The sequence below is a fragment of the Cupriavidus sp. SW-Y-13 genome (assembly GCF_009793345.1).
GTDB lineage: Bacteria > Pseudomonadota > Gammaproteobacteria > Burkholderiales > Burkholderiaceae > Cupriavidus.
Genome location: NZ_WHLX01000001.1, coordinates 172,090 through 285,448, shown reverse-complemented (window position 1 = coordinate 285,448; position 113,359 = coordinate 172,090). Strand labels below are relative to the sequence as shown.

General features: G+C 64.6%; 105 protein-coding genes, 1 tRNA gene, 1 pseudogene and 2 riboswitches (1 of these 109 cut by a window edge). Of the genes and pseudogenes, 38 read left to right on the top strand and 69 right to left on the bottom strand.

Annotation, left to right across the window (positions count from 1 at the left end):
* Positions 1-1,032 carry the 5' portion of a long-chain fatty acid--CoA ligase gene (locus GA566_RS01310; protein WP_137926961.1) on the bottom strand. 933 nt of this gene lie to the left of the window's left edge, so only the first 1,032 of its 1,965 coding nucleotides appear in the window; its start codon is at positions 1,030-1,032; its stop codon lies off the left edge, out of view.
* Between the two features lie 239 nt (positions 1,033-1,271).
* On the opposite strand from GA566_RS01310, the gene GA566_RS01305 reads away from it, so the two are divergent.
* The gene (locus tag GA566_RS01305; protein WP_137926962.1) at positions 1,272-1,952 is read left to right on the top strand and encodes a Crp/Fnr family transcriptional regulator; all 681 of its coding nucleotides are present in this window, start codon (positions 1,272-1,274) and stop codon (positions 1,950-1,952) included.
* 171 nt (positions 1,953-2,123) lie between these two features.
* Here GA566_RS01305 and GA566_RS01300 read toward each other — a convergent pair whose 3' ends face one another.
* From GA566_RS01300 to GA566_RS01285, 4 genes are all read right to left on the bottom strand, one after another.
* Complete coding sequence (locus GA566_RS01300) at positions 2,124-2,978, bottom strand: 3-hydroxybutyryl-CoA dehydrogenase (RefSeq protein ID WP_137926963.1); 855 nt, start codon at positions 2,976-2,978, stop codon at positions 2,124-2,126.
* A 51-nt stretch (positions 2,979-3,029) separates the two neighbouring features.
* A complete protein-coding gene (locus tag GA566_RS01295) occupies positions 3,030-3,467 on the bottom strand; it encodes an HIT family protein (RefSeq protein WP_160471288.1) in 438 nt (145 codons plus the stop codon).
* A gap of 100 nt (positions 3,468-3,567) precedes the next feature.
* Complete coding sequence (icmF, locus tag GA566_RS01290; RefSeq protein WP_160471286.1) at positions 3,568-6,855, bottom strand: fused isobutyryl-CoA mutase/GTPase IcmF; 3,288 nt, start codon at positions 6,853-6,855, stop codon at positions 3,568-3,570.
* Between the two features lie 339 nt (positions 6,856-7,194).
* Entirely contained in the window at positions 7,195-7,533 is a 339-nt protein-coding gene (locus tag GA566_RS01285; RefSeq protein WP_137926966.1) for a DUF2917 domain-containing protein, read from the bottom strand.
* Between the two features lie 184 nt (positions 7,534-7,717).
* Between GA566_RS01285 and GA566_RS01280 the strand changes: the two genes are divergently transcribed.
* A complete protein-coding gene (locus GA566_RS01280) occupies positions 7,718-9,118 on the top strand; it encodes a PLP-dependent aminotransferase family protein (protein ID WP_160471284.1) in 1,401 nt (466 codons plus the stop codon).
* A 41-nt stretch (positions 9,119-9,159) separates the two neighbouring features.
* Here the strand turns inward: GA566_RS01280 and GA566_RS01275 are convergent, their stop codons facing one another.
* The 3 genes from GA566_RS01275 to GA566_RS01265 form a co-directional block, all read right to left on the bottom strand.
* Entirely contained in the window at positions 9,160-10,026 is an 867-nt protein-coding gene (locus GA566_RS01275) for a hypothetical protein (RefSeq protein WP_160471282.1), read from the bottom strand.
* Positions 10,027-10,308: 282 nt separating this feature from the next.
* Positions 10,309-11,802, bottom strand: a complete 1,494-nt coding sequence (locus GA566_RS01270) for a CoA-acylating methylmalonate-semialdehyde dehydrogenase (RefSeq protein ID WP_370459297.1) — start codon at positions 11,800-11,802, stop codon at positions 10,309-10,311.
* A gap of 54 nt (positions 11,803-11,856) precedes the next feature.
* Positions 11,857-13,188 carry an aspartate aminotransferase family protein gene (locus GA566_RS01265; protein WP_160471280.1) on the bottom strand — a complete coding sequence of 444 codons (1,332 nt, stop codon included), beginning with the start codon at positions 13,186-13,188 and terminating at the stop codon, positions 11,857-11,859.
* 298 nt (positions 13,189-13,486) lie between these two features.
* On the opposite strand from GA566_RS01265, the gene GA566_RS01260 reads away from it, so the two are divergent.
* The gene (locus GA566_RS01260) at positions 13,487-14,935 is read left to right on the top strand and encodes a PLP-dependent aminotransferase family protein (RefSeq protein ID WP_160471278.1); all 1,449 of its coding nucleotides are present in this window, start codon (positions 13,487-13,489) and stop codon (positions 14,933-14,935) included.
* Between the two features lie 24 nt (positions 14,936-14,959).
* On the opposite strand, the gene GA566_RS01255 is transcribed toward GA566_RS01260, so the two are convergent.
* Together GA566_RS01255 and GA566_RS01250 are read right to left on the bottom strand one after the other, a co-directional pair.
* Positions 14,960-15,547, bottom strand: coding sequence for an acyloxyacyl hydrolase (locus tag GA566_RS01255; protein WP_237380009.1), 588 nt, complete (start codon positions 15,545-15,547; stop codon positions 14,960-14,962).
* Positions 15,548-16,079: 532 nt separating this feature from the next.
* Positions 16,080-16,967, bottom strand: coding sequence for an alpha/beta fold hydrolase (locus tag GA566_RS01250; RefSeq protein WP_137926973.1), 888 nt, complete (start codon positions 16,965-16,967; stop codon positions 16,080-16,082).
* Between the two features lie 227 nt (positions 16,968-17,194).
* On the opposite strand from GA566_RS01250, the gene dmeF reads away from it, so the two are divergent.
* Positions 17,195-18,163, top strand: coding sequence for a CDF family Co(II)/Ni(II) efflux transporter DmeF (gene dmeF, locus GA566_RS01245; RefSeq protein WP_160471275.1), 969 nt, complete (start codon positions 17,195-17,197; stop codon positions 18,161-18,163).
* Between the two features lie 203 nt (positions 18,164-18,366).
* Here the strand turns inward: dmeF and GA566_RS01240 are convergent, their stop codons facing one another.
* From GA566_RS01240 to glmU, 9 genes are all read right to left on the bottom strand, one after another.
* A complete protein-coding gene (locus GA566_RS01240) occupies positions 18,367-19,350 on the bottom strand; it encodes a quinone oxidoreductase (RefSeq protein ID WP_160471273.1) in 984 nt (327 codons plus the stop codon).
* 74 nt (positions 19,351-19,424) lie between these two features.
* The gene (locus tag GA566_RS01235; RefSeq protein ID WP_137926976.1) at positions 19,425-19,868 is read right to left on the bottom strand and encodes a GNAT family N-acetyltransferase; all 444 of its coding nucleotides are present in this window, start codon (positions 19,866-19,868) and stop codon (positions 19,425-19,427) included.
* A 295-nt stretch (positions 19,869-20,163) separates the two neighbouring features.
* A tRNA-Cys gene (locus GA566_RS01230) sits at positions 20,164-20,238 on the bottom strand.
* Between the two features lie 122 nt (positions 20,239-20,360).
* A complete protein-coding gene (bfr, locus tag GA566_RS01225; protein WP_137926977.1) occupies positions 20,361-20,840 on the bottom strand; it encodes a bacterioferritin in 480 nt (159 codons plus the stop codon).
* 214 nt (positions 20,841-21,054) lie between these two features.
* Positions 21,055-21,510, bottom strand: coding sequence for a PA2169 family four-helix-bundle protein (locus GA566_RS01220; protein ID WP_137926978.1), 456 nt, complete (start codon positions 21,508-21,510; stop codon positions 21,055-21,057).
* Between the two features lie 187 nt (positions 21,511-21,697).
* Positions 21,698-22,294, bottom strand: coding sequence for a GTP cyclohydrolase II (gene ribA, locus GA566_RS01215; RefSeq protein WP_137926979.1), 597 nt, complete (start codon positions 22,292-22,294; stop codon positions 21,698-21,700).
* 167 nt (positions 22,295-22,461) lie between these two features.
* Positions 22,462-23,370, bottom strand: a complete 909-nt coding sequence (locus tag GA566_RS01210; protein ID WP_255459278.1) for an Abi family protein — start codon at positions 23,368-23,370, stop codon at positions 22,462-22,464.
* A gap of 295 nt (positions 23,371-23,665) precedes the next feature.
* Positions 23,666-25,504, bottom strand: a complete 1,839-nt coding sequence (gene glmS, locus GA566_RS01205; RefSeq protein ID WP_160471270.1) for a glutamine--fructose-6-phosphate transaminase (isomerizing) — start codon at positions 25,502-25,504, stop codon at positions 23,666-23,668.
* Between the two features lie 11 nt (positions 25,505-25,515).
* Positions 25,516-26,880 carry a bifunctional UDP-N-acetylglucosamine diphosphorylase/glucosamine-1-phosphate N-acetyltransferase GlmU gene (gene glmU, locus GA566_RS01200; RefSeq protein WP_160471268.1) on the bottom strand — a complete coding sequence of 455 codons (1,365 nt, stop codon included), beginning with the start codon at positions 26,878-26,880 and terminating at the stop codon, positions 25,516-25,518.
* A gap of 266 nt (positions 26,881-27,146) precedes the next feature.
* On the opposite strand from glmU, the gene GA566_RS01195 reads away from it, so the two are divergent.
* A complete protein-coding gene (locus GA566_RS01195) occupies positions 27,147-27,947 on the top strand; it encodes a DUF6279 family lipoprotein (protein ID WP_160471266.1) in 801 nt (266 codons plus the stop codon).
* Positions 27,948-27,991: 44 nt separating this feature from the next.
* Here the strand turns inward: GA566_RS01195 and ttcA are convergent, their stop codons facing one another.
* The 3 genes from ttcA to GA566_RS01180 all read right to left on the bottom strand — a co-directional run bounded on the left by ttcA (position 27,992) and on the right by GA566_RS01180 (position 30,269).
* Complete coding sequence (gene ttcA / locus GA566_RS01190) at positions 27,992-28,915, bottom strand: tRNA 2-thiocytidine(32) synthetase TtcA (protein WP_160471265.1); 924 nt, start codon at positions 28,913-28,915, stop codon at positions 27,992-27,994.
* A gap of 115 nt (positions 28,916-29,030) precedes the next feature.
* Positions 29,031-29,429 carry a dihydroneopterin aldolase gene (locus tag GA566_RS01185; protein ID WP_160471263.1) on the bottom strand — a complete coding sequence of 133 codons (399 nt, stop codon included), beginning with the start codon at positions 29,427-29,429 and terminating at the stop codon, positions 29,031-29,033.
* 21 nt (positions 29,430-29,450) lie between these two features.
* Positions 29,451-30,269, bottom strand: a complete 819-nt coding sequence (locus tag GA566_RS01180; protein WP_137926985.1) for an SDR family oxidoreductase — start codon at positions 30,267-30,269, stop codon at positions 29,451-29,453.
* Between the two features lie 16 nt (positions 30,270-30,285).
* Between GA566_RS01180 and GA566_RS01175 the strand changes: the two genes are divergently transcribed.
* Together GA566_RS01175 and GA566_RS01170 are read left to right on the top strand one after the other, a co-directional pair.
* Positions 30,286-31,464: a class I SAM-dependent methyltransferase gene (locus tag GA566_RS01175; protein WP_160471262.1), complete on the top strand. Its 1,179-nt coding sequence runs from the start codon at positions 30,286-30,288 to the stop codon at positions 31,462-31,464.
* 13 nt (positions 31,465-31,477) lie between these two features.
* Positions 31,478-31,672, top strand: a complete 195-nt coding sequence (locus tag GA566_RS01170; protein WP_137926987.1) for a DUF2905 domain-containing protein — start codon at positions 31,478-31,480, stop codon at positions 31,670-31,672.
* Between the two features lie 182 nt (positions 31,673-31,854).
* Here the strand turns inward: GA566_RS01170 and GA566_RS01165 are convergent, their stop codons facing one another.
* From GA566_RS01165 to GA566_RS01150, 4 genes are all read right to left on the bottom strand, one after another.
* Positions 31,855-33,096: a multifunctional CCA addition/repair protein gene (locus tag GA566_RS01165; protein WP_160471260.1), complete on the bottom strand. Its 1,242-nt coding sequence runs from the start codon at positions 33,094-33,096 to the stop codon at positions 31,855-31,857.
* Positions 33,097-33,099: 3 nt separating this feature from the next.
* Positions 33,100-33,789, bottom strand: a complete 690-nt coding sequence (locus GA566_RS01160; RefSeq protein WP_160471258.1) for a glutathione S-transferase family protein — start codon at positions 33,787-33,789, stop codon at positions 33,100-33,102.
* A 154-nt stretch (positions 33,790-33,943) separates the two neighbouring features.
* A complete protein-coding gene (locus tag GA566_RS01155) occupies positions 33,944-34,966 on the bottom strand; it encodes a complex I NDUFA9 subunit family protein (RefSeq protein WP_160471256.1) in 1,023 nt (340 codons plus the stop codon).
* Between the two features lie 155 nt (positions 34,967-35,121).
* Positions 35,122-37,089 (bottom strand): lytic transglycosylase domain-containing protein, encoded by a 1,968-nt coding sequence (locus GA566_RS01150; protein ID WP_160471254.1) that lies wholly within the window; start codon positions 37,087-37,089, stop codon positions 35,122-35,124.
* 103 nt (positions 37,090-37,192) lie between these two features.
* On the opposite strand from GA566_RS01150, the gene GA566_RS01145 reads away from it, so the two are divergent.
* Positions 37,193-37,801, top strand: coding sequence for a 5-formyltetrahydrofolate cyclo-ligase (locus tag GA566_RS01145; protein WP_160471253.1), 609 nt, complete (start codon positions 37,193-37,195; stop codon positions 37,799-37,801).
* 160 nt (positions 37,802-37,961) lie between these two features.
* Here the strand turns inward: GA566_RS01145 and metF are convergent, their stop codons facing one another.
* From metF to ahcY, 3 genes are all read right to left on the bottom strand, one after another.
* The gene (metF, locus tag GA566_RS01140) at positions 37,962-38,792 is read right to left on the bottom strand and encodes a methylenetetrahydrofolate reductase [NAD(P)H] (protein WP_137928335.1); all 831 of its coding nucleotides are present in this window, start codon (positions 38,790-38,792) and stop codon (positions 37,962-37,964) included.
* 47 nt (positions 38,793-38,839) lie between these two features.
* Positions 38,840-39,187 (bottom strand): phage holin family protein, encoded by a 348-nt coding sequence (locus GA566_RS01135; protein ID WP_137928334.1) that lies wholly within the window; start codon positions 39,185-39,187, stop codon positions 38,840-38,842.
* 146 nt (positions 39,188-39,333) lie between these two features.
* Positions 39,334-40,752 (bottom strand): adenosylhomocysteinase, encoded by a 1,419-nt coding sequence (gene ahcY / locus GA566_RS01130; protein ID WP_137928333.1) that lies wholly within the window; start codon positions 40,750-40,752, stop codon positions 39,334-39,336.
* 130 nt (positions 40,753-40,882) lie between these two features.
* Positions 40,883-40,956: riboswitch (S-adenosyl-L-homocysteine riboswitch) on the bottom strand.
* 89 nt (positions 40,957-41,045) lie between these two features.
* On the opposite strand from ahcY, the gene thiD reads away from it, so the two are divergent.
* A complete protein-coding gene (gene thiD, locus GA566_RS01125; protein WP_137928332.1) occupies positions 41,046-41,876 on the top strand; it encodes a bifunctional hydroxymethylpyrimidine kinase/phosphomethylpyrimidine kinase in 831 nt (276 codons plus the stop codon).
* A gap of 20 nt (positions 41,877-41,896) precedes the next feature.
* Positions 41,897-42,325 (top strand): PGDYG domain-containing protein, encoded by a 429-nt coding sequence (locus GA566_RS01120; protein ID WP_137928331.1) that lies wholly within the window; start codon positions 41,897-41,899, stop codon positions 42,323-42,325.
* Here the strand turns inward: GA566_RS01120 and GA566_RS01115 are convergent.
* From GA566_RS01115 to GA566_RS01090, 6 genes are all read right to left on the bottom strand, one after another.
* Positions 42,322-42,798: a PaaI family thioesterase gene (locus GA566_RS01115; RefSeq protein WP_202126641.1), complete on the bottom strand. Its 477-nt coding sequence runs from the start codon at positions 42,796-42,798 to the stop codon at positions 42,322-42,324. The two genes, GA566_RS01120 and GA566_RS01115, sit on opposite strands and share 4 nt — an antisense overlap.
* Before the next feature lie 92 nt (positions 42,799-42,890).
* Positions 42,891-45,263: an FUSC family protein gene (locus tag GA566_RS01110; protein WP_160471251.1), complete on the bottom strand. Its 2,373-nt coding sequence runs from the start codon at positions 45,261-45,263 to the stop codon at positions 42,891-42,893.
* A gap of 60 nt (positions 45,264-45,323) precedes the next feature.
* Positions 45,324-47,138: a M61 family metallopeptidase gene (locus GA566_RS01105; protein WP_160473193.1), complete on the bottom strand. Its 1,815-nt coding sequence runs from the start codon at positions 47,136-47,138 to the stop codon at positions 45,324-45,326.
* Positions 47,139-47,237: 99 nt separating this feature from the next.
* On the bottom strand, positions 47,238-48,239 hold the full coding sequence (locus tag GA566_RS01100; protein WP_160471250.1) for an MDR family oxidoreductase: 1,002 nt from the start codon (positions 48,237-48,239) through the stop codon (positions 47,238-47,240).
* Between the two features lie 121 nt (positions 48,240-48,360).
* The gene (locus GA566_RS01095) at positions 48,361-49,119 is read right to left on the bottom strand and encodes a DsbC family protein (protein WP_137928327.1); all 759 of its coding nucleotides are present in this window, start codon (positions 49,117-49,119) and stop codon (positions 48,361-48,363) included.
* Positions 49,120-49,215: 96 nt separating this feature from the next.
* Positions 49,216-50,523 (bottom strand): UbiH/UbiF family hydroxylase, encoded by a 1,308-nt coding sequence (locus tag GA566_RS01090; RefSeq protein WP_370459253.1) that lies wholly within the window; start codon positions 50,521-50,523, stop codon positions 49,216-49,218.
* Between the two features lie 151 nt (positions 50,524-50,674).
* Between GA566_RS01090 and ychF the strand changes: the two genes are divergently transcribed.
* The gene (gene ychF, locus GA566_RS01085) at positions 50,675-51,766 is read left to right on the top strand and encodes a redox-regulated ATPase YchF (RefSeq protein ID WP_137928326.1); all 1,092 of its coding nucleotides are present in this window, start codon (positions 50,675-50,677) and stop codon (positions 51,764-51,766) included.
* A 69-nt stretch (positions 51,767-51,835) separates the two neighbouring features.
* On the opposite strand, the gene GA566_RS01080 is transcribed toward ychF, so the two are convergent.
* From GA566_RS01080 to GA566_RS01060, 5 genes are all read right to left on the bottom strand, one after another.
* Complete coding sequence (locus GA566_RS01080; protein ID WP_160471248.1) at positions 51,836-52,549, bottom strand: hypothetical protein; 714 nt, start codon at positions 52,547-52,549, stop codon at positions 51,836-51,838.
* Between the two features lie 121 nt (positions 52,550-52,670).
* Positions 52,671-53,174, bottom strand: coding sequence for a GDYXXLXY domain-containing protein (locus GA566_RS01075; RefSeq protein ID WP_160471246.1), 504 nt, complete (start codon positions 53,172-53,174; stop codon positions 52,671-52,673).
* Positions 53,171-54,295 carry a DUF4401 domain-containing protein gene (locus tag GA566_RS01070; RefSeq protein WP_160471245.1) on the bottom strand — a complete coding sequence of 375 codons (1,125 nt, stop codon included), beginning with the start codon at positions 54,293-54,295 and terminating at the stop codon, positions 53,171-53,173. The genes GA566_RS01075 and GA566_RS01070 overlap by 4 nt, the downstream gene beginning before the upstream one ends.
* A complete protein-coding gene (locus GA566_RS01065) occupies positions 54,292-55,332 on the bottom strand; it encodes a DUF2157 domain-containing protein (protein WP_237380007.1) in 1,041 nt (346 codons plus the stop codon). The genes GA566_RS01070 and GA566_RS01065 overlap by 4 nt, the downstream gene beginning before the upstream one ends.
* Positions 55,333-55,421: 89 nt before the next feature.
* A complete protein-coding gene (locus tag GA566_RS01060; RefSeq protein ID WP_137928470.1) occupies positions 55,422-57,587 on the bottom strand; it encodes a TonB-dependent siderophore receptor in 2,166 nt (721 codons plus the stop codon).
* Positions 57,588-57,798: 211 nt separating this feature from the next.
* Between GA566_RS01060 and GA566_RS01055 the strand changes: the two genes are divergently transcribed.
* On the top strand, positions 57,799-58,566 hold the full coding sequence (locus GA566_RS01055; protein WP_160471243.1) for a 5'-methylthioadenosine/adenosylhomocysteine nucleosidase: 768 nt from the start codon (positions 57,799-57,801) through the stop codon (positions 58,564-58,566).
* 28 nt (positions 58,567-58,594) lie between these two features.
* Here GA566_RS01055 and GA566_RS01050 read toward each other — a convergent pair whose 3' ends face one another.
* Positions 58,595-58,837: a hypothetical protein gene (locus GA566_RS01050; protein WP_137928468.1), complete on the bottom strand. Its 243-nt coding sequence runs from the start codon at positions 58,835-58,837 to the stop codon at positions 58,595-58,597.
* 155 nt (positions 58,838-58,992) lie between these two features.
* Between GA566_RS01050 and hemA the strand changes: the two genes are divergently transcribed.
* From hemA to GA566_RS01020, 6 genes are all read left to right on the top strand, one after another.
* Entirely contained in the window at positions 58,993-60,297 is a 1,305-nt protein-coding gene (gene hemA, locus GA566_RS01045) for a glutamyl-tRNA reductase (protein WP_137928473.1), read from the top strand.
* Positions 60,298-60,433: 136 nt separating this feature from the next.
* Positions 60,434-61,516: a peptide chain release factor 1 gene (gene prfA, locus GA566_RS01040; protein WP_137928467.1), complete on the top strand. Its 1,083-nt coding sequence runs from the start codon at positions 60,434-60,436 to the stop codon at positions 61,514-61,516.
* A gap of 171 nt (positions 61,517-61,687) precedes the next feature.
* Positions 61,688-62,011 carry a hypothetical protein gene (locus GA566_RS01035; RefSeq protein WP_137928466.1) on the top strand — a complete coding sequence of 108 codons (324 nt, stop codon included), beginning with the start codon at positions 61,688-61,690 and terminating at the stop codon, positions 62,009-62,011.
* A 157-nt stretch (positions 62,012-62,168) separates the two neighbouring features.
* Positions 62,169-63,035 carry a peptide chain release factor N(5)-glutamine methyltransferase gene (gene prmC, locus GA566_RS01030; protein ID WP_160471241.1) on the top strand — a complete coding sequence of 289 codons (867 nt, stop codon included), beginning with the start codon at positions 62,169-62,171 and terminating at the stop codon, positions 63,033-63,035.
* 149 nt (positions 63,036-63,184) lie between these two features.
* Positions 63,185-63,496: a Grx4 family monothiol glutaredoxin gene (gene grxD, locus GA566_RS01025; RefSeq protein WP_137928464.1), complete on the top strand. Its 312-nt coding sequence runs from the start codon at positions 63,185-63,187 to the stop codon at positions 63,494-63,496.
* 13 nt (positions 63,497-63,509) lie between these two features.
* Positions 63,510-64,127 (top strand): UbiX family flavin prenyltransferase, encoded by a 618-nt coding sequence (locus GA566_RS01020; RefSeq protein ID WP_160471240.1) that lies wholly within the window; start codon positions 63,510-63,512, stop codon positions 64,125-64,127.
* A gap of 163 nt (positions 64,128-64,290) precedes the next feature.
* Here GA566_RS01020 and GA566_RS01015 read toward each other — a convergent pair whose 3' ends face one another.
* The 3 genes from GA566_RS01015 to GA566_RS01005 all read right to left on the bottom strand — a co-directional run bounded on the left by GA566_RS01015 (position 64,291) and on the right by GA566_RS01005 (position 67,386).
* Positions 64,291-64,500, bottom strand: coding sequence for a hypothetical protein (locus GA566_RS01015; protein WP_137923664.1), 210 nt, complete (start codon positions 64,498-64,500; stop codon positions 64,291-64,293).
* A 175-nt stretch (positions 64,501-64,675) separates the two neighbouring features.
* The gene (locus GA566_RS01010; RefSeq protein ID WP_137923534.1) at positions 64,676-66,196 is read right to left on the bottom strand and encodes an aldehyde dehydrogenase family protein; all 1,521 of its coding nucleotides are present in this window, start codon (positions 66,194-66,196) and stop codon (positions 64,676-64,678) included.
* The gene (locus GA566_RS01005) at positions 66,193-67,386 is read right to left on the bottom strand and encodes a saccharopine dehydrogenase family protein (RefSeq protein WP_160471238.1); all 1,194 of its coding nucleotides are present in this window, start codon (positions 67,384-67,386) and stop codon (positions 66,193-66,195) included. The genes GA566_RS01010 and GA566_RS01005 overlap by 4 nt, the downstream gene beginning before the upstream one ends.
* Positions 67,387-67,527: 141 nt before the next feature.
* Between GA566_RS01005 and GA566_RS01000 the strand changes: the two genes are divergently transcribed.
* Positions 67,528-67,977 carry an Lrp/AsnC family transcriptional regulator gene (locus GA566_RS01000; RefSeq protein ID WP_137923536.1) on the top strand — a complete coding sequence of 150 codons (450 nt, stop codon included), beginning with the start codon at positions 67,528-67,530 and terminating at the stop codon, positions 67,975-67,977.
* Between the two features lie 159 nt (positions 67,978-68,136).
* Here GA566_RS01000 and GA566_RS00995 read toward each other — a convergent pair whose 3' ends face one another.
* The 3 genes from GA566_RS00995 to GA566_RS00985 all read right to left on the bottom strand — a co-directional run bounded on the left by GA566_RS00995 (position 68,137) and on the right by GA566_RS00985 (position 70,926).
* Complete coding sequence (locus GA566_RS00995; protein ID WP_137923537.1) at positions 68,137-68,847, bottom strand: hypothetical protein; 711 nt, start codon at positions 68,845-68,847, stop codon at positions 68,137-68,139.
* A 102-nt stretch (positions 68,848-68,949) separates the two neighbouring features.
* Positions 68,950-69,228 carry a hypothetical protein gene (locus GA566_RS00990; protein WP_160471236.1) on the bottom strand — a complete coding sequence of 93 codons (279 nt, stop codon included), beginning with the start codon at positions 69,226-69,228 and terminating at the stop codon, positions 68,950-68,952.
* 207 nt (positions 69,229-69,435) lie between these two features.
* Entirely contained in the window at positions 69,436-70,926 is a 1,491-nt protein-coding gene (locus tag GA566_RS00985; protein WP_160471234.1) for a chloride channel protein, read from the bottom strand.
* A 258-nt stretch (positions 70,927-71,184) separates the two neighbouring features.
* Between GA566_RS00985 and GA566_RS00980 the strand changes: the two genes are divergently transcribed.
* The 5 genes from GA566_RS00980 to GA566_RS00960 all read left to right on the top strand — a co-directional run bounded on the left by GA566_RS00980 (position 71,185) and on the right by GA566_RS00960 (position 75,498).
* Positions 71,185-72,111 (top strand): hypothetical protein, encoded by a 927-nt coding sequence (locus GA566_RS00980; protein WP_160471233.1) that lies wholly within the window; start codon positions 71,185-71,187, stop codon positions 72,109-72,111.
* A gap of 26 nt (positions 72,112-72,137) precedes the next feature.
* A complete protein-coding gene (locus GA566_RS00975) occupies positions 72,138-72,683 on the top strand; it encodes a hypothetical protein (protein WP_137923541.1) in 546 nt (181 codons plus the stop codon).
* Positions 72,684-72,855: 172 nt separating this feature from the next.
* Entirely contained in the window at positions 72,856-73,521 is a 666-nt protein-coding gene (locus GA566_RS00970; protein ID WP_160471231.1) for a C39 family peptidase, read from the top strand.
* A 101-nt stretch (positions 73,522-73,622) separates the two neighbouring features.
* Positions 73,623-74,147 (top strand): helix-turn-helix domain-containing protein, encoded by a 525-nt coding sequence (locus GA566_RS00965; RefSeq protein WP_137923543.1) that lies wholly within the window; start codon positions 73,623-73,625, stop codon positions 74,145-74,147.
* Positions 74,148-74,151: 4 nt separating this feature from the next.
* Positions 74,152-75,498 (top strand): MATE family efflux transporter, encoded by a 1,347-nt coding sequence (locus GA566_RS00960; RefSeq protein ID WP_370459296.1) that lies wholly within the window; start codon positions 74,152-74,154, stop codon positions 75,496-75,498.
* A gap of 69 nt (positions 75,499-75,567) precedes the next feature.
* On the opposite strand, the gene GA566_RS00955 is transcribed toward GA566_RS00960, so the two are convergent.
* From GA566_RS00955 to thiC, 5 genes are all read right to left on the bottom strand, one after another.
* On the bottom strand, positions 75,568-76,695 hold the full coding sequence (locus GA566_RS00955; protein WP_160471227.1) for a thiamine phosphate synthase: 1,128 nt from the start codon (positions 76,693-76,695) through the stop codon (positions 75,568-75,570).
* The gene (locus tag GA566_RS00950; RefSeq protein WP_137923546.1) at positions 76,692-77,540 is read right to left on the bottom strand and encodes a thiazole synthase; all 849 of its coding nucleotides are present in this window, start codon (positions 77,538-77,540) and stop codon (positions 76,692-76,694) included. Before GA566_RS00950 ends, GA566_RS00955 begins: the two co-directional genes overlap by 4 nt.
* A gap of 5 nt (positions 77,541-77,545) precedes the next feature.
* The gene (gene thiS / locus GA566_RS00945; protein WP_137923547.1) at positions 77,546-77,743 is read right to left on the bottom strand and encodes a sulfur carrier protein ThiS; all 198 of its coding nucleotides are present in this window, start codon (positions 77,741-77,743) and stop codon (positions 77,546-77,548) included.
* Between the two features lie 13 nt (positions 77,744-77,756).
* Positions 77,757-78,968: an FAD-dependent oxidoreductase gene (locus tag GA566_RS00940; RefSeq protein ID WP_137923548.1), complete on the bottom strand. Its 1,212-nt coding sequence runs from the start codon at positions 78,966-78,968 to the stop codon at positions 77,757-77,759.
* A 158-nt stretch (positions 78,969-79,126) separates the two neighbouring features.
* A complete protein-coding gene (gene thiC, locus GA566_RS00935) occupies positions 79,127-81,004 on the bottom strand; it encodes a phosphomethylpyrimidine synthase ThiC (protein ID WP_160471225.1) in 1,878 nt (625 codons plus the stop codon).
* 115 nt (positions 81,005-81,119) lie between these two features.
* A riboswitch (TPP riboswitch) is annotated at positions 81,120-81,221 on the bottom strand.
* A 245-nt stretch (positions 81,222-81,466) separates the two neighbouring features.
* Between thiC and GA566_RS00930 the strand changes: the two genes are divergently transcribed.
* Together GA566_RS00930 and GA566_RS00925 are read left to right on the top strand one after the other, a co-directional pair.
* Positions 81,467-83,161: an acyl-CoA dehydrogenase family protein gene (locus GA566_RS00930; RefSeq protein WP_160471223.1), complete on the top strand. Its 1,695-nt coding sequence runs from the start codon at positions 81,467-81,469 to the stop codon at positions 83,159-83,161.
* 187 nt (positions 83,162-83,348) lie between these two features.
* On the top strand, positions 83,349-84,890 hold the full coding sequence (locus GA566_RS00925; protein ID WP_160471221.1) for a methyl-accepting chemotaxis protein: 1,542 nt from the start codon (positions 83,349-83,351) through the stop codon (positions 84,888-84,890).
* A 176-nt stretch (positions 84,891-85,066) separates the two neighbouring features.
* Here the strand turns inward: GA566_RS00925 and GA566_RS33170 are convergent, their stop codons facing one another.
* Positions 85,067-85,492 carry a GMC oxidoreductase gene (locus GA566_RS33170; protein ID WP_237380230.1) on the bottom strand — a complete coding sequence of 142 codons (426 nt, stop codon included), beginning with the start codon at positions 85,490-85,492 and terminating at the stop codon, positions 85,067-85,069.
* Between the two features lie 372 nt (positions 85,493-85,864).
* A pseudogene (locus GA566_RS33165) lies at positions 85,865-86,727 on the bottom strand (GMC family oxidoreductase); the annotation flags it as partial.
* 243 nt (positions 86,728-86,970) lie between these two features.
* Here GA566_RS33165 and GA566_RS00915 point away from each other — a divergent pair.
* Positions 86,971-88,374, top strand: a complete 1,404-nt coding sequence (locus GA566_RS00915) for a coniferyl aldehyde dehydrogenase (RefSeq protein ID WP_160471219.1) — start codon at positions 86,971-86,973, stop codon at positions 88,372-88,374.
* A gap of 104 nt (positions 88,375-88,478) precedes the next feature.
* On the opposite strand, the gene GA566_RS00910 is transcribed toward GA566_RS00915, so the two are convergent.
* Positions 88,479-89,366: a Kdo hydroxylase family protein gene (locus GA566_RS00910; protein WP_171020315.1), complete on the bottom strand. Its 888-nt coding sequence runs from the start codon at positions 89,364-89,366 to the stop codon at positions 88,479-88,481.
* A gap of 147 nt (positions 89,367-89,513) precedes the next feature.
* Positions 89,514-90,677: a methionine adenosyltransferase gene (metK, locus tag GA566_RS00905; RefSeq protein ID WP_137923555.1), complete on the bottom strand. Its 1,164-nt coding sequence runs from the start codon at positions 90,675-90,677 to the stop codon at positions 89,514-89,516.
* A gap of 318 nt (positions 90,678-90,995) precedes the next feature.
* Here metK and GA566_RS00900 point away from each other — a divergent pair, with 318 nt between their 5' ends.
* The 4 genes from GA566_RS00900 to GA566_RS00885 all read left to right on the top strand — a co-directional run bounded on the left by GA566_RS00900 (position 90,996) and on the right by GA566_RS00885 (position 94,560).
* Positions 90,996-91,898 carry a lysophospholipid acyltransferase family protein gene (locus GA566_RS00900; protein ID WP_137923556.1) on the top strand — a complete coding sequence of 301 codons (903 nt, stop codon included), beginning with the start codon at positions 90,996-90,998 and terminating at the stop codon, positions 91,896-91,898.
* Positions 91,898-92,791 carry a lipid A biosynthesis lauroyl acyltransferase gene (locus tag GA566_RS00895; protein WP_237380003.1) on the top strand — a complete coding sequence of 298 codons (894 nt, stop codon included), beginning with the start codon at positions 91,898-91,900 and terminating at the stop codon, positions 92,789-92,791. Before GA566_RS00900 ends, GA566_RS00895 begins: the two co-directional genes overlap by 1 nt.
* 14 nt (positions 92,792-92,805) lie before the next feature.
* Positions 92,806-93,672, top strand: a complete 867-nt coding sequence (gene dapF / locus GA566_RS00890) for a diaminopimelate epimerase (protein WP_137923558.1) — start codon at positions 92,806-92,808, stop codon at positions 93,670-93,672.
* A 78-nt stretch (positions 93,673-93,750) separates the two neighbouring features.
* Complete coding sequence (locus GA566_RS00885; RefSeq protein WP_160471217.1) at positions 93,751-94,560, top strand: PPK2 family polyphosphate kinase; 810 nt, start codon at positions 93,751-93,753, stop codon at positions 94,558-94,560.
* A 9-nt stretch (positions 94,561-94,569) separates the two neighbouring features.
* Here GA566_RS00885 and GA566_RS00880 read toward each other — a convergent pair whose 3' ends face one another.
* Both GA566_RS00880 and pyrE read right to left on the bottom strand, forming a co-directional pair.
* Entirely contained in the window at positions 94,570-95,901 is a 1,332-nt protein-coding gene (locus GA566_RS00880) for a patatin-like phospholipase family protein (RefSeq protein ID WP_249359097.1), read from the bottom strand.
* Between the two features lie 66 nt (positions 95,902-95,967).
* A complete protein-coding gene (pyrE, locus tag GA566_RS00875) occupies positions 95,968-96,645 on the bottom strand; it encodes an orotate phosphoribosyltransferase (protein ID WP_137923560.1) in 678 nt (225 codons plus the stop codon).
* Positions 96,646-96,677: 32 nt separating this feature from the next.
* On the opposite strand from pyrE, the gene GA566_RS00870 reads away from it, so the two are divergent.
* Together GA566_RS00870 and argC are read left to right on the top strand one after the other, a co-directional pair.
* Positions 96,678-97,454, top strand: coding sequence for an exodeoxyribonuclease III (locus tag GA566_RS00870; RefSeq protein ID WP_137923561.1), 777 nt, complete (start codon positions 96,678-96,680; stop codon positions 97,452-97,454).
* 159 nt (positions 97,455-97,613) lie between these two features.
* Positions 97,614-98,561, top strand: a complete 948-nt coding sequence (gene argC / locus GA566_RS00865) for an N-acetyl-gamma-glutamyl-phosphate reductase (RefSeq protein ID WP_160471215.1) — start codon at positions 97,614-97,616, stop codon at positions 98,559-98,561.
* A gap of 98 nt (positions 98,562-98,659) precedes the next feature.
* On the opposite strand, the gene GA566_RS00860 is transcribed toward argC, so the two are convergent.
* Positions 98,660-99,595: a M48 family metallopeptidase gene (locus tag GA566_RS00860; protein ID WP_137923563.1), complete on the bottom strand. Its 936-nt coding sequence runs from the start codon at positions 99,593-99,595 to the stop codon at positions 98,660-98,662.
* A gap of 78 nt (positions 99,596-99,673) precedes the next feature.
* Here GA566_RS00860 and GA566_RS00855 point away from each other — a divergent pair, with 78 nt between their 5' ends.
* Complete coding sequence (locus GA566_RS00855) at positions 99,674-100,954, top strand: muropeptide transporter (RefSeq protein WP_137923564.1); 1,281 nt, start codon at positions 99,674-99,676, stop codon at positions 100,952-100,954.
* On the opposite strand, the gene GA566_RS00850 is transcribed toward GA566_RS00855, so the two are convergent.
* The 6 genes from GA566_RS00850 to argB form a co-directional block, all read right to left on the bottom strand.
* Positions 100,955-101,773: an acyl-CoA thioesterase II gene (locus GA566_RS00850; protein WP_160471213.1), complete on the bottom strand. Its 819-nt coding sequence runs from the start codon at positions 101,771-101,773 to the stop codon at positions 100,955-100,957.
* Positions 101,774-101,874: 101 nt separating this feature from the next.
* A complete protein-coding gene (metW, locus tag GA566_RS00845; RefSeq protein WP_130392048.1) occupies positions 101,875-102,486 on the bottom strand; it encodes a methionine biosynthesis protein MetW in 612 nt (203 codons plus the stop codon).
* Positions 102,483-103,655 (bottom strand): homoserine O-acetyltransferase, encoded by a 1,173-nt coding sequence (locus GA566_RS00840; protein ID WP_137923566.1) that lies wholly within the window; start codon positions 103,653-103,655, stop codon positions 102,483-102,485. The genes metW and GA566_RS00840 overlap by 4 nt, the downstream gene beginning before the upstream one ends.
* A gap of 305 nt (positions 103,656-103,960) precedes the next feature.
* On the bottom strand, positions 103,961-104,617 hold the full coding sequence (slmA, locus tag GA566_RS00835) for a nucleoid occlusion factor SlmA (protein ID WP_137923567.1): 657 nt from the start codon (positions 104,615-104,617) through the stop codon (positions 103,961-103,963).
* A complete protein-coding gene (locus GA566_RS00830) occupies positions 104,614-105,633 on the bottom strand; it encodes a pyrimidine 5'-nucleotidase (protein ID WP_137923568.1) in 1,020 nt (339 codons plus the stop codon). The genes slmA and GA566_RS00830 overlap by 4 nt, the downstream gene beginning before the upstream one ends.
* Before the next feature lie 73 nt (positions 105,634-105,706).
* The gene (gene argB, locus GA566_RS00825; RefSeq protein ID WP_130392044.1) at positions 105,707-106,624 is read right to left on the bottom strand and encodes an acetylglutamate kinase; all 918 of its coding nucleotides are present in this window, start codon (positions 106,622-106,624) and stop codon (positions 105,707-105,709) included.
* A 218-nt stretch (positions 106,625-106,842) separates the two neighbouring features.
* Between argB and GA566_RS00820 the strand changes: the two genes are divergently transcribed.
* Positions 106,843-107,055, top strand: a complete 213-nt coding sequence (locus GA566_RS00820; RefSeq protein WP_137923569.1) for a cysteine-rich CWC family protein — start codon at positions 106,843-106,845, stop codon at positions 107,053-107,055.
* A gap of 96 nt (positions 107,056-107,151) precedes the next feature.
* The gene (locus tag GA566_RS00815; protein WP_137923570.1) at positions 107,152-108,096 is read left to right on the top strand and encodes a LysR family transcriptional regulator; all 945 of its coding nucleotides are present in this window, start codon (positions 107,152-107,154) and stop codon (positions 108,094-108,096) included.
* A gap of 45 nt (positions 108,097-108,141) precedes the next feature.
* On the opposite strand, the gene GA566_RS00810 is transcribed toward GA566_RS00815, so the two are convergent.
* The gene (locus GA566_RS00810) at positions 108,142-108,630 is read right to left on the bottom strand and encodes a copper chaperone PCu(A)C (protein ID WP_160471212.1); all 489 of its coding nucleotides are present in this window, start codon (positions 108,628-108,630) and stop codon (positions 108,142-108,144) included.
* Positions 108,631-108,873: 243 nt separating this feature from the next.
* On the opposite strand from GA566_RS00810, the gene GA566_RS00805 reads away from it, so the two are divergent.
* Together GA566_RS00805 and GA566_RS00800 are read left to right on the top strand one after the other, a co-directional pair.
* Positions 108,874-110,199 (top strand): ATP-binding protein, encoded by a 1,326-nt coding sequence (locus GA566_RS00805; RefSeq protein WP_237380001.1) that lies wholly within the window; start codon positions 108,874-108,876, stop codon positions 110,197-110,199.
* Positions 110,199-110,792: a response regulator transcription factor gene (locus GA566_RS00800; RefSeq protein ID WP_137923572.1), complete on the top strand. Its 594-nt coding sequence runs from the start codon at positions 110,199-110,201 to the stop codon at positions 110,790-110,792. The genes GA566_RS00805 and GA566_RS00800 overlap by 1 nt, the downstream gene beginning before the upstream one ends.
* Positions 110,793-110,810: 18 nt before the next feature.
* Here GA566_RS00800 and GA566_RS00795 read toward each other — a convergent pair whose 3' ends face one another.
* From GA566_RS00795 to hslV, 3 genes are all read right to left on the bottom strand, one after another.
* Positions 110,811-111,128 carry a hypothetical protein gene (locus tag GA566_RS00795; RefSeq protein ID WP_137923573.1) on the bottom strand — a complete coding sequence of 106 codons (318 nt, stop codon included), beginning with the start codon at positions 111,126-111,128 and terminating at the stop codon, positions 110,811-110,813.
* 260 nt (positions 111,129-111,388) lie between these two features.
* A complete protein-coding gene (hslU, locus tag GA566_RS00790; RefSeq protein WP_137923574.1) occupies positions 111,389-112,720 on the bottom strand; it encodes an ATP-dependent protease ATPase subunit HslU in 1,332 nt (443 codons plus the stop codon).
* A gap of 20 nt (positions 112,721-112,740) precedes the next feature.
* Positions 112,741-113,277, bottom strand: coding sequence for an ATP-dependent protease subunit HslV (gene hslV, locus GA566_RS00785; RefSeq protein ID WP_066735031.1), 537 nt, complete (start codon positions 113,275-113,277; stop codon positions 112,741-112,743).
* Positions 113,278-113,359: the final 82 nt, after the last annotated feature.

Sequence of the window (113,359 nt, the reverse complement as noted above, 5' to 3'; positions counted from 1 at the left end):
GCCATAGACAAGCACTTCGCCCATCGCATAACGCAACCGATCCATCATCGGCACGGGGCGTTTGTCGAGGATGTCCGCGCCGCAGCGACGCGCCACGTTCATCGCCCAGCCGAACAGGCGGCGCTTGATCCATCCCGCGTCTTCCATGCGGATCATCACTTGCGTGAGCAACCCTTCATAGATGCGCGGCGGGGCGAAGTAATAGGTCGGGCCGATCTCGCGCAGATCGGTCATCACGGTCTCGCGCGATTCAGGACAGTTGACCGTGAAACCGGCCACCATCGCCTGCGCATACGAGAACAGGTTGTCGCCCACCCACGCCATCGGCAGATAGGACAGCACATCGTCATTCGGACCGAGTCCATCGAACTGGCAGCCGTTGCGCGCCGCGCCGATCAGGCCCGCATGCGAGTGGCACACGCCCTTGGGCTTGCCCGTGGTGCCTGATGTATAGAGGATGATCGCGGTGTCATCGGGCGCGCCCTGCGCAATCTCTGCATCGTAGAAGCCGGGGTTCGCCTGATCGTACTCGCGGCCAATCTCCTGCACGCGTTCGTACGAAAGCAGCGACGGATGATCGTAGTCGCGCAGCCCGCGCGGATCTTCGTAGATCACGTAGCGCACCGCGCGGCCGTGCTGCGCCAGTTGCGGTTCCACTTCGAGCAGCTTGTCCACCTGCTCCTGATCTTCGACGATGGCGAATTCGATCTCCGCGTCTTCGAGCACGTACACCATCTCGTTGGCGATGGCGTCCTGGTAGAGCGGCACGGGCACGCCGCCCAGCGCCTGCGCGGCAGTCATCGACCAATACAGGCGCGGACGGTTGTCACCCACCACGGCCAGGTTCATGCCACGCCGAAAGCCGAGCGCGGCCAGCCCGCACGCCAGCGCACGCACTTCACGCGCAGCCTGCGACCAGCTGTATGTCTGCCAGATGCCGAGATCCTTCTCACGATGGGCCGGATGGTCGGGCCGCTGCGAGGCATGCGCCTGCAGCCATCGCGGGAAGGTCGTTGCCGACGATTCCTGCATCGCTGTCTCCTCTCCCCTGCGGATGGCGTAGGTGCCATGCCGGGTATCAAGCCGCCTGACCGGTCGCTATACTGGGCGTTTCGCGTCGTTGCCGCACCGCGTCACGCCAGTCTTGCCTTGCCCTTGTTTGGTGAGGATCTGGTGGCAGGGCCGGTTCCGTGTGATCGTAAGATAGCCGATGCCATCTGACCGGGTTGTCGCGCCGGCGACAATTCCGGGTTAATCCCTACGGGAGCCCGATGCCTGCCGCTTCAAGCCACGACTTCATCGACCGCTGCGCCTGGGCGGTCGACCTCAGCCCCGAGCAACGCGAGCGTGTCAAACGCGTGACTACGGTGCGCGAGTACGCACAAGGCGACTACGTCTGTCACAAGGGTGAAATGGCCGAGCACTGGCTCGGCGTGGTCGAAGGCATCGTCAAGATCACCACGGTGTCCCCCTCGGGCAAGTCGGTCACCTTCACGGGCGTCCCCACCGGCGGCTGGTTTGGGGAAGGCGCCGTCCTGAAATCCGAAATCCGCAAATACGACGTGATGGCCTTGCGCCGCTCACGCATCGCCTTTGTGCCGCGCGACACTTTTCAGTGGTTGCTGGATACCAGCCTGCCCTTCACGCGCTTCCTGCTGATGCAGTTCAACGAGCGGCTCGGGCAATTCATCGCGGCCGTGGAATACGAACGCCTGCTCGATATCGATTCGCGCGTGGCACGCGCGGTGTCATCGCTGTTCAACGAACACCTGTATCCGAGCCTGGGCAATACGATCGAGATTTCGCAGGAAGAGATTGGACTGCTGGCGGGGATTTCGCGGCAACGCGCGAATCAGGCACTGAAGGTGCTGGAGCAGCAGGGGCTGGTGCGGGTGGACTACGGGGTGATCGTGGTGCTGGATCTGGAGGGGTTAAGGCAGTATGGGGAGTGATTATTTTCCCCTGCTGGTTTAGCTCCCCTCTCCCGCCTTGCGGGAGAGGGGTTGGGGGAGAGGGCTAGAGGCTCTGCTTGCCGACTTGTCGCAATTTGAACTGCTGGCCCTCTCCCCCGCCCCTCTCCCGCTCGCGGGAGAGGGGAGAAAACCGAGTGGGATAGTCAGGTCTTACTTGCTATAAACGTAAACCCCCCGTCCCGTCTTCCGCCCCAGATACCCCGCAGCCACCATCTCGCGCATCAGCATCGCGGGCCGATACTTCGGATCAGCAAACTCGGTGTACAGCACCTCCATCACCGCGAGCATCGTATCCAGACCAATCATGTCGGCCAGCGCCAGCGGGCCAATCGGATGGTTGCAGCCGAGCTTCATGCCTTCGTCGATTTCCTCGGGCGATGCCAGGCCCTCGCCGAGCACGCAGAACGCCTCGTTGATCATCGGGCAGAGGATGCGGTTGACCACGAAGCCCGGGCTGTTCTTCACCGTGATCGGGTACTTGCCGAGCTGCTTCGACAAGGCTTCCACGTCGGCGTGCGCGGCGTCGCTGGTTTGCAGGCCGCGGATCAGTTCGACCAGCGCCATCATCGGCACCGGATTGAAGAAGTGCATGCCGATGAAGCGGTCGGCGCGTTGCGTCACGGCAGCCAGCTTCGTGATCGAAATCGACGAGGTGTTCGACGCGATGATCACGTCCGGGCCCACGATGCTGTCGATCTGCTTGAGGATCTTGACCTTGAGATCGTAGTTCTCGGTAGCGGCCTCGATCACGATGTCGGCGCGCTTCAGATCTTCATACGCCGTGCTGCCCTGGATGCGCGACAGCGCCGCAGCCTTGTCGGCCTCGGTGGCCTTTTCCTTCTTGATCAAACGATCCAGGCTGCCCGCCACGGTCGCGATGCCCTTCTGCACCGCTGCGTCGCTGATATCCACCATCACCACGTCGAGGCCGGACACCGCGCATGCCTGCGCAATACCGTTGCCCATCGTGCCCGCCCCTACGATACCCACTGTCCTGATTGCCATGTCTCGCTTCCTTTGTTTGTCAGATATCAATCGATTCGATGTGTTGTCGATTCAGGCGCCCTGCTTCGCCAGCGTGGCCGCCACGCGTTCGGCATGCGCCTTGAGCACTTCCATCTTCTGCTGGTCGCGCGCGTGACCGCGCAGCGACTGGTCCGCGTAGCGCGGCACGATGTGGAAATGCACATGCGGCACGGTCTGCCCTGCAGCGGCGCCGTTGAACTGGCTGATCACCACGCCATCGGGCGCAAACGTTTCGCGCACCGCGCGGGCCACGACCTGCGTGGCGCGGATGGCGGCCGCTGCACCGGCTTCGGACAAACCGAAGATGTCCACCGCCGGCTCCTTGGGCACCACCAGCGTGTGGCCGTCGGATTGCGGCATGATGTCCATGAACGCGATGGTGTCCGCGTCCTCGTAGACCTTGAAGCAGGGAAGTTCGCCGCGCAGGATGCGGGCAAAGATGTTGTTGCTGTCGTACTCGGCTTGCATGGTGATTGTCGGATGGATGCACGCTTGCGGAAACGCTGAGTGTATCCCCAGCGCCCCGCCGCGTGAACCACCTGCACAGCCTTCCGATGCTCTGGCAAGCCTACATATTGCGTCGATACTGACCGCCAACCTCGAACAGCGCATGCGTGATCTGCCCCAACGAGCACACGCGCACCGCATCCATCAGCACGGCGAATACATTGCCGTTGTCGATCACCGTCTGGCGCAGACGGTCGAGCATCGCCGATGCATCCGCCGAATGGCCGTCCTGGAATTCCGCCAGGCGGGTCAACTGGCTCTGTTTCTCTTCATCGCTTGATCGCGCCAGCTCCAGCGTCTGCGGCGTGGGATCTCCATTCGGATTGCGGAACGTGTTCACGCCGATGATCGGCAGCGTACCGTCGTGCTTGAGTTGCTCGTAGTACAGCGATTCCTCCTGGATCTTGCCGCGCTGGTAGCCCGTCTCCATCGCCCCGAGCACGCCGCCGCGTTCGGCGATACGTTCGAACTCCTGCAGCACGGCTTCTTCCACCAAGTCCGTCAATTCCTCGATCAGGAAGCTGCCCTGGTTCGGGTTCTCGCACTTGGCTACGCCCCACTCGCGATTGATGATCAACTGGATGGCCAGCGCGCGGCGCACGGACTCCGCCGTTGGCGTGGTGATGGCCTCGTCATACGCATTCGTGTGCAGCGAATTGCAGTTGTCGTAGATCGCGATCAGCGCCTGAAGCGTGGTGCGGATATCGTTGAAGTCGATCTCCTGCGCGTGCAGCGAACGGCCCGATGTCTGGATGTGGTACTTGAGCTTCTGGCTACGCTCGTTGGCACCGTACTTGTCGCGCATCGTCACGGCCCAGATGCGGCGTGCCACGCGGCCCAGCACGCTGTACTCGGGGTCCATGCCGTTCGAGAAGAAGAACGACAGGTTCGGCGCGAAGTCATCGATATGCATGCCGCGCGCGAGGTAGGCCTCCACATACGTGAAGCCATTCGCCAGCGTGAATGCGAGTTGCGATACCGGGTTCGCACCGGCCTCGGCGATGTGATATCCCGAGATCGACACCGAGTAGAAATTGCGCACCTGATGGTGAACAAAATACTCCTGGATATCGCCCATCACCTTCAACGAAAACTCAGTCGAGAAGATGCACGTGTTCTGGCCCTGGTCTTCCTTGAGGATGTCGGCCTGCACCGTGCCGCGCACGTTTTGCAGCACCCACGCGCGAATTTTCGCTTCCTCGTCGGCAGTGGGCTCGCGCTTGTTGTCGGCGCGGAACTTGTCGAGCTGCTGATCGATGGCGGTGTTCATGAACATCGCGAGGATCGTCGGCGCGGGGCCGTTGATCGTCATCGATACCGACGTGCTGGGGCTCGTCAGGTCGAAGCCGTCGTAGAGCACCTTCATGTCGTCGAGCGTGGCAATCGACACACCCGAGTTACCGACCTTGCCGTAGATGTCCGGGCGCTCGTGCGGGTCTTCGCCGTAGAGCGTGACCGAATCGAATGCGGTGGAGAGCCGCTTGGCGTCCATGCCTTCCGATACGAGCTTGAAGCGGCGATTGGTGCGTAACGCATCGCCCTCGCCCGCGAACATGCGCGTAGGGTCTTCGCCCTCGCGCTTGAATGCGAACACGCCAGCGGTGTACGGGAAACTGCCGGGCACGTTCTCGCGCATCAGCCACTTCAGCACTTCACCATCGTCCTCGAAGCGCGGCAGCACCACCTTGCGGATCTTCGTTCCAGAGAGCGTCGTGGTGATCAAACCCGTGCGGATTTCCTTGTCGCGGATTTTGACCACGTACTCGTCGCCGCTGTACGCATCCTGCATCTGCGGCCACATCGCCAGCAGCTTGCGCTCTACGGCGCCCAGCGATGCATCGCGCTCGGTGGCGAGCGATTCGAGCGCGTGGCCATCCGCATCATGGTTCGATGCCTTGAGCATGCTGTGCGCCGCACGCAGTTGCTGACGTTCGCGCGCCGTACGGCTCTGCTCCACGACGCGGCGATGATAGCCACGCACGGTATCGGCCAGCTCCGCCAGATAGCGGCCACGCGCGGGCGGCACGATCACGTTCTGGCCCGTGGAAATGCGGCCAGACAACTTCGGCAACATACCCGCCTTGAATGCAAGACCGCGCGTGCCCAGTGACTCGGCCAGTCCCTGATAGAGCATGGTCACGCCATCATCGTTGAAGCGCGATGCCTGCGTGCCATAGACCGGCATGTCCTCGGCCTTGCTATGCCATTGCTCGCGATTGCGCAGCACCTGCTTGGCCACATCGCGCCACGCATCCTGCGCGCCCTTGCGATCGAACTTGTTGATGGCAACGAAATCGGCGAAGTCGAGCATGTCGATCTTCTCCAGCTGGCTCGCCGCGCCAAACTCGGGCGTCATCACGTACAGCGACAGGTCCACGTGCGGCACGATGGCGGCATCGCCCTGCCCGATGCCGGACGTTTCCACGATCACCAGATCGAACGATGCGGCCTTGCATGCGGCGATCACATCGGGCAATGCCTGCGAGATTTCCGAACCCGCTTCGCGCGTGGCCAGCGAGCGCATGAAGATCTGCGGATGATTGATCGCGTTCATGCGGATGCGGTCGCCGAGCAGCGCGCCGCCCGACTTGCGGCGCGACGGATCGATCGAGATCACCGCAATTGACAACGCATCCTGCTGATCGAGCCGGAAGCGGCGAATCAGTTCATCGGTCAGCGACGACTTACCGGCACCACCCGTGCCTGTGATACCGAGCACCGGCGTGGTGGCGGTCTTGGCGCGGTCGTGCAGTGCACTGACCAGCGCCGGCGCAGCCTGTCCGTTCTCCAGCGCGGTAATCAGTTGTGCGAGTGCGCGACGATCACCTGCGGCCACGGCATCGAGCGTGGACGGCGCGTAACGCGTGAGGTCGATATCGCAACGCTGCACCATATCGGCAATCATGCCCATCAGGCCCATCCGCTGGCCGTCCTCGGGGCTGTAGATGCGCGCCACGCCGTACGCCTGCAACTCGCGGATTTCTTCGGGCACGATCACGCCGCCGCCGCCGCCGAACACCTGGATGTGCTCGCCGCCGTGCTCGCGCAGCAGATCGATCATGTACTTGAAGTATTCGACGTGGCCACCCTGGTAGCTGGAGATGGCAATCCCCTGCACGTCTTCCTGCAGCGCTGCGGTCACCACCTCATGCACAGACCGGTTGTGGCCCAGGTGAATCACCTCGCAGCCATGGGACTGGAGGATGCGCCGCATGATGTTGATCGACGCATCGTGGCCGTCGAACAGCGACGCGGCGGTGACAAAACGCACCTTGTTGGCCGGGCCGCTGCCTGCGGTCGCCTTGGAATGGGCGGCCGCTGTCCTGCTCACATCGGAAAGATCAGTCATTGTCTCCACCGCTCGTTATGTGGCTGGCTGCCCGCTTGCGGCTGACGTGTGCGTAGCACGACACGTCCGCGGTTCTGACGACCGCACTCACAGGGGCCGGACGATTATATGACGTTTACGTTAACGTAAGTCGAGGGGCGCGGGTAAGCACCGATCGATGCTACGGATGACGTCAAACGCTTCCACATCATCGTGGCACGGCGACGGGATTCAGGAAAGACCGACGAGAAACGAGGAGGAAAGGAGAAGGGCCCGGAGACCGCGCCCGCGCCGCGGGAGGTCGGCGAAGGTGATGCGTGCGGCTCCGGATCCCAGGAGAACGGTAGAAGTAGAAGCGTTTCAGGCGCTGGCTTGCGGGCAATCGCCAAACGCATCGGTCTTGCGCGCGTTCCAGCGGCGCGCCAGTTGGCGAGCAATGAACACGGCGCGGCGCATCGACCACGGCGCCGGCACTTCGGTCAGCAGGAATCGCGCGACATCGGTTTCCGCGGACAGCCACACACGGTCACCTTCGGTCAGCGCGCGGGTATCGCCCGGCTTCAGCCAGATATCGGCCAGTTGACCTTCCACGGTCAGCCAGAGTCGACCTTCGAGCGCGGTCACGCTTTGGCCGTGGCGGGCGCGCCAGCTCACTGGCTGGCCGGGATCGTCGAGTTCGAATGTCCTGAGTTCACGCATGGGCGTCTCCTTAAGGTGCCCGGCGCTGCGTGGCCTGTCATGGAAAGCCGAGGGGGCGCTGCGCCATGGCTGTATTTATCCACGGCGCACACTACAATCCCATGCACAGTTCCGAACAGTTTTCGAAGTACTGTTCAGTAGTTTTTACTGACAGTTGCTCGCCAGTGCCCCCGCCCCCGCTCCTATGAAGCTCATTCTCGACCCCTCCACCGGCGTGCCGCTCACCGAGCAGATCGTGCTCGGCGTGAAGTCGTGGATATCGTCCCGCGAAGCCACACCCGGCGCGCGCCTGCCTTCGATCCGCGCACTCGCCGCCGAACATGGCATCAGCCGCTTCCCCGTGATCGAAGCCTATGACCGTCTGGTCTCGCAAGGCCTGGTCGATTCGCGCCAGGGGTCGGGCTTCTATGTGGCCGAGAGCGCGCTGGCCGGTCGCAGCGGACGCGGCTGGTCGGACCCCAGCCTCGCCGAAGATCTGTCGCTGCACATCATCGACCAGTTCCACCATCCCAGCGGCACGCTGAAACTCGCGGGCGGCTTCGTGCCCGAGGAATGGCGCGATGTGGAAGGACTGACGCAGGCCATCCGCCATATCACGCGTCACGACATCGACAGCGTGATCCACTACGCCACACCGCTCGGCCATCCGGAACTGCGCAAGCATGTGCTGACGCGCGTGCGTCAGGTGGGTGTGCAGGCCGATCTGTCCCAGGTGCTGATCACCTCGGGCGCGAGCCAGGCACTCGACCTGATCGTGCGCCATCTGCTGAAGCCGGGCGATACGGTCTTCGTCGAAGATCCCGGTTACTACAACCTGTTCGGCCTGCTGCGCATGCATGGCGTGCAACTCGTTGGTGTGCCGCACACGCCGAACGGTCCCGACCCGGAAGCGTGCGAGCGCCTGCTGCGCGAGCACAAGCCCAAGCTGTTCTTCACCAACAGCATCCTGCAGAATCCCACGGGCTCCACACTCGCGCCGCCCGTCGCGTTCCGTCTGCTCGAACTCGCGCGCAAGCACAACTTCCGATTCGTGGAAGACGATATCTTCTCGGACTTCCAGCTCAATTTCACGGATCGCCTGGCCACGCTCGACCAGCTCGAACACGTGATCTACATCGGCGGATTCTCGAAGACGGTGTCTGCCGCGCTGCGCGTGGGTTATGTCGTGGCCGACAAGACGCTGATCAAGGACCTGATCGATGTGAAGGTGCTGACGAGCGTTGCGGGATCGCACTTCGCGGAGGCCGTGACCGCGACGATGCTGGAGCGCGGCGCCTATCGCAAATATGTGGAACGGTTGCGCGTACGCACGCGCGAGGTGACGGCCGATGCGGTGAAGATTCTCGACCAGTACAACTGGGAAGTCTTCTGCGAGCCGGCCGGCGGCAACTTTCTGTGGTCGCGGCCACGCGGCATCGAGGACTCGCGCGAGATCGTGACAATGGCCGAGCGCTATGGCATCTCGCTGGCGCCGGGGCATTTCTTCCGCCCCGGTGGCGAGACTTCGGCCTGGGTGCGCATCAACTCGGCCTATGCCGGCGATGCCCGCTCGCGTGCGTTCTTCGACGAAGCGGGCAACCGGTAACCTGACGTCCCTCCCTCTTCATGGAAGGAGGGACTGTGCCCTTATGTCGGACGCTTGCACTCCAGGACCGTCATGCCGTGCTGCACACCAGCAGCCGCGTTCAGGCGCCAAGGCATCACGACGATATGGCCATCGCCCACACCGTCGCCGATGCTCAACGTGTATTCGATCGGCCTCGTGGGCGTGCTGGCCATCATGCCCACGAAAGTTGTGCCCCCGATCATCGTGAATGTGTGGTTGAACGTGACCGGCGTCGCATTGCCGTCTACCTGCGTCAGGACCAGGTTGGCGCTCACGGAAATCACGCCATCGGCGATGGTCATCGTCGACGTGCCTGCCATCGTCTCGCCCTTGCCCCTTGCAATACGCGGCGAGGTAATGTGCGGCGTGCACGTCAGCGTGCCATCGGCCTTGGCCTGCACCGGGCGGTTGAACACGGCGTAGGACACGCCATTCGGCGTCGAGACTTCCTTGTTCCCATCGCTATCCTGGACCTTGCCAACCCAGTTGCCCATCGCAAAGGACGCGTTGCCCGCAATGCCACCGACGCCACCGCTGCTCGTGCTGTACGTGCTCAGCGCGGGGAATGTGCCATTCGCGGCCTGCTTCGCGCCACCCAGCGCGCCAACCCGCGTATCGAGTCCGACCGCCGCGAAGCGGGCATCGCTGCCTTCCACGAACGATGCTTCCACCGCGCCCACCACCACGCTCGACGCTGGCTGCGTACCACCCGATGCACCACCCGATGTACCACCCGATGTACCGCTCGATGTACCGCTCGATGTACCGCCCGACGGGCCACTGGTAATCGTCGTTCCCGGACCGTCGTCGCCACCACCGCAAGCCACCAGCGCCATTGCGCACAGCGCCACCGCGCCCAGGCGCATTACCTTTGCTTCAAGCTTCACGTTGCATTCCCAATAATTTCCCTCGCACGCAGGGCGCGGAACATCGTGGCCGGGGGAGTTACGGCAGATCCGGCGCCGTACGATGGGAAAGGATTCCCCTTGCCGCCAGGGTCGATCAGTGATCGCCATGGACGGGCCGCGCAAGCGTAGCGATGGAGCAACCGCAGGAGCTTGAGGCGCGTCAAACGCAACGCCGGGGATTGCAATCTGAGGTAATTGGAAACGACGGCAACAAAAAAAGCGCTCCATCAAGGAGCGCCTTTTCAGCGAGAGAGGGAAAGATTACTTCGCCACCGGCATCGTAAATTCCGCACCCTTCGCGATGCTGTCCGGCCAGCGTTGCATCACGCTCTTGTAGCGTGTGTAGAAGCGCACGCCTTCTTCGCCGTACGCGTGGTGATCGCCGAACAGCGAGCGCTTCCAGCCGCCGAACGAGTGCCACGCCATCGGCACCGGAATCGGTACGTTGATGCCGACCATGCCGACCTGGATCTGGCGCGCGAAGGCGCGGGCGATGCCGCCGTCGCTGGTGTAGCAAGACACGCCGTTGCCGAACTCGTGCGCGTTGATCAGCGATACGGCTTCGGCAAAGTCATGCACGCGCACTACCGACAGCACCGGACCGAAGATCTCTTCCTTGTAGATCGTCATGTCCGGCTTCACGTTGTCGAACAGCGTGCCGCCGACAAAGAAGCCGTTGTCGTGGCCGTCCACCTTGTGGCCGCGACCATCGGTCACCAGCTTGGCGCCCTCGGCCACGCCGCGGGCGATGTAGCCCTCGACCTTGGCCTTGTGCGCGGCCGTCACCAGCGGGCCCATCTCGGCATCGTCTTCCATGCCGTTGCGGATCTTCAGCGCGGCAGCGCGCTCGGCCAGTCGCGGCACGAGCTTGTCGGCCACATCGCCAACCGCCACGGCCACCGAGATCGCCATGCAGCGCTCACCTGCGGAGCCGTACGCAGCACCGATCAGTGCATCCACCGCCTGATCGAGATCCGCATCCGGCATGACCACGAGGTGGTTCTTCGCACCGCCCAGTGCCTGCACGCGCTTGCCGTGCTTTGTGCCTTCCGTGTAGATGTACTCGGCGATCGGCGTGGAGCCGACGAACGACAGCGCCTGCACATCGGGATGCGCTAGCAGCGCATCGACAGCGGTCTTGTCGCCCTGCACGACGTTGAACACGCCATCAGGCAGACCTGCCTGCTTGAGAAGATCGGCGATCAGCAGGCTTGGCGACGGGTCACGCTCAGACGGCTTCAGCACGAACGTGTTGCCGCAGGCCAGCGCCACCGGGAACATCCACATCGGCACCATCACCGGGAAGTTGAACGGCGTGATGCCGGCCACCACGCCCAGCGGCTGGCGCAGATTCCAGTTGTCGATGCCACCGCCAATGTTGTCGGTGAAGTCGGTCTTGAGCAGGTTGGGAATGCCGCAGGCAAACTCCACCACTTCGATGCCGCGCGTGACTTCGCCCTTGGCATCCGAGAACACCTTGCCGTGCTCGCGCGTGATCAGCGCGGCCAGATCGTCGTGATGGCGGTCCAGCAGTTCCTTGAACTTGAAGAGGATGCGCGCGCGGCGCAGCGGCGGCATTTCTGCCCAGGCAGGCCACGCGGCCTTGGCGGCTGCGACGGCGGCTGCCACGTCATCGGCGGTGCCCATGGCAACACGCGCGGCCACGTCGCCGGTGGCCGGGTTGAACACATCGGCAAAGCGATCGGTGGCGGCGCGCTGCACGGTGCCGCCGATGTAGTGGTGGATCTCGGCGATCTGCCGGTTTTCTGCGATGTTCACTGCGGTCTTCCTCTTCGGTGTCTCGGGGTCTTACTGGATGCTCTGCAGCGCCTGCTTCACGGTGTCGAACAACTTGTCGATCTCGGACTCGGAAATGATCAGCGGCGGCGAGAACGCCAGGATGTCGCCGGTGTAGCGTACCAGCACGCCCAGTTCGAAGCACTTCAGGAACGCCTCGTAGGCGCGCGCACCCGGTGCGCCGGGACGCGATTCCAGTTCCACGCCCGCCACCATGCCGAGGTTGCGAATGTCCTTCACGTGCGGCGCATCGCGCAGGCCATGCACGGCAGCCTCGAACTTCGGTGCCATCTCCGCAGCGCGTTCGAACAGCTTGTCGCGCTTGTAGAGGTCGAGCGTGGCGATACACGCGGCCATGGCCAGCGGATGGCCCGAGTACGTGTAGCCGTGCGGCAGTTCGATGCCACCCTGCGGCGCGGCATTGACCACGGCGTCGTGCACCTCGCGGCGCACGGCCACGGCACCCATCGGCACGGCGGCATTGTTGATGGCCTTGGCCATCGTGATCAGGTCCGGCGTGACCTTCAGGCGCTCGGCAGCGGTGGCCGCGCCAAGACGGCCGAATGCCGTGATGACCTCGTCGAAGATCAGCAGGATGCCGTGCTTGCTCGTGATCTCGCGCAGCTTTTCCAGATAGCCCACGGGCGGGATCAGCACGCCAGCGGAACCTGCCATCGGTTCGACGATCACGGCGGCAATGTTCGATGCATCGTGCAGCGCCACCAGACGCTCCAGTTCATCGGCGAGATGCGCGCCCCATTGCGGCTGGCCCTTCGAGAACGCCGCCTCGGCGATGTTCAGCGTGGCCGGCAGGTGATCGGTGCCGGGCATCACGTTGGCCGACCACATCTTGCGGTTCGGGCCGATGCCGCCCACGCCCAGGCCGCCAAAGCCCACGCCGTGATAGCCGCGCTCGCGACCGATGATGCGCGTGCGCGTGCCTTCGCCGCGAGCGCGGTGATAGGCCAGCGCGATCTTCAGCGCCGTATCGACCGATTCCGAACCCGAGTTCGTGAAGAAGATGCGATCCAGCCCCTTCGGCATCAGCGCCGCCACCTTGGTCGCTGCTTCGAATTCAAGCGGATGCCCCATCTGGAACGGCGGCGCGTAGTCCAGCGTGGCCGCCTGCTGCGCGATGGCTTCCACGATCTCCTTGCGCGCGTGGCCAGCCGCCACGCACCACAGACCGGCGCAGCCATCGAGGATCTCGCGGCCATCGTGCGTCGTGTAGTACATGCCGTTGGCCGACGCCAGCAGGCGCGGCGCGCTCTTGTACTGGCGATTGGCCGTAAAGGGCATCCACAAGGCTTCGAGATCGGGAATCACGGTCTTGGCGGCGTCCATACTTTCTCCTGTTCGCAATGCGCGGGGCGTGGCGGCATGCCACGGATTGGGCAACTCTACCGGCGGGGTCCGAACTCAAGAATATACGGTCTCCACGGCTCCGCCTGACCGTACAGGTCAAGATGCCCAGACCGTACAGATGCAACGCATGGCGAATCCGGCTCCGCAGTTGCACGACACCCGCTGTTACATCGATGAAACAGCCGATTCACGCTGCGGCGCGTCAAATTTCCCCCATCGCCACCCGGCCTGCCACAAGCCATTACACTGTACAGGTTTCGATTTTCCCGAGCGCCGCATGCTCAACCTGAATCTTGTCCGCAGCCGCCGTGGCGGTGAAACCCTGACCGAGCAGATCGTGGCAGCCATCGCCGCCATGGTCGATCAGCGCGCGCTGCGTGCTGGCACTGCGCTGCCTTCGGTGCGGCGTCTGGCGCAGCAGCACAACGTCAGCACCTTCACGGTGGCCGAAGCCTATGGCCGGCTGACGGCATTGGGCTATCTGGCGGCGCGCCCCGGCTCGGGCTACACGGTGGCCCATCGCTACACGCCTTCGGGTCATGCACGCGCGCCGCACTGGGAGGTGCCCGGACTTAACGCAGCGTGGCTGCTCTCCGATGTATTCGCCGATCACTCCGTGCCGATCAAGGCGGGCGCGGGCTGGCTGCCGGGTGACTGGCTCAACGAGGAAGGCTTGCACCAGGCCATGCGCAGTGCATCGCGCGTGCCGGCCGCGCAGGTGTCCGGCTATGGCCACCCCTACGGATTCGGCGCGTTGCGCGAGCACATCGCCACGCATCTGAGCCAGTACGGCATGCCCGTGCAGTCGCAGCAGGTGGTGCTGACGCAGGGCGCCACGCAGGCACTGGACCTCGTGGTCCGCACATTGTTGCGACCGGGCGATACCGTGCTCGTGGAAGCCCCTTGCTACTGCAACCTGCTGCAGATCCTGCGGCTGGCCGGATTGCGTGCCATTGGCGTGCCGCGCACCGCGGCGGGACTCGACACCGACGCGCTCGAAGACGCCATCCGCCAGCACAGCCCGCGCGCGCTGTTCGTCAACACGGTGCTGCAGAATCCCACCGGCGCCAGCCTGACCAGCATGAACGCGTTCCGCGTGCTGCAACTGGCCGAGCAGCATCGCCTGCTTGTGGTCGAAGACGATATCTATCGCGAACTCGCCCCCGCCGGCTCACCGATGCTGGCGGCCATGGATGGCTTGTCGCAAGTGGTCTACGTGAACGGATTTTCGAAGACGATCGCGCCGTCGCTGCGCGTGGGCTATCTGGCGGCCAGCCCTGACCTTGCCAAGGCATTCGCGCGCACCAAGATGGCGGTGGGCCTGACCTCGTCGGAGGTGACCGAGCGGCTTGTGTATTCGGTACTGACGAGTGGCCACTATGGGCGGCATGTGGCGGCGCTGGCCGAACGGTTACGCGCGCAACAGGATCACGTGTCGGAAAAAATGGAAGCGCATGGGCTGGAAATCATGCTGCGGCCCGAAGGCGGCATGTTCACATGGGCGCGACTGGCGCCGGGGCACGATGGCGTCGCCGTGAGCGGCAATCACCTGGCCACGCTGGCGCTGGAGCACGGTATCTGGCTGGCGCCGGGCGCGTATTTCGATCCCGCGGAAGCAGACTCGCCGTGGATCCGGTTCAACGTGGCCACCAGCGACGCCCCCGAGTTGTGGGCGTTCTTCGATGCCGTCCGCAGCGGCGGGACCGCGATGGTCCGCGCCGCCTGACGGCTGGCAGTCCTGCGCAGGCGCTCAGAAGCGGTAGCGCACGTAACCCGTATAGAAGTTGCTGCCCGGGTTGGGTTCCTTGATCCCGGCATTGGAGATGTGCTGGAAGCGGAAGCCCACTTCGGTGGCGGCGTTCTTGCCGAAGCCCACACCCACGCCGAGCATGTCCGAGAACTGGAACGCACTGCCCATCCGATGTTCATCGGACGTGCCCGCGTGGCTCAGCACGCGCAGGCCTACCGATCCCTCGACGAACGGCACGAAGTAGCCGCCGCGCTTTTCCACACGCAGGATTGGCGAAATACCGAATTCGACCAGATTCTGCTGGTTGGTGCCGCCACGCGTATCCCAGCCAGCCAGGTTCACTTCGGCCTGCAGGCGGAACAGCCAGCCCTGCGGATTGCCATACTGGATCGGCGTGTTGAAGTTGATGCCGACTTCGTACTTGTTGACGTCATGGCTCGTGTCACGGCCATAGGCCACATGCACGGCGGGGTGTTTCCAGCCCACCAGCTCCTCGGCGCTGGCCGCCGAACTGGCACTCGCCACCAATGCGGCAGCAACCACGGTTCGGCCCAGGAGCTTCATGCGGGAACGTGGGGCAGTAGACATGTTTCGTTCTTGTTGTGCTTTCTTCATGTTGAAAGGCATCGAAGAGAGAGGGCTCGGAAAAACAACGCACTCGACACGCCCTCGCCCTTCCCTTCCATTCGGCAGCGGGGAACGCGGGTCAGGCCCAGAGCCGCTCCACCAGCCAGCCTGCGGCAACACAAAGGCCGAGCCAGACAGCGAGGCAGCTTGCAATAAATCGGTACGTCATTGTTTGTATGAACAGCAGGTGGGGATTTTTTGAACGAATTTTCGCCGCGCATTATACATGCATCCATGAATGTATGTAACGATCGCGGCACGTTTCACCGCGGCGCATTGCACATGCATCTGATTCGTCAGAAAACTCCCGCCAGCCATAATGCCAGCCCGCGCGGAATGCTGCAGACGGAAGAAACGCCTGCGTCTCTCGTGATTTCGGCGAATGGACAAAATGTGAAAAGGCCAGCGCCTGGCGCGCTTTGGCCCGGAGCGGTGCTCCAGAGGCGAGCCGGTCCCATGCGGGACCCGCCGAAATGACTTTGGTATCAGATATTTACGATGCCGTGCCGCGCAGGAAGGGCAGCACTTCGGCAAGCAACTGCTCGGGGATTTCCTCGGCGATGTAGTGCCCGCAGGGCAGCGCATGGCCGGTCACCTGCCGCGCCACCTTGCGCCACTCTTCGAGCGGCTGGAAACACTTTCCGACCGCACCGTCGCGTCCCCACAACGCCAGCATCTCGCATTCGACACCACGGCCCGCCTCGATATCGGCGCGGTCGTGCTCCAGATCGATGCCGGCGCTGGCGCGGTAGTCTTCACAAAGCCCATGCGCCGCGCCCGGCAGACGCAGGCAACGCTCGTACTCGGCCAGCGCCTCTGCGGTGAACGGCGCCAGGCCCGCGCTGCGGCTGCCCATGGTCTGCTGCAGGTACTGGGCCGGGTCCGCCTCGATCAGAGTCTCCGGGAACGGCGCAGGACGGATCAGGAAGAACCAGTGATAGTAGGCACGCGCAAAGGCCTCGTTGGTCTGCGCATACATCGCCAGCGTGGGCGCGATGTCGAGCGTGACCAACTTCTCGACGGCCTGCGGATGATCCACGGCCAGCCGATGCGCCACGCGCGCGCCGCGATCGTGCGCGAGCACGCGGAATCGCTCGAAGCCAAGCTGGCGCATCACGGCCAACTGGTCGGCCGCCATGACGCGCTTGCTGTAGTTGCTGTGGTCGGCCACGCCGGCGGGCTTGCCGCTGTCCCCGTAGCCGCGCAGGTCGGTGGCCACCACGGTGAAATGCCGCGCCAGTTCGCCCACTACCTTGTGCCAGATGACGTGAGTCTGCGGATGACCGTGCAGCAACAGCAGCGGCGGCCCTTCTCCGCCCACCACGGCGTGGATCGGCACACCGTCATGATCGATACGATGCGTGGCAAATCCTTCAAACATCGGCGTCTCCTGGAATTGTGGGGATGGCCTGTGGCCTGGGCAGCAGTCTATCCGCGAATTCCACCGCTATTGATTCGTGCGACGCAAGTCATTCGAGCCTGCGATTCATGAAAATGCTGGCGCGGGCGGCGACGGGAACGCCCTCTTACCCGCAGGGTCGTCAAGAAGCAAACTTCACGGGGCTGATACGCTCCGGACTGACACCCCCGATTCTCAAGAGATTCCTCATGCACTCGCACAACCTGTCCGCGTGGACCCACTCTCACGTCTTCGACACCGGCAACCAGGCTGCCGAACGCGGCACGCGCCTGGTGATGTGGATCACGCTGGCGATGATGGCGATCGAGATCGCCGCCGGGCTCGGCTTCAACTCGATGGCGCTGCTGGCCGACGGCTGGCACATGAGTTCGCACGCCGTGGCCATTGGGCTATCAGCCTTCGCCTATGCGGCCGCACGCAAGCTCGCGCACGATGCACGGTTCACGTTCGGCACGTGGAAGATCGAAGTGCTCGCCGCGTTTGCCAGCGCGGTGTTCCTGCTGGGCGTGGCGGGTCTGATGATCTTCGGATCGGTGGAGCGGCTGCTGAGTCCCGAACCGATTCACTACCGCGAGGCGATGGTCGTCACGGCCATTGGCCTGCTGGTGAACCTGGGCTGCGCGATGATCCTTGGCGGGGCTCATCATCATGGACACGATCACGGGCACGACCATCACGGCCACGCGCATGACCACGGCCATCACCATCATCACGACATCAACCTGCGCGCCGCCTACCTGCACGTGGTAGCAGACGCCGCCACTTCGCTGCTCGCCATCGTGGCACTGGCCGGCGGCTGGTGGCTCGGCTGGAGCTGGCTCGATCCGGTGATGGGCCTTGTGGGTGCGGTGCTGGTGGGACGCTGGGCCATCGGCCTGCTGCGCCAGAGCGGCACTGTGTTGCTCGACCGCGAAATGGACCATCCCGTGGTGGAAGAAGTCCGCGAGGTGCTGGCGGAGTTTGCCGAAGGCGAGGAAGGCACGCGCATCGCAGACCTGCACGTCTGGCGCGTAGGCCGCGAACAGTTCGCCTGCATCGCCAGCCTGGTCACGCATGACACCACGCTGACGCCGCAGCGCGTGCGGCAGGCGCTATCGGTGCATGAGGAACTGGTGCACGTGAGTGTGGAGATTAATTTTTGCGCCACAGTGCACTAGCGGCTTTCTCCCCTTTCCCGCACCATTCTTTCTCCCCTCTCCCGCGCGCGGGAGAGGGGTTGGGGGAGAGGGCGAGCGCTCGCGAACCGAGATGCTTGTTCGTAGCTTGAAACGCTTACCCTCTCCCCCGCCCCTCTCCCGCAAGCGGGAGAGGGGAGAAAGACAGAGGCGGGAGAGGGGTGCGAACTGACACACGCAGCCGCTCAAGGCATCAACAAGATCGCCCCCGTCGTCTCCCTGCGCTCCGCGGCCTCATGCGCGCGCGCCACATCGGCCAGCGGAAAGCGCGCACCGATATCCACCTTCACATGACCTGCCGCGATGGCATCGAACAGATCCTTCGCGTTGGCGCGGAACCGCGCGGCATCCGCGTTGTGCGGAAATACCGATGGCCGCGTCAGGAACAGGCAGCCTTTCTTGTTCAATAGTTCAGGCTCGATGGCCGGTGCCGGTCCCGATGCCGCGCCGTACAGCACCACCATCCCGAACGTCTGCGCGCAATCGAGCGAGCCGAGGAACGTGTCCTTGCCCACCGCGTCGTAGACCACGGTCACGCCGCGCCCATCCGTGGCATCGCGCACCTGCTTGACCCAGTCGCCATGGCTGTAGTCGATGGCGATATCGCACCCGGCCGCCCGAGCACGCTCGCACTTGGCCGGCGAGCCAGCGGTGCCAATCACGCGCGCGCCCAGCGCCTTGGCCCATCCGCTCAGGATCTGGCCCACGCCACCCGCCGCCGCATGCACGAGCACGGTATCGCCCGGCTTCACGGCGTGGGTATGGCGCACCAGGTACTGCGCCGTCATGCCCTTGAAGATCGTTGCGGCGGCCTGTTCGTCGGTGATGGTGTCGGGCAGCTTCACGAGCTTGTCCACCGGCACGTTGCGTCCTTCGGAATACGCACCCAGGCCCGCGTTCATGTAGGCCACGCGATCTCCCACGGCGACATCGGCCACGCCCTCACCCACCGCCTCCACCACGCCGGCTGCCTCGAAGCCCAGCCCGGTGCCAGCCGGCAGCGGATAGGTGCCGCGACGCTGATAGATATCGATGAAGTTGAAACCGATCGCCGTGTGGCGCACGCGCGCCTCGCCTGCGGCGGGGGCTGGCAACTCTACCGATTCGAGCCGCATGACCTGCGGCTGGCCAAATTCGTGAAGGCGGATGGCGCGGACAGCAGTCGGCATGGGGTCTCCTCGATGCGCGTTGGCAGAATTTGTGAGACCCGATTATTGATGCAATTCCGATTTTCTGCCGAAGCTCAACCCAGTTCGGCAGACATGCAGAGCGCGCTGGTATTGCGCAGCCGCTGGAATTCTTCGCTCTCCAGCACTTCGGCAGGCAGCTTGGAGGCGTGGATCAGCGAGAAGCCGTAGCGGGAGAAATAGCTGGGGCACGTGGAGGTCAGCAGCACGGCGCGCCGACTGCCGTTGGCGCGCGCCCGCATCATCACGGCGCTCACGAGATGGCTCGCAATGCCCTGGTCACGCCACTCCCTCAGCACGGCAACCGAGCGGATGATCGCCGTCTCCCCGAAAAGCTGGGCACAGGCGCAACCGACAAGTTGGGATTCGAGCACGGCAACATGAAACTCGCCGGCAAGGCGCGGTAACTCATCCACTGGCAAATTGCACCGCTCGAGCACGGCGCCAATGGCAGACACATCCGCGGGCTGCGCAAGCCGGATTCGCAGATCTTTAATCATCTTGAGCCTCTGTATCTCTCATCACATCGGGACGGATATGCCATGGAAGCCCTGCATGGTGAATCTTGGTGCGCCAAGGGGAGCGATGCAATGCCGCGATTGGTGCACGCGCCCCACACTATCGCAATCAGCCTCCGGATTCCAGAAGGGAAACCACCGAAAGCGACGGGTGCCACGCATCAGCCTGTCCGCTCCATCGATGAGCACGAAACAGGCCACACACGGCGGCAGCAGTATCTGCATGTCGTGTGACAGTGTCGAGTAGATGGGGATGAAGCGGACTACGGAAAAACGATGGAGGCGGGGATACGGAATCGAACCGTCGTAAACGGCTTTGCAGGCCGTCGCATAACCACTCTGCCACCCCGCCACGGGGATAGACGATCCGGAACCGGTCGTCGGTGTCTGTGGTGCGGGGCGCAGTGTAGCCGAAGTCGAAAAAACGTGCAGGGCGTGCCGTTATTACCCGAAGGCGGGTGCTGTCTGTCGCTGCTACGCGCCGATCTCGCCCATCGCACTCTGCTGGTAGTTCTGCAGGCCGACGCGGTTCACCAGATCCAGTTGCGTCTGCAGCCACTCGATATGGTCCTCGGTGTCGTCGAGGATGGGCGAAAGGACGTCGCGGGAGACGTAGTCGCTCACGGACTCGCAGTACTTGATGGCTTCCTTGAGGCTGGTCTGCGAGACCAGCTCAAGCTTCAGATCGCAGCCGAGCATCTCCTCGGTGGTCTCGCCGATCATGAGCTTGTCGAGGTCCTGCAGGTTGGGCAGCCCATCGAGCATCAGGATGCGATCGATGATCTTGTCCGCGTGCTTCATCTCCTCGATCGATTCCTCGTACTCGTGCTTGCCCAGCGCCTTGAGCCCCCAATGTCCATACATGCGGGCGTGTAAAAAATACTGGTTGATCGCCGTCAGCTCATGCCGGAGTTGGACATTCAGCAGCTGTATTACCTTCTTGTCCGATTTCATGGCGTCGATCCCCGAATATGGCATGCGGTGATTTTCATGTTAATCCGCCAGCCCGGAAGGTCAAGCCCCATGCGGCTTTGCGGACGACACGCATCCTCATCTACGACTCGTCATTGAATCTGAGACTGATATTGATTCCGATTTATGGCAATAAAAAAGCGCCTCGAAACGAGGCGCCTTATTTGCGGGGCATGCGGTTATATCGCCCGTGCCCTTATTCCCCACTGGCGCGATAGCGATTACGCAGATCGCGAATCAGGTCGTGATTGCGCAGCACACCCTGGTACTGGCGCTCGATCAGCGCGCGGATGTCGAAGCTCAGGTCGGTCTCCTGCAGCGCATCGGCGTACTTCTTCTTTGCCACGTCCTCGCCCTTCTCGGTCTCCTCCAGGATGGCGAGATCCGAACGATCCGATACAGCGGTACGCAGGCTCACCCAGCCGCGATGGAGCGCGCCGGCCACGCTGCCGTGGTCCTCGGGCTTGGCGCCGAGCGCCGTGACCTGACTCTGCAATTCGCGCACTGCGGCGCCTATCTCTGTTGCGCGGCTCGAGAACAGCGTCTTCAACTCGGGATTCTTCGCATCCTCGGCGGCCTTGCGGAAGCCTTCCTCGCCATCGCGCGAGACTTCGATCAGGTCGTTCAGTACAGACACATTGTTGTCAGCCATAGCAAACTCCTCGTTATCTCTCGGACACGCCGCACGCCTGCGCGCAGCGCGTCATGGAACATTCCGCGCACACCATCCAGGGTGCGCGGCCCTTGGTTCCAAGATAGAGGAGCCGCCTGCGGGGGACTGTCGGGGCGCCTCGCAACCGGCTGTCGGTCTGCGCCTACATCTGCGTCGCCCCCGCCAGTCAGTCGAACAGGTGACCCATGCGCGACCGCTTGGTCGCCAGATACTTTTCGTTTTCGGAGTTGGACGGCACGATGTGACGCATCTGTTCGGTCACCTTGATGCCCGCATCCTCGAGCGCCCGAATCTTGATCGGATTGTTGCTCATCAGCCGCACCGAGGTGACACCCCACTGCCGCAGGAAATCCGCCGCGAAGGCATAGGTACGGGAATCGATAGCCTGACCCAGTGCCAGATTGGCATCCACGGTGTCGAGTCCGCCATCCTGCAGCGCGTACGCACGAATCTTGTTCGACAGCCCGATGCCACGGCCTTCATGGCCACGCAGATACAGCAGGATGCCACGCCCTTCCTCGGCAATCTTGCGCATGGCGAGATCGAGCTGCTCGCCGCAATCGCAGCGGCACGAGCCAAACACATCGCCGGTCAGGCATTCCGAATGCAAACGAACGAGCACGTTCTCGCCCGAAATATCGCCCATCGACAGGGCCAGGTGCTCGGTTCCCGTGTCCATGCCCTGGAAGGCATGAGCGGTGAATTCTCCGTAACTGGTCGGCAGGCGGGCAGAGCCGATCAGCTCACTTTCTAGGTCTTTCATATTGATGTGCAAGGGCTGGAGGCGCCATGGTGCCCGCACGGCATGATGCAGGGGCGGGGCAGGCGCACCGCGCCGCGCCGATTGGGAGAGGCGCAGACGCAGCATGCCGGCAAGGATACCCCGAAATGCATTCCGCTATCGGGTGTGGGGTTACCGGGCGGTAGGAGTCAGTCTGGAACGAAAAGGCCGGAAGTGTGGGCGCGGCGAACGCGAACCGGCTGATTGCGTCGGTGAAGCGCCTTGAAACGACAGCGAAACTCGGTTGGCGTCAACGCCACCGGCGCGGCAACGTGCTTGCGCAACCGGTATCGCTCCACACCTCGCTCGGTAAGCAGAAAATCCAGCCGCTGACGCCAGCTCGCCGCTTTCAGGTCTTCATGCAGGGAACGATCGACAAAGCCAGTGGCATCTTCGATCAGCAGCATCATTCTGCGCAAACGGTGGAGGCTATCGGTCTGGGTTCGGGAGGCGGGTAAAGAAATCACTGAATGACTGCCCGAGACAACTCGGACTGCGCCGAACTTCCACAGTGGCTCGTGGTGTGCGAGACGATTTCGAAATCCTTGTATCTCGGCGAGGAAGCCTAGCGTCTCTCGACGCTTGCGCGCATCGCTCCATTGCGCAGGACGGTCACTAAAAGGATGGTTCGGAAAAATGCGTGGCAGAACTCGTGAAGCGTGCGCCGCACTGACGCTATTCAGCATGACCGGCCAAAATCCGAACGAGAGGTTGGATACGATCTCGTCCGGCCCCGGGTTGCTGCGTGGCCGCCGCGTTCGCACTTCCACGATCCGCTGTTGCACCGAATGCCGCATCGATTCGCGTATCACGTCGTACCAATGACAACTCGGCGTGCGTCCCGCGCTATGAAACAGCGACATGGCCCGATGCACACTGTTGCGCAACGCGACCTCGAAGTGAGCAAGATGCGATGCAAAGCATCCCGAAATTTCGCCATTCCAAAGATACAAACCGATGGCTTCGTCCATCGTCGTTGCCTTGAAATATGACTTGTAGCTATTCAAGCGTAGCGGTGAAACGACGCGCTCGAAATCGACGACTGAGGTGGTACGCATAGCTGTTGACACTATCCCGTTGGATCCATAGGATGACGCCTGAGACGTCGATCGGCACAACCCGCAAGGGCGCCCCGGCGTAAGGAGTGGAAGGCCCCCGATCGCAAGGTCGGGGGCCTTTTGCTTTGTAGCGCGCGGAGTTCCACGGGGATATGAGACGACTCGCAAACTGCATGGCGAGTTCGATGCGGACAAATGCGAAGTCGCCGAAACGAAAAAAGGCCGCCCTTTTCAGAACGGCCTTTCTCGTTAGGACGTCGTAACGTTGCGAACGGTTGCCCGTCCGCTAACAGCCTTACTCCACCGTCACCGACTTAGCCAGATTGCGCGGCTTGTCCACATCCGTGCCGCGTGCGCAGGCGGTGTGATACGCCAGCAGTTGCAGCGGTACGACGTGCAGGATCGGCGAGAGCGCGCCGTAGTGCTCGGGCATGCGGATCACCTGGATGCCGTCCGACGACTGGATGTGCGTGTCGGCATCGGCGAACACGTAGAGACGGCCGCCGCGTGCGCGCACTTCCTGGATGTTGGACTTCAGCTTTTCCAGCAGCGCGTCGTTCGGTGCCACGGTCACCACCGGCATGGCTTCCGTCACCAGTGCCAGCGGGCCGTGCTTCAGCTCGCCGGCCGGGTAGGCTTCAGCGTGGATGTACGAGATTTCCTTGAGCTTGAGCGCGCCTTCCAGAGCGATCGGATAGTGCAGGCCACGACCCAGGAACAACGCGTTCTCGCGACGGGCGAAGTCCTCCGACCACGCGATGATCTGCGGCTCCAGCGCCAGCACGCCATGCAGCGCGGCGGGCAGGTGGCGCAGATTCGTCAGCGCCTCGGCTTCCTGTTCGTCGTTCAGGTAGCCGCGCACCTTGCCCAGCGCCAGCGTCAGCATGTACAGCGCGGCCAGTTGCGTGGTGAACGCCTTGGTCGATGCCACGCCGATCTCGGTGCCTGCGCGGGTCAGGAAGCGCAGTTCGGTCTCGCGCACCATCGCGCTCGTGGCAACGTTGCAGATGGCGAGCGTGTGCGTGTGGCCCAGCGAGCGGGCGTGGCGCAGTGCAGCCATCGTGTCGGCCGTTTCGCCGGATTGCGAAATCACCACCACCAGCGCGCGCGGGTTCGGCACCGTGTCGCGGTAGCGGTATTCGCTGGCGACCTCGACCTGCGTCGGGATCTTGGCGATCGATTCCAGCCAGTACTTGGCCGTGCAGCCCGAGTAGTAGCTCGTGCCGCACGCCAGGATCAGGATGCTGTCGATGTTGGCGAACACCTGCTCCGCGTTGTCGCCGAACAGGTCGGGCGTGATGGCGGCGATGCCTTCGAGCGTATCGCCCAGGGCGCGCGGCTGCTCGAAGATTTCCTTCTGCATGAAATGGCGGAACGGACCCAGTTCCACGGCGGCGGCGTGTGCCTCCACCACGCGATCCTCGCGCACTACCTCGATATCGTTGACATCGCGGATCGTGACGCCAGCGCGCGTCAGTTCCACCACATCGCCTTCTTCCAGATAGATGATGCGGTTGGCGGTGCCGGCCACGGCCAGCGCGTCCGACGCCAGGAACGTTTCGTCGTTGCCGAGGGCCACGACCAGCGGCGAACCGGCGCGCGCGCCGACCACCACGTCAGGATTGTCACGCGCCACCACGGCAATGGCGTAGGCGCCGTGCAGGCGCTTGGTCACCACGCGCACCGACGCGAACAGGTCGCCACGCGTGGCGCTGCTCGGATACGTGTAGGCCTGATGGATCAGGTGGGCCACCACTTCGGTATCGGTCTGCGACTCGAAACCGTAGCCCACGGCGCGCAGTTCTTCGCGCAGCGGCTCGTAGTTCTCGATGATGCCGTTGTGGACGAGTGCGATGGTCTCGTCCGAGAAGTGCGGGTGCGCGTTGACCGTGTCGGGCTTGCCGTGCGTGGCCCAGCGCGTATGGGCGATGCCCAGGTTGCCGCCGAGACCCGACGATTGCGTCTGCGCGTCCAGTTCGGCCACGCGCGACACCGTGCGCGCGCGTTCGAGAATGGCGTCGCGCACCACGGCGACGCCGCACGAGTCATAGCCGCGATATTCCAGGCGACGCAGACCTTCGACCAGGACCGGAACGATATTGCGGTGCGAAACCGCGCCAACGATGCCACACATGCTCTAACCCCTTATTTTTTCGGTTGCTTGACCGGACGCTGCCATGCGTCGATCGTCATCTGCTTGGAACGCGACAGCGTGAGCTTGTCGGCCGGTGCTTCCTTGGTCAGCGTCGTGCCAGCGCCAATCGTCGCGCCACGGCGCACCGTTACCGGCGCCACCAGTTGCGTATCGGAGCCGATGAACACATCGTCCTCGATGATGGTGCGATGCTTGTTCACGCCATCGTAATTGCACGTGATGGTGCCTGCGCCGATGTTCACGCGCTGGCCCACGGTGGTGTCGCCGACGTAGGCCAGATGGTTGGCCTTGCTGTGGTCGGCAATCTGACTGTTCTTGACTTCGACGAAATTGCCGATGTGCACATCCTTGCCCAGTTCCGCACCCGGCCGCAAACGCGCGTACGGACCGATGCGCCCGTCCGGCCCGATCTTTGCTTCCTCAAAGTGGCAGAACGGTTGCACGCGTGCGCCAGCCCCTACGGAGGTGTTGCGGATCACGCAGTGCGCACCGATGTGCACGCCATCCTCCAGATGCACGCGGCCTTCGAACACGCAGCCTACGTCGATGGTCACGTCGCGTCCGCAGGTCAGTTCGCCGCGCACGTCGATACGCGCCGGGTCCAGCAACGTGACGCCCGCTTCAAGCAGACGTTGGGCAATGTTGCGCTGATGGATGCGCTCGATCTCGGCCAGTTGCACCTTGCTGTTGACGCCGAGCGTCTCCCACAGTGCAGCCGGCTGGGACGACACGATCTCCACGCCGTCAGTGGCGGCGCGTTCGATGGTGTCGGTAAGGTAGTACTCACCTTGCGCGTTGTCGTTGCGCAGCGTGGAGAGCCAGCGGCGGAGGTGACCCGTCGGGCAGACGATGATGCCGGTATTGATCTCGCGGATCGCGCGGATTTCCTCGCTGGCATCCTTCTGCTCGACGATGCGGACGATATTGCCGGCAGCGTCGCGTACGATGCGGCCATAGCCGGTGGGATCGGGCATCTCGACGGTCAGCACGCCCAGGCGCTCGGCGCCAGCGGCCTGCACAAGGTGCTGAAGCGTGGACGCGGACGTCAGCGGTACGTCGCCATACAGGACCAGCGTGGGCTGGCCGTCGTCGAGCAACGGCAGTGCCTGCATGACGGCGTGGCCGGTGCCCAGTTGCTGAGCCTGCTCGGCAAAGGCGACATCTTCTGCGGCAACCGCGGCGCGCACGTGCTCGGCGCCATGGCCCACCACGACGACGAGCCGCGACGGCGAGAGCGTGCGGGCGGTATCGAGTACGTGGGCGAGCATGGGGCGGCCGGCAACCGGGTGCAGCACCTTGGGCAACGCGGAATTCATGCGCTTGCCCATGCCGGCGGCAAGAATGACGATATTCACAAGGAGGGTCCTAAGTGAGTGTGTCTGAGAATATTCTGAAGAATCCGTGCCGTGGAGCACTGCAGTCAGTAGGGCAAAACCGTTGCCACGACTGGGCTGGCGGGCGATCAACCGCCCCTGGAAACATGCGCGCCGATTCTAGCATGCACCCCCGGACCACATCGGGCCGATCACTTCACGTTACGGTTGTTCACATTTGGACACGACGCGTTTTTGCATGGTTTGCAGCATTTACCGTCTTGGCGGCGTTGGGTGGATGCAACGCCATGAAACTTGGCTACCAGCAGGGTGACCGCCTGGCCTACTGGTGGGTGGATCGATATGTGGACGTTTCTGACCTGCAGGAGCCGCCCACCAAAGACGCCATCGCCCGGTTCTTCTCCTGGCACCGGCAGGCGCAGCTTCCCGAAATTGCCACGGTCCTGACCCGTGTGAAGAGTGAAGTCGCCGGCCCCATCGATGCCTCGATGGTCCGGCAGGTGCAGCAGGACACGAACCGCCTGGGCCGCCGCGCCTTCGAGAACGCCGTCCCCGACGTGGCCGACCTGATGCTGACGCTGACGCCCGAACAGATCAAGCGTATGGAAGGCAAGTTCGCGGAAAGCAACGCCAAGTACCGGAAGGAGTTTCTCAAATCCGACCCCAAGGCGCGCACCGACGCCCGCTTCGACAAGATCATGGACTACGCAAAGCTGATCTACGGCGGCTTCTCGGGCGAGCAGGAACGCACGATCCGCGATTCGATGGGGCCGTATATGGAAGGCGCCGAGGCGCGCTATGCCGAGCGGGTCAAACGACAGCAGGAATGGCTGACGCTGGCGCGCGAGGTGTCGACCTCACATCCGCCAAAGGCGCAGGTCGAGGACATGCTGCGAAAATACGCCGATCACTGGCAGCGCCCGGCCAGCGGCCAGCAGCGCAGCAACGAGGCAGGCGTGGATCTGTCTGTGAAGATCGCCAATCTGACCACGCCCGAGCAGAAGGCGCACGCGGTGGATCGGTTCCAGAAGTGGATCGACGATACGAGGTCGCTGATGCGGGAGGGGGCTTCGCAGGCAGCGAAGTAATGAAACTCCCCTCTCCCGCGCAGTGGGAGAGGGGAGCAAACCCATCAGGCCGCAGGCTCTTCCGCCTTCTCGATCTTGTCGAACCGCACAAACTCCATCCGGTTCGCTCCCACGTTGCCCGTAAACGTCAGCGCCTGCTGCGTGAAGGTGGTTTCCCCGAACAGCGATGCCTCGTCAACCTTCGCCAGTCCAGTCGCCAGACCGTTGAACGGGAACAGGTCCGTATCGGCCAGATGCGACGGCACCACGTTGCGCAGCGCCGCGAAGATGTTGTCGATGCGGCCCGGGAATTCGCGTTCCCATGCCTGCACCATCTCGCTCACCTTTTTGCGTTGCAGGTTTTCCTGCGAGCCGCACAGGTTGCACGGGATGATCGGGAACTGCATGGCGCGCGCGTAGGACGCGATGTCCTTCTCCGCGCAGTACGCCAGCGGACGAATGACAATGTGCTGGCCGTCATCGGTGGCCAGCTTCGGCGGCATGGCTTTCATCTTGCCGCCGAAGAACATGTTCAGGAAGAACGTGTTGACGATGTCGTCGCGGTGATGGCCCAGCGCAATCTTGTTGGCGCCCAGCTCCTTGGCCGTGCGATAGATCACGCCGCGGCGCAAACGCGAACACAGCGAGCACGTGGTCTTGCCCTCGGGCACCTTCTCCTTGACGATCGAATACGTGTCCGCTTCGACGATCAGGTATTCCACGCCCACCGATTTCAGGTAGGCCGGCAGGATTTCCTCGGGAAAGCCGGGCTGCTTCTGGTCCAGGTTCATCGCGATGAGCTTGAACTTGATGGGCGCGCGCTTCTGCAGCGCCATCAGCACCGACAACATCGTGTACGAATCCTTGCCGCCGCTCATGCAGACCAGCACGGTGTCGCCGTCCTCGATCATGCCGAAGTCGCCGATGGCCTTCCCGGTCTGCGACTGCAGACGGGTTTCCAGGCGGTAGAAATTAGCGGAGTGACTCATAAGACGTACCTGAAGCGGGGGCGGGCGCTGAACAATGGCCTGACACCCCTGAAGAACATGCCGGATTGACGGGGCGATATTCTACTGGACCCGCCGCCCCACCGCTCTGCGTGCCTCAGGCCGGCTTGATGTGGAAGACTTCGACGCCCACGGATTCGCAATCCGGATACACATCGGGCTTCTCGGTGGAGACACGCACGGCCCGCACCTTGGGGTGCTTCAGCATGGCGCGCGCCACGTCGTCGCACAGCGTTTCCTGCAGGTGGATATGGCCTTGCGCCATGCGCTCGGCCACGGTGTTGCGCATGAAGTCGTAATCCACGACTTCTTCCAGCTTGTCGGCCTGCGGCGTGGTTTCGGCCAGCGAGACGAACAGGTCGATATTGACCAGCACGCGCTGCTCGCCCTTCTTCTCGAATTCATGCACGCCAATGTTGATCTGCACTTCGTAATTGCGCAGGAACATGCGGCGGCAGTCTTGCAGGCTGGGATGGGACAGGGCGGCAAAAGTCATGGCGGGAACTATCGTTAAAACTTATTCAGTCAGGAACATCACGTCGCGGGCCAGCGGCATCAGGTGCTGGCCGCCATCGACGTAGAGCGTGGAACCGGTCACGGCGCGGGCGATGGCGAGGTAGGCCACGGCCTGCGCAATATCGTCCGGCGTGCTCGATTTGCCGAGCGGCGTCATGCCGTGTGCACGCACGAAGCCCGGATCGGACTGGTCGCCGGACACCAGCGTGATACCCGGCGCCACGCCCACCACGCGCAGGCGCGGGGCCAGTGCCTGGGCCAGTTGCACCGTGGCGGTCTGCAGCGCGGACTTCGACAGCGTGTACGACAAAAAGTCCGGATTCAGGTTGTTCAGCTTCTGGTCGAGCAGGTTGATCACCACGCCACGCTGCTCGGTCTCGTTGCCGTCGGCACCCAGCGCCTTGTGCATCTCGCGCGCCAGAAGCAGCGGTGCGGCCACGTTCGTGCGCATATGCGTATCGAGCGAAGCGTACGAGAAGCTCGTGGCCACGTCGTACTGGAACAGCGAGGCATTGTTGACCAGGCACGACGGCACGCCGAGCGCATCCTTGCAGGCGGCGATCAGCTTGCTCGTGGCACTTTCGTCGGACAGGTCGGCCTGCAGCACGGCAGCGCGGCGACCGAGACTGCGGATCTGCGTGGCAAGCGCTTCGGCCTCGTCGCGCGAGCGGTTGCAGTGGACGGCTACGTCCCAACCCTGCGCGGCAAGCTCGAGCCCGATGGCGCGGCCCAGGCGGCGTGCGCCGCCGGTCACCAGCGCCACCCCACGCGAGGGTGTGGTTCGGGCGGCGGCAGCGCCCTCAGTATTGAAATCTGGCATTGCTACAATTCGCGGTATGCAGAAAGTCGCTAGTCTACCCCTTCCCTCCGCCGACGCGCTCGGCGCCTCCACGGCCCTTTCCACCGTCATCGCCGATGCCATCAAGGCTGCGGGCGGCTGGATCGGCTTCGACCGCTTCATGTCGCTGGCGCTCTATGCGCCGCGCCTGGGTTACTACAGCGGGGGCGCCGCCAAGTTCGGCCGCGACGCCGGCGACGGCAGCGACTTCATCACCGCCCCAGAACTGAGTCCCTTCTTCGCGCGCACACTGGCTCGCCAGTTCGCACCGCTGATCGGCATGAACCTGCCGCAAGTGATGGAATTCGGCGCCGGTACGGGCCGGCTGGCAGCGGATCTGCTGCTCGCGCTCGAAACCGAAGGCGCGTTGCCCGATACGTACCGGATCGTCGAGCTTTCCGGCGAACTGCGTGCGCGCCAGCAACAGACGCTTGCCGAGCGTGCGCCCCATCTGGCGTCGCGTGTGACGTGGCTCGATACCCTGCCCGACCGCTTCGAAGGCGTGATCGTCGGCAATGAAGTGCTCGATGCGATGCCTGTGAGCCTGTTCGCCCGAATCGGCGGCAAGTGGTACGAACGTGGCGTGTCACACGATGGGAATGGTTTCGCCTATCAGGATCGCGTGATGGAATCCTCCGCCGTGCCCGCAGTGCTGAAAAATTTTCCGGGCGATCACGACGTGGTCACCGAAACCCACGCCGAAGCCGAAGGCTTCACGCGTGCCGTCGCGGCGATGCTCTCGCGTGGCGCGGCGTTTTTCATCGACTATGGTTTTCCGGCGGCCGAGTACTACCACCCGCAGCGCGTGGGCGGCACGCTGATGTGCCACTACCGCCATCACGCCCACCCCGATCCTTTCCTGTATCCGGGCCTGCAGGACATCACCGCGCACGTGAATTTCACCGGCATCGCCGAAGCTGCCGTGGATGCGGGCCTGACCGTGGCGGGCTTCGCCTCGCAGGCACGCTTCCTGATGAATGCCGGCATTACCGAACTGATGATGTCGCTCGATCCATCGGATGCCCGCGCCTTCCTGCCGCAGGCCAACGCCGTGCAGAAGCTGCTGTCTGAAGCGGAGATGGGCGAGCTGTTCAAGGTCATCGCCCTGACCCGCGATCTCGACGATGCGCTGCCGCTGGCCGGCTTCGCACGCGGCGACCGTACCTTCGCCCTCTGACCCGGATCACGCCATGTTGCGTTGGACTTTCACCATCTTCCTCTGCGTGATCGTGCTGTCGGCCTCGCTGCCGTGGCTGCAGAAGATCGGCCTCGGACGCTTGCCCGGCGATCTGCGGTTTCGGCTTTTCGGGAAGGAGTATGTGCTGCCGTTTGCGTCGACGATCTTGCTGTCGCTGGTGGCACTGGTGATTGGGAGGTTGTTGTAGGGGGGGTATGCCATCCCATCAGGTTTTGCTCCCCTCTCCCGCGCGCGGGAGAGGGGTTGGAGGTGAGGGCAAGCCGTCGCTATGCGATGTCGTGGTTAGAGCTTGAACCGCTGGCCCTCACCCCCGCCCCTCTCCCGCAAGCGGGAGAGGGGAGAAAACCAAGCGGAAAAGGAAACTCAACGCTATTCCTTAATACCCAACCGCTCCGCCACCGCCCTCACCCTGGCCTTGTGCACCCGATCCTTGATCTGGTCCACGCGATCCTCGCAAGCCTTGGCAATCGCGCCCGCATCCACCGACGCCGCTGCATCGCGCACCGTCATCAGTCGCGCCGTCTGCGGATATTCCCGATCTTCAAAACCGAGCCGGCCACGCGCATCGGCTTCGCATGCCAGCAACGCTTCGGCGAAGCGATCCGGTTTGCGCAACGCATCGCAACGCTCCACGAGTCGCGTCAGGGCCGCGGCGCCGAACTCCATCGAGCGATGGATGTTGCCGTGTTCGCGCGCCACGAGCACCGCCAGTTCGCGGCAATCGTTGGGCACGCGCAGCCGCTTGCAAACCGCTTCGAGCAATCCCACACTGCGCTGCTCGTGGCCGATATGGCGCGGCAGTACGTCCTCGGGCGTGGTGCCCTTGCCAAGATCGTGCGTCAACGCGGCGAAGCGCACTGGCAACGACGCGCCGACGCTGGCCGCGTAATCCACCACCATCATCACGTGGATGCCGGTATCGACTTCCGGATGGTAATCGGCACGTTGCGGCACACCCCACAGCCGGTCGAGTTCCGGCATCAACCGCGCCAACGCACCGCATTCACGCAGCACGTCGAACATGCGCGACGGACGCGCTTCCATCAGTCCGCGTGCGAGTTCCTGCCACACGCGTTCCGGCACCAGCGCATCGACCTCACCCATCTCCACCATGCGGCGCATCAGTGCGACGGTTTCGGGCGCCACCGAGAAATCGTGGAAGCGCGCGGCAAAGCGCGCCGCGCGCAGGATGCGCACCGGGTCTTCCGCAAACGCATCGGACACATGGCGGAACTGCCGGGCGGCAAGGTCCTGCTGCCCGCCATACGGATCGATGATCGGGCCGACGAGGTTATCGTCCGCATCCACGGCCTGGGCCATCGCATTGACGGTGAGGTCGCGCCGCACCAGGTCGTCCTCGAGCGTGACTTCCGGTCCGGTGTAGAACGCAAACCCCTTGTAGCCCACCGCCGTCTTGCGCTCCGTGCGAGCCAGCGCGTATTCGGCCTTGGTCACCGGATGCAGGAAGACCGGGAAATCCTTGCCCACCGGCTTGTAGCCGGCGGCTTCCATTTCCTCCGGCGTGGCGCCCACCACCACGTAGTCGCGGTCCTGGCTCGGCTTGCCGAGCAGTTGGTCGCGGATCGCCCCGCCGACGGCATAGACCTGCATGAATCAGCCCGTGACGATGATCGCGTCCGGGCGATCGGGTTGCAAACGGTACGGCTCGTCGGCCACGACGAAATCGCGCTCCTCGCGCGCCGCGGCCACCCACTCCTGCATGGCCGGCACCGTCAGGATGAAATCGGCATAAGCCTTGGCGGCCTCCGGCAGATGCACGCCGTACGTGGCAAAGCGGCTCACCACGGGCGCGTAGAACGCATCGGCCACGGTGAACGTACCGAACAGGAACGGGCCCTTCTCGCCATGCTGCGCGCGCAGGCCGGTCCAGATGGCTGCAATGCGGTCGATATCGCGTTGCACGGCCACGCTCCACCCGATGCCGGGCAGCACGGCCGTGATGTTCATCGGCATCTGGCTACGCACGTTGCCGAAGCCCGAATGCATTTCCGCGCAGATCGAACGCGCCACCGCGCGCGCAGCGGGATCGGCTGGCCAGAGTTGCTTCTCGGGGAATTTCTCGGCCACGTACTCGGAGATCGACAAGGAATCCCAGACGGTCACGTCGCCATCGATCAGCGCCGGCACCTTGCCGGCCGGCGAGTACTGCATGATCTCTTCATCGAATGCCTTCGTGAACAGGCGCAGCGGGATTTCCTCGAAGGCAATGCCGGCGTGGCGCAACAGCAGCCAGGGACGCAGCGACCAGGAGGAGTAGTTCTTGTTGCCGATGACGAGCTTCATCGCAAATTCCTTGGGGGGGGCGAAGATCGGGAAGACGTAGGCGCGCGGCGTATTTCGCCGGGCACCGTGGACCGGATATTCTATCGACCCGGACGCGGCAGCTCCAAACGAAATACGCTCGCAAGCCTGTGAGCGCCAGTCACAACGGACGGGCTCAGCGATGCACGCTGCCGCGCAGCCCCTGCATCACCGAATCGCGGCCACGACCGGCCAGCACATCCGTCATCACGGCTTCAAGGCTGACCGGATGCACGCCGAGTTCGGTGGCCATCGGTTGGGCCAGCACATTGTCGAGCCGCATCGAATCGAGATTGTCGCGAGAGAGCACCGTACCGCCGGGCATGTGTTCGAGCACCGCCGCCTGCATGCGCGCCAGTGCATCGGGCAATGCGATCACCGGGCGCGGATGCCCCGACGCGCGGCCCGCGAACTTGACCAGTTCCTCCAGCGTATAGACCTGCGGACCGCCCAGTTCATACACCTGGCCGATGGTCGAGGGATTCGCCATCGCGTTGACGAACGCCTGCACCACATCCATCACGAACACCGGCTGGAAGCGCGCATGCGCACAGGCCAGCGGCACCACGGGCGCCATCTGCTGCAACTGGGCGAACAGGTTCAGGAAATGATCGTCGGGGCCGAATACCACCGAGGGCCGCAGCACCGTCCACGCAAGGCCGCTCTCGCGCACGATGCGCTCGCCTTCGCCTTTGCTGCGCAGATACATCGACGGCCCCTGCGCGTCGGCGCCGAGCGCACTCATGTGGATCAGGCGGCGAACGCCGGTGCGCTGGCACGCATCGACCAACTGGCGCGGCAGGTCTACGTGCGCCGAGGCGAACTGCGGACCATACGGATCGGCCCGGTCGCCGTGCAGCACACCAACGAGGTTGACGACGATGCCATCCACGCCGAGCGATCCGATGGCATCGTCGAGCACTGCCGTATCGGCCAGCCCAAGCTCCACCGTTTCCACGCGCGGCAGGAGTAGCAGGTGCTGCGCATGCTCGACATGGCGCGTACCGACCACGATGCGGTCAGGTGCGATGGGACTATCGGGATTGGCGGACGGATCGAGCGGCGCGCCGGACGCTGAAGCTGCGCCGGCAAGGCGGGAGACGAGGTGGCTGCCGATGAAGCCGGCACCCCCGATGACAAGAACATTGCTGGTCTGCATGGTGGGCTCCGTGACGGCCGCGCCGCGCACTACCCGGCGAGGGTAGCCGCAGCACGGTCTTCGCATTGCGATTCGCGCATTGCGATTCCATTACACACGCATCGATGCGTGCGCCGGCATCACGAAGACCCTGCCCCGCTTTGGGGCAGCCAGGCTTAGGGCAAGCTGGTCGTCGTGACGCTGGACGGCGCGACCACACCCAGCCGGTCCTTCAGCGACTGGGGGCGGCCACTCATCAATGCAGAATAGTACGTGGCGTTGGAAAGCACATTCTTGACGTAGACGCGCGTTTCCGTGAACGGGATGGTCTCTGCAAAGATCGCGCCTTCCACCGGCCGCGACAGGCTCGAACGCCAGTTCTTGGGGCGTCCCGGGCCTGCGTTATAGCCAGCGGAAGCCAGCGTCCATGAACTGTCGAGGTCGGTCAGCACCATGCTCATGTAATTTGTACCGAGCATGATGTTGATGTTCGGGTCGCTCATCATCGACGGCGAGAAGTCGGTCATGCCGATCTTCTTGGCCACGAAACGCGCGGTGGCCGGCATGACCTGCATCAGCCCGTGCGCGCCCGCCGATGAGCGTGCGTCCATGATGAAGCGCGATTCCTGTCGGATCAGCCCATACGCCCAGGCCATGTCCAGGCCCACGGCTTCGGTGTTCCGGTGCATGATGTCCTGATAAGGCATCGGGAAGCGCTGTGCGAAATCGTGTTCGGTCTTCGTACGATCCGACGTATTGACCGTGCGATCCAGCAGCGAGATCTTGCGCGCATACTCGGCCGCAGCCAGCAGTTCGCGGTCGTTCATGCCGCGCAGTTCCCAGTTCCACTCGCGGTTGCCTTCGAAACGCAGATTCAGGCTGTAGAACTTCTGCGCGCGGACAAAGCCCGGACGCGAACGCATCGCCATGGCCTCGCCATCGGTCACCGCCGTGCGCTGCGGCACCGTGATGCGGCGCCCCAGTTCCTCGCTGGCCAGCTGGCCATAGAAGTTGAACTGGCTGGCAATCGACTGGAACTGCTGCTCGGCATCGCTGGTGCGGCCATCGGCCTTCAGCGCGCGGCCATACCAATACGTCCATGCCGGGTCCTTGCCGCGCAGTTCCGGACGCATCAGTTCGATGGACTGCCGCACCTGCTTCCAGTCGCCCTGGCGCAGCGCGGCGCGTACACGCCACTCCTGCGTTTCATCGGACAGCCACTGGTTGCCGCCCATGTCGAGCTGGCGGCGATAGTAACCGGCGGCCTCGGGCATCAGTTTCTTGGCGGCGTACTGACCGATCACGCCCCACGCCGCGCCTTGTTCATCGCGCGACAGGTTGCCGACGATGGTGCTCAGGTACGCTGCGGCCTGCGCGGGATCGCTACGTGCCATCTTGACCACGGTGGCCAGCGCATCGCTGTCCACGCGCACATCGGGCAGCGTGCCAGCAATCTTCGCGGCCAGCGTCGTATAGTTCTGTTCCAGCGCCTGACGCGCATAGAACGCCACATCGCTGCGCTGGATCTGCTGCGCCTGCGCCATGTAGCCGATCAGGTCCACGCACGCTTCGCCAAAGTAACGTGGGTCCACAAGCAGCGCACGCGAATCGGCCGACACGTTCTGGCCCTTCAGAGCCTTCGACAGCAGCGCGTAGCACTCCACCTGCGTGTCGTCCTTCAGCACGAACTGCGGATACTGGATATCGAAATTGGCCCAGTCGCGCTTCTTGCCCAGCACCAGCAGCCAGTCATTGCGCATGCGGTCGGCAATGGCTTCGCCCTGATAACGCTGCAGGAAGGCGGCGATTTCGGCGTCCGGCGTGTCGACGCGCGCCTGGCCGCCGCTGTCGAACATCTGCGGCTTGATGCGGAAATACTCGACGTACGAGGGAATCGGATAATCGACCAGCGTGGCCGAGATGGCCGCGGCGCGATCCACGTCGTTCTTGCGTGCGGCTTCGCGCAGGGCAACGAACGCATCGTCCGGATTGGACGGGATGGTTTGCGCGGCGGGTTGCTGAGGTGCGGGTCGCGCTTGCGGCGCGGGTTTCTTCTGGGCAAAAGCCGGCGTGGCCAGCAGCGCGCCCGCGAACGCCAGCCATGCGATGCGGCCTGCGCGGCGCAGATATACTCCCTTCGGCATTCTTTGCTATCCCTTATGTGGTCGTGCATGCCCTTTTTCGACGGCACGCACGCAAATGTTCGTTTGACGGAATCGGTCTGATTGCCGGCCATTATTGCACGCCATGTCACCCACCCAAGTACCGGACAGAGGCCCGGACGACCGCCAATTCAACGCCGCGGAAGACCGGCGCACCATGCGCCGCCGGCTGCTCGAATTGCGCGCCAACCTGCCTGGCCGCACCGAGGCCGATGCCCGCATCGAAGCGGCGCTCGGCACGTTGCTGGAACGGCTTGGCGTACGAAAGGTCGGCTTCTACTGGCCGATCCAGCAGGAATTCGACGCACGCGGCGCTATCGCGCACTGGCTGGCCGCCATGCCGGGCCGCACCGCCGCCCTGCCCGTGGTCAACCGCCCCGGTGCGCCGCTCGACTTCCATCTCTGGACGCCAGACACGACAATGCGCGCCGGCCACTACGGCATACCCGTGCCCGATGGCACCGAGGCCGTGACGCCCGACGCGCTGCTCATACCCTGTGTCGGTTTCAGCGCCGATAAGTTCCGGCTAGGTTACGGCGGTGGGTTCTACGATCGCACGCTGGCGGCAATGGCCGGTGCTGGCGCCACACCGGTGGCGATCGGGATTGGCTATGAAGCGTGCCGGGTTGCGCTGGCTGCGGAACCACACGATTTGCCGATGGAGTGGATGGTGACGGAGGTGGGGGGGTTTTGAAGTTGGTTTTCTCCCCTCTCCCGCACGGCGGGAGAGGGGCGGGGGAGAGGGTAAGCCTCACAAGATGCGATGGCCGCAGGTTGAACCGCTAAGCCCTCTCCCCCAACCCCTCTCCCGCGAAGCGGGAGAGGGGAGAAAACATACAGCGTGAGACAAGCCTTTACAGCTTCAACCGCTGCCAGATCGCCTTCGTCGCTGCCGCCGTATTCAGCGTGTAGAAGTGCAGCCCCGGCACGCCTGCCGCGAGCAACCGTTCGCACAGCGCGGTCACCACGTCCAGGCCGAAGGCGCGGATGGCTTCCTTATCGTCGCCGAAGGATTCCAGCTTCTTTGCCACCCAGCGCGGCACTTCGGCGCCGCACATTTCCGAGAAGCGCATCAGTTGCGAGTAGTTCGTGATCGGCATGATGCCGGGCACGATGGGCACGTCCACGCCGTTGGCGCGGGCTTCGTCGACGAAGCGGAAGTACGCGTCGGCGTTGAAGAAATACTGGGTGATGGCCGAGTCGGCGCCGGCCTTCACCTTGCGCACGAAGTTATCGAGATCGTGACGCGGCGAACGGGCCTGCGGATGGTATTCGGGATAAGCCGCAACTTCGATATGGAACCAGTCGCCGGTCTCCGCGCGGATGAACTCCACCAACTCGTTGGCGTAGCGGAACTCGCCGATCTCGCCCATGCCCGACGGCATGTCGCCGCGCAGGGCCACGATGTGGCGGATGCCGCCATCGCGATAGGCTTGCAGGATGGCGCGGATGTTCTCTCGCGTGGAGCCCACGCACGACAGGTGTGGCGCGGCCTCGATGCCTTCGCGCTGGATCTCCAGCACGGCGTCCAGCGTGCCCTGTTGCGTGGTGCCGCCGGCGCCGAACGTCACGGAGATGTATTTGGGCTGCAGCGGTGCCAGTTGCGCGCGCGTGTTGCGGAGCTTTTCCGCGCCCTCCGCCGTCTTGGGCGGGAAGAATTCGAAGCTGAAGTAGCGGTCGGTCATGGTAGGCACGCCGCGGGGGCGCGGCGCCCGTAGGAAATCGCTCGCGGTCAATCGCGCTCGCCGAGCAGCACGCTCGCGAGGATCGTCGAAATCACGCTATAGAGAATGGAGCCGAGCAGCGCCGAGCCAAAGCCGTTGACGACAAACCCCTGCAACAGGTTGCCGACAAACAGGAATAGCAGCGCGTTGATGACGAAGATGAAGAGTCCCAGCGTCAGCAGCGTGACCGGAAGTGTCAGGATGACCAGGATCGGACGGATCAGCGTATTGACCAGACCCAGCACCAGCGCGGCAACCATCGCGGAGCCGAAGCCCCCGAGCTCGATGCCGCTGAGCAGATAGCTCACCAGAAACAGCGAAGCGGCGTTGATGATCCAGACAGCCAACAGTCTCATTGCGACTCCTTCTTTTTCGATTCGGATGGAATGGGCACAGTTTGCAGGCCGTATCGCGCAGTAGGCGCTGGCCCTCACCCCCGACCCCTCTCCCGCATGCGGGAGAGGGGAGCCTGGTTACAGGCGCGGGAGTGGGAGGATGTCGATCAATAACGGTAGTGATCGGCCTTGTACGGACCCTGCTTCGACACGCCGATGTAGGCGGCCTGCTGCTCGGTCAGTTCGGACAGTTGCGCGTTCAGCTTCTTCAACTGCAGGCGTGCCACCTTCTCGTCCAGGTGCTTCGGCAGCACGTACACGCCAACCGGGTACTTGCCGCTGTCGCGCTCTGCCCACAGTTCGATCTGGGCGATCGTCTGGTTGGCGAACGAGCTGCTCATCACGTACGACGGGTGGCCCGTGCCGCAGCCCAGGTTCACCAGACGGCCCTTGGCCAGGATGATCAGCTTCTTGCCGTCCGGGAAGATCACGTGGTCAACCTGCGGCTTGATCTCGTCCCATTCGTACTTCTCGATCGAGGCGATGTCGATCTCGTTGTCGAAGTGGCCGATGTTGCAGACGATGGCCTGGTCCTTCATCTTGGCCATGTGCTCGTGCGTGATCACGTGGTAGTTACCCGTGCAGGTCACGAAGATGTCGCCGTGTTCGGCGGCGTAATCCATCGTCACCACGCGGTAGCCTTCCATGGCAGCCTGCAGTGCGCAGATCGGGTCGATTTCCGTGACCCAGACCTGTGCCGACAGTGCGCGCAGTGCCTGGGCGCTGCCCTTGCCCACGTCACCGTAGCCGGCCACGACGGCGACCTTGCCTGCGATCATCACGTCGGTGGCGCGCTTGATGCCGTCCACCAGCGATTCGCGGCAGCCATACAGGTTGTCGAACTTGCTCTTGGTCACCGAGTCGTTCACGTTGATGGCCGGGAAGCGCAGTTCGCCGCGCTGTGCCATCTGGTACAGGCGGTGCACGCCCGTGGTGGTTTCCTCGGTCACGCCACGGATGGCGTCCAGGTTGCGGCTGTACCAGGTGGAATCCTTGGCCAGCTTTTCCTTGATCGCGGCAAACAGGAAGGTTTCTTCTTCGCTGGTCGGGTTGCCGATGACCGATGCATCCTTCTCGGCGCGGGCGCCCAGGTGCAGCAGCAGCGTGGCATCGCCGCCATCGTCCAGGATCATGTTCGGCGTGCCGCCATCGGCCCAGTCGAAGATGCGGTGCGTGAAGTCCCAGTATTCCTTCAGCGTTTCACCCTTGAACGCGAACACCGGCGTGCCCGATTCGGCGATGGCCGCGGCAGCGTGGTCCTGCGTCGAGTAGATGTTGCACGATGCCCAGCGCACGTCGGCGCCCAGTGCCTTCAGCGTCTCGATCAGCACGGCGGTCTGGATCGTCATGTGCAGCGAACCGGCAACGCGGGCGCCCTTGAGCGGCTGCGCGGCGGCGAATTCGTCACGAATGGCCATCAGACCCGGCATTTCGGTTTCGGCGATGGCGATTTCCTTGCGGCCCCAGCCGGCCAGGCCGATGTCGGCCACGAGGTAGTCTTGCTTGAGTTCGGTTACAGCGTTCATGAATCACTCCGGTCGTTGTGGTGGTGAGGCGGGGGACGGGAGTAGTAATGGCCGCGCCGCGCACGAAGGCACGTGGTAGATCACGTGCGTGGCGGGCAGGCAGGTCGACTCGCGCCCCGTGCAGACCACGGGACAGCGAGCGCCGTTGAGACATTCCGAGCCTGGCGGATGGCGAGGCCATCCGTTGCAACGCTCCTCGGAGTGGCGGTATTGTAGCGTGCCTGTCCGCGCCCTGCGGCGCGAATTGCCACAATTTTTCCTGCCAATTCCATCCGACCGACCCTGCCTCGCACATGCATTCCACGCCACCCCGCACCCTGACCATTGCCGGTTCCGACTCCGGCGGCGGCGCCGGCATCCAGGCTGACCTCAAGACTTTTGCCGCGTTTGGCTGCTTCGGCATGAGCGCGATCACGGCCATCACGGCGCAGAACACGCTCGGCGTCACCGGGGTCCACGCGATTCCCGCCGACATGGTCGGCGCGCAGATCGATGCCGTGGCCAGCGATATCGGCGTGGACGCCGCCAAGACCGGCATGCTCGGCACCGCCGCCATCGTCGAGGCCGTGGCCGCCGCCGTGGATCGCCACGGCATTCGCCGCCTGGTGGTCGATCCGGTCATGATCTCGACGTCGGGCGCCACGCTGTCCGACGACGCCACGAGCCAGGCCATGGTGAAGCTGCTGTTTCCGCGCGCGATCCTGGTCACGCCGAACCTGCCCGAGGCATCCTACCTGCTGGGCCGGCGCATCGCGCGGCGCGCCGAGATGGAAACCGCTGCTGCCGATCTGCTCGCGATGGGATGCCAGGCGGTGCTGCTCAAGGGCGGCCATCTCGAAGACGATGGCCCCAACGCCGCCGGCCTCGACGACCTGTTGATGCTGGCCGATGGCACGGTGCGCGTGTACACGCATCCGCGCATCGATACCCCGAACCTGCACGGCACCGGTTGCACGTTGGCCGCGGCCATCGCCGCGCAACTGGCGCGCGACGAGGCACTGCCCGATGCGGTGAGCACGGCGCTGGACTTCGTTGCGCAAGCCATCGCGGCCGGCTCACGCCTGCGCCTGGGTAGCGGCAACGGGCCGCTCAACCACGGCTTCGCGCCGCGCGTACTGGGTTGATGGGGTTGATGGCGATGGCAATGGAAACGCTGAAAGACATCGATCTGCGCAACGACCCCGCCGCGCGCTGGTTCGTGAAAGATGAAACGGTGCAGGTGATTTTTGCGGAGGTACCCGGCGAACTGGTCAGCCGCGAAGGGCCGAACCGCTACCAGGCCGGCGATGCCATCGTGACCGGCGCCACGGGCGACCGCTGGGTGGTGTCGCGCGAGCGCTTCGATGCGCGCTATGTCCCGGAGGGTTCAACGGGCGCCTACCGCAACCGGCCTGTGCCGGTGCTGGTGAAGGAGATGCCGCAGGCGTTCGCGATCGAACGATCGGCGGGGGGCGATGTGCTGACCGGCAAGCCGGGCGACTGGCTGATGCAGTACGCGCCCGGCGACTACGGCATTACCGAGCGCGCCAGGTTCCTGGCGGTCTACCGGCCTGCGGAGAAACCTGCGGCCTAGTTGCCGCCAGCCAGTTGCACGAGCTTGAACGACGCGCGGGCCACGCAGCACACGGTGCCCGATGCGTCGCGCGCTTCGCCTTCGCAGAAGGCGATCTTGTTGCCCCGGCGGATGCAGCGCGATTCGAACGTCAGTTCACCACGTGCGGCGGCCAGAAAGTGCGTCGACATGTCGATGGTGATCACGCCCACGTCCAGCGGCGCGTGCGAGCGCGCCGCTCCACTCAGCGTGAAGTCCAGCACCGCCATCAGCGTGCCGCCGTGGACATCGCCCCGGCTATTCACCACATTGCCGTTGGCCGGCAACCGCGTGCGGCACAACCCCTCTTCCATGTATTCCGGCTGCAGCCCAAGCAGGCGCATCAGCGGGATATCGATACCGAAATAGGGCTTTTCCGGCGTGCCGGGCGCGGCGGGCTTGATCTCGTTCACTGCTGTTTCCTCTCTGCTGGGTTCCGTATGGCGGAACCTCATTCCTATGGTGACTGGGGGAAGAGGATATGCGGATTTGGCGGGAGCCGGAAGGCACCGTGGCCGGTTAGCGCACCAGACGTGCCGGACCTTCCTTATTTCCTGAGCGGCGTGCGGATCGCATGGCCAATGGCCCCGGTACGCAGCGCGATCTTTGCCGTGTCCTCGCGCAGCGCGCGCAGGCGGCGCTCCAGCAGCGCATTGGCCGTGCGACCGGAGGAACTGGCTGTCGATGCCTCGCCTTGGTCGTGCGATTTCTGCAGCGGCTCATCGGCGCCGATCTCGCCCGACGCCACGGCCTGCGCCAGCACTTCGGCACGCCGGCGGTCTGCCGAATCCGCGATGCGCGCACGTCGCTCGCTGGCATCGTCGGCTGCGGCATCGCTGGCCGTCGACGGCGCCGGCTCATGCACCAGTTCCACGCCCGCCACCGCGGCTTCCGCCGGACTGCGGACAAAACCAACGCCCTGCGTGTCGTGCCGCACCTCGCCCGCCAGCCGCTCGCTGGCCAGCGTCAGCGAGCGCAGCGCGGCATCGGTGGCCTGCACGATGGCCGATTCCGCTGCGGGTATGTCGAGCTCGCCATAGTACTGCCGTACCTGGATACGCGCGGCGGCCACGTGCGCGGCCACCAGGTAGTTCTGCACGATGAAGCGGCTCAGGTTGTCCACGGCCCGCTGCCGGGTACGCGGTTCGTCCAGCATGCGCTGCAGCGAGCCGATCAGCGCCGACAGGTTGTCCATGAACTGCTTGCGCTGCACACGGTACGCAAAATCGTCCGAGACCTTGCGGGTCAACAGGTCGCGCGTGGCGGCAATGTAGCGGCGGTTGGCCTGCAGCACGTTCTCCACCAGCTTGGGAATCGCCCGATACTCCCAGCTCGGCAGCACGAAGCTGAAGAGCGAGGCAATCACGCCGCCAATCACCGTGTCCACCAGCCGCTCGCCCACCACCGTCTGGCTGCCCGGCAGCAGCAGGTTTATCTGGATCAGCACCTGCACGCACGCGGCAATGGCGGTGTACCGGTACTTGATCGTCACGAACGTGGCGCTTGCCACCAGCGCCAGATACAGGATGGCGAGCAGTACCAGCGGTTCGTGAATCCAGCGCAGGATGCCCACGCTGATGATGCAGCCGATCAGCGTGCCGATCAGCCGGTCGTTGTACCGCTGCTTCGTCATGCTGAAGTTCGGCTTCAGGATCACGACGATCGTCAGCAGGATCCAGTAGCTGTGCGAGGCATAGGGCAGTTGTTCGCCGATCCAGAGCCCCACCGCCACCGCCATGGTGATGCGCAGCGCGAACCGGAACGCCGGGGCACGCCAGTGCAGGCTGTCGCGCAGGGCGCCGAACTCGTATTTCTGGCGTGTCAGGAACGGCGTCATGTCCGAGCCGGGCAGCACCTTCAGCGGCTCCACGGGCGTACGCGACGCCTCGTGCAACTGGCCCACCAGCGCGATGGCACCACGCATCATTTCCAGCGTGTCGCGCAGGGCACCCATCGCCACCGGCGATACGTGGTGATGCCGCAGTTGCTCGATCTCGGACTCCACCGCGCGCAGGTCGGGGCCGTAGTCGTAGGCGCTGTACGAAGGCCGCCCGCGCGTCACGTCGTAGGCGATTTCCTCAAGGTCCTTGCAGAGTCCCAGCACCAGCCGGCGCAGCCCATCCAGCACGGGCGTGCCGCCGAACGTCTGACGCAGCAGCGCATAGTCGGTATTGGTCGACAGCAGGTACTCATAGACGTCGAGCATCCGCATATGCACCTGCACCAGGAGGCCGTCGTGCTGCGTCCGGTTGCCACGCAGCACCATGTCGCGCGCCGCCTGCTGCCGCTCCGCCACCACGATCTGCTGGCGCACCAGCCGGTTGAACTGCTCCTCGTAATCCGTACCGGCGTCGTAGAACGCCGCCTTGATTTCGAGATAGGCCGCCATCTCGTAGAGCGATTCGGCCAGGATCTGCTGGCGCGTGCGGCGCTCGGTGATCCAGCTGACGACCATCGCATAGAGCAGGTATCCAAAGGCGCCCGCGCCGAACTGCAGCGCGTGGGTCAGGGCCTTTTCCACCACGAAATCCTCGTTGATCGTCAGTGTCATGACGAACAGCATCGAGAACTGCAGCGGCATGGTCTTGTTGCCATAGACTGTCATCATGCCGGCCAGGAACGTGACTAGCACAAGCACGAACGGCAGCACGCGCGGAAACGGCGAGACCAGCGCCACCAGCGCGGTCACCGCCGTGCATAGCAGCACGCTCGCCAGCATCTCGTTGAACTTGTGGTTCAGCGGGCTCGGCAGGTCCATCAGGCTTGTGCATAGCGCGCCGATCGACACCACCATGGCGCTGGGCAGGTCCATGAACTGCATGGCGATCAGCGTCGTGCCGATCACGCCCGTGGCCGAGCGCAGTCCACGATAGATATAGTGCGAGAAGAGGAACGTGCGGGGATCGTGCGCGTATTCCATGGGACCGTATGGTGAAACGGGCGCCGTCACCGCACGGGCGACGGCGCCTCGGCTGGCAGGTTACTGGCCGAGCCAGCGTGCGCGTCCGGCATGCTTGTCCGCCTCGACGGACACCTTGTACTGCGTGGCCGGCTCACGCGCCAGCGTCACGGGCAGCACGTGCAGTTCGTCGCGCCGGAACACGTGCAGCGCCACCTCGTCCCCCGGTCGATAACGCGCCAACATCTTGTCGAGTTGCCCCGGTGCCACGCGCAGGCCATCCACAGCGGCAAGCAGGTCGCCCGCCGAGAGTCCGCCCTGCTGCCCTGCCCCACCGTCGAGCACCTGGGTCACGCGCACCCAGCCCTCGTCGGTACGGCTCTTGATACCGAGCACCGCCGTGGCCGATGGCTTCTGCGTCTCCGCCCGGATGCCGAAGGCGCGAAACAGCGGCACCAGCCCGATCTCGCCCGTGCCCTCGGTCAGCGCACGCAGCAGGTTGCCGAGTTTCAGGCCCGAGATCTCGTCGAACAGCGCATACACTTCCGCCTCGGTCACGCCACGCTGGCGGGCACCCGGCGCATAGAAGTCGCGGCCGTAGCGTTGCCAGAGCGCGCGCATGACATCGTCGAGTGATTTCCTGCCCTTGGTCTTCTCGCGGATCGTCAGGTCCAGCGCCAGGGCTACCAGCGAACCCTTGGTGTAGTAGCTGACGATGGCGTTCGGCGCGTTCTCGTCCTGGCGATAGTATTTGGTCCACGCATCGAACGCGCTCTCGGCCACGCTCTGCTTGGTGCGGCCATTGCCACGCAGCACGCCGTTCCAGGTCTTGGCCAGGATGTCCACATACTGCTTCTCGGTAACCAGTCCCGTGCGCGCCAGGATCAGGTCATCGTAATAACTCGTGAAACCTTCGAAGAGCCACAGCAGCGGCGAATACGTTTCCTGCGCAAGCTGGTACGGCACGTAGGCGGCCGGCTTGATCCGCTTGACGTTCCACGTATGGAAATACTCGTGGCTGCAGAGACCCAGGAACGTGCGATAGCCTTCGCTCTGTTCGCTGTTGCCGCGCACCGGCAGATCGTTGCGCGCGCACATCAGCGCCGTGCTGGCGCGATGTTCCAGGCCGCCGTAGCCATCGGTCGTGACCATCGTCATGAACACGTAGCGGCGATTGCTGTCGAGCATGGGCGCGCGGGCGGTGCGTGGCTCGAACAGCTTGATCTGCGCCTCGCAGATCTGCTTCAGGTCGCGGCAGACGCGCTGGATGTCGAGCTGCGGCACGCGGCCCGTGAACACCACGTCATGCTGCACGCCGCAGGCGCGGAAGCTGGCCAGCGCGAACGCGCCCATCTCCACGGGATGGTCGATCAGTTCGTCGTAGTCCGCAGCCAGGTAACGGCCAAAGCCGTAGCGGCGCGCGCCGCCCGCACCCTTTGCCTCGGGCAGCGACGTGGCCACGCGCCAGTCGGCATACGCATCCCCTGCCGGTGCGTGGATATCCACCGTGCACGGCTGCTCGTCCTGACCCACCACGCGCAGGAACACGGAACTGCCGTTGAAGAAGCCGTGGGTGGTGTCCAGATGCGCGGCGCGCACGGACAGATCCCAGGCATAGACTTCGTAGCTCAGCGTCAGCGGACCGGCGTTGGCAGCCAGCGGTTCGGCCTGCCAGGTCTGCTTGTCGAGCTTGGTCAGCGATACGGGCTCGCCGCCTGCATCGGCGCGGATGCGGACGATATTGCGGGCGAAGTCTCGGATCATGTAGCTGCCCGGAATCCACGCGGGTAGCGTGAACACCTGGCCAGCGGAGTCGGGGGCATCCACCGTCACGGTGACGGCAAACATGTGGGCTTCGGGTTGAAGCGGGGCGATGGCGTAGCGGATCGGCGTCATGGTCACGAATTGTAGCGTCACGTTCCGATGGGCGGCGAGAACGCCGATCCACGCAGGTACTGTCCCGGTCAGCGTCGCCGGGACATCGGGGCAACTTCCCTACGCGTTGACGTCGACCACCACGCGCCCGCGCATGCCCCCTTCCACGATCTTGCGTCCGGCCTCGATGGCCTCGGCCAGCTTGATCTCGCGCGTGATGGCCTGCAGCCGGTCCGGTGCCAGATCCTGCGCCAGCCGCTTCCATGCCGTCTCGCGCAGCGGCATCGCCGCCATCACGCTGTCGATGCCCGCCAGTGTCACGCCGCGCAGGATGAACGGCGCCACCGACGCCGGGAAATCCATGCCCTGCGCCAGCCCGCAAGCGGTGACCACGCCGCCGTAGCGGACCTGCGCGCAGGCGTTGACCAATGTGTGCGAACCCACCGAATCCACCACGGCCGCCCAGCGCTCCTTCTGCAACGGCTTGTTCGGTACGCCCAGTTCGGCGCGGTCGATCACGTCGGCAGCGCCCAGTGCACGCAGGAAGTCTGCTTCCCTGGTCTTGCCCGTCGATGCAATCACGCGATAGCCAAGCTTGGACAAGATGGAGATGGCCACAGAACCGACACCACCCGAAGCGCCCGTCACCAGCACCTCGCCATCGCCCGGACGCACCGGCCCGTTCACCCCGCCGCGCTCCAGCGCCAGCACAGACAGCATCGCCGTGTAGCCCGCCGTGCCAATCGCCATCGCCTGCTTCGTGGTGAATGCATCGGGCAGCTTCACCAGCCAGTCGCCCTTGAGCTTCGTGCGCTGCGCCAGGCAACCCCAGTGCGTCTCGCCCACGCCGTAGCCGTTGAGCACCACGCGGTCGCCGGTCTTCCAACGCGGATCGTCCGACGCCAGCACAGTGCCCGCGCCATCGATGCCCGCCACCATCGGCCACTTGCGCACCACCGGCGAGCGGCCAGTGATCGCCAGCCCGTCCTTGAAGTTGATCGTCGAGTAGTCGACGGCCACCAGCACATTGCCATCCTCGGGCAACCGGGCCTCGTCGATCTGTGCCACTTCCGCCTGCGTCTTGCCATCGGCCTGGGTCAGCAGCAAAGCCTGGAACGTCATGGTGATGTCTCCCGTCTGGATGTTGTGTGGGTGTGAGGGTTCGTGATGGATGGGGGCCGGAAATGCAAAGCGGCCGGACTAGGCCGGCCGCTCCTGACAGCCGGGGGTGCATCCGGCGTCGTTATTTTTTCAGGCTTGCGAGCTTGCGTTCGAGCGTGGCCGCATCGGCCGCCCCCGGAATGCGCGTACCGTCCGTGAAGAACACGGCCGGCGTGCCATTGATGTTCAGACTCTGGCCAAGCGCCAGATTCTGATCCACCGGCGTATTGCAGCTACCGTTTCCGGTCAGCGCCGTGTGGTTCAGCATCCAGTCGCGCCATGCCTTGGTGCGGTCCGTCGAGCACCAGACCTGCTTGGCCTTGACCGTCGAGTCTGGCGACAGCACCGGATAGAGGAAGGTGTAGATCGTGACATTGTCCATTTGCTGGAAGGTCTGCTCGATCTTCTTGCAATACCCACAGTTGGGGTCCGAGAACACCGCCATGGTACGGCTGCCATCGCCCTTGGTCCATTTGATGGCGCGCGACAAGGGCAGGTCCGCCCACTTGATCTTGTTGATCTCGGCCAGGCGCTCTTCGGTCAGGTTCGTATTGGTCTTGGTATCGATCAGTTCGCCGTTGAGGATGTAGCGGCCGGTGGCATCGGCATAGACGATCTGGCCGCCGACATTGACTTCGTACAGGCCCGGCATCGGCGCCTTGGTCACGCTCTTGACCTCGGCGCGGCCGCCCAGCATCTTCTGGATCGACGCCTTGATCTTGTCCGTACCCGGCTCATCCGCGGCCAGCGCGTGCAGTGCGTAACCGGCCACGGCCACGCCGCCTGCAAGGGCGGTGAAGGTGGCAACGCGGGCGGAACGGCGGCGGAACATTTGCAACATATTGACTCCAGGTTCGGAAGGCCGGTCAGTGCGCCGGCTTGGATCTTGAATGTGTTCGGTGAATCGTCGGTGCGGCGGCAGGTACGGATTGTCCGCCTAGCCCAGTGCCCGGCCAATCAGAAAACGCTTGAGCAGTCCCTGACCGCCGACGGCGCGCATCCCCAGGTTGCGAACCACGCGGGCCGGTGTGCCGGGCAGCGAGAACAGGCGATGCAGGCCGTCCGTGGCGGCGGTCAGCGAGAGCAGGTCCGTGGCGCGGGCCCGCTCGTAGCGGCGCAGCAGGCGCAGGTCACCCTCGGGACGGAACGATTCTTTGTCGGCCATCACGCGGCCAAGTTCCACAACATCGCGCAGACCGAGGTTCATGCCCTGCCCGGCCAGCGGATGCACCACATGTGCCGCATCGCCCACCAGCGCCACATGCGGCATCACGAACTGCTCGGCGCGTTGCAACACCAGCGGGAAACCCTGCGCCGGCGTGATGCAACGCAAGGCACCGAAGCGGGCGCCAACGGCGCCACTGGCCACCTGCATCACCGTGGCGGCCAGCGCCTCCGGCGACAGCGCCAGCAGGTCGCGGGCATGCGCCTCGTCGGCGGACCAGACCATCGACACCCGGTTGCCCGGCAGCGGCAGGATGGCGAGGATCTCGCCATTGGCGGGCTCCTCGTCGGCCATCAGTTTTTCCGGTGCGCCGAGAAACCACTGCCATGCGGTTTCCTGATGCGGCACTTCGCAAGTGAAGTTGGCGACCACGCCAAGTTGGCGATACCGGCGCTGGGTGGTGCCGATGTGGCACTGCTGCCGCACCCAGGACCGTGCGCCATCGGCACCGACCACGCAGTTGGCCCGCACGCGCGCGCCGCTGGTCAGCGTCAGCGTGACGCCGTCGATATCGCGGGCCAGCTCTTCGGCCGTCTCATCGAACCATGTCACCTGATGCTGGAAGCGCAGCGCGGTATCGAGCAGACGCTCGACGTGGCTGGACTCGATGATCCACGCCAGTTGTGGCACCGCCGCCGCGTAGGCCGAGAAATGGAGATCGCCGTGCGGCGATGGGCCGGACTCCCCGGCGCTTTCATCGCCAAAGATGCGCATGTCGCGCACGGGCTGCACCCGGGCGGGGTCCAGCGCCTCCCAGACCCGCAGCCGCTCCAGCAGCGCCTGGGAGCTGGCCGAGAACGCATAAATGCGGCTATCCCAGTCGTCCTCGCCGGTAAGCGCCGTGCTGGCGACGGGCCGGGGCGCCACCAGCGCCACCTGCATGCCCTGCTGCGCCAGCAGCAACGCGCAAGCCTTGCCGACAATGCCACCGCCGACGACGGCAATCTGGAAGCGGGAGGAAGAATTCGACGACATATAGATAGCGGCGGCGCCAGGCGCCGGCGCTGGAGGTCCGGACATGGCTGGATTATAGCGACGTGATGAAGGCGCCATTACGGCGTGGCGTCAACGGATCACCGCGCCGCCAGCCCGGGCGGCCGTGCCAGAATCCCCCTCGGCCATGGACGCCCATCCGCTAGAATACGGGATTCGCCATTTTCCGCCTGACACCATGAGCCTCAAATGCGGCATCGTCGGCCTGCCCAACGTCGGCAAGTCCACGCTGTTTAATGCCCTGACGAAAGCCGGCATCGCCGCCGAAAACTATCCGTTCTGCACGATCGAGCCCAATGTGGGCGTGGTCGAAGTGCCGGATGCGCGGCTTGCCAAGCTGGCCGAGATCGTCAAACCCGAGCGCATCCTGCCGGCGACGGTCGAGTTCGTGGATATCGCGGGCCTGGTGGCCGGCGCCTCGAAGGGCGAAGGGCTGGGCAACCAGTTCCTGGCCAATATCCGTGAAACGGATGCCATCACGCACGTGGTGCGCTGCTTCGAAGACGAAAACGTGATCCACGTGGCGGGCAAGGTCGATCCGCTGTCCGATATCGAGGTCATCAACACTGAACTGGCACTGGCCGACCTGGCCACCGTCGAGAAGGCACACGCCCGCTACATCAAGCCGGCCCGCGCCGGTGACAAGGAAGCGTTGCGCCTGGTAGCGGTGCTGGAGAAGGCCCAGGCCGTGCTGGATCAGGCCAAGGCCGTGCGCACGCTGGACCTGGCGCCCGAAGAGTGGGAAGCCATCCGCCCGTTCTGCCTGATCACCGCCAAGCCGACGATGTATGTGGCCAACGTGCGTGAAGACGGCTTCGAGAACAATCCGCACCTCGACGCCGTGCGCGAGTACGCCAAGCAGACCGGCTCGCCGGTGGTGGCCGTCTGTGCCGCCATCGAAGCCGAAATCGCCGACCTGGAAGACGCTGACAAGGCCGAGTTCCTGGCCGACCTCGGCATGGAAGAGCCGGGCCTGGACCGCGTGATCCGCGCCGGCTTCAAGCTGTTGGGCCTGCAGACCTACTTCACGGCTGGCGTGAAGGAAGTGCGCGCCTGGACGATCCACATCGGCGACACCGCGCCGAAGGCAGCCGGCGTGATCCACACCGACTTCGAACGCGGCTTTATCCGCGCGCAGACCATCGCCTACGACGATTACATCCAGTACAAGGGCGAATCGGGCGCCAAGGAAGCCGGCAAGATGCGCGCCGAAGGCAAGGAATACGTGGTGCACGACGGCGACGTGATGAACTTCCTGTTCAACGTCTGAGTCGATACCCATCACGTATCATCGAGAAGCCCGGATTTTTCCGGGCTTTTCTTTTTGGAGGACGGGCAATCAGAACGGACGGATGGGAATGTAGGCGCAGCGGAACAGTCGCGCCTGCAAGCGAGGATATCGATTTTTTCTCGCACCCCGCGCAGCTTTTGCGCAGAGCCGCCGGTTACAGAACGGCGGGTTGAAGTCATCGGGGATCGCGGTGACGCCATCGAACAGCGACGGCTGCCATTCGATCACCTGTGCGGCAAGCCGCAGCCTCCGGCGCAATGTGCTGGCCCCGACCGCGAGATGATGCGCAATGGCCCTGCGGTCGTTGCCCATATTGGCGAAAACACGAAAATAGGCAACGGCTTCCGCGAATCGTCCGATAAGCTGCAGTTCCTTCGCAGACCTTTCCTCTCGTGCCGAGAGGCCAACCGAGGGATCATATTCGTCGGGTGCACTCAGTGAAGCCGCGATGGCGTTGTCTCTCGTCCCGCCGTCGTCATCCTCATGTCGCACGTCCAGACGCACGGCGAAACGCAGGCGTTGGTCCGCAAACTTTACGAACCGGTTGTAGAGACGCCCAAGGATCAACTGATGAATTGCGCTGTCCGCCATGTCGGGCGGCGGGACCCGGCCGCGACTCAACGCCTCGGCAGCCAGCCACGCCTCCGCCTGAAGGTCTTCGATAGTCGTCTCGCCACATGAACGTGCCGCGATGCGACGAAGGTCCGAATGAATGGCGGGAAGCAGCTTGGCGAAGAAGGCGCCAGTGTCACGCAGGGGCATGAAGGGGAACGGGTGGCAGAAGGAGCGGGCACTGTATGTCAGGTTTGGTAAAGCGTGCTTTACTGCACACGATGACATTGCTCTGCATCAAACCTTCCGAATTACTGCGGGAAGTTCCCCCTCACATCCCCTCCAACCCCTCCCCTCGCATCCCCACCAGCAGCGCCTGGCCGCTCGCGTCCACGCGGAACTCGCCGAAGCGGGCCCTGGCGTAGCGGTCGGCCTGACCCTCCTGGAAGAACCACGCGTCCGTGGAGACTTGCGTGCCTGTGCCGCCCCAGCGCGGGGATGGCACGTTCTGCACGCGTAGCAGGAGTTCGCCATCGGCCAGCGGTTCGCCCTTGTGGAGGCGGACGAAATGGCCTTCCCGGCTGGCGTCGCGGCGGATCACGATGACTTCTTCGCGCGAGGCAGGCGTCTGCTCCGTGCCGTGGGCCACGCGCACATCGTTGGCAATCGAGAAGTTCAGCGCCATGTAGTCGCCCTGCACCAGCGAGCGGGGATCGACCGGGGCCAGGCGCAGGTAGACCACCTCGCCATTGGCGATCAGTCGTTCTTTGCCAACGATGCCGGCCAGCGCTACGCCGAGGGCGAGCAGCCATGCGATCAGGATCCATCGTTTCATTGGACGGCCTCCGCGCGCGGCATACGAGCAACGACGATGCGAACGGCAAGCAGCAATACGCCAGCGCCGGCCAGCGTCGCGGATTTGGCCAGCAGCGTCCATTGCAGCGTGCTGTAGTACCAGACGAAGCCGATCAGTACGCTGGTGATGGCGAGACCCATCCAGGTCAGCGAGCCGCGTCGCATGGCCAGGGCCAATGCCAGCACGCCTGCCGTCACGGCTGGGGCGAAGACCATCAACGCGCTGAATGCGGCGGCGGTGACCAGCATCACCGCAGCGGTGCGGGCATCGGCGCCAAGCCGCTTGCATTCAAGCCAGGCGAACACGACGAGTACGGCTCCGGTCAACACGCCGCCCAGCCACGCGCCCGGCGCGTACCAGGTCCGACCGGTGCCGAAGATAAGTGCGGCCGGATGCATCATCCCGGTCACGACCAGCGCGCCACCCAGCGCAAACACCAACGTGGCATCGGCGGCGGGTTCCCACACGGCATGGCGGCCTGATGCCGCCAGACTTGCCTCACGCATTGCAAACACGACCACGCCGGCCAGCGCCAGCGCGGCGAGCAATCCGATCATCGGCGGAATGGCGGTCCAGCGCGGCGCCACCATATCCCCCAACGCGATGCAGGCACCGATTGCCACGGCCGACCACGTAGCCAGTGCCGCCAGGAATCGATGCAAGCGATCCGGGACCACCACGAAGAGCAGCGCCTCGAGCACAGCCACAGGCAGCCAGAACGATGCCGACTCGATCGAGCGAATTCCGAATTCCTCTCCGACACCGGCAATCGCCATGCCCTGACCGCCCAGGCTCAGGGCCAGCGCGAACTGTCCCATCGCAATGCGGCCACTCTCGCCAGCCCTCACGCGATACAGCGCAATGGCCGCGCCGATCATGATCGCGCCCGTGATCGCCATGGCCGGTCCGTTGCCGCGCGTCGCGGCGAACACCGTGCCAATCAGGAACATCTGGAAGAACAGCGCGCCCAACCAACCCGCGCCGCCCATCAGCAATCGGATAGGCCACGGCGTACGCAGCGTGACAGGACATTCCCCCTGCACCGCACCGCGCGCCACCAGGCGCTGCCAGAGCGCTTTCTCGAAGGTTGCGTCGCTCATGCCTCGCCTCCCGACTCTGCACCGGACTCGGCCCGCCACGCGCGCAGCAGCCACGTGGCCGCTGCCACGGCCAGGCCGATGGTCAGCAGCGCCAGCAGCAGGAAGGCGCCGAAATCGCCGTCGATGCTCACCAGTCCGCGCCCGGCCGCCATCACCACGATGCCGATGCCAGTCAGGCAGACCAGGCTGAGCACCACGATGTCGAAGGCACGCCATCGGACCCACGCCCCGAGCGCTGCCAGCGCCGCTGCGCTGACCAGAAACGTGAGCGCGGCAAAATGGTCCAGCACCACGCTGGCCGTCGCCACCCACCCCGCGTAGCCACAAATCAGTACGCCGATGAGCCGCGGCCCTGTCATGCCCCGGAAGCCGAACGCTGCCGCGCGCGCTGCCAGCCCATGCCAGACCGCCAGTTGCACCACGGCAAGGCCGAGCAGGAACAGCATCGTCTCGCGCGCCCATCGCGCCGAGAAAAGCAGTTCGAACATGCCACCGATGCCCAGGTTCACGCTGCAATACCGTAGCAGCGCCACGTTGCCGAGCACCAGCACGATCCACCAGTGCGGCGCAGCACGCGCGGCCAGTGCCCACGGTGTGGCCAGCAATGCCCAGAGCGCAAACAACTGCCACGCATCGGCACCGGTCTGGTAGGTCTGTCCGATCACCGCCAGCAGCACACCCGACACGATTTGCGCACCGGCCAGCGCGGCGCGCCCGGCTAGATCGCCCGATGGCCGCCACGCCGCGAAACCGGCGAGCAGCGTCAGCACCGCAGCCAGCAGGCCGAATTTGGAAAACTTGTGGAGATCCGCCCAGTTGAAGGCGAAGAAGACAATGACACCGGCGCAGAGCAGCGCCGTGCCCAGAGAGAGCAGCACGCGGTCAAGCCAGTGCTGCCAGTCCGCAGTGGCAGGCAGCGTCGGCTGCCATGCCGTGCGCAGATCATCGGCGTTTAAGCGGCCCTGCGCGCGCCAGTCGGCCAGCGCCTGCTGGCTGATTCTGCGCTGCGTGAATCGTTGATGCGAGAAGCTGTCCAAAGCGGCAATCCCCCGGGATTCGGCATGGTCTGCAATGTAGCAGGCGACCGCGCCGAAGTCTCCCGGGAGACGCCGCCATGTGTGGCAGATCAGAAACGATAAGTCACGTTGCCGATGATCGAGCGCTGCGTGCCGAAGAAGCAGTCGCCGCGTGCGATACAGCTGTACACGTACTGCTTGCCCGTGAGGTTGTTGATGTTCAGCGAGACGCGCACCGGCCCCCGGTCGTAGGCCACCACGGCGTCGAATACCGTGAAACCGCCCACGCGGTTGTTGCCCGTGCCGTCGGTACTCGGGCCGTTGTAGCGCACACCGGCACCGGCGATGAAGCCCGGAATGTCGAACAGCGCGAAGCGGTAGTTGGCCCACAGCGACGCCGTGTTCGTCGGGATGCTCGCCAGGCGCTGCCCTTGCTCGGCTGCCGAGCCCTCGATCACCTTCGCGTTCAGGAAGGTATAGGCGGCGATCAGGTCGAGGCGACCCAGCGACACCAGCGCTTCCAGTTCCGCGCCGCGCGTGCGGGCCTCGCCCACCTGCACCGTGCCCGGCACGCCATTGACCACGCCAGCCACCTTGCGGTTTTCTTCGCGCATGTCGAACAGCGCGGCCGTCAGCGTCATGTTCTTGCCGAGCGGCTGGTACTTGACGCCCACTTCCCACTGCTTGCCGCGCAGCGGCTTGAACGCCGCGCCGTCCACGTTGAAGCCCGCCTGGCCCTGGAACGACTCGGCATAGCTCACGTACGGGTTCAGACCGAAGTCCGTGCGGTACATCAGGCCGAAACGCTTGGTCAGTTCGTTGTCGTCACGCGAGGCCGAGGGCGTGTTGTCCTGCGAGGCGCGCGACCAGTCGTAGCGCAAGCCCAGCATCAGCAGCCACTTGTTCCATTCGAGCTGATCCTGCAGGTAGACACCGGTCTGGATCTGCTTGGCCGGCTGCAACGTATTGAACACCGTCGGCGCGGTGTAGTTGCCGTAGACCGGGTTGAACACATTGATCGGTGCAGCCGTGCCGTTGGCGTTGCTGCGGCCCGTGGCATCGCTGTGCTGGTAGTCGATGCCGGTCAGCAGCGTGTGCTTGACGGCGCCGGTATTGAATTTCGACTGGCCCTGCGTATCCACGGCGAACTGGTTCAGCGTGGGCTGGTTCATGTAGACCACGCGGCGCAGCATCGTGTTGCTGCCCGGCACCCAGCCGTGCGTGGCGCCGGTGAAGCCGGTGGTGTAGATGCTGCGGTAGTCCACGGTGCTGTGCGAGTAACGCAGGTTCTGGCGCACTTCGAACGTGTCGTTGAAACGGTGCGAGAACTGGTAGCCGATGGCGTGCTGCTGCGCGCGATAGCGGTCGAAATCCGGTTCGCTGACGAAGAAGCTCTGCGGAATTGCACCCGCCGGATTCTCGATCAGCGTGCCGCGCCACGGGAAGAAGCCGATCATCGATCCGCTATCGTCGCGCTGGAAGTTCGCCAGGATCGTGAACGAAGTATCGGCGTTCGGCCGGTACGTCAGCGACGGCGCGATGAAGTAGCGGTTGTCCTTGACGTAGTCCACCGAGGCGTCGCTGTCGCGCGCCATCGCCACAAAGCGATACAGCCACTTGCCATCGGCATCGATCGGACCAGTCAGGTCGGCCTGGATCTGCTTGCGGTTGTAGTTGCCGAAGCTCACGCCGATCTCGCGGTACGCCTCGGCCTGCGGACGCTTCGATACCAGGTTCACCACGCCGCCCACCGCACCTTGCCCGTACAGCATGCCCGACGGTCCCTTCAGTACCTCGATGCGCTCCAGCGCGTACGGGTCGGGCCGCGTGTTGTTGTAGAAGCCCACGGCGTTGAGCAGGCCGTCGAGATACTGGGTGGAATCGGTGCCACGGATCTTGATCGAATCCGTGCGGTTGTCGTTCGCAAACCCGGCTGTGGTCACGCCCGCCGTGTAGCCGACGGCCTGCGCCACCGTCTGCGCGCCGGTCAGTTCGATCCGGTCACGGGTGATGACCGTGATCGACTGTGGCGTCTCGACGATCGGCGTGTCGGTCTTGGTGGCGGTCAGCGCGCGCTTGGCAACGAAGCCTGTGACCGGCCCGGTCGGCGTTTCATTGCTGCCCTTGACGGTCACCGCCGGCAGTTCGTGGTGGGCGGTAGCGGCGGGCGCCTGTTCCTGCGCCATCGCCACAGTGGCGGCTTGCATGCTCAGGGCGAAGGTGGTCAGGCGGAGGGCGTGCGAACCGCTCAGGCGGCGCCGGGCGCGTACAGACATGGATTGATCTCGGGTAGGCTGTCAGGAATGGGAATAGGAATGACTCGTATTACGATGCGCATTGTAACGATTTGTCATACCCCGGATACATTCCGACGAACTTGAAATGCTCGGCGTCGCGTACACGCCACAGTGGCGCACCGCTTCCGCGCCGGTCGCGAGGTCGGTATGCTGGGCGCCGCTTTCCATCCCGCCGTTGCGCTCCCACACCATGACTCTTGGCATCCTTGCCGCCCTCCACGACGAAGTCGACGGACTGATTGCCGCGATGCGCCACGAAGACGCCCGCGCCACGACGCAGACGATTGGCATGCGCGATTACCACTGCGGCACCCTGCACGGGCAGCCTGTGGTGCTGGTTCTGGCACGGGTGGGAAAGGTGGCGGCAGCGGCCACCACGGTGACGCTGATTCGCGAATTCGGTGTGGAAGGCATTGTGTTCACCGGACTCGCCGGTGGGGTCGCAACGGAGGTCGGGGTCGGCGATATCGTCGTGGCCGATGCCACGATCCAGCATGACCTGGACGCCCGCCCGCTATTCCCGCGCCACGAGGTGCCCCTGCTGGGGCAGTCGGTATTTCCCGCCGATCCCGCGCTGACCGCTGCGTTGCGCCAGGCGGTGGAAGGCTTCCTGCGCGACGACCTGGCCAGCGAGGTGCCTGACGGCGTGCTGGCCCGCTTTGGCATCCACGCGCCGAAGCTTCACGTGGGAATGATCGGCAGCGGCGACCAGTTCATCAATTCCGCCATGGCCGTCGCCGGCCTGCGCCGCGACCTGCCCTTGCTGCAGGCCGTAGAGATGGAAGGTGCGGCACTGGCCCAGATCTGCCACGAGTACGGCGTGCCCTATGCGTTGATGCGCACGGTGTCGGATCGCGCCGATGACGCCGCGCACGTGGACTTTCCGGCCTTCCTGCGCGACGTGGCGAGCCACTACTCCAGCGCGGTGCTACGACGATTCCTCGACGCGCGCGGCTGAATTCCCGACGCCACAGTTATTTCTCTTCTTACCGACGCGGCCGCGCAACACCCCAGACCGCCACTAGCAGGGCCGCGCCGAAGATTGCCGCGCCCCATCCCCAAAGCTGGCCGTCCGTAAAAAGATGGGCGGCCCGCCCGCCATAGAAAGCAGAGAGCGCGCCCGCCATTCCCAGCAGCAGCGCCACCGGCACCCGCACGACGCGTCCGGCGGGATGCAGCAACGCCCCGGCCAGTCCCACCACTGCACCCACCACCAACAGACCAAACATTCGCCTCTCCAGTGCCTATAAAGTCATATATTCTGGCAATGTTCCAACAATAGCGCTGTTGGAACAAACCGCCCCAGTCGCCTGCAAGGATGTTTACGAGCGGTATAATGACCCCCGCTTCCGGCATCGATCCGGATGGCATTCCAACCCCACAAATGCAACTGCTCGCGATCGGCATCAATCACACAACGGCACCCGTCTCGCTCCGCGAACGTGTGGCGTTTCCGCTTGAGCAGATCAAACCCGCACTGGGCGCCCTGCGCACCCACCTGGCGGGCCGCAGTGGCACCGAAGCCGCGATTCTCTCCACCTGCAACCGTACCGAAATCTACTGCGCCACCGATGTGCTGCAGCCCGGGCAGGATGGATTCGAGCACACGTTGCACTGGCTTGCCCAGCATCACAATGTGCCGGCCGGTGAACTGGCGCCGCATTTGTACGCCCTGCCCCAGTCAGAAGCCGTGCGTCACGCATTCCGCGTGGCCAGCGGGCTCGACTCGATGGTGCTGGGCGAAACCCAGATTCTCGGACAACTGAAGGATGCCGTGCGCACTGCTGGCGAAGCCGGCGCGCTGGGCACGTACCTGAACCAGTTGTTCCAGCGCACGTTCGCGGTGGCCAAGGAAGTCCGTGGCCAGACCGAGATCGGCGCGCATTCCGTGTCGATGGCCGCCGCTGCGGTGCGCCTCGCGCAACGGATCTTCGAAAGCGTTTCCACGCAGCGCGTGCTGTTCATCGGCGCCGGCGAGATGATCGAGCTGTGCGCCACGCACTTCGCGGCACAGCAGCCGCGCCAGATCGTGGTGGCCAACCGCACCATCGAACGCGGCGAGAAGCTGGCCGAGCAACTGGCCGAACAGGGCCTGACCACGCAGGCCATCCGCCTGCAGGATCTGGGCGAACGGCTGCACGAATTCGACATCGTCGTCTCCTGCACCGCCAGTTCGCTGCCGATCATCGGCCTGGGTGCCGTCGAACGCGCGGTCAAGCGCCGCAAGCATCGCCCGATCATGATGGTCGACCTGGCCGTGCCGCGTGACGTGGAACCGGAAGTTGCGCGCCTGAACGATGTGTTCCTCTACACCGTCGACGATCTCGGTGCCGTGGTGCGCGAAGGCAATGCCCTGCGGCAGGCCGCCGTGGCACAGGCCGAAGCCATCATCGAATCGCGCGTGCTGAACTTCATGCACTGGCTGGAGACGCGCAGCGTGGTGCCTGTGATCCGCGACCTGCAGACCGCCGGCGAATCCATCCGCCAGGCCGAGCTGGACCGCGCGCGCCGGATGCTGGCACGCGGCGACGATCCGGAAGCCGTGCTCGAAGCCCTGTCGGGCGCGCTGACGCGCAAGTTCCTGCACGGCCCCACGCACGCGCTGAACCACACGCAGGGCGAAGACCGCGAGGCACTGCTGCGTCTGGTGCCGGGTCTGTTCCGCCACAGCAGCCATTCCGAGCGCTAGCCGCGCTCACCCTCCCTGCCGGCACCCGCCGGCATCCGGCATCGACCCAGGCCATGGCACATGGCACGATGGGTCACCGCTCTCCTCCGCAATGCACGCTGCATTGCTCCGTGACACCAGCCGAATCCCGTATCCGATGAAAGCCAGCATGCTCCAAAAGCTCGACCAGTTGGCCGAGCGACTCGACGAAGTCAATGCCCTGCTCGCGCACGAGAACGCCACAGCCGACATCAACCAGTACCGCAAGCTGTCGCGCGAGCATGCCGAGTTGTCGCCCGTGGCCGAGCAATACGGCCAGTACCGCCAGGCGCAGGAAGACCTGGCCACGGCCGAGGCGCTGCTCGACGACCCCGAGATGAAGGACTTCGCCGCCGATGAAATTGGCGCTGCGCGAGACCGGCTGACATCGCTTGCATCGAGCCTGCAAACGCTGCTGCTGCCAAAGGACCCCAACGACGATCGCAACCTGCTGCTGGAAATCCGCGCCGGTGCCGGTGGCGAGGAAAGCGCGCTGTTCGCCGCCAACCTGCTGCGCATGTACACGCGATATGCGGAACGGCAGCGGTGGCAGGTGGAGATCATGAGCGAGTCCGAGTCCGACCTCGGCGGCTACAAGGAAGTCATCGTGCGCATTGCCGGCGATGCGGCGTTTTCCAAACTGAAGTTTGAATCGGGCGGCCATCGCGTGCAGCGCGTGCCGGCCACCGAGGCGCAAGGACGCATCCACACCTCGGCCTGTACCGTGGCCGTGATGCCCGAGGCGGACGAAGTGGCCGAGGTGCAGATCAACCCTTCAGATTTGCGCGTGGATACCTTCCGCGCCTCAGGTGCCGGTGGCCAGCACGTCAACAAGACCGATTCGGCCGTGCGGCTGACTCACCTGCCCACCGGCATCGTGGTCGAGTGCCAGGACGACCGCAGCCAGCATCGAAACAAAGAAAAGGCGATGAAGGTGCTGGCCGCGCGCATCATGGACGCGCAGTTGCGCGCCGCGCAGGCCAAGGAAGCCAGCACCCGCCGCAACCTGATCGGCACCGGCGACCGCAGCGACCGCATCCGCACGTACAACTTTCCGCAGGGCCGCGTGACCGATCACCGCATCAACCTGACGCTCTACAAGATCGACATGATCATGGACGGCGATCTGGACGAACTGGTATCGGCACTTTCCGCCGAGCACCAGGCCGATCAGCTTGCGGCCCTTGGCGACGAAAATTGACATTTGTAACCAAGGTAAATGCGTGAAACAGCACTGGCGTGAAAAAGCGCGCTGTCTATAATCGATTTCGACCAGACCACCCCAATACATCACTTTCTGACAGGTAAGAGATCGGGGGACGAAGTCTGGATGTGGAAGTCCACTCCTCAACAGACACACAAGGATGAAATCATGAAGAAACTGCTCGTCATGCTGATGCTCGCCGCCGCCGTTACCGCCTGCAGCAAGAAGGAAGAAGCACCGGCCGCCAACGCCGACACCGCGATGCAGAACGCTGCCGAATCGGCCAAGGCCGCTGCCAGCGACGCTGCTGCCGCCGCCGCCAACGCCGCGGACGCTGCCAAGGCCGCTGCAAGTGGTGCTGCCGCCGATGTGTCCGCCGCCGCCGAAAAGGCCAAGGTCGATGCCGGCAATGCCATGGCCCAGGCCAAGGAAGCCGCGCGCGACGCCGTGAACACCGGCGCCGACAAGGCCAAGGACGCCGTCAACAAGTAATACCCCTACGCATTCGAGGCGTCGCCCGCAGGCCGGAATCGGCTTACACTGGACGCCTCACTCGACGTCGCGAAAAGAACCCCGTCAGGCCGATGCCCGACGGGGTTTTTTGCAGCAGGCGCCAGTTCTTTTCCCCAAGACGTACCGGCCGTAGAACATGTCGTCCTCCACCCTAGCGGGCACGTTGCCGCCCGATCCCACGCTGCGCGAAGCGCTGACCCTTGCCGCCATGGCCGGCCTGCCTTCGCTCGAAGCCCGCATGCTGCTCTCGCACGTCACCGGCTTCACGCGCACGCAACTGATCACCCGCGACAACGATCACCTCAATGCAGCACAGCATGATGCATTTTCCACGTTGCTGGCACGGCGGCTGGCGGGTGAGCCAATGGCGTATCTGCTCGGCGAGCGCGAGTTCTTCGGCCGCTCGTTCCGCGTCACGCCCGATGTGCTGATCCCGCGTCCGGACACCGAGGTAGCCGCCGAGGCTGCGCTGGCGCGGCTGGCCGATATCCACACGCCGCGCGTGCTCGACATGGGCACCGGCTCCGGCATCCTGGCCGTGACGCTGGCCCGCGAACGCGCCGATGCCGAAGTCTGGGCCACCGATATCTCGCCGGGTGCGCTGATGGTGGCACAGGACAATGCCCGCGCGCTGCAGGCCGACAATATCCGCTTCCTGGTCTCGGACTGGTACGGCGCATTGCCCGATTCCCTGCGATTTCACTTGATCGTGAGCAACCCGCCTTACATTGCCGAGGGCGATCCGCACCTGAGCGAAGGCGACCTCCGTTTCGAGCCCATCGACGCGCTGACCGACCACAAGGACGGCCTGTCGGACCTGGGCGCCATCGTGGCCGGCGCGCCAGACCGGCTGCTGCCGGGCGGCTGGCTGCTGATGGAGCACGGCTACGACCAGGGGTATGCCACGCGCCACCTGCTGACCAGTGCCGGCTTTGCGGAGGTGTTCACGGCACGCGACCTCGGCGGCAACGAACGCTGCAGCGGCGGCCGGCTGCCCGGTTGAGATCCGGCGCCGGGGCCCCATCTGCACGGCATCGGGGGCGCATCCGAGCGGCTCCTGAACGCCAGGCGCGATTCCGGTAAAATCCGGAGCCATTCCCCAATTCATTCGCGGTGCCACCTGGCATCGCGCGCAACCGGAACGTATCCATCATGAGTGACGTACAACAGAAGATCGACCAGATCGTGAAGGGCAGCCCCGTGGTTCTGTTCATGAAGGGCACCGCCCAGTTCCCGATGTGCGGCTTCTCGGGCCGTGCCATCCAGATCCTGAAGGCTTGCGGCGTGGACGCCCCGACCACGGTCAACGTGCTGGAAGACGACGGCATCCGCCAGGGCATCAAGGAATACGCCAGCTGGCCGACCATTCCCCAGCTCTACGTGAACGGCGAGTTCGTCGGCGGTTCGGACATCATGATGGAGATGTACCAGAACGGCGAACTGCAGACCCTGCTGAAAGCCTGAGCCTGAGTCCGTCATGCCTGTGGAACAAGGCGGCGCGCCGCAACGGCTGATCGTCGCCATCACGGGCGCCACCGGCGCCATCTACGGTGTCCGGCTGCTTGAGGTGCTGCGCGATGTGAGCGGTGTGGAAACCCACCTGCTGATCTCGCCGGCCGGCATCATGAACCTCCAGCACGAACTCGACGTCGGCCGCGCCGAGGTCGAGGCACTCGCCGATGTCGTGCATAACGTGCGCGACGTTGGCGCGACCATCGCCAGCGGATCGTTCCGCGCGCACGCGATGATCGTCGCACCCTGCTCGATGCGCACGCTGGCTGCCATCGCACACGGCCTCTCCGACAACCTGATTACACGCGCTGCCGATGTCACGCTCAAGGAGCGTCGCAAGCTCGTGCTGATGGTGCGCGAAACCCCGCTGAACCTGGCCCACCTGCGCAACATGACCGCCGTGACCGAAATGGGCGGCATCGTGTTCCCGCCCGTACCGGGGTTCTACCAGAAGCCGCAGACCATTGCGGAACTGGTCGACCACACGGTGGGACGCGTGCTGGATCTGGTGGATTTAAGGGATGTGGGGGAGAAGCTGGCGCCGGGGTGGATGGGGTTGGGGAATAGCGCCGATCCTGCTTAGTAAGCTCCCCTCTCCCATGCAATGGGAGAGGGGTTGGGGGAGAGGGCTAGAAGTTCTGCTTGCCGAAGTTATCGCAAATTGAACGGCTGGCCCTCTCCCCCGCCCCTCTCCCGCCTTGCGGGAGAGGGGAGAAAACCGAGAGGGCGTTGAAAGCTCGCTCGCCTTACCAACGCCCGTAATACCCCCGGTGTCCGTAATACCCCCGTCCGTAATATCCACGTCCGTAGTACCCCCCACCGTAGTACCCCACCGATGGGCTGACCACGACGGCCGGCGCTGCATAGACCGGCGCGGGTGCCACGGCTGGGCCATACGGCGTGGGGTACACCGCGCAGCCGCCCAACATGGCCGCACCGGCCACTGCCAAACCCATCACCACGATTCTCGTTTTCATTTCGACGTCCTTATGACGCAGCCATTGCGCGGCGGCAATGCGCTGCTCTCTAGAACGTTATACGGGCGGGTCTGGTAATACAGCGTCAAGCTGCTGTAACCCTTGTTACGATTCGCAACGCCTGCGCGAATGTAAGAGAAGACCGTAGGTCGGCTCAGACGTCGAAGCGGATGCCCTGTGCCAGCGGCAGCGCATCGCCGTAGTTGACCGTATTGGTCGCGCGCCGCATATAGCTCTTCCACGCGTCCGAACCGGATTCCCGTCCACCGCCGGTCGCCTTCTCCCCGCCAAACGCCCCGCCGATTTCCGCGCCGCTCGTGCCGATATTCACATTGGCGATGCCGCAGTCGCTGCCCGCCGCCGACATGAATCGCTCGGCCTCGCGCAGGGATTCCGTGAAGATGCACGACGACAGGCCATGCGACGCCGCATTGTTTAGCGCGATGGCTTCATCGAGCGAGGTATAGGGCATCAGGTAGAGAATCGGCGCGAAGGTCTCGGTGAGCATCGTGTCGTGCTGGATCTCGGTCAGCACCAGCGCAGGACGCACGTAGCACGCACGCGGAAAGCGGTCGGCCAATAGTCGTTCGCCGCCGTGGACGATATTGCCCTGCGCGCGGCAACTGGCCAGCGCATTCGCCATGGTGTCGCCCGCGGCCGCATCGATCAGCGGGCCAACGAGCGTGCCGGCCTGCAGCGGATCGCCCACCGGCAGCCGCGCATAGACCTGCCGCAGCCGCTGCGTCACGGTCTCGATCAGGTCCGCATGCACGAACGCACGGCGTAGCGTGGTACAACGCTGCCCGGCCGTGCCCGCCGCTGCGAAGGTCATCGCGCGAATCGTCAGTTCCAGATCGGCCGACGGTGCGACGATGGCTGCGTTGTTGCCACCGAGTTCGAGAATCGCGCGCTTGAAGTGCGAGGCGCAGGCCATGCCCACCTCGCGTCCCATCCGCGTCGAGCCGGTGGCGCTGACCAGCCGCACCGACGGATGCTGCACGAGCAACTGACCGAGCTGGCGCCCGCCGTCCAGCACGCAGCTCAGTCCCGCGAATTGCGGTGCGTGTTCGTCGATCACGCGATCCAGCAGCCCTTGCGCAGCCAGCGCGCAAAGCGGCGTTTTCTCCGACGGCTTCCACACCACGCCATTGCCGCACACCAGCGCCAGCGCCGCGTTCCACGCCCACACCGCCACCGGGAAATTGAACGCCGAGATCACGCCGCACAGCCCATACGGATGCCATGTCTCGCGCATCGCATGCGCGGGGCGCTCCGATGCAATCGTCAATCCATGCAACTGTCGCGACAGGCCCACCGCGAAGTCGCAGATGTCGATCATCTCCTGCACTTCGCCGAGACCTTCCTGCAGGATCTTGCCCGCCTCCAACGAGACGAGCCGCCCGAGTGCATCCTTGTGGATGCGTAGCATTTCGCCGAACCTGCGCACCACCTCGCCGCGTGCCGGTGCGGGCGTCAGTGCCCAAAGGCTTTGCGCCGCATGGGCGCGAGCGATGCGGGTATCGGCCTCGGCAGGCAGGCAAACCGGCACCTGGCCGAAGACCTCGCCATCGATGGGCGAGCGTACGCCGAGGGTGCCTGGCAATGCCTCGCCGCCAGTGAAGGGCTGCGCCAGTCCCATCGACTGGAAGCAACCGGCAATGTCGTGTGCTTTCATGCAAGCGTCTCCTGTAGTGGATGCCGCGCGTAATGCTGGCCGAAACGGTTGGCCAGGAATCGATCCAGCGGCATGGCCTCCTGCCGCACGAACCCCGCCTGCGGCAGCACGCCCGATGCCACCAGATCCAGCGCCGTGCAGATGCCTGCGGCAGTGGTCAACTGAATCGCGTTCACATGACCGATACCGGCAAAATTCTCCATCCCGCCGATGCGCGCCGAGAACGACGCCTGCGTCAGCGGACCGCGCTTGCCCTCGCCCTTCACACCGGGCGGATGGCCCGTCGCGCTGGCGAACACCACGACCACATCCTGCTCGGTCATCGGGATGGCGTTCTCAAGGATATCGCGCAGCCAGCCCCGCCGCTCGCGCATGCGCAGGTCGTTGAGCAGCAGCTTCATCTGCGCGCAATGGCCTGGGTAGCGCACCGACTTGTAGTCGACTTGCCGCGCGCGGCCCGCCAGTGTCTCAGGCAGTGTGCCCAGTCCACCGGAGGTATTGAACGCCTCGTATTCCACGCCGTCCAGCGCGAAGGTCTCCAGCCCTTCCAGCGCGGGCACTTCCACGCGCCGCCCATCGACGATGGCTTCGCACGGATTGCAGTATTCGTTGATCAGCCCCTCGGTACTCCACGTGAGGTTGTACTTGAGCGCGTTGCTGGGATAGCGCGGCAGCGCACCCACGCGCATGCGGAGGTCGAGCAGTTCGCCGCCACCACGCAGGAAGCGCTGCGCAAGATCGTGCCCCACCACGCCGATAAAGCCAGGCGCCAGCCCGCACTGCGGCATCAGCACCGAACGCGCGCTCACCGCCAGCTTCTGGATGGCCTGCGTGGCCGCGACATCCTCGGTCAGGTCGAAGTAGTGCACACCCAGCCGCGCCGCCACCGTCGCCACCTGAATGGCAGCGTGGAACGGCAGCGCATTGAGCACGGCATCGGCGCCCGCTAGCAGCGCCGCGCAGGTGCCCGGCTCGGTGGGGTCGCCAGCACGCACCGCGATGCTGCGCGGCAGGCCGTCGAGACGGTGCGCATCATGATCGACAAGACATACGCGGTAGTCGCCCGAATCGGCCAGCATGGCGGCAATGACGCGCCCGATCTTGCCGGCACCGAGCACGACCACCGATAGCGGCCGGGGAGCTTGAGGCAGGTCGCGCACGGCGGCGGGACCCAGCGTGGAAGGTTGCATGGCGGACTCCGTCGAAAACTGCGTTGGTCGATGCCTCAAGTATGGTCAGGCGCACGCACGTTTTACAGGCCCGAGATTGACGAAATCTCGTCATAATCCGACGTATCGACCATCCCTTCTGACGATTCGTCAGCTCACGTCATGGCAGACCTCGACCAGACCGACCGGCACCTGCTGGCGCTGCTGCAAGCCAACGCACGGGAAAGCGCGGCCAACCTGTCGCGCGCACTGGGCATCGCGCGGACCACGGTGGTGGCTCGCATCGCGCGACTCGAACGTATCGGGGTGGTGGCGGGCTACGGGGTAAGGCTCGGCAGCCAGATGGAGGACAACGCGATCCTGGCGTTCTGCGGACTGTCAGTGCAGCCCAAGGCGGCGCCCGGCGTAGTGCGGGCGCTGCAGCGGCTACCCGAGGTGGAGGAACTGAATTCGGTCAGCGGCCCGGTGGACTACATGGCCGTGATCCGCTGCGACACCCATGCGCGGCTCGACAAACTGCTCGACGAGATCGGCATGCTCGATGGGGTGAATCACACGACGACGTCGATTGTGCTGGCGAGGAAGATTGATCGGCGGCGGGCGGCAGGGTAACGCTTGGTTTGCTCCCCTCTCCCGCATTGCGGGAGAGGGGCGGGGGAGAGGGCCAGCCGTTCAAATTGCGACCAATCGGCAAGCAGATCCTCCAGCCCTCTCCCCCAACCCCTCTCCCATTTCATGGGAGAGGGGAGCAACCCGGTAGCAGAGAAAACCTCACCAACTCCCCGGATTCACCGGTTTAGCCGGCGCGGCCTTCTTGTCTTCCTTCTTCTTCGCCGCCGGCGCCGAAGCCGGTGGCGGTGCCAGGGACTTGGCCACCTCGGCATCGCGATTCGCCATCAGTGCGCGGGCCTGCGGCAACAGCAATTCGATGGTGCCTTCGTTCGTCGCGTCGGGGATGGTGTAAAGCTCGACGGTCAGCGGCTTGCGCATCCAGCCCGCGTGGATCGTCTTCACGGACTTGCCGGCCTTGTCCTTCATCTCCTCGGCTTCCTGGCGGAACGGCTTGCCATAACGCGCATTGAGCGCCTGGGCGGCCGCATCCTGCGAACGGATGCCGTCGGTCGGCACGATCATGCCGACCAGCGCGTTGCCGTCGACAATCGCCACCAGGCGCGGGCCGTCCATGAACACGGGACGCTTGTCGCGTGGCACGCCCACCTGGCGCATCACGCCGTCGCCACGCAACTCCACACAATAGGCGGTGACGTCCTTGCCATCAGGCGTGCGGTGATCGGCGCAATCGGGCAACTGCGGCAACGGACTGCCGATCTCGAGCGTATCGAGCATCGTCGAGAACTGGTCCTTGCCATCGGGAATCGCTACGGGGGCAGCCTTGGGAGCCGGCTGGGCGGCGGGGGCGGCATGGGCGACGGCGGTCGCCAGCAGGGCGGCGGTGGCCAGCCCGGCAAAAGGAAATCTCAAAACACACTCCTGAAAACGGCTTCGCATTGGAGCCGGCTCCGTGCCGAGGGTTCCTGCCGGACCGCGCTCACACAGGTGGTGTGATGCTGGGTCGACTATCGGCTAGCGGAGCAGATGCTTCACGGCCTGGAAGCATACCAGCGCCACGGCGATGACCGCTGCCCACAGCACCAGCCGCGGCAACGGGCTGGGCGGCAACTGGCGCGGCGGGGTGCGGCGGGCGGCGGGCGCGCGCATGCGCGAATTGGCCTGGAGCCCGCGTGTGTGCCACATCAGGCTGTCTGCGAAGACCTCGGCGACGGGCATCTTCTGCGGCTGGGGCGCACGTGGTGCGGGATTCGAACGCGTACTGCCTGTACCGCCGGAACGCTGCGTGCCCATTTCCTGCTCCCCGAAAATGCATCGCGATGGTTGCCCGGCGGAAGGATGTGCCGACGGTACACAGCAAGGCCGGCCGATCTGCTGCCACCGGTCCGTGCGCGGCACATGTTAAGACAACGCCTCTACCGCCGCCATCGGCAAACGCGCCCCATCCCACACAGCAGCGGCGCGCACGCAACGGTCTGTAACCACGTGTTACGGCCGTGACTAGGAAGACGAGGTCTTGCGCCCGATGGCCATCGCTTCGCGGCGGAACGCGTGGCCCATGTGGTGATAGAACGGATGCGGATTGAACTGGCGCGACAGGAACGACGCCAGTAGCGAGGCCGCCAGCAGGTAGATCGTCAGGTCCTGCGTGCGCGTCATCTCCATGACGATCACGCTGGCGGTAATCGGCGCCTGGGTAGCGGCGGCCAGGAATGCAGCCATCGACACCAGGGCCAGCACGCGCGGTTCCGCCATGCCGCTCATGAAGTGCGTCACGAAATCGGCAACGTTCGCTCCGATGCCCGCACCAATCGCCAGCGCCGGTGTGAAGATGCCACCCGGGATGCCCGCGAAGTACGACACCACCGTGGCGCCGAACTTTGCCAGCCCGAACCACAACGTGCTGTGCGGCTCCCCGTTGATCAGCCCCGATGCCTGCTCGTAGCCCGTGCCGAACGTCGCACCCTTCGTGGCCCAGCCCAGCGCCGCCACGATGATTCCGCAGACGAACGCTACCTGCACGGGCCGATTCGTCGCCCAGCCACGCCATGCCGATGGCACCAGTCCCGGCACGCCGGCGATCAGCAGCTTGGCGAACAGTCCGCCCATCACGCCATTGACCACGGCGCAGAGCAGCACTGGTCCCCACGCATCATGCAGCACCAGCAGCGGCACCTTGACGCTGAAATACGGGTTGTTGCCGAGCACCGCCAGCGACAGGAAGCCCGCGGTCAGCACACCGGACAGCACCAGCCTGTCCCAACGCACCGCCGTGCCGCGTCCCAGTTCCTCGATGGCAAACACCACGCCGGCCAGCGGCGTATTGAACGCGGCGGCCAGTCCGCCCGCCGCACCGGCGGCGATCAACGCGTTCGGATGAAAGCCGATCCGGAACTTCAGTTTCTCCTGAAACCATTGCCCCCAGGCGAGCATGGCCGCCGCGCCCACCTGCACCGAAGGCCCCTCGCGGCCCACCGAGGCACCGGCCAGCAGCGCGCCCGTGGTCAGCAACACCTTCCACATGGCCTGCCGGAACGAGACCAGCACGGTCTGCGCCGGTCCCGCCGGTGGCAGCGTGACCGCCGCAATGACCTGCGGAATACCGCTGCCGCGCGCCTGCGGCGCCAGCCGGATCGTCAGCCAGCGCAGCGCCGCCAGACCGAAAGGCAACAGCACGAAAGCCAACCAAGGCGTAGCCGTAGTCACCCGCGCATTCCAGGCCAGCGACACCTCGGCGATATAGGCGAACACCATCGAGAACAGCGCCACTGCGCCCGCGCCGCACATGAACACGCCATACCGCATCGACATCCGCGAAATCCGCCCCACCTGCCGCGACTTGCGCCGCGCGGCACGGTGCGCGCGTTGACGCAGTTCACGGAGACGGCTGGGAGAAGGCTCGGACTCGGACGACTCCGGAGGCGGCGAAGGCGGCGGCCCCGACGATTCGGACGGAGTTGGCGAATCGGCGCGGTCGGTGGGCTCGGTCATGAGGAAAGTTCGGGGGCGGGACAGAGCACTCGATGATACGCCTCGTCCCCAACCCATCGGGTCACAGCCTCGATTTCGCACGCCCGATCAGACGTCATGAATCGTAAATCTCTGAAATACGTGGCGTGTGCAGGAATCACGTCGCAAATGCCTTGGCTCTCGCTATAAGATCGTTGCCCAGCAAGCCAGTCATCACCGCGCCAGCCATTTCAACACCCGATTTTTTCGAGCGCGACTAGCGAATCGACGCAGTCGCAAATGGCCACCCCCTCCGGACGCATGATGCATTGCCTTGCAAAAAACCCCTGCCTGCTTGTATTCGTATTGCTGTGCGCGCCTTGTGCTTCCGTAGCGCTGGCCGACGAGAAGCGCGACTCGGACTCACCCTTCAAGATTGACGATTTCGCGCCTAAGAAAGGGCGCGCGACGTTCAGCGCAGGTGTTGGCTACACGGCATCTGATTCGAACAGGTTGAATGTCAGCGCCATCGCCGTGCCCATCTCGCACGCGTACTCCATCTTCATTCCAGACGTTTCGCTCGCCAACACCCGCAGCGACTCCTTGTTCACGCGACTTGGCCTGCGGTTGTCGGCCACCGACAGGCTGAACATCAGCGCCGGCCTGAAATTGGATGCGGAAAGGCGACAGTCATTGGATCGTCAGACATCAGGCTCTGAATACAGTGCGGGATGGCGGAACCTCACGATAGGTGCGGACTACCGAATCACCTCGGTGTTCTCGCAGCCCTTCGTGCTCGGTTTTGCGGAAATTGCCGTTGCCGACAACTCGTCGAACGACATCACTTACGGGTCCGCTGCAACTATCGGTATAGGCAGTCATTGGGCGTTCGATCCAGTCATTGCATCGATCACCGCCACGTACAGCTACCTGGGCACGCGAAGCGATAGCGGCACCCGCTACAACCCCGGCGACGTACTGGCTGCCGCAGCTTCATTTGGCGTCGCCATGAATCCTGAAATCACGCTGCGTGCCGGGATGATCCAGAGCTTTCGCGTTGGCGAGACGAACCGGATCGGAAGACAGTCTGGCACCACTTCAACCGCATTCACGCTCGGATACACCCAACGGCTGTCGGCCTCGTTGGTGATGAATATCGACGCACAGGCGGGCGTTGCCGGTAGCGACAGGGCACAACTCTGGACCAACTTCACCTGGCGCCTATAACGCAAAATCCAAAGGAGTCTAGTCAAATGCAAAACGGTTCAATCAGGATCAAACACTGCGCTGCGGTCGGGCTTTGCACTATAGCGATGACCCTCCAAACGACTGCACAGGCAAGCACCACAACAAGACCTACTCCAATAACAACTGAAGACATTGAGTACCTGACCACGATGCTGCCGGACCGGCCTCCTCATTTAGAGTCCATCGACACCAGTGAAATGGACGAAGTCCGGGGCCGCTTTGGGCCGGTGGGCGCAGCCATCGGCGCGATTACAGGCGCGGCGGGATACTTCGGGGAAGCCATCGTATCCGGCCAAGGCTCCACGCAAGGCTTGCTCATCGCAACTGGCGTTGGCGCGGCAACCGGATTCATCATGGGGCCAGCCGGCAATCTGGGCGCAAATGCAATCCTCGGCGGAACCATGGGCTTTTATGGGGGAATGGCAACAGGTCTGCTAGGCCGCGGGTGCTCGGGCTGCCACGCCGATTATTCGAAAAAATCGAAGAACACTTTCCCCTCATTGATTAAGGCGTCGACTCCCAATGCGGTAACCAATGTCGCGATTCCATGATCCTGTCGTGCAGCCTGTACGTTCAGGTCTTCGGTGCGGTCGGCCTGCTTCTTTGTATTGCGTACTTCCGGAAGGTTGCATTTGGCCGTCCGGATATACGCATGACGGTGGTGAGCTTTTCGATAGCACTCGTCGTCGCGCTGTGGGCATGCCGCATTGCGGCGGAACGCCTATGCCCCGTTTGAACCGCATTAGCCGCTTACTGCTTCTGTTGCCATTGGGATGGTGCTATCAGGTTGGCGCCGCGTCGATCAATTATCCGCAGTGGGATATCTGGGAGCCAGTCCCCGTACGCTCGTGGACCGAAATACGCGACACAGGCATCGTCAAGCAACGCTTCGACTATTCTTGCGGCGCGGCGTCGCTGGTCACAGTCCTCAACAAGTATTTTGGTATCGAAGCAAATGAGGCGGACGTTATCGGCCGCATTGGCATAAAGGCCGCTTTTTCCATGACGGATCTGGCCGGTGCCGCGACCTCAATGGGGTTTAGGGCGCACGGCATCGGGCTGGATTACGACGCACTCACGCGCCTGCGCCGCCCTGTCATCGTCTATCTCGACTATTGGGACGACGGACACTTCTCCGTGCTTCGTAAGGCCGACCCGACTGGCGTATGGTTGGCCGATCCCGCATGGGGCAATATCCGCATGCCACGCGCGCGGTTCGAGAAGTTCTGGCTCACCCGCTCCAAGGTCTCCGCACCGGGCAGAATCCTGGCCTTTGTACCCGCAACCGAAACTGCTGTCCGCATCGACGACAGCTTCCTCCTACCGCCCCCAGCATCGGCACCTTTGATCACATTTCCGCCTCCCCACCCTCTTACGGGCTACCGCTGACAGCCTGCCCCCCAAACTTCCCCAGCAAACTTTCAAATCGCAAGCTACACTCCCCTTCATGCATTCACTTGCATTTCAAAAGTAAAAAGAGAGGGGAGACGATGGCACAAACCGACTTTGCCAACATGCCCTGCCCGGTTGCCCGTTCGATGGCGATGCTGGGCGAGCGGTGGGCGATCCTGCTGATGCGCGAGGTCTATTACGGCAGTTCGCGGTTCGACGAATTCGAGAAGCATCTGGGCATTGCGCCGAACATCCTGAGCGCGCGGCTCAAGACGCTGGTGGAGCATGGGTTGCTTGAAAAGGCCCCGGCGCCCGGTGGCGGGGCGCGGCAGGTGTATCGGCTCACGGAGATGGGCCGCGACTTCTTTCCGGTCTATGTGTCGCTGAAAGCCTGGGCAGATCGCTGGATGGCTGACGAGAAAGGTCCGTTGACCGTGCTTGAAGACAAGCGCGATGGCGGCGAGATCGTTGCTGGGCAGTTGACGCGACCCGATGGCAGCACGATCACGGTTGACGATCTGCGCGTGCGTCCTGGCCCCGGTGCCGGCCGGTATCTGCGTGCGCGATTTGGCGATACCGCCGCGCAAGACACCTCCGCGGAGGCCGTCGATGAGCAAGCCTGACGCCATGGCGCTTGGTGGCGTGGTGGCGCCAACCGAAGCGGCTTCCTCTTCCGCGATTGCGCGACGCATTGCCGCGCTGGCCGCGCCCACCAGTCTGGTTGCCTTCCTGCAGGCCGGCGCGCAGCTGATCGAAACCTGGCTGGCAGCGCGGCAAGGTACGTCCGCACTGGCCGGGTGGGCCGTGGTGCTGCCGTTTGCGCTGCTGCTGCAACAGATGTCGACGGGAGCGATGGGCGGCGGCGTGGTGTCCGCCATCGCGCGGGCACTCGGGGCGGGCAAGCGCGAGGATGCCTCGTCGCTGGTCATGCACGCCATGTTCATTGCCGTGACGGCCGGGCTCTTGTTTGCCATCGCGCTCGCTGGCTTTCCGCATCAGATCTTCGGTGCCGTGGCCGGCGCGACGGCTGCGGAGGCTGCTGCCGATTACGCGATCTGGCTGTTCGGGGCCGGTGCGGTGCCCGCGTGGCTCGCCAATACGCTCGCTTCGGTGCTGCGCGGCGGCGGTCGCCATGCGCTGGTGGCGCGGGTGCTGGCCGGGATGTGGATTGTGTTTCCGATCCTGGCGTGGTGGTTCACCGAGCGCCTCGGTATGGGCCTGGCAGGGATCGGCGCGGGGCTGGCAACGGCATCATGGGCGGCAGCGCTGATGATGGCCTGGGTGGTGCTGCGCGGCGGGGCGGGCTTCATGCCGACGCTGCGCGTGAAGCTCTCGGGTGCGCTGTTCTATCGCATCCTGTCGGTCGGGCTGATCGCCTGCGCGCTGGCATCGGTGGCCAATCTGACCACGATCCTCGTCACGGCGCAGTTGCGCCACTACGGCACCGCGACAGTGGCCGCCTACGGCATCTCGGCGCGACTCGAATTCCTGATGATTCCGCTCGCCTTCGGTGTGGGCTCGGCGCTGACGGCGTTGGTCGGTCGCGCCGTCGGCGCTGGCGATTGGCTCACGGCGCGGCGCACTGCGTGGGTGGGCGCGTGGCTCGCCCTGCTGATCGCTGGCAGTGTCGGCGCCGCAGTAGGTCTCGCTCCGGCACAGTTCGCAGGACTGTTCACGCAGGATGCGGAAGTCGCGAGCATCGCCGCGCGTGCACTGTCATGGGTCGGGCCAGCGTTCGGCGGCTTTGGCCTCGGCATGGCGCTGTATTTTGCGTCGATGGGAGCGGGACGGATGCGTTGGCCGATCCTCGCCGGTCTCAGCCGCATCGGGCTGGCAGCAGGCGGCGGCTGGTTGCTCGCCAACGTAGGCGGCATGGGAATTGACGGACACTTCCTCGGCGTCGCGCTCGGCATCACGGCCTATGGGCTTGTGACCGCCATCGGCGTGCGCAAGAGCGAGTGGTCGGCGCGATAGCAAAGAACAAAGGGGAGCGGCGCGATGCCACTCCCCTTCCATCGATTCAACGCTTGATCGTTGAATCGTTCAATCGAACAGCGCGGTCAACCCTGCTACTGCTGCCGGAACATCGTTGGCTTCGGTCACAGCGCGCACCACCGCTGCGCTGCCCACGCCAACGGCGAGCACTTCGCGCATATTGGTCGCGTTCACGCCGCCGATCCCCACCAGCGACGGAATCACCGGTTTCATCAACGCCACGTACGACTGGAAGCGGCCCATGCCCTGCGGCTGGGTGGGCATGATCTTGGTCGTGGTCGGGAAGATGGCGCCCAGCGCCAGATAGCTCGGTGCGATGGCGGCCACGCGCAGCATCTCGGCATAACCGTGCGTGGACACGCCAAGCCGCAAACCCGAGGCGCGAATCGCATCGAGATCGGCCTCGTCCAGGTCTTCCTGGCCGAGGTGGATGCCGTAGATGCCGCTATCGCCGCCACAAGCCGCGTGATGATCGATCGCCACGCGCCAGTGGTCGTTGATGAACAGGCGCGACTTGCCACCCTTGGCCGCATTGGCCGCGCGCACGATCTCGGCCTTGACCGCTGCCGCATCGTCCGACTTGAAGCGCAACTGCACGGTCGGCACGTTCAACGGCACCAGACGCTCGATCCATTCCGCATTTGGCAGCACCACGTACAGGCCCAGTTCAGGACACGGAGCGAAGGGCTGCGGCGGTGCCTCGGGCGATGCCAGCGCGGCGTGGCGCACGCGTGGAAAACGCGCGAACGTCTTCGGCCACTCCGTGGAACCCGTCTGCCAGGCACGCGCGATGCACAGCGCGTCATGCGCCGGGAAGTGTAGCGACAGCGCCGCGCACAGCTTCGCCACGAAGGCCGGCGCGTGCGCGTTGTCATCGTCGGCCTGCACGTCCAGCACCCATGTGCCCATCGGGGAACGTACCGTGTCGATCCAGCGGCCGCCTTCGCGCTCGCTCTCGATCAACACCGCACCAGCCGCCGTGACACGATCGATGGCGTCGGCATCCGCCTCGCCATCGCTCAGCAACACCTCATGCCGGCCCAGCGTCGCCGGCGCATTCGCCAGCGGCCATATCTGCCACGGCGTTGCGTCATGGCCGAACATCACGGCATAGCGCCGCATCAGATCGTCGAACAACGCAGCATCCATCGCTGCCTCCACACCCTGGCGTGTCATGTACGATCCTCCGCGCCTTCGGCGTGCCAGAACGGCATGCCCACCACCGGCGTGCTGGCCTGTGCCACCTCACGCTCGGGCATCGGGCCGGCCAGATAGGCGGTGCGGCCCGCATCCACGGCCAGCGCGAACGCGCGCGCCATGTTCACCGGATATGCGGCCTGTGCCACGGCGGTATTGAGCAACACGCCGTCGTAGCCCCACTCCAGCACCTGCGCTGCGTGCGACGGCAGGCCGAGGCCCGCATCGACGATCAGTGGCGTGTCTGGCAGGCGGTCGCGCAGCGTGCGCATTGCGTGCGGATTCACCGCGCCTCGCCCCGTGCCGATCGGCGCAGCCCACGGCATCAACGCCTGGCAACCCACGTCGAGCAGGCGGCGGCACAACACCAGATCCTCGGTGCAGTACGGCAGTACCTTGAAGCCTTCCTTGATCAGCGTCTCGGCCACGGCGGGCATGTTGAGCGTGTCCGGCTGCAGCGTGTAATCGTCGCCAATCAGTTCGAGCTTGATCCAGTCGGTCTCGAACACCTCGCGCGCCATCATCGCCGTGGTGATCACCTCTTGCGCGGTGAAGCAACCAGCGGTGTTCGGCAGCACCGGCACGCCCAGCGTGCGCAGCATCTGCCAGAACGTATCGCCACCCAGCGTCTGGCCGTCGCCGCTGCCCACGGCAGTCTGGCGGCGCAGCGCCACGGTGATCATCGCGGGGCGCGATACTTCCACAGCCGCCTGCAGCGTGGCCGGCGACGGGTAGCGCGCGGTGCCCAGCAGCAGGCGTGAAGCAAACGATTCCCCGTACAGCACGAACGGATCGCGCAGGGTTTCAGTCGGTTCGAATGTCATGGGAACTAGCCTCCCGTCACGGGTTGCACGAGGTCGATCTTGTCGCCCGCGCTCAGCGTCCGGGCCGCATGCGCGGCGCGCGGGACAAATTCGCCGTTCACCGCAGCGGCGAACGGCGGCGCGATGGCTGCCGCACTGACCGCGTCCGCCAGCGTGGCGGTATCGGGCAGGTCCAGTGGCTGGCCATTGAGCAGGATATTCATGGTCGGTTTCAGATTAATGCAGCATGCCGGTGCCGATGTCTGCGAGCGCGCCCGATGCCAGCGACGCCACCTCTCGCACGGGCTGGATCATACCCGGCCAGCGCAGGGCGTCCGGCACCGCATGCGCGGCAGGATCATCTTCCAGCATCGCACGCACCACGTGGCAGGCGGCCTCGGTCACCGCCGGCGCAATCAGCCAGCCATGGCGATACAGCCCGTTCACGCGCACCACGCGCGTGGCCTGGTCCACGCGGATGGCGGGCAGGTGATCGGGCCGTGTCGGGCGACGTTGCACATTGAGTTCGAGCACGCGCGCCTCGCCAAACGCAGGATGCAGCGAGTGCGCCGCAGAGAGCAGCTCCAGCGCGGAGCGCACGCTCATCGGCGATTCGTCCTCGCTTTCGATTTCGGTGGCGCCAATCACGTACAGGTCGTTCGGCTTCGGCGCGATATAGATGGGATAACGCGGATGCAGCAGGCGCACGGGGCGATGCAGCTTCACATCGGGCGCATGCACCCGCACCACTTCGCCACGCAGGCCGCGCAGGCCCGGCAGCGCGCGTCCGTTCTCGTCTTCGGGTTCGGCCCATGCCGTGCGCGCGCCGAGTCCCCGGCAATCGAGCACCACATTGGCCCGGATGCCGAGCGCCGGCAGCGAACTGGCTTCCACTTCGCCCGCCTCCCAGATGCAATGCAGACCTTCCGAGATGGCACACGCCAGCAGCGCGCGCATCGCGCCGCGGTTGTCGAGCTGGCCTTCGCCCTGCAGCAGCAGACCCTGCCCGAAGCGTCCGGCGAGTTCCGGTTCCACATCGGCCACGCCTTTGCCATCGAGTGCGCGCAGTCGCTGCTGCACCAGCTCGGGCGGCGCCACGGCGCGCATGCGATTGGTGAAGAGGGACACTTCGCTGCGGTCCCGCGCATGCCATACCACCAGCGTGCCGTCCTCCTGGAAGAACACGGGTTCGGGCAATTCCTTGAGCCAGGTGCGCCAGAGATCGACGCTGGCGATGCCGAGATCGACGATGCGCCGTTCCGCGATGGCGGATTCCGCCAGCGGTGCGAGCATGGCCGCGGCCACGTGTGCGGCAGAGCCGCTGCCGTCGGGGCCGCCACGCTCGATCAGCGCCACGCGGACGCCCGCGCGCACCAGATGCCAGGCGGACAACCGCCCGGCCAGGCCGGCGCCGAGTACGGCAACATCGAAGGACTGTACTGCTGTCATGGGCTTGTATGCCGGCGGCGTTGGCAAGAAGGTTGCGCCGGCCGGCCTCCGGTTGGGTGAATGCCGCCGCGCCGCGTGGGGGCGCCGCGCGCGGAACTCGGGTACTGCGGGCGCGCGTCTTGCGATACGCGCCCTTGCTACACAACAACCACGCTGGCTTACGAGTAGATCTTCGAACCCGTCTTCACGAACTCGATCGACTTTTCTTCCATGCCGCGCTGCGCTTCCGGCAACGACGCCGCGTAGTCGCGCACCTCCTGCGTGATCTTCATCGAGCAGAACTTCGGTCCGCACATCGAGCAGAAGTGAGCGATCTTGGCACCTTCGGCCGGCAGCGTGGCATCGTGGAACGAACGGGCGCGCTCGGGGTCGAGGCCCAGGTTGAACTGGTCTTCCCAGCGGAACTCGAAGCGAGCCTTGGACAGCGCATTATCCCGCAACTGTGCACCGGGCCAGCCCTTGGCCAGGTCGGCGGCGTGTGCGGCGATCTTGTACGTGATGATGCCTTCGCGCACGTCTTCCTTGTCCGGCAGGCCCAGGTGTTCCTTCGGCGTGACGTAGCACAGCATGGCCGTACCCATCCAGCCGATGTTGGCGGCGCCGATGCCGCTGGTGATGTGGTCGTAGCCCGGCGCGATGTCCGTGACCAGCGGTCCCAGCGTGTAGAACGGTGCCTCGTAGCAGTGCTTCAGTTCTTCATCCATGTTGGCCTGGATGCGCTGCAGCGGTACGTGGCCCGGACCTTCGATCATGACCTGCACGTCGTGCTCCCACGCCTTGGCGGTCAGTTCGCCCAGCGTGCGCAGTTCGCCGAACTGGGCATCGTCGTTCGAATCCGCGATGCAACCCGGACGCAGGCCATCACCGAGGCTGAACGACACGTCGTACGCCTTCATGATTTCGCAGATCTCGTCGAAGTGCGTGTACAGGAAGTTTTCCTTGTGATGCGCCAGGCACCACTTGGCCATGATCGAGCCGCCGCGCGACACGATGCCCGTCACGCGATCCGCCGTCATCGGCACGTAGCGCAGCAGCACGCCTGCGTGGATCGTGAAGTAGTCCACGCCCTGCTCCGCCTGCTCGATCAGCGTGTCGCGGAACATTTCCCAGGTCAGGTCCTCGGCGATGCCGCCGGTCTTGTCCAGCGCCTGGTAGATCGGCACCGTGCCGATGGGCACCGGCGAGTTACGCAGGATCCATTCGCGCGTCTCATGAATGTGCTTGCCCGTGGACAGGTCCATGATGGTGTCGGCGCCCCAGCGGATCGACCACACCATCTTTTCCACTTCCTCGGCCAGCGACGACGTCACCGCCGAATTGCCCAGGTTGCCGTTGATCTTCACGCGGAAGTTGCGGCCGATGGCCATCGGCTCCAGTTCCGTGTGGTTGATGTTGGCGGGAATGATGGCGCGGCCAGCGGCCACTTCACGGCGCACGAACTCCGGCGTCATGTCTTCCGGACGCATCGGCAGCGAGGCACCCAGCGGGTTGCCCGGATGCTGGCGCAGCAGCGCCTTGTACTCGGGCTTGTCGTACAGCGCCTGCATGTTCAGCGATTCGCGCAGCGCCACGTATTCCATCTCGGGCGTGATGATGCCGCGGCGTGCGTAATGCATCTGCGACACGTTCGCGCCGGCCTTGGCACGGCGCGGGTTCGTCAGTTGCGCAAAACGCAGGTGGGCGGTGGCCGGATCGTTGGCGCGCGCCAGGCCGTATTCCGACGACAGGCCCGACAGGACCTCGGTGTCGCCGCGCTCGGCAATCCACTGCTCGCGCACGGCGGGCAGGCCGGACTTCAGGTCGATATGGATGTCCGGGTCGCTGTACGGGCCCGAGGTGTCGTAGACGGGAATCGGCGGATTCCCCATCTCGCCCTTGTCGGTGCGCGTGGCGGTCTGCAGGATCGTGCGCATCGGCACGCGGATATCGGGGCGGCTGCCGGGGATATAGGTCTTGCTGGAAGCCGGGTAGGCGAACTTCTGGTCGAGATCGCTTTCGAGCGATTCAAACGAAGCGGCAGGGGCGGTACGGGCCATGAGTGTCGTCCTCTCTTTGCGGGGATGGACGAAACCAGGAGCCCTGTGAGCCCGCAACGCGCGGCATGGCCGGCGGCGGCGTCCCGTTGCGGAATGTCCGCGGGACAGGAGACTTTCGGTTCTTCGTGAAACTTCCCACGCCGGTACTAGCCGGATCGGGTTCGAAGGGACTCTCTCAGCCGCCCGGCCCATCCGGACGGCACCCCTGTTTCATCCAACGGGGTGAATTTAAGCACAACGCCCTGCCCCGCGCCACCCAAAATTCGGTCGCAGCTGTCGTGCGTGCAAGTATCGAACGCCCATGCTGCGCTGCACGATGCATGGCGAGTGCCCGATGATGCGCGAACGGGGGCCGTGCATCGGGGCACCCTCGATATGGCGAACGCGCGAGTTGCCGTACCATGGCCCGCAGCAGGTTACCCATACACCCATCGCAGCAATCAGACTGTGCCAGGAGATGTCATGACCGCCACATCCGCCGCAGGGATCGAAGATTTCAACGACGCGCAGACCCACCGCGTGACCAACCAGGTTCCCGATCTCGCCCACTACAACCTGTTCGAGTCCGATCCCGGCCTGCGCGCCGCGCTCGACAGGCTGGGCGGCAACTGGCACGCCGACGCGCTGTCCACCTATGGAACACGGCTTGGCGATCCGGAGGTGCAAGCCTGGGCAGCCGATGCCAATCGTTTCACCCCTGAACTGCACACGCACAGCCGCACCGGCGAGCGCATCGATCAGGTCACGTTCCATCCCGCCTGGCACCAGTTGCTGACGCTGCTGCGCAGCCAGCAGTTGCAGGCGCTGCCGTTTGCACAACCGCGCGCCGGTGTATGGGCAGCGCGCACCGCTGGCTACTTCCTCCAGGCGCAGGTCGAATCCGGTTCGCTGTGCCCCACCACGATGACGCTGGCGAGCATTCCGGTACTCGCCAAGGAACCCGCGCTGTTTGCCGATCTCGAATCGCGTCTCTATACGACGGAGCACGACGCGCGCGACCTGCCGTGGCGCGACAAGTCCGCCGTGATGATCGGCATGGGCATGACCGAGAAACAGGGCGGCTCCGATGTGCGCGCCAACGCTACCGTGGCCGTGCCGGTGCGTGGCGAGGGGCGCGGCGCCGAATATGCGCTGACCGGTCACAAGTGGTTTTTCTCGGCGCCGATGTGCGATGCGCACCTCGTGGTGGCGCGCATGGGCGCAGCAGACGGGCCGTTGTCGTGTTTCTTCGTGCCACGCTGGCGCGACGACGGCAGCAAGAATCCCCTCCTGATCCAGCGCCTCAAGGACAAGCTTGGCAATCGTTCGAACTCCAGCAGCGAAGTGGAATTCCGGGGCGCCACCGGCATCCTGATTGGCGAGGAAGGACGCGGCATCCCCACCATCATCGAGATGGCCACCAACACGCGGCTCGACTGCGTGATCGGCAGCGCGGCGCTGTTGCGCGCGGGGCTGGTGCAGGCGCTTCATCATGCGCGTCATCGCATGGCCTTTGGCAGGTTGCTGGCGGATCAGCCGCTGATGCGCAACGTGCTGGCCGATCTCGCGCTCGAATCCGATGCCGCCACCCAAATGATGATGGCGCTGGCCAACGCCTTCGAACACGCCGACGACGACCCCCTGGCTGCTGCATGGAAGCGCGTGATGACACCCGCCGCCAAGTTCTGGATCTGCAAGCGCGCGCTCGAAGCCACTGGCGAAGCGATGGAGGTCTGGGGCGGCAACGGCTATGTGGAAGAAGGCCCGATGGCAAGGCTGTATCGCGAGGCGCCGGTCAACTCGATCTGGGAAGGCTCGGGCAACATCATGTGCCTCGACGTGCTGCGCGCCCTGCAACGTACACCCAACGATGGTGCGCTGATCCTGCAGGATCTTGCGCGGCTCTCGAACGGTCACGCTGCCGTGCGCGCCGAACTCGCTTCGCTGCAGGCCATGCTGCGCGCACCCGCCGATACGCTCGAAGCCAGCGCGCGACGTTTCGCGCAAGGACTCGTGCTCACCGCACAGGCGGCATTGATGATCGCGCATGGCGATGCCGAGAGTGCCGAGGTCTTTATCGCCAGCCGACTGGGACGTCAGCATGGTCGCGTGTTTGGCACGTTGGATGCCGATATCGGCACATTGCAACGTCTTGTCGATCGCACCTGGCCGGCATAGGCGGAGAGATTGAAGGGAGAGGATGGCGAACATCGCACAGGGCTTTGCTGCATTGCGGGATTGATACCTCAAATGAGTGAACCCTGTGCCGTAAACGTTGTGGCGACGGGCTGTCTGCCCGCTGCGAAAACCAAGTCGTCACAACGGGACGGTCCGCGCCAAGTAACGTGTGCCGCCAAAGCCTCTCATGAATATCAGCAAACGCCTGCTTCTCACGTTCTCCCTGTCATTATTTGCGCTTCTCTTTGTCGGCCTTGGCGGTATCTGGCAGATGAAGAAATCCGAAGAGCGCTTCGAATACTTCAACGACAACACGCTCACCAGCGTGCGCGACCTCAACAATGTCAGTGGTGCGCTCAATACCGTGCGTGTGGCGCTGTATCGCCACGCCATGAGCGACGACGCCGGCGCCAAGACCGAAGCCGAAGCCCTGTTCGAACGCGGCAACAAGCGCTTTGACGACCTGGTCGCCAAATACGAGCGCAACAATATCTCCGACCCCACGGACCGCAAGCTGCTCGAAGCAGACCGCGATGCGATGAAGCGCTATCGCGAATCCACCGTGGCGTACCTTGAACGCTCGCGCGCCAACGACTTTGCCGCCACGCAGAAGATGATCACGTCCGGCGACCTCAACGTGGCATCCAACGCCGTACGCAAGGCGCTCGACGAACATCTGGAATACAACACGAAGCTCGGTGAGCAAGCCGTGGCGCACAACAAGGCCCAGTACGATGCCTCCGTGCGCCTGTTCTGGATTGTGATCGTGCTGGCTACCGCCGTGACCGCGTTCCTCGCGTATTCGCTTTTCCAGCGCATCCGCACCAGCCTCGCGGAAATTCAGGGCACGCTGGAACACGTCAGCCAGTCGCTCGACCTCGATCACCGCGCGCCCGTGGATCGCCTCGATGAAATCGGCCTGACGGCACGCTCGTTCAACACGCTGATCGAGCGCGTGGGCGGCACGCTGCGCGAAGTGCGCCGCTCCACCGACTCGGTGAGTGTGGCCGCCGCGCAGATTGCAGCAGGCAACGTCGATCTCTCGTCGCGCACCGAAGAGCAGGCCGCATCGCTGGAGGAAACCGCATCGAGCATGGAGCAGCTCACGGCCACGGTGCGCCAGAACGCCGAGAACGCCCGTCAGGCTTCTTCGCTGGCCTCGAACGCCGCGCTGGTGGCCGACGAAGGCAACCAGGTGGTGCAGCAGATGGTGGATACGATGGGCGCGATCAGCGGCAGCTCGAACCGCATCGCCGACATCACCAACCTGATCGAAGGCATCGCATTCCAGACCAACATCCTGGCGCTGAACGCTGCCGTGGAAGCTGCGCGCGCAGGCGAGCAGGGTCGCGGATTTGCGGTGGTGGCAGGCGAAGTGCGCAGCCTCGCGCAACGCTCGTCTAGCGCGGCCAAGGAGATCAAGGAGTTGATCGAAGCATCGGTAGACACCGTGCGCACCGGCTCCGCGCAGGCGCATGGCGTAGGCAACACGATGAACGAGATCCGCCAGGCCGTGAAACGCGTCTCGGACATCATCGCCGAGATCTCCGCCGCATCGCAGGAACAAAGCGCCGGCATCGAACAAGTCGGTCACGCCGTGGGGCAGATGGATCAGGTCACGCAGCAGAACGCCGCACTCGTGGAAGAAGCCGCCGCGGCCGCGCAGTCGCTGGACGAACAGGCCGGGAAGTTGAGAGAGATGGTGGGGCAGTTTCAGATGCGGGGTTGAAACTCGCATCAACTACTCGCGGTTTGCTCCCCTCTCCCGCGCGCGGGAGAGGGGCGGGGGAGAGGGCAAGCCGTTCAAATTGCCCACATCGGCAAGCAGAACCTCCGACCCTCTCCCCCAACCCCTCTCCCGCACAGCGGGAGAGGGGAGAACACACCATCGGGAGACGAACCGTGCTACCCCGCCACTGCCGCCTCTCTAATCCGCAACGTCACATGTGGCGCGAACCGGATCAGATCATGCGCACGTTCCCCGATCATGATGGCAGGCGCATTTGTATTGCCGCCGATCAGCGTCGGCATGATCGACGCGTCCACCACGCGCAAACCCTCCACGCCGCGCACGCGCAACTGCGGGTCCACCACGGCCATCGCATCCATGCCCATGCGGCAAGTGCCCACCGGGTGGTAGATCGTATCCGCGTGCCGCCGGATCAGATCGCTCGCCGCCGCCCTTCCCTCTTCATGCAACGCCCGTCCGCCGAACACGGCCAGCGGCGGTTGCGCCAGAATCTCCTGCACGATGCGCAGCCCAGCCAGCAGATCCTCCATGTCTTGCGGATCGGACAGGTAGCGCGGATCGATCAACGGCGCGTCGCGCATGTCCGGCGACGCCAGCCGCACCTCGCCACGGCTGCGTGGCCGCAGCAGGCAGACGTGGCACGAATAGCCATGGCCCGCGCGCAGCCGCCGCATGTGGTCGTCGGCCATGCCCACCACGAAGTGCAACTGAAGGTCCGGCTCGGGCAAGCCCTGCCGGCTACGCACAAATGCGCCCGCTTCGGCAAAGTTCGAGGACATCATGCCACTGCGGTCGCGCCGATAGCGCAACGTCTCGCCAATCAGCCGCCGCACGCCACCGAACGACAAGCCGAATAGCTCCGCCACCGCCACGCGCCGATGCACGGCGATATCGACATGGTCCTGCAGGTTCGCGCCCACGCCGGCCAGGTCGTTCACGACGGCAATGCCGTGTTCGCGCAGATGCGCAGCGGGTCCCACGCCCGATGCCATCAGCAACTGGGGCGAGCCAAAGGCACCCGCCGAGACGATGACCTCGCGGCGCGCGTGCAGCACCACCTCCTGGCCATCGCGCCAGACCAGCACGCCCACTGCTCGTCGCCCTTCGAACAGGATGCGCAGCACCTGCGTATCGGTCATCACATGGAGATGCGGGCGCCCGCCGTTGCTGCGACGATCGCGTGCATTGCCACCATGCAGATAAGCGCGTGCGGCATTCCATCGCTCGCCGTTGTGCTGCGTAACCTGATACCAGCCCACGCCCTCCTGTTCCTCGCCATTGAAATCATCATTGCGCACGATGCCCGCATGCTGCGCGGCGTCGATGAAATGCTGGACGAATGGATTGGGCGAACGCAGGTCGCTCACATGGAGGGGACCTGTACCGCCGTGCAGCGGATCGTCGTCATGGCCGGCCACGCGCTCGTTGCACTCGGCGCGGCGGAAGTACGGCAGCACGTCGTCCCCGACCAGCCATCGCAGCCGTTGGCAGCCCAGCCATCGTAATCGGCGGGGCGTCCGCGCGTGTAGATCATCGCGTTGATCGACGAACTGCCGCCCAGCCCACGCCCCCGGGGCTGATAGCCGCGCCGGCCGTCGAGTCCGGTTTGCGGCACGGTCTGAAAGCCGTAGTTGCGCGCCCCGGCGCGCGGCAGCATGGCGGCGAGTCCGGCAGGTGTGCGGACCAGCACATGATGGTCGTGTCCGCCGGCCTCAAGCAGCGCGATGGTGTCGCTGCCGCTGTCGGCCAGCCGTCCCGCCAGCGCGCAGCCGGCCGATCCAGCCCCTACGACGAGATAGTCAAAGGTCGTTTCCATCCGTATCCCCGTCACGCCACGGCGCACGCCAGCCGCGAAAATCCAGTGTAGGCGCTGCCATCCGGCTGGTGAAGCAGTGCAACCCCGCATCGGCGTGCTGCCCCACCCAATGCCACCCAACGCCTGGCCCGGGGCGTTTGGGAGAAGTCCTCCATTGATATAACGGGCGGGCTGGCTTATGGTGCCCGATGGCCCATGGACAAGACGCCACGGACTCACGATTCCAGGAAGGAGACAGCGCCAATGAGAGAAGTCCCCGCCATGTCGACGGTGTTCGACGCCATGCGCGCTGCCTCGCGCCACGACCAGACGCCGTCATGGGACATCCGCGCAGACCGGCTGCGACGGCTCAAGCGGCTGGTGCGCGACAACCACGAAGCCATTGCCGCGGCGATCAGTGCCGATTTCACGAATCGTCCCCGTCAGGAAACCGCGCTGCTGGAGGTATTCCCGAGCCTGGCCGGCATCGACGATGCGCTGCGCCACGGCAAGCGCTGGATGCGCGTGCGTCGCGTGAAGACCGGGCTCTGGTTCCTGCCAGCCAAATCGCGGTTGATGCCGCAACCACTCGGCGTGGTCGGGATCGTCGTGCCGTGGAACTATCCGCTCTACCTGGCGATCGGTCCGCTGGCCGGCGCCCTCGTGGCTGGCAACCGGGCGATGATCAAGTTATCGGAGTTCACGCCGCGGTTTTCCGAGTTGTTCGCGAAACTGGTGCAGACCACCTTTGCGCCGGACGAGGTGACTGTCGTCAACGGCGATGCACAGGTAGCCGCTGCGTTCAGCGCGCTGCCGTTCGATCATCTGCTGTTCACGGGTTCGACCAACGTCGGCCACCACGTGATGAAAGCCGCCGCCGCCAACCTGACACCGGTGACGCTGGAACTGGGCGGCAAATCGCCCGCCATCATCGGGCCGGGTGCCGATTTCGAGCGGGCGGTCGAGCGCATCCTGGTCGGCAAGCTGCTCAACGCCGGCCAGACCTGCATCGCGCCTGACTACGTGCTCGTGCCGGCTGACCAGCAGGAGCGCTTTGTCGAAGCCGCGCGCCGCTGCGTGGCCCGGCTCTATCCCGACATCGCACGCAACCCCGACTTCACGAGCATCATCAGCCCGCGCCATTTTGCGCGCCTGGCCGAGATGATCGAGTCCGCCTCCCGCTCCGGCGCGCGCGTCGTGCCGCTGACCGACGCCGCGCCCGATGCTGCCGCGCGCCGCCTGCCGCCCGTGCTGCTGACCGATGTGCCCGTCGATACCCAGGCGATGCAGGAGGAGATTTTTGGGCCGATCCTGCCCGTGGTGACGTACCGCAACATCGACGACGCCATCGGCTTCGTGAACGCCCGCCCGCGCCCGCTGGCGCTGTATGTATTCGACAAGAACGGCGATGTGGTGGACCACGTGATGCGCCAGACTGTGGCCGGCGGCGTGACCGTCAACGACACGCTCTTCCATATCGCCCAGGACAACCTGCCGTTCGGCGGCGTCGGCCCCAGCGGCATGGGCGCGTATCACGGGCAGGCTGGATTCGAGACGTTCTCGAAGATCAAGCCGGTGTTTTATCAGGCGGGATTGAATGGCGCAGGGCTGTTGAAGGCGCCGTATGGAAAGCGGTTTGAATCAATGGTGAAGATGTTGATGGGGTAAGCGCTTCGCTCTTCCCCATTGTTTGCTCCCCTCTCCCGCCTTGCGGGAGAGGGGAGTAAAAACCAAGCGAGAGGGGAGTAAAAACCGGGCGGGATAGCAAAGACTCAAGCCTCCACCATCTGCCTCCCCAGCATCCGCGACAACACCGCCTCCGGCGAATGCGTGCGATCCCCGATTGCTGCCGGGTCCAGATAGATCGTCTGTTCCATCATCGCCTTGCCGCGCATCGCCGCGTGCAGCAACTGATCGCTGAACACGATCCACGTGGCGCCCGGCGGGAAATGGAATTCCTGCTGCGGCACGGACTTCTGGTAGTCGAGATCGGCCTTGGCCAGATCGTGCAGCTGCAGCATGCGATGGTCGTACTCGCTGCGCGTGCGCTTGGTAATGTGCAACGTCTTCATGAGCCATGCCTGGCCCGGCCACATGCCATGCGTCTTCGGCACGAAATGCTTCGCGAAATCGCCAAACGGCTCACCCACTCGCCACACGCGCGGGGCTTCGCGATCGATGTTATGGAACACGCGCAGCAGGCGCTTGCCGAGCATCGGATTGGACGGGAACGAATCCACGTGCAGCCGCGTATCGTCCTTGCGCCAGCTCACGGGCCGGCCGGCGATCTCGCTCGGGCGCAGCGACGTGCCCGCACGTGTCATGTGTCCCGCGTATTCGGGAAACAGCGCGTGGATCAGTGCTTCGCTGGATTCCGCATAGCGGCGGATCAGGTTGTACAGATCGGTCAGGTCCTGTTCGGTGCCTGCCGCGCCGCGCACCGCCGTCTCGTTGGCGCGCAGGTTGATGTTCTTCGACTTGCCATCCGAGTAGCGCGGATCGAGAAAGCGTTCCTCGCCCGGCGTGAACTTGAAATCGAGATTCGGGAAATACAGCACGGCGCCCTGCTCCAGCTCGCGGCGCAGCGTCGCACGCGTTTCCGGCGACACCTCGGGCGACCACTCGGTATAGGGCTGGGTACGGATCAGGTCCAGGGACATGGCAATTCCGCTTGATCGGTTTCTCTTGGGATGGCCGGATTCTAACTCGCCTGACGCCCCACCAACATGTGATGCGAGACCAACAAAAAACCCCGCGCGATCCGCAAGGACCGGCGGGGTTCTTTCATGGGGCCGGAGCCCGGAGACTTACAGGCCGGCGGCAGCGCGCAGGATGGCGGCCTTGTCGGTCGCTTCCCACGAGAATTCCGGCTCTTCGCGGCCAAAGTGGCCGTAGGCAGCGGTCTTCTCGTAGATCGGGCGCAGCAGGTCCAGCATCTGGACGATGCCCTTCGGACGCAGGTCGAAGTGTTCCTGCACCAGTTCGGCAATCTTCTCGTCGGAGATCTTGCCGGTGCCTTCCGTGTACACGGTCACGTTGATCGGACGCGCCACGCCGATGGCGTAGCTGACCTGCACCTGACACTGGCGCGCAATGCCCGCGGCCACGATGTTCTTGGCCACATAGCGTGCAGCGTAGGCCGCCGAGCGGTCCACCTTCGACGGGTCCTTGCCCGAGAACGCGCCGCCGCCGTGCGGCGAAGCACCACCGTACGTATCGACGATGATCTTGCGGCCGGTCAGACCGCAATCGCCTTGCGGGCCGCCAATCACGAAACGGCCGGTCGGGTTCACCAGGAACTTGGTTTCCTTGAGCATCTCGGCCGGCAGCACCGGCTTGATGATTTCCTCGATCACGGCTTCGCGGATCTGGGCTTGCGTGACGTCCGGGTGATGCTGGGTCGACAGCACCACGGTGTCCACGCTGTGCGGACGGCCGTCCACGTAGCGCACCGTCACTTGCGACTTGGCATCCGGACGCAGCCAGGGCAGGCGGCCGTCACGGCGCAGTTGCGACTGGCGCTCGACCAGGCGGTGCGAGTAATAGATCGGGAACGGCATCAGTTCCGGGGTCTCGTCGCAGGCGTAGCCGAACATCAGGCCCTGGTCGCCAGCACCCTGGTTCAGGTAGTCGTCCGAGGCGCGATCCACGCCCTGGGCGATGTCCGGGGATTGCTTGTCATAGGCCACCAGCACGGCGCAGCCCTTGTAGTCGATGCCGTAGTCGGTGTTGTCGTAGCCGATGCGCTTGATGGTGTCGCGTGCGACCTGGATGTAGTCGACGTTCGCAGTCGTGGTGATTTCACCCGCCAGCACGACCAGACCGGTGTTGCAAAGCGTCTCGGCAGCCACACGCGAATACTTGTCCTGAGCCAGGATGGCGTCCAGGATGGCGTCCGAAATCTGGTCGGCTACTTTATCGGGATGGCCTTCGGAGACAGATTCCGAAGTAAAGAGGAAATCGTTCGACACGATCTAGGTTCTCCAGGTTGGCTATGTGGCTATTGCGCGCCACCCTGAAAACCGTGCGGCGACGCTTTAGCGGTATTTAGGCCACTCTTATCGAGCGGTATCGCCCCGCAAGTTGTCAGTTAACTCGGCGATGGGCGGTATTATACGCCGCGACCGGGGATGCTGCATCGGGTCCAATCGAGCAAGCAGGCGCCCATACCGGACGTTATTCGGCTCGATTCAGGGCTGAAGTTTGGCAGCGCCCTGCCGATCACGCGACGTGATGTACGAGACGATTACACAAGATTCATCCCGGGATCGATTTCCCCTTTCTCCCTCATGACCTTTATCTTCTGGCTCATTTCCCGCTTGCCCCTGCGCGTCCTGCACGCCATTGGCGGCGCGCTGGGACTGCTGGCGGCCCGGCTCCCCGGCCGCTATGGGCGGCGGCTCGTGGAGAACTTCCGCCACGCCTACCCCGACGCCACCGATGCCATGATCGCGGAGGCCGCGCGCCATACTGGCCGCCTCATCGTCGAGATGCCGTATTTCTGGAGCCGCAAGTCGATCACCGTGCGGACCGATTGCTTCGACGATCACCTCTGGCCCGAGATGGACCGGCTCCAGAGTCAGGGCAACGGCCTGATTCTCACCACGCCGCACCTGGGCTGTTTCGAGATCCTGCCGCTCTCGCACGCCCGGCTCCGTCCCATTACCTGCCTGTTCAAGCCGCCGCACCAGCCCTGGCTGCGCGAGTTTGTCGAACGCATGCGCACCCGGCCCAACCTGGCCATGGCGCCCGCCACTCCGCGCGGCGTGCGCATGCTGGTCAAGGCGCTCAAGCGCGGCGAGGCCCTCGGCATTCTTCCCGATCAGGTACCGAGTGGTGGTGAGGGCACCTGGGCGCCGTTCTATGGCAAGCCGGCTTATTCGATGACGCTGGTCCATCGTTTGCAGCAACTGACCGGCGCACCGGTGGTCATGATCTATGCGCAACGGCTGCCGCACGGGCAGGGTTATCGCGGCCATGTGCGCGTGCTCGGCGACAACGGCAGGCTGCCCGACGACCCCGCCGCCGCATCGGCCACGATCAACGCCGCCATCGAAGACTTGATCAAGATCGATCCGACCCAGTACCTGTGGGGCTATAACCGCTACAAGCAACCAGGTGGCGCCGAACCGCCACCGGCAACGATGGCCTCCGCGCCAGTTTCGCCCGACACCACGACCCAAAATCATTGATGAGCCGCATATTTACCTCGCTCGGTATCGGTCTGCTGACCTTGCTGGGCAAGCTTCCGTATTCCTTTGTCGCCCGTTTCGGCGAGGCGCTGGGCAGCCTGCTGTACCGGATTCCCAGTTCGCGCCGCGAGGTCGTACGCGCCAACCTGCGCCTGTGCTTTCCGGAAAAATCTGCTGCGGAAATCGAAGCCATGTCGCACGAAACCTTCCGCAAGGTGTTTCGCAGCCTGGCCGAAGGCGGCATTTTCTGGACGTGCGGAGAGGACAAGATGCGCCGCCTCGTGCAGATCGACGATCAGGCCAACCTTCCCGCGCTCGACGGCACGCCGCACATTCTTGTCACGCCGCATCTATCCGGCCTCGAAGCCGGTGCCATCCGCCTGACGATGCATCTGCGCGACACTGTGGGCCGCTCGGGTGCCTCGCTGTACACGGTGCAGAAGAACGAACTGTTCGACAACTTCCTCAAGGTCGCGCGGGGGCGCTTTGGCGCCAACATGATTTCGCGCAATGACAGCGCGCGTAGCATCCTGCGCGTGCTCAAGCAAGGCGAGGCGCTTCAACTGATCTCCGACATGGATTTCGGCCCGCGCGACTCCGAATTCATCCCGTTTTTCGGCGCGCCGGCGCTGACGCTGACCGTGGTATCACGCCTGGCCCGCGCCTCCGGCGCACAGGTGGTGCCGATCTACACGGAGCAGTTGCCCGACTACAAGGGCTATGTGCTGCACATTCTGCCGGCCTGGGACAACTATCCCGGCGAGAGCGTCACGGAAGATACGCGCCGCATGAACCAGTTCTTCGAGGACGCGATCCGCCCGCGTGTGGCGGATTACTACTGGGTGCACAAACGCTTCAAGCACCGGCCGCCCGGCGAACCTGACATCTACTGATTACAATGCCGAGCATGAAACTCCAGTTCACCAAAATGCATGGCGCCGGCAACGATTTCATCGTGCTGGACGGCATCCACCAGAAGCTCGACCTGACCGACGCCCAGTGGCGTGCGCTGGCCAGCCGGCATTTCGGCATCGGCGCGGACCAGATCCTGATCGTCGAGAAATCCGAGCGCGACGATGTCGATTTCCGCTACCGCATCTTCAATAACGATGGCGGCGAGGTGGAGCACTGCGGCAACGGCGCGCGCTGCTTCGTGCGATTTGTCAGCGAGAAGGGCATGACCGACAAGCGCACGGTGCGCGTGGAAGTCATGAACGGCATCATCACGCTGACGCTGCAGGATGACGGCCAGGTGACCGTGGACATGGGCGCGCCCGAACTGACGCCTGCCCGCGTGCCGTTCGTGCCAGCCGGCCTGCCCACGCGCACCGAGGGCAGCGACACGCTCTACGGCCTGGAGGTCAACGGCCGTACGGCATGGATCTCCGCCGTATCGATGGGCAATCCGCATGCGGTGCAGGTCGTCGAGGATGTGGAACAGTTCCCGGTGCTGCAGGATGGCCCCGTGATCGAGCATCACAAGACCTTCCCGAATCGCGTCAATGCCGGCTTCATGCAGATCGTGAACCGCCAGACCATCCGGCTGCGCGTATTCGAACGCGGCGCCGGTGAAACGCTGGCCTGCGGCACCGGCGCCTGCGCGGCGGTGGTGGCGGGCATCCATCGTGGCCTGCTCGACTCTCCGGTCAAGGTCCATACGCATGGCGGCGACCTGACCATCGCCTGGGATGGCGTGGGCCAGCCGGTGCAGATGACTGGTCCGGCCACGACGGTATTCGAAGGGTCTATTGACCTGGCCATGCTGCCTGCCTGACCATGAGGGCTTGCCTCCCGCACGGTCCGGGAGGTCATGAGGAACGCGGGGCCGCCCGGCCCCGTTCTCGGAGAGCCCATGAATCTGGACGATTTCCGCATTACCTCCGGCAAGTCTTTCAAGCTGGAATCCTTCGATCCCAAGTCCAAGCCACTCTCTGGCAGCACCAAGGCCATCGACCAGGCGCGTGTAACCGAAATCTCGGACTGGCTCGACAAGCAGCAGGACATCTTCTACGCCGAGCACTCGCGCAAGCTGCTGGTCATCCTTCAAGGCATGGATACCAGTGGCAAGGATGGCACCGTGCGCGGTGTCTTCCGCAGCTTCGATCCGCTCGGGCTACGCGTGGTCAGCTTCAAGGCGCCGACTGCCGAGGAACTGGCGCGCGACTACCTGTGGCGCGTGCATGCGCAGGTGCCGCGCAAGGGCGAAATCGTCGTCTTCAACCGCAGCCATTACGAGGACGTGCTGATCACGCGCGTGCACGGCTGGATCGACGATGCCGAATGCGCGCGGCGCTATCAGCAGATCCGCGCGTTCGAGCAGATGCTCACGGAGACCGGCACGACCATCGTCAAGTGCTTTCTCCACATATCGAAGGACGAGCAGAAGGATCGGTTGGAGCAGCGTATCGGCGATCCGCAGAAGCACTGGAAATTCGACGCGCAGGACCTGGCCGAACGCAAGTTCTGGAATGAGTACCAGCGCGTCTATGAAGCGGCCATCGCCGCCACGGCCACGCCCGCCAATCCGTGGTACATCGTGCCGGCCAATTCCAAGACGCACCGTAACCTGATGGTGGCAGAGATCCTGCGCGCGGTCTTCGCCCAGCTCAAGCCGGAGTATCCGCCGCCGAAGCCGGAACTGGCCAAGCTCGTGGTGGAGTAAGCCCGACGCTCAGGTATCTCCGTTCCCGCGATGCACGTCATGGGTGACGAAGGGCCGTTCCGGCCCCGGCATCGCGAGCCAGTGCGGATGCTTGAGCGTGTCGCGGATATCGTCGAGGCCGCTCGACCAGTGCTCGTGCATCGTCAGCACACCGAACTGGTAATCCTTGGCGCTGCCCTCGAACGATTTGTCGCGATAGATCAGCTGGATCACGTTGCGGCGCGCGTCGCAGGCATGATCGGCCGCGCGTTTGAACCACGGATCGTCGCGCTTCGACGGTGGCACCAGCGCCATCACCTCGCTCAACATGCGGCGATAGTTCTGCTGCTCGCGCATGACGTCGGTGATCGCCCGCGTGCGGCTGGAATACTGGATGTCCTTCTGGCGCTCGGCCACGTCCAGCAGGTTGTGCGGCAGCTTGCCGCGCGCGCTCCACAGATCGACCTGAAAGATCAGCGCATCCTTGCGCGGCTGGGCCACCAGCACTTCCTGCAAGGGCGTATTCGACACCAGCCCGCCATCCCAGTAGTACTCGCCATCGATCTCCACGGCCGGAAAGCCCGGCGGCAAGGCGCCCGATGCCATGAAATGCTCGGCCCGCAGCGTCATGCGCGTGTTGTCGAAGTAGGCGAAGTTGCCGGTCTTCACGTTGACCGCGCCCACGGAGACACGCATCTCTTTCGAGCGGTTCACGCGGTCGAAATCGACAAAGCGCTCCAGCGTGGCCTTGAGCGGCGCGGTGTCGTAGTAGCTGGCACTGCCCGGATCGTCGCGGCGCGCCCAGAGGTCCGTCACGGCGCGTGGTGTGAAGAAGCCGCGTTGCCCCTCCACCAATGCCCGCGCTGCGTTGACGCTATCGAACCAGATACGCATCGGCTCGGGCCACATCGGCGCGGCCTCGGTCAGCAGATCGAGCGGCAAACCGGGCAACCACGGCTGGGCGCAGATGTACTCCCAGAACGCGCGCAGTTGCGCCACACGTGTTTCAGGCGGATTGCCGGCGATCACGGCCGCATTCAGTGCGCCGATGGAAATTCCCGCCACCCAGTTCGGATGGATGCCGCCTTCCGACAGTCCCTGGTAGACGCCCGCCTGATACGAGCCGAGCGCCCCGCCACCCTGCAGCACCAGCGCGCGGATGGCATAGGCTTCGTGGGCCGGGCCGGTGTGCGGCGGCGCATCGGGGGCGCAATGCGTGAACGGCAGCGATTCGCTTTTGGCTGCACTGCGTTTCGCCTTGGCCGGCGTGGCGGCATCAGGGGAAGAATCCTGCGGGGGTGCGCCCTGCGCGCCGACCTGCTTCTTGACCGCTGCCACGTCCTGCCGCCGATTCTTCGCCACGCCGATGCTCCCTGGAATCCCTGGAAATGAAAACGGCCCCAAGCGGGGCCGTCGTATTGTGTGCTGTCAGACGCCGTACTTCTCACGGTAGGCAGCCACAGCGGCCCGGGAGTTCCCGAGCGCGGGGTCTTGCGACGCATCCAGATAGGCCAGCAGATCCTTGAGCGAGGCGATGTTGATCACCGGCACACCGAATTCGCGCTGTACGTCCTGCACGGCGGAATGCGTGCCGATGTTGTCGGCGGTGCCGCTCTTTTCCATGCGGTCCAGTGCGATCAGCACGGCAGCGGGCTCGGCGCCGGCCGCACGGATCATCTGCATCGACTCGCGCACCGAGGTGCCCGCCGAGATCACATCGTCCACGATCACCACCTTGCCGCGCAGCTTGGCGCCCACCAGCGTGCCGCCCTCGCCATGGTCCTTGGCTTCCTTGCGGTTGTAGGCAAACCCGACGTCACGTCCCATACCGGCCAGCGCCACCGCCGTGGCCGAGGCCAGCGTGATGCCCTTGTAGGCCGGCCCGAACAGCACGTCGAACTCCACGCCCGAGTCCAGCAGGGTCTTCGCGTAGAATTGCGCCACCTGGCCCAGCATGGCGCCCTGGTTGAACAGGCCGGCGTTGAAGAAATACGGCGACTTGCGTCCGGCCTTGGTCACGAACTCGCCGAAGGACAGCACGCCCGCATCCAGTGCAAAGCGGATAAAGGACTGGCTGAGGTCGTCCGGCGTGGTCTGCTGCGTCATTCTTTTCTCTCTGATTTTCAAAATTTCCCGAGATGTTACGGATTATCAGCGCCAACCTCAACGGCATCCGCTCGGCCTCCAAGAAAGGCTTCTTCGAGTGGATGGGCAAGCAGGACGCAGACATGGTCTGCGTGCAGGAACTCAAGGCTCAGGAAGCCGACATGACCGAGGCGTTCCTGGCGCCACATGGCTACCACGGCTTCTTCCACTATGCGGAGAAGAAGGGCTATAGCGGCGTGGGTCTCTACACGCGCCACAAGCCCGAGCGGGTCGTCACGGGATTCGGCTGCGCCGAATTCGATGCCGAAGGCCGCTACGTCGAGGTGCAGTATCCGCACCTGGCCGTGATTTCGGTCTATGTGCCATCCGGCTCCAGCGGCGAGGAGCGCCAGCTCGCGAAATTCCGCTTCATGGAAGCCTTCCTGCCCCACCTGCTGGCGCTGAAGGCCACCGGACGCGAGATCGTGCTGTGCGGCGACGTCAACATCGCGCACAAGGAAATCGACATCAAGAACTGGAAGGGCAACCTGAAGAACTCAGGCTTCCTGCCCGAAGAACGCGCGTGGATCGGTGCTCTGTTCGACAGCCACGGCTATGTGGACGTCTTCCGCCAGCTCGACCCCCGGCCCGACCAGTACACATGGTGGAGCAACCGCGGACAGGCCTACGCCAAGAACGTCGGGTGGCGTATCGATTACCACCTGACCACCGCGAAGATCGCCGCCACCGCCAAGGGCTGCGCGATCTACAAGGACGAGAAGTTCAGCGACCACGCACCACTGTCGATCGACTACGACTTTCCGTTGTGAAGAAAGTGGCGCCGTGATGACTTTGAGGGGAAGTTCCGGGGTGCGTCCCAATTCGGCGTAAACCCTGCGACCCGCCTCCAACCTCGTTACAATGCGGGGTATCTCGCCCCCCAGGGATGTGAGACTTTTCGCATTTGCATTTTTCAGAGTGAGTCCGCCATGGTTTTCAAAGTGTTCGTCGATGGTCAGGAAGGCACCACCGGTCTCCGGCTGCTTGACTATCTCTCGGGTCGCAGCGATGTCGAGCTGCTGCGCATTGCCGATGACAAGCGCAAGGATCCGCAGGAACGCGCACGCTTTCTGAATGCCTCGGACGTGTCGTTCCTCTGCCTGCCGGACGTGGCCTCGCGCGAGGCCGTATCGCTGGTGACCAATCCCAATACCTGCGTGATCGACGCCAGCACGGCGTTCCGCACGGCCGACAACTGGGCCTATGGCCTGCCCGAACTGACCCGTGGGCAGCGCGAGAAGATCCGCGCCAGCAACCGCATTGCGGTGCCGGGCTGCCACGCCAGCGCGTTTGTGATGGCGGTGCGTCCGCTGGTGGAAGCGGGCCTGATGCCGGCCAACTACCCGGCCACGGCATTTTCGCTGACCGGCTACAGCGGCGGCGGCAAGTCGATGATTGCGGAGTTCGAGGCTGGCGGTAATCCGAAGCTGATGAGCCCGCGTCCGTACGCACTGGGACTCGCGCACAAGCACCTGCCGGAAATGCGCGTGCAGGCTGGCCTGGCCCAGGCGCCGATCTTCAATCCGATCGTCGGCAACTTCCTCAAGGGCCTGTCGGTGACGGTGCCGGTGTTCCCGTCGCTGCTATCGCGCAAGGTCGATGCCGAGGCGATTCTCGACATCTACCGCAAGCACTACGAAGGCGAGCAGTTCGTCCGCGTGCATCCGTTCAATGCCGACGAGAACCTCGACCACGGTTTCTTCGACGTGCAGGCCAGCAACGACACGAACCGCGTGGACCTGTTCGTGTTCGGCAACGAGAACAACCTGAACCTGGTGGCCCGTCTGGACAACCTCGGAAAGGGTGCCGCCGGCGCGGCGGTGCAGTGCATGAACGTGCGCCTCGGTGCCGACGAGGCCGCTGGCCTGAAAGCCTGACGAAGCCGTCGACGCTACGGCGTCAGCGCAAAGAAAAACCGGCTCCCAGGAGCCGGTTTTTTCATGGGTGGCCGCAGGCGATGGAGCGCGGCCGAGCCCTACTTTTTCAGCGGACTGCGCTGATCCTCGTCGCCAGCATCCACCGGGGCGCCGCCCAGGTTGGCCATGTTGGGCTGGTGCATCGGCAGCTTGTCCATCGGCATGCTCATGGCCTGCGCGTAGAGCGGAAGCACTTCGTTCATGTGGGCTTCGAGCACGGCGATACGGCTGCGGCCCGACGGGTGGGTCGACGTGAACTCGTCCCCGGCCTGCAGCACCGTTCCCATCTTGCGCCACAGCGTGATGGCCGCGCGCGGGTCGTAGCCGGCGCGGGCGGCGATATCCATCCCGATCAGGTCGGCCTCGGTCTCCTCCCGGCGGGAGAAACGTAGCGACAGCACCTTGGCACGCGTGGCAATGTCCATGTTGCCGAGATTGCCGAAGCCAGTCAGTTGCGACACCACGTTGGCGCCCAGGTTGGAGATCTCGGCCTGGGCTGCGCGCTGCCGGGCATGCTCCTCCAGCGCATGGGCGATCTCGTGGCCCATCACCATGGCCACTTCGTCATCGGTCAGCTTGAGGTCGTCGAGCAGGCCGGTATAGACGGCCATCTTGCCGCCCGGCATGCAGAAGGCGTTGACCTGCTTCGAGCGGATCACGTTGATTTCCCACGGCCAGCGTCCGGCACGCGGATTCCAGAGCACGGTCTGCGGCAGCAGGCGAACGCCGATTTCGCGCAGGCGCTGCACCTGGGGATGATCGTCGCCGAGCAGGGTTTTCTTGGCGATGGCTTCCTGCCGGACCTGCTCGTACTCTCGGGCGGCCTGCTGGTCGATCACCTCCATCGGCACGATCATCCGCACGCGGGAGTCGTTGCGCTCCACGCGCACGCCGTCGTCGGGCGCGGCTACCACTGCCACCCCCTGTGCCATGGCAGGCAGCGCCAACGCGAAAATCGTAGCGGCCAGGGCGGCGCGCAAGCAGGTCTGACGCATGGTGTCGGGGACGATAAAGGTGGCGGCGGCGCGAACGGGTGATGCAATAATACACGCCAGCCTTTGCGCCTCCCCAACATGAATCTCCTCACTTACCTCGAATTTTTCAGGAATCCCCGGTTCGCCGCCATGCTCACGCTCGGCTTCGCCTCGGGGCTGCCGCTGGCGCTGACCTCCGGCACGTTGCAGGCGTGGATGACCGTGGAAGGGCTCGACATCAAGACGATCGGCTTCTTCTCGCTGGTCGGGCAAGCCTATATCTTCAAGTTCCTGTGGGCGCCGCTGATGGATCGCTACACGCCGCCGTTGCTCGGACGGCGGCGCGGCTGGCTGCTGCTGACCCAGCTCGGCCTCATGGCAAGCATCGCTGCCATGGCGTTCTGTCCGCCACAGCAGGCGCTCTGGGCACTGGCCGCACTGGCTACGCTGGTGGCCTTCCTGTCGGCCTCGCAAGACATCGTGTTCGATGCCTACAGCACCGACGTGCTGCGACCGAGCGAACGCGGACTCGGTGCGGCCATCAAGGTACTCGGCTATCGGCTGGCAATGCTGGTGTCCGGCGGGCTCGCACTGTATCTGGCGGATCGGGTGCTGGGCTGGTCGAACATGTACCTGTGCATGGCCGGGCTGATGGGCATCGGCCTGTTGACATTGGCCTGGGCGCCGGAACCCGATGTGCCAGCGCGCGCGCCGCGCACACTTGAAGAAGCGGTGTTCGGTCCGCTGCGCGATTTCTTCGGCCGTCAGGGCGCGTGGTGGCTGCTGCTGCTGATCGTGCTCTACAAGCTTGGCGACGCCTTTGCCGGCAGCCTGTCCACCACCTTCCTGATCCGCGGGCTGGGCTTCGATCCGGGCGAGGTCGGCATCGTCAACAAGACGCTCGGGCTGGCCGCGACGATCATCGGCGCACTGTTCGGCGGATCGCTGATGGTGCGGCTCGGCCTGTACCGCTCGCTGATGCTGTTCGGCATCCTGCAGGCGGTCTCCAACCTCGGCTACTGGGTGCTGTCGGTCACGCCGCCCCACCTGTGGTCGATGGGCGCGACCATCGCCATCGAGAACCTGTGTGGCGGCATGGGCACCGCCGCGTTCGTGGCGTTGCTGATGACGCTGTGCAACCGGTCATTCTCGGCCACGCAGTACGCGCTGCTGTCCGCGCTGGCATCGATCGGACGCGTCTACGTGGGTCCCACCTCGGGCTACATGGTGGAAGCCTGGGGCTGGGCGCCGTTCTACCTCGGCACCGTCGTGGCCGCCGTGCCCGGCGTGGTCCTGCTCTGGGCGATGCGCCGCACGGTCCACCGCTACGAGGCGCAGGCGCGCGAGCCTGAGCCGGTGGCTGGCGCGCGCACTGCCTGATTATTCTTTGTAGTAGACGATTTGATGGGAGGTGGCGAGCAACTCGCCTTCCGGACTCCAGATCTCCGCCGTCTGGTCAAAGAACCCCTGCCGAAACACGCGCGCCTGGGCGCTGCCCAGTACATGGCGATCACCGAGCGCGGCCAGCGTGGCGGCATCGGCGTGGAAATAAGTGGTCAGTGACACCGTGCCGGCGGGCACAAACCCGGCGCGCTTGAGAAAAATGCGCGGGTAGAAGGCGTCACACAGGGCTGCGACGGCGGCATAGTCGGGCGTGCGCGCCGGCTCGTCGCGAATCCAGAATTGCGTCAGGCTGTCCGGATTTTCAGTACCCACCGCTGCGTTGGGCTTGGCGCCACGCACCGCGCGCATGTCATAGCTGCCGATCCACTTGACCGGCGCAAAGCCACCCATGCGCGGCAGTCCCTCAGCCGCCGGCACTTCGGGCATCTTCGCCTCGCCGCAATTCCAGGTCTCGCGCCGCACCGCGAACACGGCGCTGCCGGTGGTCGTGATCTCGCCGTTCTGCAGGAGTTCGAGGTGCCAGTGCTGGGTCGAGCGATTGGTGCGCGACGGACGCGCCACCACTTCGAACGGTCCTTCCGCAATCGGGCCGGCAAAGTTGACGGTCAGTGCGCTGGGGTCGCCCAGCCGCTCGGGATGAGCGAGCGCCGCCTGCAGCATCACGGCCGCCGTGGCACCGCCAAACGGGCCGATCATGTTCCAGTAAGCCTGGCTCGTATGGCCCAGGTAGCGGTGTTCGCCGGCGGGTTCGAGTTGCAGGGCGTGATCGAGCGGATGGAGGGGCGCTTGCGTCATGGCAGAAAATAGTACGGTCGTTCGATGAATCCGTACGGTATGCCCGCCAGAGGGTTGCGTCAAGCTAGTCGCTACGCCACGCCCCTTCCGTTACGCCATCGTCACACCGCCGTGACGCGATACACGGCCAGGCTGCCGCGCCAGTTCACGCCCCAGTTGACGGTCACGCCTTCGTGCATCACCACGCGATCCAGCACGCGCAGGCCGACCTTGGGCGCCAGTTCCTCGAAATCGCCAATGGTCAGCACGCGCACGTTCGGCGTGTTGTACCACTGGTACGGCAGCGACTCCGACACCGGCATGCGGCCCCGGAATACCGACAGCCGATGCGGCCAGTAACCGAAATTCGGGAACGAGACGATGCATTCGCGCCCCACGCGCAGCGTGTCGCGCAGCACCTGGGCCGTGTTGTGGATGGTCTGCAGCGTCTGCGACAGGATCACCGTGTCGAAGCTCTTGTCCTCGAACAGTGCCAGTCCACCCTCCAGGTTCTGCTGGATTACGTGAACACCCTTCTGCGCGCAGGCCAGCACGCCCTCGTCGCGGATCTCGATGCCATAGGCATGCACGTCCAGTTCGTCCTGCAGCACGCGCAGCAGGCTGCCGTCGCCGCAGCCGGCATCGAGCACGCTGGAGTTGGGTTCGATCCAGCGCGCGATGGCGCGGAAGTCAGGGCGCAGCGCGAGGATATTGGGATTGGTGGCGGCGTTCATGCACCGATCTCCTCGGCAATGCGTTCGTAGTAGGCGCGCATCAGGTTGTGATAGCGCGGATCGTCGAGCAGGAAGGCGTCGTGGCCGTGCGGGGCATCGATCTCCGCATACGACACGCGGCGCTTGTTGTCGAGCAGCGCCTTGACGATCTCGCGGCTGCGGTTCGGCGCAAAACGCCAGTCCGTGCTGAAGCTCACCACCAGGAAATTGGAACTGGTCTGCGCCATGGCCCGCGTCAGGTCGCCGTCGAATGTCAGCGCAGGATCGAAGTAATCCAGCGCCCGCGTGATCAGCAGGTAGGTATTCGCGTCGAAGTACTCGGCGAACTTGTCGCCCTGGTATCGCAGGTAACTCTCCACCTGGAACTCGACGTCGAACGAGAACTGGATGTCCTCGGCCTTGAGCGTCCGGCCGAATTTCTCGGCCATGTCCTCGTCGGACAGGTACGTGATGTGGCCGATCATCCGGGCCACGCGCAGGCCGCGCTTCGGCTTCACGTTGTGCGCGTAATAGTTGCCGCCGTGGAAGTCCGGGTCCGACAGGATCGAACTGCGCGCCACCTCGTTGAACGCAATGTTCTGCGCCGACAGCTTGGGCGTGGACGCCACCACGATGCAATGGCGCAGCCGCTCCGGATACATCAGGCTCCAGGCCAGCGCCTGCATGCCGCCCAGGCTGCCACCCATCACCGCCGCGAACTGCGTGATGCCGAAGTGATCGGCCACGCGGGCCTGCGCGTTGACCCAGTCCTCGACCGTCACCACGGGAAACAGCGCGCCGTACGGCTGGCCCGTGGCCGGGTTGATGCTCATCGGCCCGGTCGAGCCGAAACACGACCCGAGGTTGTTCACCCCGATCACGAAGAAGCGGTTGGTATCGAGCGGCTTGCCGGGGCCCACCATGTTGTCCCACCAGCCGATATCGCGCGGATTGTCCGCGGCGATGCCGGCCACATGATGCGAGGCATTGAGTGCGTGGCACACCAGCACGGCATTGCTGCGAGCGGCGTTGAGCGTGCCGTAGGTTTCGACCATCAGGTCATAGCCGGCGAGCTGGGTGCCGTTGCGGAGCTTCAGCGGCTCGTCGAAATGCAGTCGCTGGGGCGTGACGACGCCAACCGAATCGGTCGGCACGTCGAGGACACCAGCGGGAGGGGCGACATCGGTCATTGAGCGGGCCCGCGCAAATGGCAGGCATAAAAAAACCCGACCGGCATATGCGTTGGATTCGCAGCCAAGTCGGGCTTTTCGCGGTGTCCCGCGTGCCGGTGCTGGAGCGTGGACGACATCGACATCATCTGTCACACGTCATTCGCGAGGCACCGACCCAACCTCTTTAGCCGCATTTATATTGGCGTCCCGGGGACACTCCCCAGGCTGCCGCGCGCCCGCAAGCCAGTCATCAAATCGGCGCGACCCGCACATTATAGTGCAAAGCGCGGGCCGTGCTCACGACCCTGCGCCCTGCACGGTTTTCACCCCAGCAGCACGCGCAGTTGCGCGTCGATGCTTTCAGCCGGCAGCTTGCGGAAGCCGCTCTTCGCGTAGCGGTGCCAGTGGCCTTGCACAGCGGCCATGATCAGCGCCACGCGCCCGGACACGTCCGCATCGGCCGGAAACGCGGCCTGCGAGACGGCCACCTTCAGGCACTGGCGCAGCGATGCCTCGATGCGGTCCACCATCTGGTTGATGCGCTCCTGCAGGCGCTCGTGCTCGCCCACCAGCGCCTCGCCGGTCAGCACGCGCGTCATGCCGGGATTCTTCTCGGCAAACGTCAGCAGCATGCGCACGATGGCCTGCAACTGGCGCAGGCCGTGCTCTTCCTGCGTGGTGATCTGGTTGATCAGCCCGAACACGGTCTGCTCGATGAAGCCGATCAGCCCTTCGAACATCTGCGCCTTGCTCGCGAAATGGCGATACAGCGCGGCCTCGGAAACCGACAGCTTGGCGGCCAGCGCCGCCGTGGTGATCTTTTCCCCGCGCGGATGCTCGAGCATGCCAGCCAGCGTCTGCAGGATCTGGATGCGGCGTTCGCCGGGACGCGGACGCTTGCGCGCCGGCGCGTCCGGATCGGCGACCGATGTGACAGGAGGCACTGGGGCCTCGGCCTGTCGAGCGATGGTTTGCGTCATGACCCGATTCTCCGCTTTTGTTTTAGGAGTTGATGCATCGATTGTACTTTTATGTCCACATAGCGCGGGCGATTGACCAGTCGCGCACGCGTTGCCGGCACCGCGCCGGCCTCGGTCTGTGGCGCCGTTGCCGCAGCCCGGGCTATCGCCGGGGTGCCCGGGTCCTGGCTTTCCGCCGCCACAAGCGTCACGGCGTGCTCCTGCGCCGCGTGTCCCGCGTGCTGGCGATCTTCGGCGGCCAGGGTCTGGCGCGTGGCGGCGTCGCGCGCCGTGCCATCCGCCGCTGGCCCCATGGGATGCGGACGCGACGGCGAGACCGTCCGCAGGAACCCGGTGACCCATGCCGTGCGAATGCCCATGCCGGCATAGTGCTTGAGGTGCGACAGCGTGTCCTCCACCAGCACCGCGCGATGCGCGGCCACGCCCGCCTGCGCCAGCAGGCGCAGCAGCATGCGCCGGTCCGGCTTCGGACCCAGATGGCCGTGGACCCACATGTCCTCGATGGCCACCACGCGCTCGAAACAGCGGTCGATGCCCGCCAGAGCCATCACCGCATGCGCATAGTCGCGCGGCGCGTTGGTGACCAGGATCTTGCGGCCGGGCAACCGGCGCAACGCCGTCGCCAGGCCACGCCGCACGCGCACCATGTCTGCCAGGTCCGGAAACTCGTGGGCGGCACGCAGGAAATCAGCCGGGTCCACCTGATGGTGGCGGATCATGCCGAGCAGCGTGGCGCCATAGCGTCGCCAGTAGTCCACGCGCAGTCGGCTGGCCTCGGCCAGGTCGCAGCCCAGCACACGCGCCACGTATGCCGTCATCAGCCCGTTGATGGCCGGAAAGATGGCGTGCGAGGCGTCATGCAGCGTATTGTCGAGGTCGAACAGCCAGACCGTGCTACCCGACGTGTCACCGGCGACATCGCGCCGCAGATGCCGGCGCGGACGGTGCGCGGACGTGTCGAGCCACGCGCGCGTGCGCGCCTTGCCCCGTCGCCGGGAGGGCTGGTGGATGAACACGCCTGGATTGTGAGAATGCAAGGGGAGACAGGAAGCGGAGCGGGAAGCCCGCGCGGGCCTCCCGGTGGCGCACTCAGTGCGAGCGGATCATCGTGCCGAACGCCTGTTCGGTCAGGATTTCCAGCAGCAGCGAGTGTTCGATGCGGCCGTCGACGATGTGAACCGAGTGAACGCCGCTCTTGGCGGCATCCAGTGCGGACGAGATCTTGGGCAGCATGCCGCCCGAGATCGTGCCATCGGCAAACAGTTCCTCGATCTCGCGCGCGGACAGGTCGGTCAGCAGATTGCCCTTCTTGTCCATCACACCCGGGATGTTCGTCATCATGACGAGCTTCTCGGCCTTCAGGATCTCGGCCATCTTGCCCGCCACCACATCGGCGTTGATGTTGTAGGCCTGGCCGTCATCGGAGAAGCCGATCGGCGAGATGACAGGGATGAACGCGTCGTCCTGCAGCGCCTTGACCACGGCCGGGTTGATGGCCTCGATATCGCCCACGAAGCCGATATCGATGAACGTGCCCGGGTTCTCGCGGTCCGGCATCTGCAGGCGCTTGGCGCGGATCAGCCCGCCATCCTTGCCCGTCAGGCCCACGGCCTGGCCGCCGTACTGGTTGATCAGCATGACGATGTCCTGCTGGACTTCACCGCCGAGCACCCATTCCACGACTTCCATGGTCTCTTCGTCGGTAACGCGCATGCCCTGGATGAAGGTGCCGACCTTGCCGACCTTCTTCAGCGCCTCGTCGATCTGCGGACCGCCGCCATGGACCACCACCGGGTTCATACCCACGAGCTTGAGCAGGATCACGTCGCGCGCGAACCCGTGCTTGAGCTTTTCCTCGGTCATCGCATTGCCGCCGTACTTGACCACAATGGTCTTGCCGTGGAACTTGCGGATGTAAGGCAGTGCCTCGGCGAGGATCTCGGCCTTGAGGGCGGGGGCGATGGCCGCAACCGTGGTGGCGGCAGGCCCAGGATTGTCAGCGTTCATGGCTTCGGACATTCCGTGTGATGTGGAGCAGGTATCATGATTAACCGTCCGCCTGGTAGGCGATACGGGCTAGGCCGGCGTTGCGGCTACCGGCCGGGCACAAGGGCCACAGCGGGACGATGTGCCCCGCAGGCACCATCCGGCCACGGCAGGCGCCGATTTTACAAGAAACCGGCGGCAGCATTGCAATCGCTGCTTTGCAACAACGCTTTCAGACCATGACCGATCCGTCGACGATCCTGACTGGACAACTGCGCCCGGTGGAACGCTGCAGTGCATGCGGAGCCCCGTTCGTCTGCGGTTTCGTGGCCGGACTGCCCGAATGCTGGTGCGCCAGCCAGCCGCTGCTGCCCTCCCGCCAGATCGTGGCCAACCAGCATTGCCTGTGTCCGGACTGTCTCAAACAGCGTCGGGAATCCGCACCAGATTGAGACACTTCTGAATCCCGTCCAAAATTTTTGTTGTTTACCGGTGATTTGCACGTTGCGAATGACAAAAGCGACGATTTCCGGTTTAACATTCGCGGCATGAATAGCCTACGCGGAATCGATCTGAACCTGCTGGTAGTGCTGGAAGCGCTGCTGGCGGAACGCCATATCTCGCGCGCCGCGCTGCGGTTGCAGCTGAGCCAGCCTGCCGTCAGCCACTCGCTGGCGCGGCTGCGGCAGCTATTGGACGATCCGTTGTTGGTGCGTGGCCAGGGTGGGCTGGTGCTCACCCCGCGCGCCCACGAGCTTGCCGGTCCGCTGGCCGAGGCATTGGCGCAGGTGCGCATCCTGCTGGGCCCCGGCGGCTTCCAGCCGGCCACGGCACGTCGCACGTTCCGGCTGGCGATGTCCGACTACGGCGCGCTGGTGGTGCTGCCGCGCCTGCTGCGCACGGTGCGCAAGGCCGCGCCGAACATCGACCTCGTGGTCACGCAGTCGAGCCGCGAATCGATGACGGGGCAGATTGCCGACGGCGAACTCGATATCGCGCTGGGTGCGTTCTCCTTCGAACCCGAGGGCGTGCGCACCGCCGCGCTGTTCAACGACGACTTCGCCTGCGCCGTCGATGCCGCCACCGTACGCGACACCGGACGCCTGGACCACGTGGCCTACCTCGCGCGCTCCCATGTGCTGGTCACCGGTCCCACGGAACGCGGCGAGGCCATCGACGCCGCTGTCACGCGACTGGGCGGGCGACGCAAGATTGCCTGCGTGGTGCAGCAGTGGAGCGTGGCACCGGGGCTGATCGTCGGCACCAACATGGTCCTGACTGCCGCGCGGCGCACGCTGGAGGCGCTGGCCGACGAGCGGCTGGCGATCTTCGAGGCGCCCTTCACGATTCCCGGCTTCACCTACAGCATGATCTGGCCGGAAAAGGCCGATGCCGATCCGGGGCACACGTGGCTGCGCGAACGCGTGCAGCAGGCGGCCACCGCCGCCACGGAAACAGAGGAAGACACCGCAGCAATCAGCCTGCGGGGATGAAAAAGGGGAGCGTCTGCTCCCCTTTTCGTTTGGTGCCGTTGCCGCTCAGTGCTTGTGGTCCATCTGGCCGCCGGACTGCGCCGGGGCCGCTACGTCGCGCACCTGCGCCTTGACCGTCTGCTCCGTCACCTTGCCGTTCTGCTCGATCTTCAGCGTGATGGGCACCGAATCGCCGGCCTTGAGTTGCTGCTTCAGGCCCATGAGCATGACGTGATAGCCGCCCGGCTTGAGCTGTACGTTCTGCATCTTCGGCAGGTCCAGCGACTCGATCGGACGCATGCGCATCACGTTGTTGTCCATCTTCATCTCGTGCAACTCGGCGCTGCCCAGCGGCGAAGACACGCCGACCAGCTTCGCGCCCTGATGCGCATGAATCGTCATGAAGGCGCCCGACGCCGTCTGCGCCGGTACGGTGCCGCGCACCCAGGCGTCGCTGACATCGACCTGGGCCATGGCCTGGGCGCTGGTCAGCAGGCCGGCCACCCCAAGGGTGACGATCGAGGCGGCGCGCAGGGCGCGGATTCTGGCTTGCATACGGAACATCTCCACGAAACTGACAGGTTGGTTGGGTTGGCCCAAGAGGTCGGAACAGGCCGGAAGGCGGACATTATCATGATGTCGCGCGCCGCGTGCGGGCCGGCGCGACGCCCGAATGCGGCACGGTGTCGCACGGCAGGCAACCCCGCCCAGCATTGCTACACTCGCGCCATGCAAGCCTCGATCGACCTGCCCCCGCCGCCTCCGCCAGCCTTCGCCACTCCCCCTGGCATGCCGGGCATGCCAGCGCCCCGTCACAGCCTGGTGAGCATGCGCCGGCTGTGCTGGCTGCGCTGGGCATTGCTGGCCGGGCAGGCGCTGCTGCTGGCCCTGTGCGAATCCGTGGCCGGCATCCACCTGCCCTTCCAGCCGCTGCTGTTCCTGTTCGCGGTCCAGGCCGCGTTCAACCTCTATACGGTGGCGCGCCTGCGCTGGCACACCCGGCGCAACACCATGCCGGGCGATCCGGAACTCATGGTGCAGATGCTGGTGGACCTGACCGCGTTGTCGGCCATCCTGTTCTATACGGGCGGCGCCACCAATCCCTTCGTGTCGTTCTACTTGCCGGGGCTGGCCATCGCTGCGGCCATCCTGCCGTGGCGGCTGGTGGCGCTGCTGGCCGGCTATGCGCTGACCTGCTACTCCCTGCTGCTGCTCGATTACGTGCCGCTGCATCTGCACAATCCCGACAACGCCGTGAACTATCACCTGGCGGGGATGTGGCTCAACTTCGTGGCCAGCGCGGTGATGATCGCGATCTTCGTGGCACGCCTGTCCAACGTGCTGCGGCAGCGTGACGCGCAACTCAACGACGCCCGCGAACTGCTGTTGCGCGAGGCGCGCGTGGAAGCGCTCAACGACCAGGCCGCTGCCGTGGCGCACGAGATCGGTACGCCGCTGGCCACGCTCGCCGTGATCGCCGGCGAACTGCGTGGCGACGCCGCCGACACCGCGCGCGGCAGGACCGCGATTGCCGATTACCTGCCCGACCTGCAAACGATGGAACAGCAACTCGAACTGTGCCGCTCCATCCTGGCCCGGCTGCGTGCCGATCACCAGACGCTGGCGCCGCAACGCATCGATGCCTGGCTGACGTCGTTCGTGGAGCGCTGGCAGTTGCGCCATCCGCAAGCCAGTCTGCAAGCCGAACTCTCGCCCGACGCCGGCATGCAGGCCGTGGATACCGCGCGCGTGGCGCAGATCCTGACCATCGTGCTGGACAACGCCGCGCGCAGCCAGCAGGGCGAACATGGCGACGACGCACGAGGCGGGCCGCCGCTGGCGCTGGCAATCGCGCAGGAAGGCGATGCCCTGCTGCTGCGCGTGACCGATCACGGCAGCGGCATCGCGCCCGCGCTGCGCAGCCAGCTGGGCGAGCGTCCCGTTGCCAGCACGCTCGGCGGACAGGGTATCGGCCTGTATCTGGCGCAAAGCGCCGCGCGCCAACTGGGTGGACAACTCGCATGGCTCGACAATCCTGCCGGCGGCACCGTGACCGAACTGCGGCTGCCTATCGGCGATGCCACGCGCCGCCAGACCTTCAACCCCAACGCCTTCCAACCTTGATGATCGACGCCCCGGCGCCTGCCGATGCCACCCCCTTTCTTGTGGTCGATGACGACGAGGTCTTCTCCGGCACGCTGGCACGCGCGCTGACGCGCCGCGGCTATGCGGTGCAGGTGGCGCACAACAGCGCCAGTGCGCTGGCGCTAGCCACGAAAACGCCATTCGCCTACGTCACGCTCGACCTGCATCTCGGCCCGCCGCCTGATACGGGTGGCACTGCACCGGCAGAGTCGGGACTGCATCTGGTGGGACCGCTACGGCATGCACTGCCCGACGCGCGCATCCTGGTGCTGACCGGCTATGCGAGCATCGCCACGGCCGTGGCCGCAGTGAAGCAAGGTGCCGATGAATACCTGGCCAAGCCGGCCAATGTGGATTCGATCCTGACCGCGCTGATGGCAGGCGTGTCCGAGGATGCGGCGGAAGCCGCGTTGGAAGAGCCGGTGCCGCTATCGGTGGCACGGCTGGAGTGGGAGCATATTCAACGCGTGCTCACGGAGCACGGCGGCAATATCTCCGCCACGGCGCGCGCGCTGAATATGCATCGGCGCACGCTGCAACGCAAGCTCGGCAAGCGGCCAGTCTCGCGCTGATCGTCTGATGACGATGGATTACAGGCGAAGCTGGACGTAGTCCCAGCCGAGATCGTCGTCCGATGCCTCGGCGATACGCACGGCATCGCGGGCATGGCGATCCGCCAGTGTGACCAGCGCGCCGGAGGCCATGGCTTCAGCGGCGATCGCGGCCTGGGTGGCTACCTGCTTTGCCGGCTTCGTGCTGGCATGAGCGGGGGTATCGGGACGGATGCAGAGAAACACCGTCGCCGCCGTGATGGCAGCCACCACGCCGCCCACGGCCATCGCCACGCGACGCTTGCGCACGCGGTTGCTGCTCTTGAAGAAAGGTGTACGCGATTCCATGCGTGACATTGGCTCACTCCCGTTAATCTGTTTTGTGGAAGGTGCGGAAGGGTCTCATTCGCGGTCACGCCCGCGCCAGAGGCTTTACCAATGCTTACGGGTGTAAGGGCTGATGAAACACGGGGGACAACACCCTCTCCCGCCTCCGTCTGTCTCCCCTCTCCCGCACGCGGGAGAGGGGAGACAACCAACAGGATCGAAAGCGACATCGCAAAAACAAAAAAGCCGGACAACGTCCGGCTTTTTTGCATCAAGCGATCAACGCTCCATCACAGCACGTAGCGCGACAGATCTTCATTCCCCGCCAGATCGCCGAGACGTTCCTCGACATAAGCCGCATCAACAGTAATGGTCTCGCCCGACGATTTCGTCGCGTGGAACGACAGGTCTTCGAGCAGGCGCTCCATCACCGTGTACAGCCGGCGTGCGCCGATGTTCTCGACCTTTTCGTTCACCGAGAACGCGATCTCGGCCAAGCGGCGGATACCGTCTTCGGCGAACTGCAGTTCCACCTCTTCGGTCTTCAGCAGCGCCTGGTACTGCTTGGTCAGGCTGGCGTCCGTCTGCGTGAGGATGGCCTCGAAGTCCTGCACCGACAGCGAGTCCAGTTCCACGCGAATCGGGAAACGGCCCTGCAGTTCGGGAATCAGGTCGCTCGGCTTCGACAAATGGAACGCGCCCGATGCGATGAACAGGATGTGGTCCGTCTTGATCATCCCGTACTTCGTGTTGACCGTGGTGCCTTCCACCAGCGGCAGCAGATCGCGCTGCACGCCCTGGCGCGACACCTCGCCGCCACCCACATCGCTGCGGCTGGCAATCTTGTCGATCTCGTCCAGGAACACGATGCCGTTCTGCTCGACGTTGGCAATCGCCTTGTGCTTGAGCTCTTCCTCGTTCAGCAGCTTGGCGGCCTCCTCGTCGATCAGCAGCTTGAACGCTTCCTTGACCTTCATCTTGCGGCGCGCCTTCTTGCCCTGGCCCATGCCCGCGAACATCGTGCGGATCTGCTCGGTCATGTCTTCCATGCCCGGCGGCCCCATGATGTCCATGCCCGGCATGGCAGCGGCCACTTCCAGCTCGATGTCCTTGTCGTCGAGTTCGCCCTGGCGCAGCTTCTTGCGGAATACCTGGCGCGTGTTCGAATCCTTGTCCTCATGCTGCTGGAAGCCGATATCGCGCGGCGGCGGCAGCAGCACGTCGAGCAGGCGATCCTCGGCAGCGTCCTCGGCCTTGGCGCGCACCTTCTTCATTTCCGATTCGCGCGTCTGCTTGACGGCCATCTCGGCCAGGTCGCGCACGATGGTGTCCACGTCGCGGCCCACGTAGCCCACTTCCGTGAACTTGGTGGCCTCGATCTTGATGAACGGCGCATCGGCCAGCTTGGCCAGGCGGCGCGCGATCTCGGTCTTGCCCACACCCGTGGGGCCGATCATGAGGATGTTCTTCGGCGTGATTTCCTGGCGCAGCGGGTCTGCCACCTGCTGGCGGCGCCAGCGGTTGCGCAGCGCCACGGCCACGGCCTTCTTGGCCTTGTTCTGGCCGATGATGTGCTTGTCGAGTTCGGAAACGATTTCCGACGGGGTCATGGTTTGCGACATGGGGTTCCGTTCAGCGTCGGTCAGTCGATGGTTTCGATGACGAAGTTGGTATTCGTGTAGATGCAGAGTTCGCCGGCGATGGTCAGCGCCTTCTCGACCACGTCCTTCGGCGAGAGCTCGGTGTTCTCCACCAGCGCCTTGGCAGCCGATTGCGCGTACGCGCCACCCGACCCGATGGCCGCGATGCCGCCTTCCGGGTCCAGCACATCGCCATTGCCGGTGATGACCAGCGTGGTGTCCTTGTCGGCGGTGATCAGCATCGCCTCCAGGCGGCGCAGCGCGCGATCCGAGCGCCAGTCCTTGGCGAGATCCACCGCGGCGCGGGTCAGATTGCCCTGGTACTTTTCGAGCTTCGCCTCGAAGCGGTCCAGCAGCGAGAATGCGTCGGCCGTGCTGCCGGCAAACCCCACCAGCACCTTGCCGTTGTAGATGCGACGGACCTTGCGGGCCGTACCCTTCATCACGATATTGCCGAGCGTGACCTGGCCGTCACCGCCAAGCGCGACCTGGTTGCCGCGCCGGACGCTGACGATGGTGGTGCCGTGATACTGTTCCATGGTGCCTTTGCGTGAGAGGTGTCAGCGGCGTAGGTGGCGCCGCATGGCCCGCTTTCAAGGGAAGATTTTTCCGGCGTCCCCT

What these genes read in the sequence shown, in the direction of transcription:
- GA566_RS00965 (WP_137923543.1), top strand. Translation starts at nt 73,623, where the DNA reads ATGGCACAAACCGACTTTGCCAACATGCCCTGCCCGGTTGCCCGTTCG.
- GA566_RS01210 (WP_255459278.1), bottom strand. Translation starts at nt 23,370, where the DNA reads ATGCGTACCACCTCAGTCGTCGATTTCGAGCGCGTCGTTTCACCGCTA.
- GA566_RS01015 (WP_137923664.1), bottom strand. Translation starts at nt 64,500, where the DNA reads ATGGGTTTGGCAGTGGCCGGTGCGGCCATGTTGGGCGGCTGCGCGGTG.
- GA566_RS01195 (WP_160471266.1), top strand. Translation starts at nt 27,147, where the DNA reads ATGAAACTTGGCTACCAGCAGGGTGACCGCCTGGCCTACTGGTGGGTG.
- GA566_RS01175 (WP_160471262.1), top strand. Translation starts at nt 30,286, where the DNA reads ATGCAGAAAGTCGCTAGTCTACCCCTTCCCTCCGCCGACGCGCTCGGC.
- metW (WP_130392048.1), bottom strand. Translation starts at nt 102,486, where the DNA reads ATGAACGCCGCCACCAATCCCAATATCCTCGCGCTGCGCCCTGACTTC.
- GA566_RS01110 (WP_160471251.1), bottom strand. Translation starts at nt 45,263, where the DNA reads ATGGAATACGCGCACGATCCCCGCACGTTCCTCTTCTCGCACTATATC.
- GA566_RS33170 (WP_237380230.1), bottom strand. Translation starts at nt 85,492, where the DNA reads ATGCGCGACGCGCCGTTGATCGATCCGCGCTACCTGTCCGATCCGCAA.
- GA566_RS00810 (WP_160471212.1), bottom strand. Translation starts at nt 108,630, where the DNA reads ATGCAAGCCAGAATCCGCGCCCTGCGCGCCGCCTCGATCGTCACCCTT.
- GA566_RS00815 (WP_137923570.1), top strand. Translation starts at nt 107,152, where the DNA reads ATGAATAGCCTACGCGGAATCGATCTGAACCTGCTGGTAGTGCTGGAA.
- GA566_RS00900 (WP_137923556.1), top strand. Translation starts at nt 90,996, where the DNA reads ATGACCTTTATCTTCTGGCTCATTTCCCGCTTGCCCCTGCGCGTCCTG.
- slmA (WP_137923567.1), bottom strand. Translation starts at nt 104,617, where the DNA reads ATGACGCAAACCATCGCTCGACAGGCCGAGGCCCCAGTGCCTCCTGTC.
- GA566_RS00850 (WP_160471213.1), bottom strand. Translation starts at nt 101,773, where the DNA reads ATGACGCAAGCGCCCCTCCATCCGCTCGATCACGCCCTGCAACTCGAA.
- GA566_RS00915 (WP_160471219.1), top strand. Translation starts at nt 86,971, where the DNA reads ATGAGAGAAGTCCCCGCCATGTCGACGGTGTTCGACGCCATGCGCGCT.
- GA566_RS00925 (WP_160471221.1), top strand. Translation starts at nt 83,349, where the DNA reads ATGAATATCAGCAAACGCCTGCTTCTCACGTTCTCCCTGTCATTATTT.
- GA566_RS01160 (WP_160471258.1), bottom strand. Translation starts at nt 33,789, where the DNA reads ATGAAGCTCGTCATCGGCAACAAGAACTACTCCTCCTGGTCGCTGCGT.
- GA566_RS01050 (WP_137928468.1), bottom strand. Translation starts at nt 58,837, where the DNA reads ATGTTTGGTCTGTTGGTGGTGGGTGCAGTGGTGGGACTGGCCGGGGCG.
- GA566_RS00910 (WP_171020315.1), bottom strand. Translation starts at nt 89,366, where the DNA reads ATGTCCCTGGACCTGATCCGTACCCAGCCCTATACCGAGTGGTCGCCC.
- hslU (WP_137923574.1), bottom strand. Translation starts at nt 112,720, where the DNA reads ATGTCGCAAACCATGACCCCGTCGGAAATCGTTTCCGAACTCGACAAG.
- glmS (WP_160471270.1), bottom strand. Translation starts at nt 25,504, where the DNA reads ATGTGTGGCATCGTTGGCGCGGTTTCGCACCGCAATATCGTTCCGGTC.
- metF (WP_137928335.1), bottom strand. Translation starts at nt 38,792, where the DNA reads ATGACCGACCGCTACTTCAGCTTCGAATTCTTCCCGCCCAAGACGGCG.
- ttcA (WP_160471265.1), bottom strand. Translation starts at nt 28,915, where the DNA reads ATGAGTCACTCCGCTAATTTCTACCGCCTGGAAACCCGTCTGCAGTCG.
- GA566_RS01035 (WP_137928466.1), top strand. Translation starts at nt 61,688, where the DNA reads ATGAAGAAACTGCTCGTCATGCTGATGCTCGCCGCCGCCGTTACCGCC.
- GA566_RS01075 (WP_160471246.1), bottom strand. Translation starts at nt 53,174, where the DNA reads ATGAAACGATGGATCCTGATCGCATGGCTGCTCGCCCTCGGCGTAGCG.
- GA566_RS00800 (WP_137923572.1), top strand. Translation starts at nt 110,199, where the DNA reads ATGATCGACGCCCCGGCGCCTGCCGATGCCACCCCCTTTCTTGTGGTC.
- GA566_RS00970 (WP_160471231.1), top strand. Translation starts at nt 72,856, where the DNA reads ATGCCCCGTTTGAACCGCATTAGCCGCTTACTGCTTCTGTTGCCATTG.
- thiS (WP_137923547.1), bottom strand. Translation starts at nt 77,743, where the DNA reads ATGAATATCCTGCTCAATGGCCAGCCACTGGACCTGCCCGATACCGCC.
- GA566_RS00990 (WP_160471236.1), bottom strand. Translation starts at nt 69,228, where the DNA reads ATGGGCACGCAGCGTTCCGGCGGTACAGGCAGTACGCGTTCGAATCCC.
- GA566_RS01235 (WP_137926976.1), bottom strand. Translation starts at nt 19,868, where the DNA reads ATGATTAAAGATCTGCGAATCCGGCTTGCGCAGCCCGCGGATGTGTCT.
- GA566_RS00870 (WP_137923561.1), top strand. Translation starts at nt 96,678, where the DNA reads ATGTTACGGATTATCAGCGCCAACCTCAACGGCATCCGCTCGGCCTCC.
- GA566_RS01000 (WP_137923536.1), top strand. Translation starts at nt 67,528, where the DNA reads ATGGCAGACCTCGACCAGACCGACCGGCACCTGCTGGCGCTGCTGCAA.
- GA566_RS00895 (WP_237380003.1), top strand. Translation starts at nt 91,898, where the DNA reads ATGAGCCGCATATTTACCTCGCTCGGTATCGGTCTGCTGACCTTGCTG.
- GA566_RS00795 (WP_137923573.1), bottom strand. Translation starts at nt 111,128, where the DNA reads ATGTCACGCATGGAATCGCGTACACCTTTCTTCAAGAGCAGCAACCGC.
- GA566_RS01300 (WP_137926963.1), bottom strand. Translation starts at nt 2,978, where the DNA reads ATGGCAATCAGGACAGTGGGTATCGTAGGGGCGGGCACGATGGGCAAC.
- prfA (WP_137928467.1), top strand. Translation starts at nt 60,434, where the DNA reads ATGAAAGCCAGCATGCTCCAAAAGCTCGACCAGTTGGCCGAGCGACTC.
- dapF (WP_137923558.1), top strand. Translation starts at nt 92,806, where the DNA reads ATGAAACTCCAGTTCACCAAAATGCATGGCGCCGGCAACGATTTCATC.
- GA566_RS00955 (WP_160471227.1), bottom strand. Translation starts at nt 76,695, where the DNA reads ATGACACGCCAGGGTGTGGAGGCAGCGATGGATGCTGCGTTGTTCGAC.
- hslV (WP_066735031.1), bottom strand. Translation starts at nt 113,277, where the DNA reads ATGGAACAGTATCACGGCACCACCATCGTCAGCGTCCGGCGCGGCAAC.
- GA566_RS00820 (WP_137923569.1), top strand. Translation starts at nt 106,843, where the DNA reads ATGACCGATCCGTCGACGATCCTGACTGGACAACTGCGCCCGGTGGAA.
- GA566_RS00840 (WP_137923566.1), bottom strand. Translation starts at nt 103,655, where the DNA reads ATGACCGATGTCGCCCCTCCCGCTGGTGTCCTCGACGTGCCGACCGAT.
- GA566_RS01155 (WP_160471256.1), bottom strand. Translation starts at nt 34,966, where the DNA reads ATGCAGACCAGCAATGTTCTTGTCATCGGGGGTGCCGGCTTCATCGGC.
- thiD (WP_137928332.1), top strand. Translation starts at nt 41,046, where the DNA reads ATGCATTCCACGCCACCCCGCACCCTGACCATTGCCGGTTCCGACTCC.
- thiC (WP_160471225.1), bottom strand. Translation starts at nt 81,004, where the DNA reads ATGGCCCGTACCGCCCCTGCCGCTTCGTTTGAATCGCTCGAAAGCGAT.
- bfr (WP_137926977.1), bottom strand. Translation starts at nt 20,840, where the DNA reads ATGAAATCGGACAAGAAGGTAATACAGCTGCTGAATGTCCAACTCCGG.
- hemA (WP_137928473.1), top strand. Translation starts at nt 58,993, where the DNA reads ATGCAACTGCTCGCGATCGGCATCAATCACACAACGGCACCCGTCTCG.
- dmeF (WP_160471275.1), top strand. Translation starts at nt 17,195, where the DNA reads ATGCACTCGCACAACCTGTCCGCGTGGACCCACTCTCACGTCTTCGAC.
- GA566_RS01260 (WP_160471278.1), top strand. Translation starts at nt 13,487, where the DNA reads ATGCTCAACCTGAATCTTGTCCGCAGCCGCCGTGGCGGTGAAACCCTG.
- GA566_RS01135 (WP_137928334.1), bottom strand. Translation starts at nt 39,187, where the DNA reads ATGAGACTGTTGGCTGTCTGGATCATCAACGCCGCTTCGCTGTTTCTG.
- GA566_RS01090 (WP_370459253.1), bottom strand. Translation starts at nt 50,523, where the DNA reads ATGTCCGGACCTCCAGCGCCGGCGCCTGGCGCCGCCGCTATCTATATG.
- GA566_RS01055 (WP_160471243.1), top strand. Translation starts at nt 57,799, where the DNA reads ATGACTCTTGGCATCCTTGCCGCCCTCCACGACGAAGTCGACGGACTG.
- GA566_RS01005 (WP_160471238.1), bottom strand. Translation starts at nt 67,386, where the DNA reads ATGCAACCTTCCACGCTGGGTCCCGCCGCCGTGCGCGACCTGCCTCAA.
- GA566_RS01265 (WP_160471280.1), bottom strand. Translation starts at nt 13,188, where the DNA reads ATGGACGCCGCCAAGACCGTGATTCCCGATCTCGAAGCCTTGTGGATG.
- pyrE (WP_137923560.1), bottom strand. Translation starts at nt 96,645, where the DNA reads ATGACGCAGCAGACCACGCCGGACGACCTCAGCCAGTCCTTTATCCGC.
- GA566_RS01095 (WP_137928327.1), bottom strand. Translation starts at nt 49,119, where the DNA reads ATGTTGCAAATGTTCCGCCGCCGTTCCGCCCGCGTTGCCACCTTCACC.
- ychF (WP_137928326.1), top strand. Translation starts at nt 50,675, where the DNA reads ATGAGCCTCAAATGCGGCATCGTCGGCCTGCCCAACGTCGGCAAGTCC.
- GA566_RS01080 (WP_160471248.1), bottom strand. Translation starts at nt 52,549, where the DNA reads ATGCCCCTGCGTGACACTGGCGCCTTCTTCGCCAAGCTGCTTCCCGCC.
- GA566_RS01250 (WP_137926973.1), bottom strand. Translation starts at nt 16,967, where the DNA reads ATGTTTGAAGGATTTGCCACGCATCGTATCGATCATGACGGTGTGCCG.
- GA566_RS00855 (WP_137923564.1), top strand. Translation starts at nt 99,674, where the DNA reads ATGAATCTCCTCACTTACCTCGAATTTTTCAGGAATCCCCGGTTCGCC.
- icmF (WP_160471286.1), bottom strand. Translation starts at nt 6,855, where the DNA reads ATGACTGATCTTTCCGATGTGAGCAGGACAGCGGCCGCCCATTCCAAG.
- GA566_RS01145 (WP_160471253.1), top strand. Translation starts at nt 37,193, where the DNA reads ATGTCACCCACCCAAGTACCGGACAGAGGCCCGGACGACCGCCAATTC.
- GA566_RS01105 (WP_160473193.1), bottom strand. Translation starts at nt 47,138, where the DNA reads ATGACGCCGATCCGCTACGCCATCGCCCCGCTTCAACCCGAAGCCCAC.
- grxD (WP_137928464.1), top strand. Translation starts at nt 63,185, where the DNA reads ATGAGTGACGTACAACAGAAGATCGACCAGATCGTGAAGGGCAGCCCC.
- GA566_RS00885 (WP_160471217.1), top strand. Translation starts at nt 93,751, where the DNA reads ATGAATCTGGACGATTTCCGCATTACCTCCGGCAAGTCTTTCAAGCTG.
- GA566_RS00805 (WP_237380001.1), top strand. Translation starts at nt 108,874, where the DNA reads ATGCCAGCGCCCCGTCACAGCCTGGTGAGCATGCGCCGGCTGTGCTGG.
- GA566_RS01060 (WP_137928470.1), bottom strand. Translation starts at nt 57,587, where the DNA reads ATGTCTGTACGCGCCCGGCGCCGCCTGAGCGGTTCGCACGCCCTCCGC.
- GA566_RS00940 (WP_137923548.1), bottom strand. Translation starts at nt 78,968, where the DNA reads ATGACAGCAGTACAGTCCTTCGATGTTGCCGTACTCGGCGCCGGCCTG.
- ahcY (WP_137928333.1), bottom strand. Translation starts at nt 40,752, where the DNA reads ATGAACGCTGTAACCGAACTCAAGCAAGACTACCTCGTGGCCGACATC.
- GA566_RS01070 (WP_160471245.1), bottom strand. Translation starts at nt 54,295, where the DNA reads ATGAGCGACGCAACCTTCGAGAAAGCGCTCTGGCAGCGCCTGGTGGCG.
- GA566_RS01185 (WP_160471263.1), bottom strand. Translation starts at nt 29,429, where the DNA reads ATGACTTTTGCCGCCCTGTCCCATCCCAGCCTGCAAGACTGCCGCCGC.
- GA566_RS00975 (WP_137923541.1), top strand. Translation starts at nt 72,138, where the DNA reads ATGCAAAACGGTTCAATCAGGATCAAACACTGCGCTGCGGTCGGGCTT.
- GA566_RS01115 (WP_202126641.1), bottom strand. Translation starts at nt 42,798, where the DNA reads ATGAGGTTCCGCCATACGGAACCCAGCAGAGAGGAAACAGCAGTGAAC.
- GA566_RS01305 (WP_137926962.1), top strand. Translation starts at nt 1,272, where the DNA reads ATGCCTGCCGCTTCAAGCCACGACTTCATCGACCGCTGCGCCTGGGCG.
- GA566_RS01150 (WP_160471254.1), bottom strand. Translation starts at nt 37,089, where the DNA reads ATGCCGAAGGGAGTATATCTGCGCCGCGCAGGCCGCATCGCATGGCTG.
- ribA (WP_137926979.1), bottom strand. Translation starts at nt 22,294, where the DNA reads ATGAAAGACCTAGAAAGTGAGCTGATCGGCTCTGCCCGCCTGCCGACC.
- GA566_RS01285 (WP_137926966.1), bottom strand. Translation starts at nt 7,533, where the DNA reads ATGCGTGAACTCAGGACATTCGAACTCGACGATCCCGGCCAGCCAGTG.
- argB (WP_130392044.1), bottom strand. Translation starts at nt 106,624, where the DNA reads ATGAACGCTGACAATCCTGGGCCTGCCGCCACCACGGTTGCGGCCATC.
- GA566_RS01020 (WP_160471240.1), top strand. Translation starts at nt 63,510, where the DNA reads ATGCCTGTGGAACAAGGCGGCGCGCCGCAACGGCTGATCGTCGCCATC.
- GA566_RS01280 (WP_160471284.1), top strand. Translation starts at nt 7,718, where the DNA reads ATGAAGCTCATTCTCGACCCCTCCACCGGCGTGCCGCTCACCGAGCAG.
- GA566_RS01120 (WP_137928331.1), top strand. Translation starts at nt 41,897, where the DNA reads ATGGAAACGCTGAAAGACATCGATCTGCGCAACGACCCCGCCGCGCGC.
- GA566_RS01010 (WP_137923534.1), bottom strand. Translation starts at nt 66,196, where the DNA reads ATGAAAGCACACGACATTGCCGGTTGCTTCCAGTCGATGGGACTGGCG.
- GA566_RS00930 (WP_160471223.1), top strand. Translation starts at nt 81,467, where the DNA reads ATGACCGCCACATCCGCCGCAGGGATCGAAGATTTCAACGACGCGCAG.
- argC (WP_160471215.1), top strand. Translation starts at nt 97,614, where the DNA reads ATGGTTTTCAAAGTGTTCGTCGATGGTCAGGAAGGCACCACCGGTCTC.
- GA566_RS01255 (WP_237380009.1), bottom strand. Translation starts at nt 15,547, where the DNA reads ATGTCTACTGCCCCACGTTCCCGCATGAAGCTCCTGGGCCGAACCGTG.
- GA566_RS00950 (WP_137923546.1), bottom strand. Translation starts at nt 77,540, where the DNA reads ATGACATTCGAACCGACTGAAACCCTGCGCGATCCGTTCGTGCTGTAC.
- prmC (WP_160471241.1), top strand. Translation starts at nt 62,169, where the DNA reads ATGTCGTCCTCCACCCTAGCGGGCACGTTGCCGCCCGATCCCACGCTG.
- GA566_RS01165 (WP_160471260.1), bottom strand. Translation starts at nt 33,096, where the DNA reads ATGCAGGTCTATGCCGTCGGCGGGGCGATCCGCGACCAACTGCTCGGC.
- GA566_RS01180 (WP_137926985.1), bottom strand. Translation starts at nt 30,269, where the DNA reads ATGCCAGATTTCAATACTGAGGGCGCTGCCGCCGCCCGAACCACACCC.
- GA566_RS01295 (WP_160471288.1), bottom strand. Translation starts at nt 3,467, where the DNA reads ATGCAAGCCGAGTACGACAGCAACAACATCTTTGCCCGCATCCTGCGC.
- GA566_RS01170 (WP_137926987.1), top strand. Translation starts at nt 31,478, where the DNA reads ATGTTGCGTTGGACTTTCACCATCTTCCTCTGCGTGATCGTGCTGTCG.
- GA566_RS00980 (WP_160471233.1), top strand. Translation starts at nt 71,185, where the DNA reads ATGGCCACCCCCTCCGGACGCATGATGCATTGCCTTGCAAAAAACCCC.
- GA566_RS01240 (WP_160471273.1), bottom strand. Translation starts at nt 19,350, where the DNA reads ATGCCGACTGCTGTCCGCGCCATCCGCCTTCACGAATTTGGCCAGCCG.
- GA566_RS00960 (WP_370459296.1), top strand. Translation starts at nt 74,152, where the DNA reads ATGGCGCTTGGTGGCGTGGTGGCGCCAACCGAAGCGGCTTCCTCTTCC.
- GA566_RS00860 (WP_137923563.1), bottom strand. Translation starts at nt 99,595, where the DNA reads ATGCGTCAGACCTGCTTGCGCGCCGCCCTGGCCGCTACGATTTTCGCG.
- GA566_RS01100 (WP_160471250.1), bottom strand. Translation starts at nt 48,239, where the DNA reads ATGACGTTCCAGGCTTTGCTGCTGACCCAGGCCGATGGCAAGACGCAG.
- GA566_RS00985 (WP_160471234.1), bottom strand. Translation starts at nt 70,926, where the DNA reads ATGACCGAGCCCACCGACCGCGCCGATTCGCCAACTCCGTCCGAATCG.
- GA566_RS01220 (WP_137926978.1), bottom strand. Translation starts at nt 21,510, where the DNA reads ATGGCTGACAACAATGTGTCTGTACTGAACGACCTGATCGAAGTCTCG.